At 37.0% G+C, this 115,343-nt stretch carries 125 protein-coding genes, 1 other RNA gene and 1 pseudogene; 49 read left to right on the forward strand and 78 right to left on the reverse strand.

Going from position 1 to position 115,343, the window contains the following annotated elements; all coding sequences use genetic code 11:
- Positions 1-489: 489 nt before the first annotated feature.
- The 4 genes from OSO01_RS00005 (at position 490) to OSO01_RS00020 (ending at position 3,684) form a co-directional block, all read left to right on the forward strand.
- Entirely contained in the window at positions 490-1,236 is a 747-nt protein-coding gene (locus OSO01_RS00005; protein ID WP_147207696.1) for an SDR family oxidoreductase, read from the forward strand.
- A 114-nt stretch (positions 1,237-1,350) separates the two neighbouring features.
- On the forward strand, positions 1,351-1,746 hold the full coding sequence (locus OSO01_RS00010; RefSeq protein ID WP_147207697.1) for a MerR family transcriptional regulator: 396 nt from the start codon (positions 1,351-1,353) through the stop codon (positions 1,744-1,746).
- A gap of 29 nt (positions 1,747-1,775) precedes the next feature.
- A complete protein-coding gene (locus OSO01_RS00015) occupies positions 1,776-2,219 on the forward strand; it encodes a GNAT family N-acetyltransferase (protein WP_186813503.1) in 444 nt (147 codons plus the stop codon).
- Between the two features lie 265 nt (positions 2,220-2,484).
- On the forward strand, positions 2,485-3,684 hold the full coding sequence (locus OSO01_RS00020) for an alpha/beta hydrolase (protein WP_147207699.1): 1,200 nt from the start codon (positions 2,485-2,487) through the stop codon (positions 3,682-3,684).
- A gap of 85 nt (positions 3,685-3,769) precedes the next feature.
- Here OSO01_RS00020 and OSO01_RS00025 read toward each other — a convergent pair whose 3' ends face one another.
- Entirely contained in the window at positions 3,770-4,207 is a 438-nt protein-coding gene (locus OSO01_RS00025) for an Lrp/AsnC family transcriptional regulator (protein ID WP_147207700.1), read from the reverse strand.
- 200 nt (positions 4,208-4,407) lie between these two features.
- On the opposite strand from OSO01_RS00025, the gene OSO01_RS00030 reads away from it, so the two are divergent.
- Positions 4,408-4,962: a cysteine hydrolase family protein gene (locus OSO01_RS00030; protein WP_147207701.1), complete on the forward strand. Its 555-nt coding sequence runs from the start codon at positions 4,408-4,410 to the stop codon at positions 4,960-4,962.
- 246 nt (positions 4,963-5,208) lie between these two features.
- On the opposite strand, the gene OSO01_RS00035 is transcribed toward OSO01_RS00030, so the two are convergent.
- Together OSO01_RS00035 and OSO01_RS00040 are read right to left on the reverse strand one after the other, a co-directional pair.
- A complete protein-coding gene (locus OSO01_RS00035) occupies positions 5,209-5,793 on the reverse strand; it encodes a PadR family transcriptional regulator (protein WP_147207702.1) in 585 nt (194 codons plus the stop codon).
- 19 nt (positions 5,794-5,812) lie between these two features.
- The gene (locus OSO01_RS00040) at positions 5,813-6,190 is read right to left on the reverse strand and encodes a hypothetical protein (RefSeq protein WP_147207703.1); all 378 of its coding nucleotides are present in this window, start codon (positions 6,188-6,190) and stop codon (positions 5,813-5,815) included.
- Positions 6,191-6,561: 371 nt separating this feature from the next.
- On the opposite strand from OSO01_RS00040, the gene OSO01_RS00045 reads away from it, so the two are divergent.
- Positions 6,562-7,122, forward strand: a complete 561-nt coding sequence (locus tag OSO01_RS00045) for an NAD(P)H-dependent oxidoreductase (protein ID WP_147207704.1) — start codon at positions 6,562-6,564, stop codon at positions 7,120-7,122.
- Positions 7,123-7,154: 32 nt separating this feature from the next.
- Here OSO01_RS00045 and OSO01_RS00050 read toward each other — a convergent pair whose 3' ends face one another.
- On the reverse strand, positions 7,155-7,520 hold the full coding sequence (locus OSO01_RS00050) for a winged helix-turn-helix transcriptional regulator (protein ID WP_147207705.1): 366 nt from the start codon (positions 7,518-7,520) through the stop codon (positions 7,155-7,157).
- A gap of 259 nt (positions 7,521-7,779) precedes the next feature.
- Between OSO01_RS00050 and OSO01_RS00055 the strand changes: the two genes are divergently transcribed.
- The 4 genes from OSO01_RS00055 (at position 7,780) to OSO01_RS00070 (ending at position 10,701) form a co-directional block, all read left to right on the forward strand.
- A complete protein-coding gene (locus OSO01_RS00055; RefSeq protein ID WP_281289802.1) occupies positions 7,780-8,484 on the forward strand; it encodes an SDR family NAD(P)-dependent oxidoreductase in 705 nt (234 codons plus the stop codon).
- A gap of 59 nt (positions 8,485-8,543) precedes the next feature.
- Positions 8,544-9,170, forward strand: a complete 627-nt coding sequence (locus OSO01_RS00060) for a nitroreductase family protein (protein WP_147207706.1) — start codon at positions 8,544-8,546, stop codon at positions 9,168-9,170.
- Positions 9,171-9,275: 105 nt separating this feature from the next.
- Complete coding sequence (locus OSO01_RS00065; protein WP_147207707.1) at positions 9,276-10,088, forward strand: alpha/beta fold hydrolase; 813 nt, start codon at positions 9,276-9,278, stop codon at positions 10,086-10,088.
- Between the two features lie 217 nt (positions 10,089-10,305).
- Positions 10,306-10,701 (forward strand): RidA family protein, encoded by a 396-nt coding sequence (locus OSO01_RS00070; RefSeq protein WP_147207708.1) that lies wholly within the window; start codon positions 10,306-10,308, stop codon positions 10,699-10,701.
- A 141-nt stretch (positions 10,702-10,842) separates the two neighbouring features.
- Here the strand turns inward: OSO01_RS00070 and OSO01_RS00075 are convergent, their stop codons facing one another.
- The gene (locus OSO01_RS00075) at positions 10,843-11,895 is read right to left on the reverse strand and encodes an alkene reductase (protein ID WP_147207709.1); all 1,053 of its coding nucleotides are present in this window, start codon (positions 11,893-11,895) and stop codon (positions 10,843-10,845) included.
- A 110-nt stretch (positions 11,896-12,005) separates the two neighbouring features.
- Here OSO01_RS00075 and OSO01_RS00080 point away from each other — a divergent pair, with 110 nt between their 5' ends.
- Positions 12,006-12,422, forward strand: coding sequence for an Lrp/AsnC family transcriptional regulator (locus OSO01_RS00080; protein ID WP_147207710.1), 417 nt, complete (start codon positions 12,006-12,008; stop codon positions 12,420-12,422).
- 84 nt (positions 12,423-12,506) lie between these two features.
- Here OSO01_RS00080 and OSO01_RS00085 read toward each other — a convergent pair whose 3' ends face one another.
- The gene (locus tag OSO01_RS00085; protein ID WP_147207711.1) at positions 12,507-12,863 is read right to left on the reverse strand and encodes a winged helix-turn-helix transcriptional regulator; all 357 of its coding nucleotides are present in this window, start codon (positions 12,861-12,863) and stop codon (positions 12,507-12,509) included.
- A complete protein-coding gene (locus tag OSO01_RS00090) occupies positions 12,853-13,758 on the reverse strand; it encodes a LysR family transcriptional regulator (RefSeq protein ID WP_147207712.1) in 906 nt (301 codons plus the stop codon). The genes OSO01_RS00085 and OSO01_RS00090 overlap by 11 nt, the downstream gene beginning before the upstream one ends.
- A gap of 148 nt (positions 13,759-13,906) precedes the next feature.
- Here OSO01_RS00090 and OSO01_RS00095 point away from each other — a divergent pair, with 148 nt between their 5' ends.
- The 3 genes from OSO01_RS00095 to OSO01_RS00105 all read left to right on the forward strand — a co-directional run bounded on the left by OSO01_RS00095 (position 13,907) and on the right by OSO01_RS00105 (position 16,099).
- Positions 13,907-15,019 carry an oxidoreductase gene (locus tag OSO01_RS00095; protein ID WP_147208045.1) on the forward strand — a complete coding sequence of 371 codons (1,113 nt, stop codon included), beginning with the start codon at positions 13,907-13,909 and terminating at the stop codon, positions 15,017-15,019.
- Positions 15,009-15,620 carry a flavin reductase family protein gene (locus OSO01_RS00100; protein ID WP_147207713.1) on the forward strand — a complete coding sequence of 204 codons (612 nt, stop codon included), beginning with the start codon at positions 15,009-15,011 and terminating at the stop codon, positions 15,618-15,620. The genes OSO01_RS00095 and OSO01_RS00100 overlap by 11 nt, the downstream gene beginning before the upstream one ends.
- 86 nt (positions 15,621-15,706) lie before the next feature.
- Entirely contained in the window at positions 15,707-16,099 is a 393-nt protein-coding gene (locus tag OSO01_RS00105) for a RidA family protein (protein WP_147207714.1), read from the forward strand.
- Between the two features lie 127 nt (positions 16,100-16,226).
- Here OSO01_RS00105 and OSO01_RS00110 read toward each other — a convergent pair whose 3' ends face one another.
- The gene (locus OSO01_RS00110) at positions 16,227-16,580 is read right to left on the reverse strand and encodes a winged helix-turn-helix transcriptional regulator (RefSeq protein WP_147207715.1); all 354 of its coding nucleotides are present in this window, start codon (positions 16,578-16,580) and stop codon (positions 16,227-16,229) included.
- Between the two features lie 388 nt (positions 16,581-16,968).
- On the opposite strand from OSO01_RS00110, the gene OSO01_RS00115 reads away from it, so the two are divergent.
- The 19 genes and pseudogenes from OSO01_RS00115 (at position 16,969) to OSO01_RS23165 (ending at position 33,619) form a co-directional block, all read left to right on the forward strand.
- Entirely contained in the window at positions 16,969-18,126 is a 1,158-nt protein-coding gene (locus OSO01_RS00115; protein WP_147207716.1) for an MFS transporter, read from the forward strand.
- A gap of 445 nt (positions 18,127-18,571) precedes the next feature.
- Entirely contained in the window at positions 18,572-18,889 is a 318-nt protein-coding gene (locus OSO01_RS00125; protein ID WP_147207717.1) for an ArsR/SmtB family transcription factor, read from the forward strand.
- 139 nt (positions 18,890-19,028) lie between these two features.
- The gene (locus OSO01_RS00130) at positions 19,029-19,457 is read left to right on the forward strand and encodes a DMT family transporter (RefSeq protein ID WP_147207718.1); all 429 of its coding nucleotides are present in this window, start codon (positions 19,029-19,031) and stop codon (positions 19,455-19,457) included.
- Between the two features lie 11 nt (positions 19,458-19,468).
- On the forward strand, positions 19,469-19,939 hold the full coding sequence (locus tag OSO01_RS00135) for a DMT family transporter (RefSeq protein WP_147207719.1): 471 nt from the start codon (positions 19,469-19,471) through the stop codon (positions 19,937-19,939).
- 77 nt (positions 19,940-20,016) lie between these two features.
- The gene (locus tag OSO01_RS00140; RefSeq protein ID WP_147207720.1) at positions 20,017-20,811 is read left to right on the forward strand and encodes an SDR family NAD(P)-dependent oxidoreductase; all 795 of its coding nucleotides are present in this window, start codon (positions 20,017-20,019) and stop codon (positions 20,809-20,811) included.
- A gap of 62 nt (positions 20,812-20,873) precedes the next feature.
- On the forward strand, positions 20,874-21,950 hold the full coding sequence (locus OSO01_RS00145) for an SDR family oxidoreductase (RefSeq protein WP_147207721.1): 1,077 nt from the start codon (positions 20,874-20,876) through the stop codon (positions 21,948-21,950).
- Positions 21,951-21,963: 13 nt separating this feature from the next.
- Positions 21,964-22,345: pseudogene (locus tag OSO01_RS00150) on the forward strand (MFS transporter); the annotation flags it as partial.
- 419 nt (positions 22,346-22,764) lie between these two features.
- Positions 22,765-23,004 (forward strand): hypothetical protein, encoded by a 240-nt coding sequence (locus tag OSO01_RS23515; protein WP_198048566.1) that lies wholly within the window; start codon positions 22,765-22,767, stop codon positions 23,002-23,004.
- Positions 23,005-23,052: 48 nt separating this feature from the next.
- Positions 23,053-23,340, forward strand: a complete 288-nt coding sequence (locus OSO01_RS24020; protein ID WP_371863275.1) for a GNAT family N-acetyltransferase — start codon at positions 23,053-23,055, stop codon at positions 23,338-23,340.
- A 717-nt stretch (positions 23,341-24,057) separates the two neighbouring features.
- Complete coding sequence (gene phaZ / locus OSO01_RS00160; RefSeq protein ID WP_147207723.1) at positions 24,058-24,924, forward strand: intracellular short-chain-length polyhydroxyalkanoate depolymerase; 867 nt, start codon at positions 24,058-24,060, stop codon at positions 24,922-24,924.
- 637 nt (positions 24,925-25,561) lie between these two features.
- Positions 25,562-26,059: a Rossmann-fold NAD(P)-binding domain-containing protein gene (locus tag OSO01_RS00165; RefSeq protein ID WP_186813505.1), complete on the forward strand. Its 498-nt coding sequence runs from the start codon at positions 25,562-25,564 to the stop codon at positions 26,057-26,059.
- A 155-nt stretch (positions 26,060-26,214) separates the two neighbouring features.
- Complete coding sequence (locus tag OSO01_RS00170; protein WP_147207725.1) at positions 26,215-26,709, forward strand: GNAT family N-acetyltransferase; 495 nt, start codon at positions 26,215-26,217, stop codon at positions 26,707-26,709.
- 238 nt (positions 26,710-26,947) lie between these two features.
- Positions 26,948-27,619 carry a response regulator transcription factor gene (locus tag OSO01_RS00175; protein WP_147207726.1) on the forward strand — a complete coding sequence of 224 codons (672 nt, stop codon included), beginning with the start codon at positions 26,948-26,950 and terminating at the stop codon, positions 27,617-27,619.
- A gap of 1 nt (position 27,620) precedes the next feature.
- Entirely contained in the window at positions 27,621-28,610 is a 990-nt protein-coding gene (locus OSO01_RS00180; RefSeq protein ID WP_147207727.1) for a sensor histidine kinase, read from the forward strand.
- 117 nt (positions 28,611-28,727) lie between these two features.
- Positions 28,728-29,495 (forward strand): ABC transporter ATP-binding protein, encoded by a 768-nt coding sequence (locus tag OSO01_RS00185; protein WP_147208049.1) that lies wholly within the window; start codon positions 28,728-28,730, stop codon positions 29,493-29,495.
- Positions 29,488-31,509, forward strand: a complete 2,022-nt coding sequence (locus tag OSO01_RS00190) for an ABC transporter permease (protein ID WP_186813506.1) — start codon at positions 29,488-29,490, stop codon at positions 31,507-31,509. Before OSO01_RS00185 ends, OSO01_RS00190 begins: the two co-directional genes overlap by 8 nt.
- 512 nt (positions 31,510-32,021) lie before the next feature.
- Positions 32,022-32,741: a sensor histidine kinase gene (locus tag OSO01_RS00195; protein ID WP_147207729.1), complete on the forward strand. Its 720-nt coding sequence runs from the start codon at positions 32,022-32,024 to the stop codon at positions 32,739-32,741.
- Positions 32,742-32,796: 55 nt separating this feature from the next.
- Positions 32,797-33,291 carry a hypothetical protein gene (locus tag OSO01_RS00200; protein WP_147207730.1) on the forward strand — a complete coding sequence of 165 codons (495 nt, stop codon included), beginning with the start codon at positions 32,797-32,799 and terminating at the stop codon, positions 33,289-33,291.
- A 166-nt stretch (positions 33,292-33,457) separates the two neighbouring features.
- Entirely contained in the window at positions 33,458-33,619 is a 162-nt protein-coding gene (locus OSO01_RS23165; protein WP_175297063.1) for a hypothetical protein, read from the forward strand.
- A gap of 128 nt (positions 33,620-33,747) precedes the next feature.
- Here the strand turns inward: OSO01_RS23165 and ppdK are convergent, their stop codons facing one another.
- Positions 33,748-36,354 carry a pyruvate, phosphate dikinase gene (gene ppdK, locus OSO01_RS00205; protein ID WP_147207731.1) on the reverse strand — a complete coding sequence of 869 codons (2,607 nt, stop codon included), beginning with the start codon at positions 36,352-36,354 and terminating at the stop codon, positions 33,748-33,750.
- A 184-nt stretch (positions 36,355-36,538) separates the two neighbouring features.
- Here ppdK and OSO01_RS00210 point away from each other — a divergent pair, with 184 nt between their 5' ends.
- On the forward strand, positions 36,539-37,168 hold the full coding sequence (locus OSO01_RS00210) for a CBS domain-containing protein (protein ID WP_147207732.1): 630 nt from the start codon (positions 36,539-36,541) through the stop codon (positions 37,166-37,168).
- Between the two features lie 18 nt (positions 37,169-37,186).
- Positions 37,187-38,005 (forward strand): pyruvate, water dikinase regulatory protein, encoded by an 819-nt coding sequence (locus tag OSO01_RS00215; protein ID WP_147207733.1) that lies wholly within the window; start codon positions 37,187-37,189, stop codon positions 38,003-38,005.
- Positions 38,006-38,102: 97 nt separating this feature from the next.
- Here OSO01_RS00215 and OSO01_RS00220 read toward each other — a convergent pair whose 3' ends face one another.
- Entirely contained in the window at positions 38,103-38,381 is a 279-nt protein-coding gene (locus tag OSO01_RS00220) for a hypothetical protein (RefSeq protein ID WP_186813507.1), read from the reverse strand.
- 54 nt (positions 38,382-38,435) lie between these two features.
- Here OSO01_RS00220 and OSO01_RS24025 point away from each other — a divergent pair, with 54 nt between their 5' ends.
- The 6 genes from OSO01_RS24025 (at position 38,436) to OSO01_RS00250 (ending at position 43,570) form a co-directional block, all read left to right on the forward strand.
- Positions 38,436-38,627 (forward strand): PH domain-containing protein, encoded by a 192-nt coding sequence (locus OSO01_RS24025; RefSeq protein ID WP_147207735.1) that lies wholly within the window; start codon positions 38,436-38,438, stop codon positions 38,625-38,627.
- 45 nt (positions 38,628-38,672) lie between these two features.
- Entirely contained in the window at positions 38,673-39,491 is an 819-nt protein-coding gene (locus OSO01_RS00230) for a hypothetical protein (protein ID WP_147207736.1), read from the forward strand.
- Positions 39,492-39,671: 180 nt separating this feature from the next.
- On the forward strand, positions 39,672-40,064 hold the full coding sequence (locus OSO01_RS00235; RefSeq protein WP_147207737.1) for a hypothetical protein: 393 nt from the start codon (positions 39,672-39,674) through the stop codon (positions 40,062-40,064).
- A gap of 272 nt (positions 40,065-40,336) precedes the next feature.
- A complete protein-coding gene (locus tag OSO01_RS00240; protein WP_222595709.1) occupies positions 40,337-41,095 on the forward strand; it encodes a methyltransferase domain-containing protein in 759 nt (252 codons plus the stop codon).
- Between the two features lie 233 nt (positions 41,096-41,328).
- The gene (xerS, locus tag OSO01_RS00245) at positions 41,329-42,414 is read left to right on the forward strand and encodes a tyrosine recombinase XerS (RefSeq protein WP_147207738.1); all 1,086 of its coding nucleotides are present in this window, start codon (positions 41,329-41,331) and stop codon (positions 42,412-42,414) included.
- Positions 42,415-43,294: 880 nt separating this feature from the next.
- Positions 43,295-43,570 carry an acylphosphatase gene (locus OSO01_RS00250; protein ID WP_147207739.1) on the forward strand — a complete coding sequence of 92 codons (276 nt, stop codon included), beginning with the start codon at positions 43,295-43,297 and terminating at the stop codon, positions 43,568-43,570.
- 48 nt (positions 43,571-43,618) lie between these two features.
- Here OSO01_RS00250 and cls read toward each other — a convergent pair whose 3' ends face one another.
- The 12 genes from cls to OSO01_RS00310 form a co-directional block, all read right to left on the reverse strand.
- Complete coding sequence (cls, locus tag OSO01_RS00255) at positions 43,619-45,082, reverse strand: cardiolipin synthase (protein WP_246144991.1); 1,464 nt, start codon at positions 45,080-45,082, stop codon at positions 43,619-43,621.
- Between the two features lie 158 nt (positions 45,083-45,240).
- The gene (locus OSO01_RS00260) at positions 45,241-46,758 is read right to left on the reverse strand and encodes an FAD-dependent oxidoreductase (RefSeq protein ID WP_147207740.1); all 1,518 of its coding nucleotides are present in this window, start codon (positions 46,756-46,758) and stop codon (positions 45,241-45,243) included.
- A gap of 141 nt (positions 46,759-46,899) precedes the next feature.
- Complete coding sequence (locus OSO01_RS00265) at positions 46,900-47,139, reverse strand: 4Fe-4S dicluster domain-containing protein (protein ID WP_147207741.1); 240 nt, start codon at positions 47,137-47,139, stop codon at positions 46,900-46,902.
- A 191-nt stretch (positions 47,140-47,330) separates the two neighbouring features.
- Complete coding sequence (locus OSO01_RS00270) at positions 47,331-47,534, reverse strand: DUF6501 family protein (protein ID WP_147207742.1); 204 nt, start codon at positions 47,532-47,534, stop codon at positions 47,331-47,333.
- A gap of 42 nt (positions 47,535-47,576) precedes the next feature.
- Entirely contained in the window at positions 47,577-48,536 is a 960-nt protein-coding gene (msrB, locus tag OSO01_RS00275; protein WP_147207743.1) for a peptide-methionine (R)-S-oxide reductase MsrB, read from the reverse strand.
- 120 nt (positions 48,537-48,656) lie between these two features.
- Positions 48,657-49,148 carry a VrrA/YqfQ family protein gene (gene vrrA / locus OSO01_RS00280; RefSeq protein ID WP_246144993.1) on the reverse strand — a complete coding sequence of 164 codons (492 nt, stop codon included), beginning with the start codon at positions 49,146-49,148 and terminating at the stop codon, positions 48,657-48,659.
- Positions 49,149-49,435: 287 nt separating this feature from the next.
- The gene (locus tag OSO01_RS00285; RefSeq protein ID WP_147207744.1) at positions 49,436-49,660 is read right to left on the reverse strand and encodes a YozE family protein; all 225 of its coding nucleotides are present in this window, start codon (positions 49,658-49,660) and stop codon (positions 49,436-49,438) included.
- A gap of 12 nt (positions 49,661-49,672) precedes the next feature.
- Entirely contained in the window at positions 49,673-50,428 is a 756-nt protein-coding gene (gene tatC / locus OSO01_RS00290; RefSeq protein ID WP_147207745.1) for a twin-arginine translocase subunit TatC, read from the reverse strand.
- Between the two features lie 71 nt (positions 50,429-50,499).
- Positions 50,500-50,670, reverse strand: a complete 171-nt coding sequence (locus tag OSO01_RS00295; protein WP_147208056.1) for a twin-arginine translocase TatA/TatE family subunit — start codon at positions 50,668-50,670, stop codon at positions 50,500-50,502.
- Positions 50,671-50,705: 35 nt separating this feature from the next.
- On the reverse strand, positions 50,706-50,906 hold the full coding sequence (locus tag OSO01_RS00300; protein ID WP_147207746.1) for a twin-arginine translocase TatA/TatE family subunit: 201 nt from the start codon (positions 50,904-50,906) through the stop codon (positions 50,706-50,708).
- A 76-nt stretch (positions 50,907-50,982) separates the two neighbouring features.
- On the reverse strand, positions 50,983-51,474 hold the full coding sequence (locus tag OSO01_RS00305; protein ID WP_147207747.1) for a dihydrofolate reductase: 492 nt from the start codon (positions 51,472-51,474) through the stop codon (positions 50,983-50,985).
- A gap of 37 nt (positions 51,475-51,511) precedes the next feature.
- Positions 51,512-52,465 (reverse strand): thymidylate synthase, encoded by a 954-nt coding sequence (locus tag OSO01_RS00310; protein ID WP_147207748.1) that lies wholly within the window; start codon positions 52,463-52,465, stop codon positions 51,512-51,514.
- A gap of 644 nt (positions 52,466-53,109) precedes the next feature.
- Here OSO01_RS00310 and OSO01_RS00315 point away from each other — a divergent pair.
- The 4 genes from OSO01_RS00315 (at position 53,110) to OSO01_RS00330 (ending at position 55,944) form a co-directional block, all read left to right on the forward strand.
- Entirely contained in the window at positions 53,110-53,310 is a 201-nt protein-coding gene (locus OSO01_RS00315; RefSeq protein WP_077602992.1) for a cold-shock protein, read from the forward strand.
- A 317-nt stretch (positions 53,311-53,627) separates the two neighbouring features.
- Complete coding sequence (locus OSO01_RS00320) at positions 53,628-53,738, forward strand: cytochrome c oxidase subunit 2A (RefSeq protein WP_147207749.1); 111 nt, start codon at positions 53,628-53,630, stop codon at positions 53,736-53,738.
- Positions 53,739-53,756: 18 nt separating this feature from the next.
- Positions 53,757-54,290 carry a cytochrome c oxidase subunit II gene (locus OSO01_RS00325; RefSeq protein WP_147207750.1) on the forward strand — a complete coding sequence of 178 codons (534 nt, stop codon included), beginning with the start codon at positions 53,757-53,759 and terminating at the stop codon, positions 54,288-54,290.
- Positions 54,271-55,944 carry a b(o/a)3-type cytochrome-c oxidase subunit 1 gene (locus OSO01_RS00330; protein WP_371863276.1) on the forward strand — a complete coding sequence of 558 codons (1,674 nt, stop codon included), beginning with the start codon at positions 54,271-54,273 and terminating at the stop codon, positions 55,942-55,944. The genes OSO01_RS00325 and OSO01_RS00330 overlap by 20 nt, the downstream gene beginning before the upstream one ends.
- A gap of 342 nt (positions 55,945-56,286) precedes the next feature.
- On the opposite strand, the gene OSO01_RS00335 is transcribed toward OSO01_RS00330, so the two are convergent.
- The 6 genes from OSO01_RS00335 to OSO01_RS00360 form a co-directional block, all read right to left on the reverse strand.
- A complete protein-coding gene (locus OSO01_RS00335) occupies positions 56,287-57,417 on the reverse strand; it encodes a THUMP domain-containing class I SAM-dependent RNA methyltransferase (RefSeq protein WP_147207752.1) in 1,131 nt (376 codons plus the stop codon).
- A 135-nt stretch (positions 57,418-57,552) separates the two neighbouring features.
- An RNA gene (rnpB, locus tag OSO01_RS00340) (RNase P RNA component class B) lies at positions 57,553-57,937 on the reverse strand.
- Positions 57,938-57,994: 57 nt separating this feature from the next.
- Positions 57,995-58,306: a cell division regulator GpsB gene (gpsB, locus tag OSO01_RS00345; RefSeq protein WP_077602999.1), complete on the reverse strand. Its 312-nt coding sequence runs from the start codon at positions 58,304-58,306 to the stop codon at positions 57,995-57,997.
- A gap of 172 nt (positions 58,307-58,478) precedes the next feature.
- Positions 58,479-58,871 (reverse strand): cytidine deaminase, encoded by a 393-nt coding sequence (locus OSO01_RS00350; protein ID WP_147207753.1) that lies wholly within the window; start codon positions 58,869-58,871, stop codon positions 58,479-58,481.
- 39 nt (positions 58,872-58,910) lie between these two features.
- Positions 58,911-59,267 carry a YppE family protein gene (locus tag OSO01_RS00355; RefSeq protein WP_147207754.1) on the reverse strand — a complete coding sequence of 119 codons (357 nt, stop codon included), beginning with the start codon at positions 59,265-59,267 and terminating at the stop codon, positions 58,911-58,913.
- A 129-nt stretch (positions 59,268-59,396) separates the two neighbouring features.
- Positions 59,397-59,612, reverse strand: a complete 216-nt coding sequence (locus OSO01_RS00360; protein ID WP_077603002.1) for a hypothetical protein — start codon at positions 59,610-59,612, stop codon at positions 59,397-59,399.
- An 818-nt stretch (positions 59,613-60,430) separates the two neighbouring features.
- Here OSO01_RS00360 and recU point away from each other — a divergent pair.
- Positions 60,431-61,009, forward strand: coding sequence for a Holliday junction resolvase RecU (gene recU / locus OSO01_RS00365; protein ID WP_147207755.1), 579 nt, complete (start codon positions 60,431-60,433; stop codon positions 61,007-61,009).
- 17 nt (positions 61,010-61,026) lie between these two features.
- Positions 61,027-63,930, forward strand: coding sequence for a transglycosylase domain-containing protein (locus OSO01_RS00370; RefSeq protein WP_147207756.1), 2,904 nt, complete (start codon positions 61,027-61,029; stop codon positions 63,928-63,930).
- A gap of 72 nt (positions 63,931-64,002) precedes the next feature.
- Here the strand turns inward: OSO01_RS00370 and nth are convergent, their stop codons facing one another.
- From nth to OSO01_RS00425, 11 genes are all read right to left on the reverse strand, one after another.
- A complete protein-coding gene (gene nth, locus OSO01_RS00375) occupies positions 64,003-64,653 on the reverse strand; it encodes an endonuclease III (protein ID WP_147207757.1) in 651 nt (216 codons plus the stop codon).
- A 4-nt stretch (positions 64,654-64,657) separates the two neighbouring features.
- The gene (locus OSO01_RS00380; protein ID WP_147207758.1) at positions 64,658-65,344 is read right to left on the reverse strand and encodes a DnaD domain-containing protein; all 687 of its coding nucleotides are present in this window, start codon (positions 65,342-65,344) and stop codon (positions 64,658-64,660) included.
- Between the two features lie 206 nt (positions 65,345-65,550).
- Complete coding sequence (asnS, locus tag OSO01_RS00385; protein ID WP_147207759.1) at positions 65,551-66,843, reverse strand: asparagine--tRNA ligase; 1,293 nt, start codon at positions 66,841-66,843, stop codon at positions 65,551-65,553.
- A gap of 143 nt (positions 66,844-66,986) precedes the next feature.
- Positions 66,987-67,502 (reverse strand): hypothetical protein, encoded by a 516-nt coding sequence (locus OSO01_RS00390; RefSeq protein ID WP_147207760.1) that lies wholly within the window; start codon positions 67,500-67,502, stop codon positions 66,987-66,989.
- A 946-nt stretch (positions 67,503-68,448) separates the two neighbouring features.
- Positions 68,449-71,298, reverse strand: coding sequence for an ATP-dependent DNA helicase DinG (gene dinG / locus OSO01_RS00395; RefSeq protein WP_147207761.1), 2,850 nt, complete (start codon positions 71,296-71,298; stop codon positions 68,449-68,451).
- On the reverse strand, positions 71,288-72,268 hold the full coding sequence (locus tag OSO01_RS00400; protein WP_147207762.1) for a biotin--[acetyl-CoA-carboxylase] ligase: 981 nt from the start codon (positions 72,266-72,268) through the stop codon (positions 71,288-71,290). Before OSO01_RS00400 ends, dinG begins: the two co-directional genes overlap by 11 nt.
- The gene (locus OSO01_RS00405) at positions 72,244-73,431 is read right to left on the reverse strand and encodes a CCA tRNA nucleotidyltransferase (RefSeq protein WP_147207763.1); all 1,188 of its coding nucleotides are present in this window, start codon (positions 73,429-73,431) and stop codon (positions 72,244-72,246) included. The genes OSO01_RS00400 and OSO01_RS00405 overlap by 25 nt, the downstream gene beginning before the upstream one ends.
- 5 nt (positions 73,432-73,436) lie before the next feature.
- On the reverse strand, positions 73,437-74,573 hold the full coding sequence (bshA, locus tag OSO01_RS00410; RefSeq protein ID WP_147207764.1) for an N-acetyl-alpha-D-glucosaminyl L-malate synthase BshA: 1,137 nt from the start codon (positions 74,571-74,573) through the stop codon (positions 73,437-73,439).
- Positions 74,570-74,980, reverse strand: coding sequence for a methylglyoxal synthase (mgsA, locus tag OSO01_RS00415; protein WP_147207765.1), 411 nt, complete (start codon positions 74,978-74,980; stop codon positions 74,570-74,572). The genes bshA and mgsA overlap by 4 nt, the downstream gene beginning before the upstream one ends.
- Positions 74,981-75,008: 28 nt before the next feature.
- Complete coding sequence (dapB, locus tag OSO01_RS00420) at positions 75,009-75,806, reverse strand: 4-hydroxy-tetrahydrodipicolinate reductase (RefSeq protein ID WP_147207766.1); 798 nt, start codon at positions 75,804-75,806, stop codon at positions 75,009-75,011.
- A complete protein-coding gene (locus OSO01_RS00425; RefSeq protein WP_147207767.1) occupies positions 75,796-76,149 on the reverse strand; it encodes a nucleotide pyrophosphohydrolase in 354 nt (117 codons plus the stop codon). Before OSO01_RS00425 ends, dapB begins: the two co-directional genes overlap by 11 nt.
- A gap of 230 nt (positions 76,150-76,379) precedes the next feature.
- Between OSO01_RS00425 and OSO01_RS00430 the strand changes: the two genes are divergently transcribed.
- Positions 76,380-77,246 (forward strand): YitT family protein, encoded by an 867-nt coding sequence (locus OSO01_RS00430; protein ID WP_147207768.1) that lies wholly within the window; start codon positions 76,380-76,382, stop codon positions 77,244-77,246.
- 56 nt (positions 77,247-77,302) lie between these two features.
- Here the strand turns inward: OSO01_RS00430 and OSO01_RS00435 are convergent, their stop codons facing one another.
- From OSO01_RS00435 to OSO01_RS00470, 8 genes are all read right to left on the reverse strand, one after another.
- A complete protein-coding gene (locus tag OSO01_RS00435; RefSeq protein WP_147207769.1) occupies positions 77,303-78,316 on the reverse strand; it encodes a phosphotransferase family protein in 1,014 nt (337 codons plus the stop codon).
- Between the two features lie 75 nt (positions 78,317-78,391).
- Entirely contained in the window at positions 78,392-79,066 is a 675-nt protein-coding gene (locus tag OSO01_RS00440) for a zinc metallopeptidase (RefSeq protein WP_147207770.1), read from the reverse strand.
- A gap of 55 nt (positions 79,067-79,121) precedes the next feature.
- Positions 79,122-79,376: a sporulation protein YpjB gene (locus tag OSO01_RS00445; RefSeq protein WP_147207771.1), complete on the reverse strand. Its 255-nt coding sequence runs from the start codon at positions 79,374-79,376 to the stop codon at positions 79,122-79,124.
- A gap of 287 nt (positions 79,377-79,663) precedes the next feature.
- Complete coding sequence (lhaT, locus tag OSO01_RS00450; RefSeq protein WP_147207772.1) at positions 79,664-80,251, reverse strand: lipoprotein heptaprenylglyceryl N-acetyltransferase LhaT; 588 nt, start codon at positions 80,249-80,251, stop codon at positions 79,664-79,666.
- A gap of 91 nt (positions 80,252-80,342) precedes the next feature.
- Positions 80,343-81,119: a menaquinol-cytochrome c reductase cytochrome b/c subunit gene (locus tag OSO01_RS00455; RefSeq protein WP_147207773.1), complete on the reverse strand. Its 777-nt coding sequence runs from the start codon at positions 81,117-81,119 to the stop codon at positions 80,343-80,345.
- Between the two features lie 15 nt (positions 81,120-81,134).
- Positions 81,135-81,809 carry a menaquinol-cytochrome c reductase cytochrome b subunit gene (gene qcrB / locus OSO01_RS00460; protein ID WP_147207774.1) on the reverse strand — a complete coding sequence of 225 codons (675 nt, stop codon included), beginning with the start codon at positions 81,807-81,809 and terminating at the stop codon, positions 81,135-81,137.
- Positions 81,810-81,814: 5 nt separating this feature from the next.
- Entirely contained in the window at positions 81,815-82,327 is a 513-nt protein-coding gene (locus tag OSO01_RS00465; RefSeq protein ID WP_147207775.1) for a QcrA and Rieske domain-containing protein, read from the reverse strand.
- A 160-nt stretch (positions 82,328-82,487) separates the two neighbouring features.
- Positions 82,488-82,946, reverse strand: a complete 459-nt coding sequence (locus OSO01_RS00470; RefSeq protein ID WP_147207776.1) for a DUF2487 family protein — start codon at positions 82,944-82,946, stop codon at positions 82,488-82,490.
- A 394-nt stretch (positions 82,947-83,340) separates the two neighbouring features.
- On the opposite strand from OSO01_RS00470, the gene OSO01_RS00475 reads away from it, so the two are divergent.
- Positions 83,341-84,375, forward strand: coding sequence for a hypothetical protein (locus OSO01_RS00475; RefSeq protein WP_147207777.1), 1,035 nt, complete (start codon positions 83,341-83,343; stop codon positions 84,373-84,375).
- Between the two features lie 403 nt (positions 84,376-84,778).
- On the opposite strand, the gene OSO01_RS00480 is transcribed toward OSO01_RS00475, so the two are convergent.
- The 31 genes from OSO01_RS00480 to OSO01_RS00630 all read right to left on the reverse strand — a co-directional run bounded on the left by OSO01_RS00480 (position 84,779) and on the right by OSO01_RS00630 (position 115,315).
- Positions 84,779-85,327: a ReoY family proteolytic degradation factor gene (locus tag OSO01_RS00480; protein ID WP_147207778.1), complete on the reverse strand. Its 549-nt coding sequence runs from the start codon at positions 85,325-85,327 to the stop codon at positions 84,779-84,781.
- A 33-nt stretch (positions 85,328-85,360) separates the two neighbouring features.
- Positions 85,361-86,623 carry a tetratricopeptide repeat protein gene (locus tag OSO01_RS00485; RefSeq protein ID WP_147207779.1) on the reverse strand — a complete coding sequence of 421 codons (1,263 nt, stop codon included), beginning with the start codon at positions 86,621-86,623 and terminating at the stop codon, positions 85,361-85,363.
- Between the two features lie 161 nt (positions 86,624-86,784).
- A complete protein-coding gene (aroA, locus tag OSO01_RS00490; RefSeq protein WP_147207780.1) occupies positions 86,785-88,074 on the reverse strand; it encodes a 3-phosphoshikimate 1-carboxyvinyltransferase in 1,290 nt (429 codons plus the stop codon).
- Positions 88,075-88,093: 19 nt separating this feature from the next.
- Positions 88,094-89,197, reverse strand: a complete 1,104-nt coding sequence (locus OSO01_RS00495) for a prephenate dehydrogenase (RefSeq protein WP_147207781.1) — start codon at positions 89,195-89,197, stop codon at positions 88,094-88,096.
- 13 nt (positions 89,198-89,210) lie between these two features.
- The gene (gene hisC / locus OSO01_RS00500) at positions 89,211-90,305 is read right to left on the reverse strand and encodes a histidinol-phosphate transaminase (RefSeq protein WP_147207782.1); all 1,095 of its coding nucleotides are present in this window, start codon (positions 90,303-90,305) and stop codon (positions 89,211-89,213) included.
- Positions 90,306-90,462: 157 nt separating this feature from the next.
- The gene (aroH, locus tag OSO01_RS00505) at positions 90,463-90,849 is read right to left on the reverse strand and encodes a chorismate mutase (protein ID WP_147207783.1); all 387 of its coding nucleotides are present in this window, start codon (positions 90,847-90,849) and stop codon (positions 90,463-90,465) included.
- Complete coding sequence (gene aroB / locus OSO01_RS00510) at positions 90,846-91,922, reverse strand: 3-dehydroquinate synthase (protein WP_147207784.1); 1,077 nt, start codon at positions 91,920-91,922, stop codon at positions 90,846-90,848. Before aroB ends, aroH begins: the two co-directional genes overlap by 4 nt.
- Positions 91,923-93,092 (reverse strand): chorismate synthase, encoded by a 1,170-nt coding sequence (gene aroC, locus OSO01_RS00515; RefSeq protein ID WP_147207785.1) that lies wholly within the window; start codon positions 93,090-93,092, stop codon positions 91,923-91,925.
- 188 nt (positions 93,093-93,280) lie between these two features.
- Positions 93,281-94,054: a CheR family methyltransferase gene (locus OSO01_RS00520; protein WP_281289804.1), complete on the reverse strand. Its 774-nt coding sequence runs from the start codon at positions 94,052-94,054 to the stop codon at positions 93,281-93,283.
- Between the two features lie 70 nt (positions 94,055-94,124).
- The gene (ndk, locus tag OSO01_RS00525; RefSeq protein WP_147207786.1) at positions 94,125-94,571 is read right to left on the reverse strand and encodes a nucleoside-diphosphate kinase; all 447 of its coding nucleotides are present in this window, start codon (positions 94,569-94,571) and stop codon (positions 94,125-94,127) included.
- 95 nt (positions 94,572-94,666) lie between these two features.
- A complete protein-coding gene (hepT, locus tag OSO01_RS00530) occupies positions 94,667-95,638 on the reverse strand; it encodes a heptaprenyl diphosphate synthase component II (RefSeq protein WP_147207787.1) in 972 nt (323 codons plus the stop codon).
- Positions 95,639-95,677: 39 nt separating this feature from the next.
- Positions 95,678-96,385, reverse strand: coding sequence for a demethylmenaquinone methyltransferase (gene menG / locus OSO01_RS00535; protein WP_147207788.1), 708 nt, complete (start codon positions 96,383-96,385; stop codon positions 95,678-95,680).
- A gap of 18 nt (positions 96,386-96,403) precedes the next feature.
- Positions 96,404-97,171 (reverse strand): heptaprenyl diphosphate synthase component 1, encoded by a 768-nt coding sequence (locus OSO01_RS00540; protein WP_147207789.1) that lies wholly within the window; start codon positions 97,169-97,171, stop codon positions 96,404-96,406.
- 604 nt (positions 97,172-97,775) lie between these two features.
- Positions 97,776-97,997 (reverse strand): trp RNA-binding attenuation protein MtrB, encoded by a 222-nt coding sequence (gene mtrB / locus OSO01_RS00545; RefSeq protein ID WP_147207790.1) that lies wholly within the window; start codon positions 97,995-97,997, stop codon positions 97,776-97,778.
- Between the two features lie 129 nt (positions 97,998-98,126).
- Positions 98,127-98,399, reverse strand: coding sequence for a non-specific DNA-binding protein Hbs (hbs, locus tag OSO01_RS00550; protein ID WP_147207791.1), 273 nt, complete (start codon positions 98,397-98,399; stop codon positions 98,127-98,129).
- Between the two features lie 624 nt (positions 98,400-99,023).
- Complete coding sequence (spoIVA, locus tag OSO01_RS00555; RefSeq protein WP_147207792.1) at positions 99,024-100,502, reverse strand: stage IV sporulation protein A; 1,479 nt, start codon at positions 100,500-100,502, stop codon at positions 99,024-99,026.
- A 465-nt stretch (positions 100,503-100,967) separates the two neighbouring features.
- Positions 100,968-101,687, reverse strand: coding sequence for a YphF family lipoprotein (locus OSO01_RS00560; protein ID WP_147207793.1), 720 nt, complete (start codon positions 101,685-101,687; stop codon positions 100,968-100,970).
- A 16-nt stretch (positions 101,688-101,703) separates the two neighbouring features.
- Positions 101,704-101,901: a DUF2768 domain-containing protein gene (locus OSO01_RS00565; RefSeq protein ID WP_147207794.1), complete on the reverse strand. Its 198-nt coding sequence runs from the start codon at positions 101,899-101,901 to the stop codon at positions 101,704-101,706.
- A 298-nt stretch (positions 101,902-102,199) separates the two neighbouring features.
- Positions 102,200-102,460 (reverse strand): stage VI sporulation protein F, encoded by a 261-nt coding sequence (locus tag OSO01_RS00570; protein ID WP_147207795.1) that lies wholly within the window; start codon positions 102,458-102,460, stop codon positions 102,200-102,202.
- Between the two features lie 57 nt (positions 102,461-102,517).
- A complete protein-coding gene (locus OSO01_RS00575) occupies positions 102,518-103,558 on the reverse strand; it encodes an NAD(P)H-dependent glycerol-3-phosphate dehydrogenase (protein ID WP_147207796.1) in 1,041 nt (346 codons plus the stop codon).
- A 14-nt stretch (positions 103,559-103,572) separates the two neighbouring features.
- A complete protein-coding gene (gene der, locus OSO01_RS00580) occupies positions 103,573-104,883 on the reverse strand; it encodes a ribosome biogenesis GTPase Der (protein WP_147207797.1) in 1,311 nt (436 codons plus the stop codon).
- 648 nt (positions 104,884-105,531) lie between these two features.
- Positions 105,532-105,717 (reverse strand): capping complex subunit for YIEGIA, encoded by a 186-nt coding sequence (locus OSO01_RS00585; RefSeq protein WP_147207798.1) that lies wholly within the window; start codon positions 105,715-105,717, stop codon positions 105,532-105,534.
- The gene (locus OSO01_RS00590) at positions 105,718-106,614 is read right to left on the reverse strand and encodes a YIEGIA family protein (protein WP_147207799.1); all 897 of its coding nucleotides are present in this window, start codon (positions 106,612-106,614) and stop codon (positions 105,718-105,720) included.
- Between the two features lie 110 nt (positions 106,615-106,724).
- The gene (gene rpsA, locus OSO01_RS00595; protein WP_147207800.1) at positions 106,725-107,858 is read right to left on the reverse strand and encodes a 30S ribosomal protein S1; all 1,134 of its coding nucleotides are present in this window, start codon (positions 107,856-107,858) and stop codon (positions 106,725-106,727) included.
- 115 nt (positions 107,859-107,973) lie between these two features.
- The gene (locus OSO01_RS00600) at positions 107,974-108,555 is read right to left on the reverse strand and encodes a lysophospholipid acyltransferase family protein (RefSeq protein ID WP_147207801.1); all 582 of its coding nucleotides are present in this window, start codon (positions 108,553-108,555) and stop codon (positions 107,974-107,976) included.
- A 99-nt stretch (positions 108,556-108,654) separates the two neighbouring features.
- The gene (gene cmk / locus OSO01_RS00605; RefSeq protein ID WP_371863273.1) at positions 108,655-109,341 is read right to left on the reverse strand and encodes a (d)CMP kinase; all 687 of its coding nucleotides are present in this window, start codon (positions 109,339-109,341) and stop codon (positions 108,655-108,657) included.
- Positions 109,342-109,531: 190 nt separating this feature from the next.
- Positions 109,532-110,875, reverse strand: a complete 1,344-nt coding sequence (gene ypeB, locus OSO01_RS00610; protein WP_147207802.1) for a germination protein YpeB — start codon at positions 110,873-110,875, stop codon at positions 109,532-109,534.
- A gap of 16 nt (positions 110,876-110,891) precedes the next feature.
- On the reverse strand, positions 110,892-111,650 hold the full coding sequence (gene sleB, locus OSO01_RS00615) for a spore cortex-lytic enzyme (RefSeq protein ID WP_371863277.1): 759 nt from the start codon (positions 111,648-111,650) through the stop codon (positions 110,892-110,894).
- A 519-nt stretch (positions 111,651-112,169) separates the two neighbouring features.
- Complete coding sequence (prsW, locus tag OSO01_RS00620; RefSeq protein ID WP_147207804.1) at positions 112,170-112,838, reverse strand: glutamic-type intramembrane protease PrsW; 669 nt, start codon at positions 112,836-112,838, stop codon at positions 112,170-112,172.
- 34 nt (positions 112,839-112,872) lie between these two features.
- Positions 112,873-113,838: an asparaginase gene (locus OSO01_RS00625; protein WP_147207805.1), complete on the reverse strand. Its 966-nt coding sequence runs from the start codon at positions 113,836-113,838 to the stop codon at positions 112,873-112,875.
- 502 nt (positions 113,839-114,340) lie between these two features.
- Entirely contained in the window at positions 114,341-115,315 is a 975-nt protein-coding gene (locus OSO01_RS00630; protein ID WP_147207806.1) for a YpdA family putative bacillithiol disulfide reductase, read from the reverse strand.
- Between the last annotated feature and the right edge of the window lie 28 nt (positions 115,316-115,343).

A 115,343-nucleotide genomic window follows, 5' to 3' on the forward strand; every position in this document is an offset into this window, starting at 1 on the left:
TGTGATTAATCTGATGTAATACATTTTTTAACAACTTTTTGATAATTAGACATAAAAACTGATAAATCCAAGCATGATAAAGCTTCAAACATACCCTTGCTTCGTTCTACATTTTAGGTTTGTAAAATGATAAAAAATACAAACTATTGATGAATCTATTAAGATAAACTATCAGTATCTTAAAATAAATCAAGAAGGAACAACAATTGATTATTTACAGCAGGTTGTGGAAGCGGCAAAAGAGAGTATGAAAAATGAGGGATGTCCTTTAATACAGCGAATGTGAAAGATGGAGAAATTGTCATAAAGCACTGCTCCATTTAGTTAACAAGTATCAAACTTCAACCCGACTGACATTGATTTAGTCGGGTTTATTTTATTTCAAAAATCTTATTAAAGAAATTCCCCTTGCCTTCAGGTTCACTTGAAGGTTTATACTCCAATTTATAGCTTAGATATACAAGCTAATACAAAGGAGGAGGAATTTTCATGGAAAATATACAAAACAAAGTAGTTATCATAACCGGCACCAGCAGCGGAATCGGGGAAAATACAGCAAAATTATTGGCAAAGCACGGTGCGAAGGTAGTTTTAGGAGCCAGACGTGAAGAAAGGTTAAGTAGTATAAAACAGGCCATTGAAGAAGCAGGAGGCACAGCTGTTTACAAAATAACGGATGTTACTTCAAGCAAACAAGTACAGGAACTAGCTCAATTAGCTTTAGACGAATTTGGAACGATTGATGTTCTTATTAACAATGCAGGTATTATGCCAGTTTCTCCATTACATGCACAGAAAATGGATGAATGGGATCAAATGATCGATATTAATATCAAAGGAGTATTGTATGGCATATCCGCCGTTCTTCCAACGATGAGAGAGAATAAAAAAGGCCAAATTATTAATGTTGCTTCTGCGTTAGCGCATGTTGTCGTAGAAAATGCTGCAGTATATGCAGGAACAAAGTTTGCGGTGAAGGCTATCACAGAAGGGCTTCGACAGGAGGAATGTGAAAATAATATTCGTACCACGATTATTTCTCCTGGTGCAGTTCAATCAGAAATTACAAATGGGATAACCCATGAAGAAACAAAGGATGCTGTAAAAGGAATGGTGAGTAAAGTGTGGCTGCAGCCAGAAAGTATTGCAAAAGCCATTGCTTATTCTGTAAATGAGCCGGATGAAGTTTCTACGAATGAAATTATCGTCAGACCTACGATTCAAAAAGCTTTTTAATTTCTCCAATTATTATTAATGGAAAGTATCAAATGATTGTATCTTAGAAATGAATGGTCTAAGATACAATCACAGATTATAACACTATAATGATAAATAAAAGGAGAAGTTACTATGGTGTATACAATAAAAGAGGCAGCTGCAAAGACAGAACTTGCTCCACATACTTTACGTTATTACGAAGAAGAGAAACTTTTACCTTACGTAAAGCGGGATGCAAATGGCTATCGAATCTATACAGAGGAAGATTTATCATGGATTGAAGTAATTTCCTGCTTGCGTGATGCAAATGTTTCCATCACTGACTTGAAAGAAATGATGAATTTATCAAAAGGGGATAAAGAGGTATTATCCGAACGAATTGATATTTTAGAAGCACACCAGAAAAAGCTTCAGGAGCAACAGGAAGAATTAAAGAAAACAGAGGAAATGGTAACCATTAAAATTAACCATTTAAAACAGCTTGAGAATATGGATCTTTCAAGTCTAAATAAACAAAAACTTTGTTAGTTATTTTCAAGTGGAAGGTGGTATATTATTTGGGAAATATAGTTTTTCGTAAAGCAAAGAAAAAAGATTTTCCTCAAATTATAGACTTGCAGACAAAAATATTTAACGGTGAACAAAAGATACCCTCGGAAGCTATATCAGCATTTTTATCAAAGAAACCACAATGTTGGTGTGCTGTATTCAATGATATGATTATAGGGGCTGTTGCTGCATGGAAAGAGGATAATGTTGTACATTGGGGGCGATTTGTTACAGATCCTGATCACAAAGGGAATCGTATTGGCAGTAAAATAGTACAATTATCCTTTGATGATTTATTTGCGGATGGAGTTTATGAAATCTACATGGAGGCAAGAGAGGTAACAGCAAATATAGTATGTAAAATGGGCGGGGAGATAGTCGGTGAGCCTCAGCCATTTTATGTTGGGACAGTTATTCCTGTTATTCTGCGGAAAAGTAACTATCATCATTAATTTACAATTTGTGTTCACGAAAACAGTTCTATGCAGTTTAAACTTAACAAGTTGACTGCATTTTTTGTGCTTTATCTGCAAAACATGCTTTCCTGTCATGTTAATGCAAAAAGGTAAAGAACCTTATCAGACAAAAATCACAGCTTAGCACAACTAAGAAGTAAACATTAAATTATTTAAAGTAGTATGATGAACAGGTTTTAGTTTCAAAGAACTCTTTTCGGGGTATCGCTATTCAGATAAACGAATGAAAGAGAGAAGCTAAATGACATTTACAAAATCTAAATCTATTTCCAACAAAATTGGTATTATTGCTAGTTTATTAGTACTAACAGGCACGTTTATTTTACTTTGGCGTTCCTTTTCTGCTAGTGGATATGGTACGTATTCAGGGCAGATTGCATTTTACTTGCTTACATTCCCTTTAACATTATTAATTTTAGGTGTAGCGTCTTTCATTATTTTACTCCTTCTTATTAGGAAGAAATCTGCATTATTTTTAAAAATAATTTGGGCGGTCATCTGTATTTCATTTTTAGGAATAGCGCTTCTTTCCGGGATTCAAAACAAACACTATGCAGATCGTATTGGCACAAAAACAGCATTGATGGATAACTATACATTCTCTTTTTCTGGTACAGATACGTATTCCGATCTAGAAGAAGATGTTGTTTATAAAACTGCCGAAGATGAAGATTTATTACTGGATGTATGGGATACGAAAGTTAATGATGAAAATCGTCCTGTTATTGTAAATATTCATGGCGGCGGATGGAGCAGTGGAGATAAAAGTGAGGTTTCCTCTTGGAGCAAATGGTTTAATTCGAAGGGGTATGTTGTATTTAATGTGGAATACAGTCAAAACGGCCCCGATATGTGGCAAAAACAAATTTCAGATACACATGCAGCGTTAAACTGGATTGTTGAACATGCGAATGAATATCATTTAGATATAAACAGAATTAATTTAATAGGAGCTTCTGCCGGAGGCCATCTAGCCTTATTAACGGGGTACACGGAACTAAAGGAAAACAGCCTTGTTCCCAAAGAAACGGATTCCGACTCCACAGTGAAAATAAATTCTATTATTAATCTATATGGACCATCGGATTTATTACAGCTCTATGGTAAAAATAATAGTAAAGAATTTGTTCAGCCACTGCTAGAACAACTCATGGATGACCAGCCAAAAACAGAAGAAATCAAACAAAGTTATCAGCAAATGTCTCCTATTCAGTATGTAAATGAATCATCTGCCCCCACTGTTTCATTTGTAGGTCTAAAAGATAAAGTGGTACCTGAAGAGCAAATAGAGATATTGCATGAAAAACTTGATGAAAATAATATAGATAACCGAGCTTACTATTTTCCTTTTTCTGACCATAGTTATGACACTAACTGGGACAGTATAGCTAATCAAGCAACCAGACAAAAAATAGAAGAGTTTTTAAATGAATATAACTAGGATTTATTGGGTAAGGGAAAGCTACAAACTAGTGAAAAAAGTAACTAAGTGAAGAATTTGTATAACTTCTTCACTTAGTTACTTTTTATTTTTTCATATCAAATGGGTCAATTACTTTCTTGTCATGAGAAGATAGTACAATATTCGTTGATGGTGTTCCATATTGCATCGTATCATCAATAAATTGTTCTAAGCTTTCCACAGAATGTGTGGCTAATTTGGCAATATAGCTTACCTCTCCGGCAACTCTATAACACTCCAGCACATCCGGATGATTATTACAAAAATTAGATAATGCTTTACAATCTGTTGATTTAAACAATACAAGTGCAGTAATGGGACGATTTAACTTTTTTAAAGAGATATGCGCATGATAACCCTCAATAATTTGCTGTTCTTCTAATCTTCGTACTCTTTCAATGACGGATGGAGAGGTTAAATGAACGGCTTTTGCTAAATCTTTCATAGAGATTTTCGCATTTTCCTGTAATATTCTCAAAATGTTTCTATCAATTGCATCCATAAAATACATCAACCTTTTTTTATTAAACAGAATATCTTATATTCCTAATTATGAAAAGCCAAACACTCAAAAATCCTTTTTGGTCTTATTTAAATGCCTTTGATTTTTATATAAAATAAGATAGCAGAAGAGGTGAAACTGTTTATTGGCAGGAAATATATAAAATTATAGATTAAAATTTAAGTATGGAGGGTGAAGATATGAAAGGGAAAAAAGCTTTAATCATGATAGATGTTCAAAAGGCATTTGAAGATAAGAAATGGGGAGAACGGAATAATCCTGATGCTGAAAAAAATATGAAAATAGTATTAGATAAATGCCGGGAATATCAATGGGAAATTATTCATATTCAGCATATTTCTGATGACCCTGAATCTGTATTTTATGAAAAAGGAGAGGGCTTTCCTATTAAACAAATCGTTACTCCTTTGCAGCAAGAAAAAGTAATAACCAAAAGAGTAAACAGTGCTTTTATCGGAACGGATTTAGATGAATATTTGCAGACATGTCAGATTGAAACAACAGCAATTGTTGGCTTAACCACGCCGCATTGTGTGTCTACAACAACAAGAGCGAGCGGGAATTTAGGATATAAAACGTATCTGCTTTCAGATGCAACTGCTGCGTTTGGAATGAAGGATCATTATGGTGAGTTCATAGATGCTGATATAATCCATCACTTGTCACTGGCAACGATTCATGATGAGTTTGCTAATGTATTAACTACAAGGGAGTTTATTCAAACTGTACTGTGAAAGCACCATGTTTTATAGATATGAAATAGACAGTAAAAAAGTGCTTTGAAGAGCTTCTAATCAAACAATCAACTTGATAAATTCTTGCAAACGTAAAATTGAAGATGGAACAAATTTAGTCTGCAATAATGATACGTTCGTAAAAGTAGTAAACCCATACAGAAAAAACAGTTATTGAAGCAAGCAGTTGATTTATAAGCAGCCCAGGTGAATAGAACTAATTATTTTGTTCAATTTCTATCATTTCTATTTTAATGTTGCCTGGAATTCTCTAAACCATTCTATTTCAAATTTAATCTTCGCAATTCCTAAATCCAGTGTTGCATATTGGAAGAAGGCAATTGATTTCAAACCGTCTTCAGTCAAAAATTCTGTAGCGCCACCAGCTTCTTTTAACTTGTTAATAAACACTGGACCGAAATCATTTCTTTGACCAATCGATGCTTTAATGGCTTCCAGGTGATGTAAATTCTTTTCTAATTCATCAATGTAGCGACTAACAAACTTCTCATGCTCGGAGCTATCTGCAAATCCTTGAAAGAACAGCTTGCTTAATTCCATGTTTTTTTCTTTATATAACATAGGAGTTGATATATTTTCTCTAAAGTGATTTTTTCCTGCTTCGGTGATAAAGTATGTTTTTTTATTTATGCCGCCTTCCACTCGTTCTTCGTAGGTAATCCATTCTTTTTTTAATAATTTATTTATGCCTGCTTGAATACTTCCAGTACTATCACTGCTGACAGTGGAGAGATTTTTTTTGATAAATTGCCTTAATTCATAAATCGTCGATCCCTGAATCATCAGAAATCCTAAAATGATATTATCCATAATCATATATCTCCTTTATTTAAAAGAATCCTGTGACAAAAAAACAAATAGATGCCAATAAAGATAAAGGCGTCATTAAATATCTTTCCTTTTTACTGGAAGATAAGCTATTCATCCCTACATTTAATAAAAGATAAAATCCAAAGAAAATGCATAATCCCTTTTGTACATTAAAAGGAAAAAACGTAGTAATTACCTCGCCTGCATCAAGTATAGCTATAATTGCAACTGCTTGGATAATTAGCGAGATTCCGCTCATTATTCTCATTTTGGAAGGTAATATTTTATATTTTCCACCCAGAGTAAATTCTCCTAACGGGTATCCCAAAGTTACGAGCAGCGTCAACAGTGCAATACATCCAAAAATGATGGCGCCTATTATTGAAAAAGAAAGCATTACAAAACCTCCTTGATAAAATTAGATGAATAAAATAACATTACTATTAGTAATATATCTAATAGTAACATTATTAATGAGAAATGTCAGTATTTTTTTGATTTCTATAAATATAAAAATTTGAGAAGGAGGCAGAAGAGAGTATAATTTCTATGTTGATAAGGTAACTTCTGATTTTAAAAGAATTAAAAAATTACATGAACTAATTTAAAATACATTCAATTAAATAAATCCTTGTCTAAAAATACTAAGTACATTTTTTAGAGACACTTACCTTTACACCAGTATCTCACCTAAAAGTGCGTACTTACATAAGATTTGTTTGCATTCTATAATCAAATAGAAACAAATTTGAAGGAGGATGCAAACACATGAAAACACTTATTGTAGCAGCTCACCCGAGTATCGAGACATCTACTGTAAATAAACGTTGGGTAGAGGAGTTAAAAAAATATCCTGAAAAATATACAGTACATGAATTATATAGAGCTTATCCAGCAGAAAAAATAGATGTAGAAAAGGAAAGGGGGCTGATTGAATCGCATGAAAACTTGGTGTTGCAATTCCCGATTCAATGGTTTAATAGTCCATCACTTTTAAAGAAGTGGATGGATGAAGTTTTCGATTACGGCTGGGCCTACGGTTCCAATGGCGGAGACAAATTAAAAAACCGGAAAGTGGCGCTGGCGGTTTCAGCAGGTATCCGATCCAGCGATTATAGGAAAGAGGGGAGATATGGCCATACGTTAGAACAAATACTTATTCCATTTGAAACCACTTTTTTCTATTGTAAGGCAGATTATCGTTCTATTCATGCGTTTTACGGCGAAGAGAAAAAACCGGGTGGAACAGAAGAGGAGGAGTTAAAGCCTGGGGAAAATGGGTTGGAGCGTAACACAATGAAATATATAACATTTTTGAATAATCTATAGTCATAAAACCCGGAGGCAAGTTGCTACGGGTTTTATGTATGTTCATTATAGTACTCACAAACCTTATTGTTATATGTTGTTATCCCTTGTTTTTTAAGATGTTCATCACCGGTATCACACATTTCTTTTAATAATGACAAAAAGGAACGTCCATACTCCGTAAGACTGTATTCAACTCTGATTGGAACTTCGTCTGCATAAACAGCCCGCTTAATTAGACCGTCTGCTTGTAATTGCTTTAACTGTTCATTCAATACTTTATGAGAAACGCCTTCACAAATTTTAAGTAAATCTTTAGTCCGCTTATTTCCATAACCGAGCTGATAAAGGATAATGCTTTTCCATTTTCCGCTTATGATATTTTGAACCACATCAAATCCTGTATGAACTTTATTCAAAACAATTCACCCCTTACTTGAAAGTAACCTAGTAACAACAAAGTGCAGTATTTTCAATTATACAAACTCAAGTTACTATGATTATAACAAAAATATAAGGTGGTGATGTTAAAAGAAGCTTGGCATAAAGTAGATACTATTTATTAAACACATATCTACTTTAAAGATTGATTTTGCTCTATACGGGACTTAATAAAGGTACTTAATAACAAAGGAGGGGAAAGAATGAATTTAAAAAATAAAGTTGCATTCGTCACTGGTGGGAGCAGGAGGTATTGGTGCAGCTATTGTGAAAAAAATTGCTCAAGAGGAAGCGAAAGTTGCATTTACTTATGTTCATGCTGAGGAAAAAGCGCAAAAGGTAGTGTCGGAAATGAAGGCTCTAGGTCAACAGGGTGTTGCGATTAGGGCAGATAGCGGCAACCCCGGAGAAATTACAGAAGCAGTTGAACAAACAATAGCTTACTTTGGTCAGCTTGATATTCTAGTCAACAATGCAGGAATTTTTCCGGCTGGGCCACCTGAAGCTGTTACATTAGAAGAATTGAATCATACGCTCGATGTGAATGTAAGAGGCGTTTTTATAACTACCCAAACTGCACTAAAATACTTAAAAGAAGGTGGACGAATCATTTCCATTGGCTCCAGCTTTGCTTATCATGTTCCTAAGCCAGATTTCAGTTTATATTCCATGACTAAATCAGCTTTGATTGGTTTTACGAAGGGTCTTGCACGAGATATAGGATCTCGTAAGATAACAGTCAATGCTGTTGATCCAGGTCCGATAAATACGGACATGAGTTCATCTGACGGTCCAAATGCAGAAAAAATAAAAAGTTTGCTGGCATTAGATCATTTTGGAGAGGGAGAAGATATTGCAGCAACGGTAGCTCATTTAGCTGGGGAAAGTGGCCGATTTATTACTGGTACATGCGTAGCTGTAGATGGTGGATTTGGAGCTTAAAAGAAAAAATTCAGTTAAAGTGAGGCAGTATAAACAAATGGAGTATGGAGGAATAAAAGGTGACTTTAAAAAATATTATTTTAAGCAGGAAATCGGTACGGCATTATAACCCAAACGTTATAATTGCCAGAAAGGAAATACTTGATGCGATTGAGTTAGCATCCAAATCACCAAATGGAAATAACATTCAAAGCACGCGATATTTACTTATTGAAGATAAAGCATTGCGCACTAAAGTCAGAGCTGCTGCCAATAATCAAGAGCAGGTGGAAACATCCAGTTATCTGATTTTTGTATTGGGTGATTACCGTGCTTTTGAAACAGCAAATATCCGTGCTATACAGGATGAAGCATTTGAGAAAGGCTATTTTAATCAAGAAATCAAATCACTTTTGACGGATGCAGCCATTGTATATTATCAAGGTATGTCTCACCAGGGCTATGTAAAAGAATTAGTACGTGATGGCAGTCTGGCGGCGATGAGCTTAGTTCTTCTTTTAAATGAAAAAGGGTATCAGACGATTACCATGTCAGGCTATGATAAAACTGCGCTTTTTGAAGCTTTGGATATTCCTGAACACTATGAAGATATTATGTTATTAAGTGTTGGGAAGGGAGCAGAGGATGGTCATGCTACTGTCAGACATCCTGTTGAAGAAATAACATTTGTTAATGCAATAGAATAGGGAAATCAGGAATCACACAGGGAAAGGTTTCTCCGTAGAGGGTTAAATTCTCCTGTTCATACCCATATGGTATAATATCAACGGAACATACAGGGGGGAATATGGATGGAGAGGATTATAAACAATGTAAAAATTCATTATCAAGAGTATGGAGCTGGTAAAACCATTTATTTTTTACATGGATTAGGGCTTGATATTGCCAGCATGATGCAAACTTATGACAGATTTCTAGCTGATAAAAATATTAGACGCGTTTATATTGATTTACCAGGGATGGGGGAATCTGGGGTTAATGAAAACTTAAAAAACTCGGATGATATTTTACATACAATTCAACAATTTATTGTAGCTGATTCTGGAGATGAAGCTGTATCATTGTTCGGGCATTCCTATGGGGGGTATCTGTGTTTCGGTTTAGCCCATAAACTGAAGGGAAAAGTAAATAGTTTGTTTATTACTTGTCCTGTCTTGATTGCGAATATAAATAATCGGAAAACAGCAAAACATAAAAATATTTTCCAGGAGAAAGTATCTGTTGAATCGAATGAAAGCTACTATGAAGATTTTCTCTCCATGAATGTTTTGATAAATAACAAAGCATGGGAAAACTATCAAAAAGCAATTATTCCAGGGTTAACTAAATTTAACAGTGATTTTTGGGATAATTTACAATCAAATTATTTCAAAAACTATTCTTTTTCATTTGAAGAGGAGTTAGTCTCAAGTAGTACGAAATACAAAGGAATTACGTTGTTAGGGAAGAATGATCAAGTCGTTGGTTATCACGATCAATTAAGTTTACTGGATGGCTCAAATGATTTAGAAGTTGCCGTCTTAAACGATGCAGGCCACAATTTATTCATTGATGTCCAGGAAGATATGGATTTCTATTTAAATAGATTTTTACAGCTTCTTTAAATAAGATATTTTTCATTTACTATGTTATATTAAAAAAAACGTACATTACCATCTGAAAGAAAGGGGTGTCCAATTCATGAAGAAAAAAATAATTGCATTTTTATCATTCGGATATGGATACTCTACTGCTGATTTTCATTAAAAATAGTCAAATTGGTGAAGTGTGTCTATTTTTAATGAATAAAGCAGTATAAATTTTTGATGGTGAGGTAATAAAATGAACGAAAAAATAGTAAGAAAAAACCCTGAAAAAATGCCGAGTCCTGTCGGTAACTACACTCAAATTACGAGAGTTCCAAAAAATGCCGAACTCATCGTGACTTCCGGACAAATTGGTGTTGATAAACAAGGAAATATTCCGGAAGACTTCAATGAACAGGTGAAGCATACATTTAACAATATAAAAAGCGTCCTCGGAACGGAAAAAATAAGCAGCGATAATATTATCAAGGTGAATATCTGGGCAACTGAATCCATTGATTGGGATTTCCTGTATTCTGAATGGGATGAACTGTTTCAGTCAGCATATCCTGCAATGACAATCGGATATATTTCAGAGCTTGGCTTGCCTGATATTAAGATTGAAATGGAGATATGGGCCGCTGAAATTTAAATAGTACCAGCACACTTTACCTATTGGACAAAGCCATGAACTACAAATTTGCAGTTCATGGCTTTGTTGTTTTTAAAGAATGAACAGACAAGCATTGTATATAGGACCTGTTCTTTTTTGCAAACCGCCAGCTTTAAACTCCTAAACTAAACATGGAAGCTGATCCTTTGTCTGATTCGGAAAAATCTCCCGAGTTGCTTTCAGACGAATAACCAGATCTGGATTGGATATAAATAATTGCCCAAATGCTACGAAGTCTGCCTGATCAGCTTCAATAATGTCTACTCCTCTTTCAGGATCTATATTTCCGACAGCGATAAGTGTTTCATCCCAGTATTGCCTGAATAATGTATGCAGCGATCTTAGATCATTTTGAAGCGTATCCTCATAGTTTTCTACAGACGGATGGAGGATTTTCAGCTGGTGTTTAGCAAGAACCCCTGTTATGGCACATACCATTTCTTCAGGATATTCCCATACATAATCTGTATCATCATCTTTCTTCTCGGAAATTCGAATGCTGATTCTATTTTTAGGAACAACCTTCTTTACTTCTTTAATAATTAAATCTAAAAACCGCAGTCTGTTTTGCAAAGAACCGCCAAACTCATCCTGACGCTGATTCGTTTTCTCGCTGATAAACTGATCAATCAGATAACCATGTGCGGCATGTATTTCAACACCGTCAAATCCGGCTTCCATTGCATTTCTTGCTGCATCTCTGTAATCGTCTATTATTTGATAGACTTCCGTATTAGTTAAAGCTCTGGGAGTTTGGAAGGGTTTCTTCAATCGATGTACCTTTCCGCTAGCGCTGATAGGTGAGGGGGCGACAGGTGCGTGCCCATTTAAAATTTCCTGATGGCTTACTCTGCCTACATGCCAGAGCTGAGCGAAGATTTTTGTTTTATATTGATGTACTTCTCTTGTAACCTTTTGCCAGCTTAACATCTGGCAATGCGTGAATATGCCGGGTATCCCGTAGGTTCCTTTGGCCGTTTCATTTATAGCAATTCCTTCAGTAATAATTAAGCCGGCACCGTATCTTGCCCGTTTACCATAGTAGTCTGCAACCAGGTAATTGACTTCACCTGTTTCGTCATCAGCAAATCCTCTTGTCATTGGCGCCATTACAATTCTGTTATCTAATGTTAAGTTCCCGATTTTATAATTAGAGAAGATGGAACGTGTCATATTGATCACCTCATATTGAAGTTTAATCTGATGCCGTATTGTTTACAATGGGATGATTAAAGTATATGCTATGAAAAACTTTAAATTTTAAAGAAAGCGGGGAGAAAAGAATGTTAGATCATATCGATCACCAAATATTAGATTTATTAAAAAGAAATGCAAGACTTACATACACAGAAATCGGCAAACAGATAAACATGTCATCTCCTGCTGTGAAAACGAGGATAGAGAGATTAGAAGATAATGTAATAAAGCGTTATACGGTCGAGGTAAATCATAAAGAGCTTAATAAAGGAATACATGGTTTCGTTCTATTTCAAACCAAGAGCTGTGAAAAGTTAACGAATTACTGTAAAGAAAACAACAATATCATAGATTTGTGGAGGATTGGCGGAGAGTATAATTACATGGCCGAAGTGGTTTGTGAAGGTATGGAAGAGCTGGAGCAAATCTCCAAAGATACAACGCAGTTTGCTTTTTCCAATATATTATCCGTTCTGGGTGATCATCCTGTTAATAACGATTAAGAATAAGAGTTCATCATAAAAACCTGACGATCAGAAATAAAATCATCAGGTTTTTATCATTTTAAGCAATGCAGGCTTTCTCGTTCAAGGCGTAACTTTCTGATTCATTTCTCCCCAGTCACACATCATATTTAATATTGGAAGAAGCGATCTGCCCAGCTCAGTCAGTGAATATTCCACTTTTGGAGGAATTTGCGGGTATTCTTTCCGCATGACAATTCCATCCTCTTCCATTTCTTTTAGCATAACACTTAGTGTTTTATACGAGATAGAGGCTATATTTCGCTGTAATGCATTAAAGCGCATGACATCATTTTCAGACAGCCAATAAAGAATAATCATTTTATATTTTCCGCCAATCACGGATAATGTATATCCAAAGCCGGTGTCTTTTAAAGCGATGCCGTTTGGAACACAGGTTTTGTCAAATTCAGTTTGCATGCAGCTTCTCTCCTTGTTTATACATTTCATTCTTATCAGCTTCTGCAAAGCAATCAGCAAAAGCTGTAAATGCCTTGCTTAAAAATGGACTTTTCCGAGTAACTAATCGGGAAGTGACGAATCTGAATTGCTCTGGTACTGGATAGAATTGTATTTGTTTATCCTTTTGATCTACTACCGATTCGGTTAGAAGTGTATTGCCGATTCCTGCCCGTACACAGCTCAGCATCGTATCCAGTGAACTTACTTCAATGGTATTATCAAACGAAATTCCATCATCTTGAAGCCAGCTTTTATTCGCTTTTCGTAAGGGGCAGCCTTCTGGGAAAACAACCCAGGCTGTATTTTTAAAATCAGAGAAAACATTCCTTTCTTTCGTCTGTCCTCCTGTTAATAGAAAAACTTCCTCCTCAAATTCATAAGCTACCTTTAGAGAAGAAAAATCATATTCACCGGTCAAAAAAACACCATCTAAGTCACCACTCAATACCTTCTGATAATTTTGCGGGGAAGTGCCGGTGCTTAACGTCAGGGACACATCCGGATATTTTTTCTGAAATTCGGATAAAGCACGGATAAAAGCAGGGGTAGATGCAATGGTTTCTACGACTCCAATAGATAATGAACCGCATGGATATTCCGGCTCCTTAACGGCTGCAATGGTTTCATCAGCCATTTGTATAATATCAGTAGCATAATTACACAGTAATGTCCCTTTTTCGGTTGGAGAAACCCCTTTGCGATCACGATGAAAAAGCTGCACACCAAGCTCTGTTTCTAACTTTCGAATCCGCATTGTAAGGTTAGATTGGACATACCCCAGTTTTTCTGCAGCCTTTGTGATACTGCCTTCCTGTTGTATCGTTACAACTATCCTTAAATCCGTCAACTCCATGTTGTTACCTCCTTTATTAACATCAATTATATTGATGACAACATCATTAATAATCATTTTACTATATGATAAGTGGGACGTACAATTAATTTTAAGCAAATCTTCTTTTGAAACGGAGATGATTGCAAAACAGGAGGAGGAATTTTTAATGCATAACGATACAAAACTTTTTTCAAGTTATCAGCTAGGGAGTCTGCAATTGCCAAATCGGGCAGTGCTATCACCGATGACCCGCACCAGTGCCGAGCAAACAGGAGAGGCGACTGCCCGGATGGCTTCATATTACTCTCGCTTTGCACAAGGCGGATTTGGACTGATCATTACAGAAGGGATTTATCCAGACCATATGAATAGCAGAAGTTATGAAAATCAGCCGGGAATTGCAGATGATCAGCAGGCAGAGGAATGGAAGCTGGTGGTAGAGGCTGTTCATAATGCAGGAGGAAAAATAATCGCTCAGCTTATGCATGGTGGAGCACTTGTCCAGCATGACAGTTTTACAGCTGTGGCGCCGTCTGCCGTCCAGCCAGTGGGCAGCATGTTAGAAGATCATGGCGGCAGCGGGGAATTTGCTGTTCCAAGAGAGATTACAACAGCGGAAATTCGTGATGTGATTGAGAGCTTTGCTCAAGCAGCTGTCCGTGCAAAACAAGCAGGTTTTGATGGTGTGGAAGTGCATGGAGCAAACGGATATTTACTCGATCAATTTCTAACAGATTATTCGAACCAGCGGACCGATGAATATGGAGGGAAGACAGAAAATCGCATTCGCCTAACTGTAGAGGTTTTACAAGCTATACGGAAAGCTGTGGGTTCAGAATATCCGGTCGGTGTACGTATTTCGCAAGGCAAAGTAAATGATTTTCATCATAAATGGGCAGATGGAGAAAAGGACGCTAAAATCATTTTTGAACAGCTGGCAGCTGCTTCGGCAACCTATATTCATACAACAGAGTATAAAGCATTTGCACCTGCCTTTTCAGATAGTCTGTCTACACTTGCTGCATTGGCAAAGCGGTACAGCAAGCTGCCGGTAATCGCTAATGGAAAATTGGGGGAGTCTGAAAAAGCAGAGAAACTGTTAGAAAAGAATGAAACCGATCTGGTTGCGATTGGAACAAGTGCCATTGTCAATCCGGACTGGGTATACAAGATAAAAGAAGGAAGGGCATTGAATACTTTTGAACATAGCTATCTTCAGCCTATAGCTACGCTTAGAGAAGAAGAGTATACAAACGGGGAAGAAAAATATGCTTATTGATCCAACAAAATTATCGGAAAAAGAGCTTTATAAGTTATTAATTGGATCTGTTCTTCCTAGACCAATTGCCTGGGTTTCCACAAAAAGTAAAGAAGGCATATTAAACCTGAGTCCGTTTAGTTTCTTTAACGTGGCTTCCAGTAAACCGCCGATATTTTCTATTTCTATCAGTCCCGGAACAGAAGAAAGGGAAGGCAGTGTAAAAGATACGCTGCAAAATATTCGGGATACAAAAGAATTTGTGATCAATTTAGTGAATGCTTCTTTAGCAGAAGCCATGAAAACAAGCTCTGAAAATTTGCCGCCGGAGATGGATGAATTTCAAAAAAGCGGTGTAACACCAGTAGAAAGCACAAGTGTGGTTCCGCCATGGGTAAAAGAATCACCGATCAATATGGAATGTAAACTGTACCAGATTATCCCTCTCGGATCAGATTATTTAGTACTTGGGGAGCTGCAGCAAATGCATATTCAAGATGCGTATTTTGATAATGGCTATATTGATATAAAAAGGCTTAAAGCGCTTGGAAGACTGGCTGGAAATTATATAGTAGCAGATAAAATAATCGATCTATCTGATAAGAACAGAAATAGAAAGTAATTTATTCTATAGAAAACATTTTCCTTATGATATTAATAGTGATGAGATAGCAACATTAAAAATAAAGATAGAAAGAAGATGAAAAGATGCTAAAAAAGAAACAAATTAACATTACTCCAGATCCTTACGCTCCTTTCCATTTATCTCAAGGGATGTCTTTTGGAGATTTACTATTTATTTCAGGGCAGACGAGTATAAATGAGAATGGGGATCTTATACACTGTGGAAATTTCGTTGCTCAAGCTGAACAGGCTTTTAAGAATCTCGATAAAATCTTAAAAAATGGCGGTTCTACACTAAATGATGTCTTAAAGGTCACTATTTTCTTAAAAAATATGTCTTATTTTAAAGAGGTTGTTGCATTGAGGGAAAAGTATTTTTCAGCTCCTTATCCAGCGGATTCCATTGTAGAAATAAACCGTTTATTTCATCCAGATGCTCTTATTGAAATCGAAGCTATAGCAGTGAAAGCTGATTAACGACATTGAAAATAAAATCATTAGAGTTGTGTCTTTCTAGCTGGATACAAGTTTTTATTTCTCTTAGGGCATAAAGTAAACAAAGCAGTGACAATATTGAGCCGCTGCTTTGTTTACTTTACCTTGATTATTTACTGCGCACCTCTAAAGAATCTTTCTCTTTTTCTAAAAATTCCTCATGCGTAAAACCCCATGCACACATATCTCTTAAAACATTTTCCAATGTTTGTCCATGTGCGGATAAAGAATACTCTACTCTTGGTGGAATTTCCTGATAAACAACACGATTAACAAGCCCGTCTTTTTCTAACTCTCTAAGTTGCTGAGTTAATACACCCTGCGTTATTTCAGGCATTAAACGTCTTAATTCTCCAAAGCGTTTTGTGCCTTTTTCTAAAAGAATAAATAATATATGGGGCTTCCATTTACCGCCGATTGCTTGAAGTGCGGAAACAATTCCATATTTTGATAGATCGTCCAACTCAAATTTCCTCCCTTTATAACAAATTCATATAAAGTATGTTAATCATATCTAAGAGAAAGAAGAAAAGAAATAAATCAGCTTGAAAAAAGTTCTGTCTTAATATCTGCGGATAGCTGCTAAAAAATTTAAAAGCTCTACATTAGGCAGGGATTTAATTGTACCTTTTATCATACTAAGTATGAAAATAATGTCTACTTTTCAAATAATATTCTGCTCAACATAATGAAGGATACCACTATTTAGTTATCAGAGGAGGATACATCAATGACATTAAAAAAATAAAGTTCTATTGGGAACAACAGAAAGCAGGGAAATTGGAGCAGAAAATTACAGGTACATTTAATACTTAATTGTTATTAAAAATCTAAATTAGGAGTGAACAGTTTTGCCTTTTGTAGTGTTTATACTAGGTTTTCTTATTTTTTCTCAAACAACATCAGAATTTATGGTAGCAGGTATCATGCCTTCTCTGTCAGAAGAATTCGGTGTATCAATTGCAGCTATTGGTTATCTTATTTCAGCTTACGCAGTAGGAATGATTGTAGGTGGACCTATCTTAACTATTGCTTTATTAAAAGTCCCATTAAAAAAAGGATTGATAGCTTTAACACTTGTATTTCTTATTGGACAGACAATCGCTGCCACCGCTCCTAACTATGAAGTCATGATGGCGGCTCGTGTTGTACAAGGAATAGCTTCTTCTGCAACATTTGGCACTGCTATGTCACTTGCCTATCAACTCGTCCCCGACCATTTACGGGCGCGGGCAGCTTCCGTTGTATTAGGCGGGCTGATGATTGCCACCGCTGCCGGAGTCCCCTTTGCCATGGTATTTAATTTGTATTTGGGCTGGCGTGCCAGCTTCTGGGCGGTTGTGGTCCTGGTATTTATCGCGGCGATATTGGTTCAATTTCTCATACCGGCCTTTGAATCGCAGGAAAAGGAAAGCATCAGCGTTAAAAAAGAGCTTGGCTCCTTTAAAAACTACCGTTTATGGGCTGCCTATACAACGAATGTATTTATAATCGGAGCAACATTCGCTGCATTTAGCTATTTCACACCAATCCTGACGGAGGTTACCGGATTTAGTGCAGGAATTGTACCTATTATATTAGGAATCTATGGTGTAGCTACGGTTATTGGTAATATTACTGTTGGCAGATTAGCAGACTTGTATATGATGCCTACCATGACCGTTGGATTATTTATTCTGACAGCTGCTCTTATTCTGTTTGGTTTCTTGGCAGAAGTTCCGGCGATTGCTGTTGTTGCAGTTATCATTATTGGTTTAACCGGCGTCTCTTTAAATCCGGCGATGGCAAAACGGGTTCTAAGTGTGTCCAATACCGGAACACTTGTCGCCACCGTAAATAACTCGATGATTAATCTTGGTCTTATGATTGGTTCATCTGTCGGCGGTCTGACGATCGATGCCGGCTTTGGACTTACTTCACCATTATGGGTCGGAGTAATAATGGGTGTTTTAGGACTGATATCGCTGCTGCCCGTTATACGTGGTAAATTTTCTGCTACTGCTGGTTAATCGTTTCATTTTTCTAACCCGGCTGGTTATTTTCAGCCGGGTTTTAGATGTTACAGGCAGGGTGGCTTTTCATCTAAAAATTTATTATAAAAAATAAAGTGAAGATTTTGGTTATATGATAAAGTGGATATAGAAGTTTATATGTACTTTGTTTTCCACCTTGCATCCGTAGATGAAAAGGCAGTTATTATCAAAGGAGGCTAATATGTTTCATTATGAGGCAGTTTGTTACCACTGCAAAAAAGTATTTAAAGTATACGAAGGAAGCCCAAAATACAAAATCGTTAAGGAGAAGAAGACAAAAATGTTTTGCTGTGAGGATTGCGATCATAAAATACGCCTTGCAGCAATAAAAAACTTCTTTAGATAGGCTGCTCTGGGATATTTATAATGCCTATTAATTCATTCAATTGACATTTCGAGAAAATTCGAATAAGATAAGTTCATGACAAACTTAAGCGAAATTTTCAAAGTGTTGGGAAATGAAAAAAGGCTGGATATGCTGCGATGGTTAAAGGATCCAATAAACCATTTTGAAAAGCCGACTGCACACCTTTCCAAAAATATCAGTGAAAAGGGAGGCGTCTGTGTGGGTGACATCCAGGAAAAAGCACAAATGTCACCATCTACTGTGTCACATTATTTAAAGATGATGCAGCAGGCAGGTCTTTTGGAATCTGAACGCCATGGGCAATGGACTTACTATCGCCGAAATGAAGAAAAAATTGGGGAAATTGTCTCTATTATAAAAAAGGATCTGTAGATCTTTTTTTATCTTTATCATTTCGTTATTTCCCGAATTATAAAATCGTATTCCGTATAAGAAGCAAGTCGTTTCTTTTTTATTTTTAAATTCGATATTTCTCGAAATATAATATTGATATTGAAGGGAGCAATTTTACTTGAAAGTTTTATTTTATATTGCAGCACTATTGGCTGGTGCGGCTTTAAGTGTAGAAGGGGCACTGTATGCAATATTAGGTGAGTCAATCGGAAAATTGGAAAGTAGCCTTTATAACTTTGTTGTTGGAACAATAATTCTTGGCATTGCTCTGCTTTTCTGGGGAAAAGGGACATTATCTTATACAGTAAAAGCCCCTAAATGGCAACTGACTGGCGGTTTGCTGGGAATTATTTATCTAACTGTTCTTGTTATCGGTATTCCGCTTATTGGCGTAGGGTTAGCGATGAGCAGTGTGGTTGTAGGGCAGTTAGTTATGAGCATGATTATCGAACATAAAGGATGGCTGGGCAGCCCTATGGTAAAAGTGAGACCAGAAAAAATTATTGCCGTTTTCCTGATGCTTGTTTCTATATTTTTAATTTACTAGGAGGATACATAATGTCTATTTTTATTTTAATTGCTTCACTCATTGGTGGTGTCCTGTTAAGTGCACAATCATCCGTAAACGGTTCTTTCAGCAGTAAAGCAGGCACATTAGAAAGTGCCTTTCTAACATTTATTACTGGTGGAATGATGCTTTTTATCATTGTTTTATTTTTTGGGACCGGAAATTTCTTATCCTTTTTGGAAGCTCCAGGGTGGCAGCTGTCAGCAGTTTGGTTTGGTGTTGGTTACTTATTTTTAACGATTCTTACCGTACCTAAAATTGGCGTCATTGCAGCAAATCTTTCCGCTATTATTGGACAGTTATCAACGGGGATGCTGATTGACAATTTCGGCTGGTTTGGCGGCATGCAAATTTCATTTGATTTAAAACGTTTGCTGGCACTTGGTTTGATGCTTATTGCGCTTTGGTTGATTTATCAAGCAAATATTAAAGATCGAAAGCAGGCATTAGAAGCAACTTAATATCAAAACAAGTGAAAGGAGATGAAGCTTGAAACTTTTATAGGAACAAGAAACAAACATAAAACGGAGGGTTCATCATGAATTTACAATTAAAAGGAAAAACAGCATTAATTACCGGTTCAACATCCGGAATAGGGAAGGCGATTGCTGTTTCTTTAGCAGCAGAAGGGGCTAACGTAATCCTTAATGGGCGTCATCAAGAAAAGATTAATCAGACAATAGAATTCATTCAATCAGAATACCCGGAAGCTTCGATAGATTTTATCACAGCCGATTTAGGTACGAAAGAAGGCTGTGAGCGAGTGATAGAGAAATATCCTAATGTCGATATACTGGTCAATAATTTAGGGATTTTTGAGCCGGTGGATTACTTTGATACAACCGATGAAGACTGGTACAAGCAATTTGAAGTGAATATGATGAGTGGTGTCCGATTAACACGCTGGTACTTAAAGAAAATGATTGAGCGCAATGAAGGCAGAGTTATTTTTATTGGAAGTGAAGCTTCTTTGGTTCCCGCTGCTGAAATGCCGCATTATAGTGCAGTTAAAACGATGCAGCTTTCTTTATCCCGAAGCTTGGCCGAGCTGACCAAAGGGTCGAAAGTTACTGTCAACACGGTTACACCTGGTTCTACTTTTACGGAAGGGGTAGAAACCATGCTTCGCACTCTCTATGCTAATGAAGATTTGACAATGGAAGAGATGGAAGAGCGCTTTATGCAGGAAAATCGATCTACTTCCATTATCCAAAGACTGATTCGACCTGAAGAAATAGCTAATCTGGTTACTTTTTTAAGCAGCACGCTTTCTTCTGCGATAAATGGTTCTGCTTTAAAAATAGATGGAGGGCTGGTTCGCAGCGTATTTTAAGCTACATGAGCTGGGAGTAAGAAATATTTATTTAATATTATAAACGAAAGGAAGACGATGAAATGTCACATGAATCATTTGATAACAAAGAAAATAAGGTTGCGCTTGTGGTAGGCGCAAACGGAGTAATTGGCAAAAATCTAATAGATCATTTAGTTTCGTTAAAAGATTGGGAGATTATCGGATTATCCAGACGCGGAGGAGAAGAAAAGGGACGTGTTCACTATATCAGCGTTGATTTGCTTGATAGAGACGACAGTCAGGATAAGCTTCGTAACCTTACGAACGTAACACATATTTTCTATACAGCTTATCAGGATCGGCCGACTTGGGCGGAACTGGTTCCGCCTAACCTGGCTATGTTGAAAAATACATTAGAAACAATAGAGGCAGTTGCGCCAAATTTAGAACATGTCAGTATTATGCAGGGATATAAGGTATATGGAGGACATCTTGGACCTTTTAAAACACCTGCAAGGGAAACAGATGCGCAATTTATGCCGCCAGAATTTATGCTTGATCAACAAAACTATCTGGAGAGCAGGCAAAAAGGGAAGACTTGGTCCTGGACAGCGATTCGTCCATCTGTCGTATGTGGATTTGGTTTAGGGAATCCAATGAATTTGGCGATGGTAATTGCTGTTTATGCTTCCATATCCAAAGAGCTTGGACTTCCATTACGATTTCCTGGCAAGCCGGGAGCATTTGATAAATTGTTAGAAATGACTGATGCTGGGCTATTGGCCAAAGCGATTGTCTGGGCCGCAACAAATCAAGCGTGTGCTAACCAGGCATTTAATATCAACAACGGAGATCTTTTCCGCTGGAATGAAATGTGGCCAAAAATCGCCCGTTATTTTGAACTGGATGAAGCACCTCCGCTTCCAATGTCCTTGGATGTTATCATGGCAGATAAAGAACCGCTTTGGGAAGAAATGATTGCTAAGTATGGACTTGCAGAGACGCCTTACAAAGATGTTTCTTCCTGGGGCTTTGGAGATTTTGTCTTTTCATGGGATTATGATATGTTCGCGGATGGTTCTAAAGCACGGCGGTTTGGTTTTCATGAATATATTGATACCCAGAAGATGTTTACGGATATTTTTGATGATTTCAAAAGACGTAAGATTATACCTTGATAGTCTTGTTTAAATAATTTATATATTCCTGGTGCAATCAGTGATTCTACTCGTCATGTATTTTACCATTCCATTTAAAGCGGCTGGGTTAATAACCGTATTATATATGGGGTTATTGGCTTTTATGAGTATTTCAGTGTTACAATCTTATGTCATGATATTAGCTGAACGCTTTGTTCCGTCTGCTGTAAATGTTGCTTCAGCAATTAATATTGCAGCTTTTCAAGCAGGAATAGCATTAGGTTCATACTTAGGTGGTGTAGTTACAGACTCGATTGGACTTATTCATACAACTTGGATTGGTGCCGTTATGATTCTTTGTGGTGTTTGTTGTTTTATCTGCATGGGGACGTTCTTTAGAGACGAAGGAAAGCAGGGAGGGTAAAACCCTATAACGAATGATGGTTAGTTAAGTTTCAGTATTTTGATTTGTTGAAGATTAAATTATTTAATAGCAAAGCAGCGGCCAACCGCTAAAGATACACCATTTTCACAGCCTGAACTCCTTTTAGAAAAATATTCTGGCTGGATGGTTATTGAGTAAATTATATGGTATATATTTAATATGAGAATATAAAAAAATCTGTATGCAACAAACGAGCCAGTTAATGGAACACAGGATAGTTTAATTATAGATATTCTTTCTACTTACTGTTACTTATCTACATGCTAGCCTAAAAGTAATCTTTGTAGAAAGTATGATGACGGAAACTAAAATCAATCAAAGACTTTATAGTAATGGAGCACGTGTTATGAATTAAGTTTCCTTTCTAATTTTCTTCCGTGCTCCAAACAAATACACAGAGGGAAGAGCATGTTTAATAAAAGCTTAAAACTGTTTACAGTTATTTTAAAGAGAAATCCAGGTTCATCTATTCTTAACAGTGCGTTACCAAAGGGATTCTCTTTTGTGAATTACCAAGATGGAGATGCACTTGCTTGGGGTGAAATTGAAAAATCTGCAGGGGCTTTTGAGCGTGTAATAGATGCTGTAGCATACTTTGAAGAAGAGTTTGTTCCATATAAAGCAGAATGTAGAACTTTTTTTATATAGAATGAAGTTGGAGAAAAAATAGCAAATTTCACTTCTTGGTGGGGTTATATCGGAAAGCGGCACTATCCGGTTATGCGTTGGGTGCCTGTTAAATCTGAATATCAACGTCTCGGATTAGGAAGGGCGCTTATCGCGAAAGGCGTCAAACGAATGGTTGAGATAGAAGGTGATTGTGTGATGTACATCCCAACACAAATCTGGAACATCAGGGCCATACAATTATATATTTGGGCTGGTTTTGAATTTGAAACGGTTGAATCCAATCCATGTGGCTATAACAATCAAACGAACGAAGCCTTACCTCATATTCAGCATCTCGTATTGTGTTATTTATAAGTATTGCTCCCTGCATCTTGCTTGGTGCTTTGTGATGGATTGCATTTTTTGATTTAGTTTTGAAAATCCAACCTTATTGTTCAAGAAATGGGCTATATAATGGATTAAAACCTAGTTTTTTAAACACTGTTTATAGTTCAGGTGAAGCGTTTTTTATAAAAAATTAAACAACCTAATTTTAAACTCGACCTAAAGTTAGGGCGAGGTTTGATGTATTTGAAGTTTCCTACCAACATTAGAGCCATTTTTACCGCAAGAGATTAGATGAGCTTGATTTTGGAAAAATATATAAATCAATCGCTGAGAATCTATTGGAAATATACGGCATAATAACCCTTTCTTGGATTACGCTGCCATCGCTGCAAGTAGAAGGTTGTTATCCACTAGTTGAGGATATATTAATCCTGTTGATTTGTTCCATAGATATTGTGACTAATTAGCTGATAACGTACCCAACTATATAGAATGGTAAATAACAATTGGCGGTATTTGTTGGACCATTCATACATTGCGGCAATTGTTCGACTATGAGATAGAGGGTATACCAATAACCCATGATTAGATTCATGAGTTGATTTTTGAGCTGATAATCTATAAATAATATTTTAATGTATAATGAAAGGGGATTCAATATGGCAATCATTTAACATAAATATATACTTTCACGGTGAAGATGAAGTCATTAAAGGATTTGGAATTAGAAAAAGGAGGGTACTTATGAATATCACATTGGATACTGGTGAAAATCTATTTTATGTAAAAAGAGACGGCGGGGAGCGTGTTCTATTATTAATTCATGGAAATATGGCATCTTCCGCTCAATGGGATTTGCTGCTTAAAGAAATAGATCCTGTCTTTACAGTTTATGCGATTGATTTACGCGGGTATGGACAATCAACCTATCATCAGCCGGTAAATTCAATCAAGGATTTCTCTGATGATATTAAACAGCTTGTTGATCAATTAGATTTGAAAATGTTTTCTTTAATGGGCTGGTCCAATGGAGGCGGTGTAGCCATGCAGTTTGCAATTGATTATCCAGACTATGTTCAAAAAATCGTATTGCTTTCTTCCATGTCTACACGAGGGTATCCAGCTTTTAATACAGAGGGTAAAAGAATTCATTCCCGAGAGCAATTAGTAAAAGATCCAGGATTAAATAGGATGTTAGATGCTCAGAAAATGAATAATCAAGCTTTTTTTAGAGCAGCTATGGATCAGGTGCTTTATTCCGTTAACCAGCCAAATGAAGAACAGTATCAAAAGTATTTAAAAAGTGCAACACAGCAAAGGAATATACTCGATGCAGCATATGCAGCGAATGTTTTCAATATAAGTACAGTATCCAATGGTGTAGCTGATGGGACTGGGGAAATACGTAATCTCGCGGCTCCTATTTTAGTAATTTGGGGGAAAAATGATTTGATCGTATCGGAGATAATGACGTTAGAAATAATAGAGGACTTACAAGAAGCTGGAATTGATTTTCGTTATGCGTCGGTGAATGCCGGACACGCTTTGTTGATAGATAATTTAGAAGTAGTTTTGAAAGAAACCTATACATTTTTAAATTTAAAAGTTTGATTACTTCTGGAAATTCTTCTTCAACTATTTAGTTATTTTTTTCTTCGGCAAAGAAACATGAATTGGAATTTCAAGTTGTATGAACCAGTTTGTGTTTGATTGAAAAAAGAAAAAGCAGCGGGTTTTTAGGAGCCGCTGCTTGCATTTCCTGCCTATTCATTTTACATTCGCATCTGGTTTAACTGTCCGATAATTAATGTCACTAGTGAACTATGACTTAAGTTTTTCCTTCACACTATCTAAAATTCGTTTGTCAACTCCTTTTGCCATTAAGTATTTCTCAATATTTTCATATTTTCCCAGGATATGATGATAAACTTGCAGAAATCAGTTAAAAGCAAGTGAGGCAGTAAAATCTTTATTTCCTATGCAGAAATGGACCTTTCTTCTTTGAAATCAGTCAGAGATTTTGCTAATAGTTTATCAAACCTGCCACCACTATATGCAGTAGTTTGTAACGCGGGAGTGCAATTTGTGGATCAGACGCATTATTCCAAGGAAGGATTTGAAGAAACCTTTGCAGTAAATCATTTGAGCCATTTTTCTTCTAGTGAACTTATTACTTGATAGAATGGATAAAGACGGAAGAATTGTTTTTGTCAGCAGCGGTACGCATGACCCGGAGAAGAAAACCGGCATGCCTGAGCCTATCTATAAAAATGCAAAATTATTAGCTTATTCTGAGGGAGACCGTATGAACGATAAGAAAGGATTGGCAGGGAAGAGAAGATATACTACTTCAAAATTATGCAATATACATTGCATGTATGAACTGGTTGATCGATTAAACAAAATGACTTCTAAAAATATAACAGTAAATGCTTTTGATCCTGGGTTAAGGCCGGAAACAAGGCTTGCCAGAACTTATCACCCTATTTCAAGATTTGTATTAAAATATTTTCTTGGCTTATTTGTAATTCTTCCTACAAATATAAATAGCGTTGCTAAATCGGGTAAGGCTTTAGCTTCATTAGTAATGGATAATCAATTAAAGTATGTCACTGGAAGGTACTTTGAGGGCAAAAAAGAAATGAAAACTTCTGCTCTTTCCTATAACAAAGAGAATCAAAAAAATCTATGGAATGTAAGTGTAGAGCTGTCACAACTTCAAAAAGATGAATCTAATTTACTTTAGAGGACACTTACGATTTTCAACGTGTTTTCCAAATAAAGAGATGCTTAAAATCATTCAGTAAGATATAATTGGGATTATTCTATTACATGAAGATACGTAAAATTAGTTAAAATAATGATAATTAACAGGGGTATTTAATCATAGAGGGTGTTTCTATGGAATTTATAACATGTCAAACATATGATGTCGATAAATTACAAGAGATTAGTAAATTAACATACAGACAAGCTTTTAATTACATATTAGGTGAAGTCAACGTCAATGAATATGTAAATATCACATACAGCAAAGATAATCTGATGAGAGAATTAAATCAGTCAAATTATCATTTTCTTTTTATACAAAATAATGATGAAATAATCGGCTACGGAATGTACACGATCCAACCAAACTATTTAAAAATGGAACGAGTATATATTTTAAACCAATATAAAGGTCTGGGTGCCGGTTCAAAATTTATGCAGTATGTTGAGGATGCTGCTAAAGAAATGAAAAAAGATTTTTTGTGTTTGGAAGTCTTATCTGATAATAAAAAGGCGATAAGTATTTATAAGAAAAAAGGGTTTCTTTTGTCCTCGGAGCAAATTATCATGATTGGAAAAAAAGAATGCCCTTTATTATCGATGGAGAAAAGTTTAAATGATAATTAATCTTCAGACCAGTAATTTATTTTATTCAATCCAACTGGACATTATTTTCAGTTGGATTTATTCTAGTTTAAAACCCCTGGCTTTGTCCAGGTTTTCAGAAAGCTATGCTTCATAGTAAGATAAATCTGGTTTCCTGACCGCTAAAATTATGGTCCAAATATTCTTGAGATAATTGATTATGAAGAGATACATTATAAAAGTAAAATTTCATGAAGATTAATTAGAAGGGACTGATAAGTTGAAAATATTTATCGTGGAAGATGATTCAGTCATATCTAAAAAAATAAAAGAGCATATGGAAAAGTGGGGATATGAAGGAGCGGTAGTACAAGACTTTCAGAATGTTCTTTCTGAAATTATTGCATTTGATCCTCAATTGGTACTGATGGATATTTCACTTCCATTTTTTAATGGGTATTATTGGTGTGGAGAAATACGAAAGGTATCGAAAATCCCTATTATTTTTATTTCTTCTGCTTCAGACAATTTAAATATTGTTCGCGCAGTTGAAATGGGGGCGGATGATTATATAACCAAACCTTTTGATTTAGAAGTATTGATGGCAAAAGTTCATGCTATTCTACGTCGGGCTTATGATTTTAGTGGCTCCAGCAATCTAATCGAGCATCAAGGGCTAATTTTTAATGTGAATAATTTTACGATTTCTTATGAGAATGAAACAGCGGAATTAACGAAGAATGAAGCTAAAATTTTTCAAAAGCTCCTTGAAAATAGAGGGAAAATCATCAAACGTGATGAATTGATGATAACTTTGTGGGAATCAGACAGCTTTGTAGATGATAGTGCGTTATATACAAATGTGAACCGCTTACGAAAGAAATTGGATCAGATGGGATTGGTTAATTTGATTACAACCAAAAAAGGCGAAGGATATATTATAGAGGGATAACATGAAAATCTTTTTAACGTATTTGAACAATTGTAAAATACCGATTGCATTATGGATTTTGTTTGGCTTGATAAACATCATTATTGGTTATTTGTATCAGGTGCCATTAGAGCGTTCTATTCTTTGGCTGGCATTATGCGGATTTATTGGAATTGCAGCTGCTGGTTTTCATTTTTATAACTACTACAGCAGTCACAAAGAGCTAACATTTCATCAAGCACAAACGCATGTTGAGATAGAGCAGTTACCGTCGCCGGCCAATTTAATAGAAAGTGACTATCAAGCTCTATTGGAAAAATTGAATGCAGCATTTTCTCATCTGGAAAATATAAAAACACAAAACGAGCAGGAAATCTTAGATTATTTCACCATGTGGGTACACCAAATAAAGATACCCATTTCTGCTCTCCACTTAATACTTCAAGATGAGGACAATGATGAAGTGTCCGAAGAAATGAAGGAACAGCTATTCAAAATTGAACAGTATGTAGAATTGATATTACAGTATGTGCGTTTAGGAAGTGCTTCGACAGATTATCATTTTCAAAAGGTGGACCTGGATGCGATTGTCCGTGAAACAATAAAGAAATATGCTCCCATCTTTATTCGAAAAAAACTGCCTGTTCATTATGAGGGGATAGATCAGCAAATAATCACTGATTCAAAATGGCTGAGTTTTGTGTTGGAACAAATTCTATCCAATGCCTTGAAATATACGAATGATGGTTCTATCTCTATTTACTTGGAAAAAAACGCTGTTGTGGTAGAGGATACAGGTATCGGCATTCACCCGGAGGATATTCCTCGCGTAGGAGAAAGAAATTTCACAGGATTTACAGGTCGGCAGCATAAGAGTGCCAGCGGAATTGGGCTTCATCTTTCCAAGCAGATTCTGGCGAAATTGGGGCATCGAATAAAAATTGAATCGGAGCCTAAAAAAGGAACGAAGGTTTTTATTGTATTTGATCCTAAACAAATAACAACAAAATAGCTAATCTAACAAAAATGTTAGAAACAAAAAAGAAATGTCAGATGGAACTGTGGAATGACATTTCTTTTTTTTGCTATCGTATAAGTATCAACAAGAAATTTGCGAAAGGAGATTATGATGACACTATTACAAGTTCAACATGTCATGAAAGTCTATACAACGAGGTTTGGAGGAAATCAAGTAGAAGCACTATCAGACGTCTCTTTCAGCGTAGACTCAGGAGATTATATAGCAATTATGGGTGAATCAGGATCTGGTAAAACGACGTTATTAAATATTCTTGCTGCATTAGATAAGCCGACACGCGGAAGTGTATTGCTGAATCGTAAGAATATCGTCCAAATACCTGAAAAAGAAATTTCCGCATTCCGACGCAGTAATTTGGGATTTGTGTTTCAGGACTTCAATCTATTGGATACTTTCTCAATACAGGACAATATCTTTGTTCCTTTAGTATTATCAGGAAAAAAACATAAGGAAATGGAACAAAAATTAAAGCCAATAGCGGAGAAGCTTGGTATCGAGCATATCTTAACCAAATTCCCATATGAAGTGTCTGGCGGCCAAAAGCAAAGAGCAGCAGTTGCCAGAGCTTTGATTGCCGATCCGGAATTAATATTGGCAGATGAGCCCACTGGCGCGCTGGATTCGAAATCCTCTGACGATCTTTTACAGCATTTTGATTATATTAATGCAGAAGGCCAAACGATTCTGATGGTAACGCATAGTATTAAAGCTGCAAGTCATGCAAAGAGGGTATTATTTATTAAAGACGGAAATGTTTTTCATGAGTTGTATAAAGGGCAAATGTCAAATGAAGAAATGTTTCAAAAAATCTCCAATACACTTGCAATATTAGCCGCAGGGGAGGATGGAAATGCGTAATAGTTTTTATTTGAAAATGGCAGCAGACAGTATTCGTAAAAATTGGAAAATGTATTTCCCATTTATCATTTCCTGTATTAGTACGATTATGATGACATATATCATCCAGGCATTGTCCACCAATCCGGGTCTTTCGGAAATTCCTGGCGGGGAGAATTTAAAAACGATTCTTTCGATGGGATATTTTGTATTGATTCTATTTTCTACTATTTTTCTGTTTTATATGAACAGCTTTTTAATGAAAAATCGGAAAAGGGAATTTGGTGTATACAACATCTTGGGTATGGATAAAAAGCATATCATGAAAATGCTTGCTTATGAAACCTTTTATATTTTCGTCTTCAGCATGATCGTAGGTTTAGTTGCAGGCACCATTCTTAATAAAGTATGTGTATTATTGATACGCCAAATGATGGGGGCGGATGTAGCTCTTGGGTTTGAGTTTTCTCCAGAAGCAGTTGTATGGACACTCAGTTTCTTTATCATCATTTTTTTGCTGATTTTATTAGGGAACATCTATCAAATTCGTTTAGCAAATCCGATTGATCTTTTAAAGAGCGGAAATGTCGGTGAAAAAGAACCGAAAACCAAATGGTTCCTTTCGATTCTCGGTGTTCTATTAACAGGATGGGGATATTATATTGGGTTAACATTACAGTCTCCCATTAGCGGTATGCCTTTTGCCTTTCTAGCTGCCATATTGATTATTGCAGGTACTTACCTGTTATTTACTACCGGAAGTATTGCTGTACTCAAAATCTTAAAAAATAATAAAAATTATTATTATCAGACCAGCCATTTTATCCCTGTTTCCGGGATGCTTTATCGGATGAAAAAAAATGCGGTGGGTCTAGGCAATATTACCGTTTTATCTGTTGGTGTGATTCTATTACTTTCTATTGCTGTCTCCTTATATATCGTATCTGGCAATAAGGATGGTGATTCACAATATGCAGGTAATGTCATTTCAGAGGTAAGGCTATCAGAGGATACCGATGACACAGGGGAAGAAGTAAAAGCGAAATTAAACGAGCTGATTGACCAAACAGCTTCCGAAACCAATAATACAGTTACTGGATTATCTTCTTATACGTATCTTAATTTAGTGACACTTGCTGCGGACGATGGTTTTGAAGTCACAAAAGATGCCTATTCAATGTTAGCAAAACAGAGTCCGGCCAGTTTATATTTGACCGATCAGGAAAGTTATAACCAGTTAACTGGAGATAATATATCACTTGATGAAAATGAAGTCTATGTACACGGAACAGGTGATGAGTATACAAAGAAAACCCTTTCGCTGATGGATTATCAATTTTCCGTCAATGTCATGGAGGATATGGAAGAATTCTCTTTAGACAATGAGACGACAAGTTTAATTAGCGATACGTATTACATTATCGTTGAAGATATCGAAACCCTTCGTCAGATAGAAAAGCAGCAAAAAGAAATAGTAGAGGGGTATGCTGCAAGTACTAACGTGTCTACGCAAATCCGTTTGGAACAGGACATAAATGAACAGCAGGAAATTGCGTTTGGAGAGCAGCTCCGATCCAACATGGAAAAGGAAGATATGGACCTTGTTGTCGTAGATAGCCGAACAGAAGCAGCGAGTGACTTACAAGCCCTCAGGAGTGGTGTTTTGTTCATTGTCTTGAATTTAGCAGTTTTACTGTTGTTAATGACAGTACTGATTATTTACTATAAACAGACTTCTGAGGCCTATGATGATAAAGAGCGTTTTTCCATCCTGCAAAAAATCGGGCTTAATCAAATGGAAATTAAAAAAGCCATTAAATCTCAGATTTTAACCGTCTTTTTTCTTCCTGTTATAGTAACAGGAATCCATATCTTAGCGATTTTCCTCTTGATGAGAAAATTGATGATTCTGGTTATGATAAATCAGGTAAATTTATTTCCAATAAGCGTACTTATCGCTTTTCTGGTTTTCCTGATTGTTTACATGATTATTTACCGGATAACGGCACGCGTTTATTACAAGATTGTCCAATAAAGTGAAACTTCCTTCAGTGGGGTTTTCTTTCAGTCCTCACTGAAGGTTAGTACCACAAGGGAATGACCTAAAGGCCCTTAAACGAATCGGGCCGTTACTGGCTGTTGGACCTCCCATTTAGAAATAAAAAGTTTCCTTCATTTCTTGAAGCGGGAGTCTTATAGCCAGTTACACTGCGATAAATTAGTTATATGAAAGAGGTCATTGTTTATGCATTTAAGTCTATTTGAGTTATTACTTGTCTTTGTTGGCGGGATTTTAATTTTAGGAATACAGTTTTTTCTATCGACCAGGAAGAATCGATTAATGGGACTTCTTTTTCCAATCGTGTCTCTGAGTTATACCATATATATGTTTTTAAAGTCAGATTTCTTTTCCGATATTGCCTTAAACATGAAGGCCTATATGCTCATTGCTCAAAATATCCCAACAATAGTTTTACTGGTGATTTACTTTATTTGCCGTTGGAGCATGAATAGACGCAGGAAGAGCTGAAGGAGGGGGAGAATATATTGACCGAAAAAAAACATCATCAACCTCATCATTTTCACAAGAATTGGAAACAAGACTCAGAAGAATCCATAAATCTACAGGTTATTGCCAATCTTTCACACGATGTACGGACACCGCTTACCATTATGCGCAGGCATGTTTTCCAATTGGGTAATGAATGCTTGAGTGTTAAAGGTATCGCATCTTTAAAAAAAATCGACCATCAAATCCTGGAGATTACTGACTTGATGGAGGATTTGCTCACGTATACTATGATTACATCCGGAAAATATCCATACCATCCGACAACTACAGATATGGTTCGTTTAATCAGAAACTTTGCAGCCAATTGGTATCCCCAATTTGAAAAAGAAAGCTTTCATATTGATGTAGATTTACCAGATGAAAAAACATTTTATTGGAAGGTAGACCCTAAATGGATAACTCGTATGTTCAATTATCTATTTCAAAATATATTACGTCATGCGGTAAAAGGGACATACGTTGGTATTAAGGTGGATGTAAAACAAGAACGAATAATTGTGATGGATAAAGAGCTTGATATGAAAGGTTCTTCTTATGATAGCGCAGCAGATATCGGCTTTTTGATATCCAATTACATGTTGCAAAAAATGAAACTGCAAGCTCATTTTTTTTCTTCAGATAAAGGAACTATCGTTGAAATATGTAAAAGTGAAAAAGAAATGAAGGAAGAGAGCTTTCAACACAGTAGTACTTGAATAAGCGGATTTCTTTTAGATTAAAATGAAGTCAAAGAAATAAGGAGCAGTACAAATGAAAAAACATTTACTAACCTTGATAGCTTTAACAGCCACCTTTATTTTACTTGTTGGCTGCAGTTCTTCCAGCTCAAATGATAATGAAAATTTTTTTAGTGAAACTATACGAAAAGCAGGAGATAAAATTACCAGCTTTTTTGGTGAACCCTCATTAACAAAAGACAAATCATTAGAAGGAGAAAGAGCATTTGGAGAAGATGATTATACAGGAACGTATGAGGCGGTATATCAACATTTTTCAGGCAGAGAAAATCTGTTTGGCGGCGCATCGCTTGATGGAAGGGAAGGAAAGACGATTCAGATCACCTATAACGCTAACATCGAAAGCGGAGAGGCAAAAGTATATTGGAACACCGCTGATTCAGAGAAGCAATTATTGTTTGAAGGCCAGGGAGAGCATACAGAAAACATTGATTTACAAGGAGGCTGGGAATATCTCAGTTTGGAAGGGGACGAACTGGAAGGAGGTATTCAGATAAAGATTGAATAAAGGAAGTTAATAAATTACAGTAAATTCTTTTACGAAGATATTTACTTTTCTATATCATATAAAAAATGTATACTCAAACCAAAGCGATACCACCATTATTTGGTAGTAATTATCACAAGGCTGTTACATTGTTTTGTGCATACTAAAAAATAAGGAGGTGTCAGAAATGAGCAAAAAAAATAAAAACAAGAAAAATCAATTGTTTGAAGATAACAAAGGTGTCCAAGCAGTACAAAATCAATTGAATGAAAGTTATCAAAGTGGAGTAGTGGAAGATCAATTAGAAAACAATAGAGGAATCCACCATTTTAATAACAAGAGCAGATAACACTAAGTTCTGATGGTAAAGCCATTACTACTTGATCAAAATCAGCTAATCAGGTAGTAATGGCTTTATATAAATTGAAGAAAATATTATAGCTACCTATTCAAAATTTGAGAACAGGCGGCTTATTTCTATCCTAATACTGCTTGTGCTACAGCTAAACGGGCAGCTGGAATACGATATGGAGAACAAGATACATAATCGATACCAATTTGTTGGAAGAAAGCGATTGAATCAGGATTACCGCCAACTTCGCCACAAATACCAATCATCATATTTTCTTTCGTTTGTCTGGCTTTGCTGACAGCAAGCTTGATCAATTCGCCTACACCACTTTGGTCCAGAACTTGGAAAGGATCTTGCTGCATAATCTGTTTTTCTTTATAGATATTGATAAACTTACCGATATCATCCCGTGAAAACCCAAAAGTCATTTGGGTTAAATCGTTGGTGCCAAAACTGAAGAAGTCGGCATTTTCTGCTAATTGATCAGCAATAATACACGCACGCGGTAATTCAATCATAGTCCCAATTTCGTAAGGGAAAGGCTCTATTTGATGCTCTTTAAACGTAGCCGCGATGGTTTCGGTTAAAAAGTTTTTAATGTAGTCCAACTCTTCTTTTTCTGAAATCAAAGGAACCATAATCTCTGGACAAACGGTCAAGCCTTCCTTTGCTAATTGAATGGCGCTATTGAAGATTGCTTTGACCTGCATTTGATAAATGCGCGGTTCAGTAATTCCTAAGCGGCAGCCGCGATGACCCAGCATCGGATTGGTTTCTTGTAATTTTTCGATTTGCTTTTCAACAGCAGATGGGTATCTGTTCAGCTGTTCAGCTAATGATTTGATTTCATTCGTATCATGCGGTAAAAATTCATGCATTGGCGGGTCAAGTAAACGAATCACCATTGGTTTATCTTGAACGGTTTTTAACATTTGATAGAAATCTTCCTGCTGGAAGCTTAGTAATTTATTTAAAGCAAACTGAACTTCCTGTTCATCTTTAGCCAGAATCAAACGACGCATTTCCAGCACACGTTCTTCACCAAAAAACATATGCTCTGTCCGAGCCAAACCAATTCCTGTTGCGCCAAAATCAATCGCCGTTTGTAAGTCTTGTAATGTCTCAGCGTTCGCACGAACCTTCAATTCAGCGCATTCGTCAGCCCAGGTAAGTAATTGCTGCAAGCTCTGATCGTTTTCAGGAACAATTGTAGGGATTTCCCCTAAATATAAGCTTCCTGTACTGCCATCCACAGAAATCGTATCGCCTTCCGTTAATGTATGATTACCACATAATACGGTTTTAGCGGCTTCATTTACTGTCAATGCTTCACAGCCAGTTACACAGCAAGTTCCCATCCCTCTGGCAACAACTGCTGCATGCGATGTCATTCCACCGCGGCTGGTAACAATTGCTTCACTGACTACCATACCTTCAATATCTTCTGGTGAGGTTTCCTGACGGACCAGAATCACTTTTTTTCCTAAAGCAGTGTATTCTTTTGCTTTCTCAGCTGTAAAGACGATTGATCCTGTTGCTGCACCCGGACTGGCAGGCAAACCTGCTGCGAAAGCTTCTGCTGTTGTTAGTTTTTTTGTATCGAAGACCGGATGAATCAGTTGATCGATTACCTCAGGGGAGACGCGCATAATCGCTTCTTTCTTTGAAATCAAACCTTCAGCTGCTAAATCCAAAGCGATTTTCAAGGTAGCTTTAGCAGTGCGCTTTCCGTTTCTGGTCTGCAAAATATACAGCTTGCCATTTTCGATTGTAAATTCGATATCCTGCATGTCTTTATAGTGCTGTTCCAGCTTATGAGAATATTTAATAAAATCATTATAAGCTTCTGGCAGAATTGCTTGTAAGGTTTCGATTGGCTCGGGTGTGCGAATTCCAGCAACAACATCTTCTCCTTGTGCATTAATTAGGAATTCACCAAATAATTTATTTTCACCAACGGATGGATTACGAGTGAAGACCACTCCTGTTCCGCTTTCTTCACCGCTGTTACCAAAGACCATCGACTGGACATTAACTGCCGTCCCTAAATGGTGGGGAATATGATGCAGATCACGGTATACTTTCGCCCGTTGATTATTCCAGGATTTGAAAACAGCCTTCGTTGCCTCGAATAATTGCTCCATTGGATCTTGTGGAAAGGCTACTTTATTTTTAAGAAATAAATTCTTGTAAAGCTCGATGACATCCAAATGCTCTGCTTCGTTAAAATCAGTTACTTTTTTATTTAAACGGCTTTCTGTTTGATGCAGCAGCACATTGAATTGCTCTTTATGGATTCCGTAAACGACGTCACCGAACATTTGTAAGAGACGACGGTAGCAGTCGAAGGCAAAGTTCACATTGGTCAATTTTGCAAAAGCTTGAACCCTAAGATCGTTTAAGCCAAGATTTAAAATGGTGTCCATCATGCCAGGCATTGAAAAGGCAGCGCCACTTCTAACAGAAACTAACAAAATATTTTCCTCGGATGTAAAAGATTTACCCGTTTCTGACTCTAAATTTTGAATCGCTTTCAAAACTTCTACTTTTAACTGTTCTTCGAAAAAAGCTGCATCATCTAAATAGTTCATACAACATTCCGTGGTAATCGTAAACCCTTGGGGGACAGGTAATCCTAAGTGAGTCATTTCAGCGAGATTGGCGCCCTTGCCGCCTAACAGATCCTTGTTCTCACTTCGTCCTTCATTAAACGTATAGATTAACTTTCTCATAATATACCTCCTATAAATCAATATGTGTCACATTTATTTAATAATCATCATATATGTCGTAAATATGTTTGTCAATATAGAATTATGTGATTATTCATTTGAATAATTCGTTAATATATGTATAATAAACTCATAATAAGCAAGAAAATGGTTTTAATGCTTTCTTTTTTTGGAGGTCCAGGTAATGAAATTAAGTGAAAGACAGGAACAAATCATTCAATTAGTAAAAGACTACCAACCAGTTAGTGGTGAAAAAATATCTGAGTTATTAGATGTTTCCAGAGCCACTTTACGTTCAGATTTATCTTTTTTGACATTAGCAGGTATTTTACAAGCCACACCAAAAATCGGCTACACGTATGCAGGTTCGGATCTAGAAACCTTTTTCTTTTTTAAGACCTTTGATACAAAAATCGATGAAATTATGATTCCGCCTTTGTTAGTTAATCAAAACACATCCATTCGGGATGCGATCACCAATTTGTTTATTTATGATGTAGGTTCTTTATATGTGGTGGATGAAGAAAAACTGCTGTTAGGTGTTTTATCCAGGAAGGATCTATTGAGGGCATCATTAAATTCCGATATTGATAATACGCCGGTTGTGGTGTGTATGACACGAATACCACATATTAAAGTCTGTGAAAAAAACATCAATATATTGGAAGCTGCCACGATTTTACAAGATTTTGAAGTCGATTCACTTCCAGTCGTTGAAGAGGAAAATCACAAAAAAGTGATTGGTAAAATTACGAAGTCACGATTGCTCAATTATATTACGCAGCAAGCCAGAAATGCAGAATTAAACAAATAAAGGGGATATCAATTTATTATGAAAAATGAAATCATCGTCTACTCCATTTCTGATTCATTAGGAGAAACATCACAAAAACTGCTAACAGCCGTCAGTGCACAATATCCAGATTTGAATTTTAATAAAAGCTACCGCTTTCCTTTAGTAAACAGGGAAGAGGAGTTACTGGAAATTTTGGGTGATGCTTTAAAGGATAAAGCGATCGTAATAAGTACCTTAGTTAATCGTCAGCTGGCAGAAACCGCCCGAAATTTCAGCAAGCGCACCGGTCTGTTGTATTTAGATCTGATGCATCCATTTTTTGAAATGATTCAAGCAAGAACCGGCTCGGAGCCAATCGAAGAACCTGGAACTGTTCATAAATTAGATACGGAATACTTTAACCGTATAGCAGCTATTGAATTTGCAGTGAAATATGATGATGGTAAGAATCCGCAGGGGTTTGTAGACTCGGATCTCGTCTTGTTAGGCGTATCACGAACTTCAAAGACGCCTTTAAGTATGTATTTAGCAAATAAAGGATACAAAGTTTCTAATTTACCGCTGATTCCCGAGGTTCCATTACCGCAAGTTTTGGAAAATGTAGAGCCGCAGAAGTTGGTGGGGTTAGTTTGCCAGCCGGACAGTTTATCAAGAATTAGAAGTAACCGTTTAGATTCCTTGGGCTTAAGCCATTCAACCAGCTATACTGATTTAGAAAAAATCTATAATGAACTCGAATACTCGCAACAGGTTTTTAAACGATTTGGTGTGTATACAATTGATGTAACTGATAAATCGATTGAAGAAACAGCTTATTTGATTGAAGAGCATTATAAAAATAGAATAATGGGATAATAGCATACTCTCTGTTGTATATGTATTTATACAATGGAGAGATTTTTTATGGGAGACTGAAAAAATTAAACGTAGCAAGATGATTTTAAAAATATTATCATGACAATAGATCAAAGCCAAATTCTTTAGTTACTTCCGTATGCCCAAGTTCTGTTACTTTAATAGAGCGATGCACTTTTCCATGCCTTATCCATCCCAATTCTAATAATCGATTCGTAATTGCCAATGCAAAAGGACCCGCGATATGAAATTTTCTTGCAGTCCAGTCAACAATTGATTTTATAATCTGTATATTCATCGTTAATATCTGATAGTTACTAAGCTGAACAATATGCAAAGATCCGCTTTGGAAGTTCATAGCTGTTCGGGAAGGCATATTGCCATTAATCCATCACCATCATTGGACCAATCAGTATGAAGGCCTCATTGGGTGCTTTTTCATTTAAATTATGTCCTTTCCCCTAAATATTTATATATACGAGGTGGACCATTTTCTGTTAGGATTAGATATGAAAATATAACTAAAATAAAAAAAAACAAGTCAAATTATAGCTGGTTATCACCTACTCTCTTCAAGGCAAGAGGTTTATTGCATGCATGTCTTTGGACGTTAGGAGTATGATATTTCAAGCTGTTACAGAACTAATGTACGAAGGAGCTGCTTTTATTGAAAAAAATGATCATTTTAATTTCTTTATTGATATTGGGAGGTTGTTCATTTTTTCAAGATGATAAAGAGGTAGAATCTGAAGAAACATCTTTGAAAGAAGGATATTATTACCACCTGGAGGAAGTTACAACAGAATTATTCTTAACAGAAATAGATGCTCAAGAATGGATGAAATACTACTTAAAGGACAATCAAGATAAATTGGATGATATCATAGCGGAAAATACAGCTAGAGGTATTATAAATAATGTCGATTTAGATCTGATACAGGAAAATGAAGTTCAGGTTAAATCTTGCAAAGAAGGATTGTGCAAAATATATTCAAATGAGTCCCCTATTCTGAAAGCATTTGTTGTTCCCGCTATGAAAATTAATGAGAAAACGGAGAGTACAGAATCAGAACACCTGAACAATGCAGATCGAGAACCAGTAGAAGATCAATTTTGGCAGCTTATCAATGAACACATAGAAGATACGCTTAAAAAGTCCTCCGAGCTAATAGAGCTGTATCAGAGTGGAAACCCTAATAAAATAGATAAAGAATCTATTGAATCCTTATATGATAGCATCCATGGAAGAACGCAATATCTACGATTAAATTTGGTTCCAAATGACGAAGAAATAGAAAAACAATTTAATGATTTATTAATGGCATCCGAATTTCTATTCAATAGCTTTCATCAAGCACAATGGTATTTTGAACACGAGGAAGAAAGAGAATTGAAGAAGTTAATAAAACAAGAAACACTTCTATTAAGAGAAGATTTTCAAGAAGTAACGGAAAAAATACAGGAATATCAAGGAAAAATCAAATAATAGTTATAAGAACCATTATCTTTGAAAAAGGGATGGTTCTTTTTATCTTGTAAATACTTATCCGTTATGCTGCAAAGTGCAGGTGTGATATTGTTTTATTTTACCTAACTAGGGAATAGTTCTGAAACCAAATAAATAATTCAGAGGGGATATTTTGAAGAAAATAGGAGGCATGAAATAATGCGTAAAAGAATCATTCTTTTTATTTATATAGCCATGATTTCTTTAGTTGCTTGCCGCCAGCAAAATGAACTTTTTAATAATGAAAATATAACATCCATTGAAATACAGAACTGGGATAATGACGAATTAGTTAGTACTGTTACAGATGAAGCTCTGATAAATGATTTAATAGAAGAACTGGAATCTGCAAATTCCTCATCAACCGCTAATATAGATATTCCAGGTGCTGATTATCGATTGTTATTTTCAAATGATGACAAGGTTGTCCAAGAGCTTGGTTACTATATTGAAGAAAAAAACTTCAATGGGACGACCGGTCAATTTATTGATATGGAAGCAGGAAATCATTATGGAGTAACAAAAGAATTACCAGTTACTGAGGAAAAATAGCGGTATGTTTCAAATAAACACGCTTTTTTCAAGAAGTTAACAATTAAGCTTGATAATATAATAAAAAGTTTGATATATTTAAATTAATCAGAAAAATTTATAATTACAATTATTTTAACGGAGAATACTAGAAGGAGGGACTCATTAATATGAAACGAATTAATTACTCGATACAGTTAATAAATCTGATGGAGCCTGTATCGAGCTTAACCGAAGCATCTATCAGTTAACTGTATCGTCCACATAATAAATTAAAAAGTGGAGGGTTAGTTATGATGAATATAAATACGTTAAAAAACGAATGGATAAAGTATGAAGAAGTAAAATTTGAAGGGTGGGATTTCTCTTATATAAAGGACGATTGGGAAAATGAAGCTCTCCCATGGAATTATACTGGAACAGTAAACAAATATTTATCTCCAGATTTAGAATTACTCGATATGGGTACAGGAGGCGGGGAATTTCTTCTGTCTCTAAATCATCCTTATGAAAAAACATCCGTAACAGAAGGCTGGCAGCCTAATATTGAGCTTTTAAAAAGAAAATTAGTTCCTTTAGGGATAAATCTGGCTCCGATCGCTGACGATGACATCATTGATTATGATGATAATAGTTTTGATATTATATTGAATAAACATGAATCATTTAATGTTAACGAAGTAAAAAGAGTATTAAAACCAAACGGTGTATTTATTACTCAACAGGTTGGCGGAGAAAATGGAAACCGTTTATCAAATATGCTTATTCCAGACTTTCAACCAAAATATAGAAACTTAAATTTGAGAAATATCCAGCATGAACTAAATGACAGTGGTTTTGAGATAGTGTTTGCTGATGAATATTTTCCTTACCAAAAGTTTTTTAATATGAAAGGCTTAATTTACTATGCAAAAGTTATTGAGTGGGAATTTCCGGCATTTAATGTAAAGGATAACTTTGAACAGCTGTTGGATGCCTATAAAGAATTAACGTTGAATGGTTATATTTTAAACTATGAGCATCGATTTATAATAGTTGCTTATAATAAATAAATTTTTATAAAATAAGAAACCCGTTTTGAAAAAATATTCAAGACGGGTTTATCTCATTTTGAAAACAATAAAAGGGGGCAGGCGGTTTAGACTTTATAGTCATTTAGCAAAAGAAGATAGAAGTGATATGAAAGAAATAATATCTAAATATATTATTACGTAAAATATAAATTTGACGTAATAAATTGTAATTTTAATTAAAGTCTTGTAAAATTAATCTATGAGGTGATCTAATGACAAACCATTCAAAGCAGCAACTATATAACAAACTTCAAACTTTACTTAAAGAACTTCCTTGGTATGTTGAGGAATTTATTAATTACAAAGAAAGAAAATTAACGGCAGCTTCGTTGCTGAATTATGCGCATGATTATAAAATCTTTTTCAATTGGCTCGTTACTGAAAATTATTATTCTGGCGAACTGAAAGATTTACCGCTTGAGTTACTTGAATCACTAACTGTTCAGGAAGCTGAGCGATTTTTGGCTTTTCTTAAATACGAGTTACATAATAAAGAACTTACGATTAACCGTAAATTATCAGCTTTAAAATCGCTTTTCAATTACCTGCAGAATATTGCCGAAACACGTGATTTACAACCGTATTTAAGGCGTAATGTCATGGCAAAGCTTGAATTCAACGATATAAAAGAAAGTATGGAAACAACTGCAAACAAAATGGAAGGAAAAATCTTAATGGGTGATGAATATGAACGATTTCGCCAATTTATTGCCTATGACTATGGCGAGCTTTATAAAGATAATAAAAAACTCGTAAACTTCCACCTTCTAAACCGTGAACGTGACACAGCAATTGTCTCGCTTATTTTAGGTTCCGGATTACGGCTTTCAGAGGTTGTGAATCTGGATTTAGATGATATTGATCACAGCAAATATACTGCACGTGTTATTCGCAAAGGAAACAAAGAACAATATGTTTATTTCAGTAAGCAAGCGATGGATGATTTGGACGAGTATTTGCAAATCAGGTCGGAACGCTATCATGTCGAGAAAGCAAATAAAGCTTTATTCATCGCTGCTGCAATGGGGCCAAAAGGAACGCCGAGACGATTAACCGCACGTTCTATTGAAAAATTAATCGAAAAATATGCAAAAGCTTTCGGAAAACCGTCATTATCCGTTCATAAATTAAGACACTCCTTTGCAACCAGATATCATAGTGAGATTAACGATGTACCGAAATTAAGACGCCAGCTCGGACACTCATCGATACAAACGACGATGATTTACACACATATTAATAATGATGATTTAAAAAATGCTGTAGACAAGATGGATATGCCAAAAACTGATGAATGAGTATCCTAGTGCTGTATAATTCGCTTTAAAGTTTTAAATCCACCTGGATTTCTACTTGATCACACGAACAAATGTTTGCGTTATTGAAGATAAGGAATACAAATGAAAGGAGATAAAATAATGCCTAGAAATCCAGGAATTACGGATGAATTTAATCGAAATTGAATTGAAAAATTTATTAGCAAAAAGTGAAATATCATTATAAATGATGTAATAGAGCAAAGCATATACTTTGTTGATTGAAAGGTTGTAATGAGCAACCTCTTTTCTTTTAAAATTTTCCTACTTTACATAATATTTATTATGGGAAATTGCAAAATAAACTGTCCCACATTAAAGTATACTCTGGATATTGAGATAATACTAAAGTTTTTACGTTATTAGAATCTCTAATTCCTTTTATGTTCAATTTAACTCACCTGTTATCAATACCATATAAATCCGCCAATGTTTGCCGATTCGTTTAAACCTCTGACTCTCGTAAAAATTACATAAATTTGCCCTAACAGCTGCACAGTGCCCGTCTGAAGTATTTCTTCATTTGCAATCTAACTTGCTGCTTGGCCAAATTTATCATATCAGCAATAACTCCTGATTTAGCAAATTTCCTGCAGACAGCAACCTTATTTAAATATAACAGGTCTTTAATATACCACATTTCTTTACCAGTTTACTTCAACCATTCTACTGCTTCTATCAAAACAGATGAAAAATCATCTATCTCCCCTATTTTAATATTCCTTATTATTAATCTCATTAAATAAAGCTTCCTTTATTTAACATTTTATAATTTTCGGAATATTCATCCGGAATATTACATCACTTTATTGTAATTTGATAAATAAATTATGCTATCATATCTATTAAGAGGTGATTATCTATGAAATATGTATCTGTCAGAGTCCAGGGACGTGTACAAGGTGTCGGCTTCCGCTACTTCACACAGCATGCTGCGATGAGTCATAACATTACCGGATGGGTAAAAAATGAAGATGACGGCGCTGTTTCTTTAGAGGCATATGGAGAAGATAACAATATTAACCGTTTTCTTGAAGAAATAAAAAAAGGGCCCACCCGCTTTGCAAAAGTAAGTGAGATGGATGTCAATAAGCTTTCCGGAGATCCTGAGTATTCCTCTTTTGATGTAAAATATTAAAATAAATAGACCTGATACAGTATAGCATAAACTGTATCAGGTCTATTTTTACAGGATTGGTGATAATAAACGGGAAATACCCTCTTTAAATTTTATCCATAAAGAGCGTTTGCTGTAGCGCTCAGGTGTTAATTCAGAGCACAGCTTGCAATCCTCTTCAAATATACGATATAATTCCTCGGAAACATTTTCATCATACGTTGCTGCACTTACTTCAAAATTTAATCGAAAGCTTCGGGAATCAATGTTCATAGTTCCAACACATGCAATTTTTTTATCTACTACAATTGTTTTGGCATGCAGAAAGCCGTTATCATAGAGTAATATTTTTGCGCCATAGTCCAGTAAATCCCCTGCGTATGCCCAAGTTGCCCAATATACGAATGGATGATCCGGCTTGCACGGAATCATAATTCGTATATCTACTCCGGATAAAAGTGCCATTTTACAAGCATCCATAAAGCTCGTATCTGGTATAAAGTATGGTGTTTGGATACAGACGCTTTCCTTGGCGGAGAGTATCATTTTAATATACATATTCTTTAAATGCTCTGTTTCTGAGTTTGGGCCGCTGGAGACAACTTGTACAGGACTTGTTCCATGGTGTTTTTTCATATGAAAGCAAAACTCTTTATAATCATCATGTTGTTTGTCTTTTCCAGCCTGATGCCAGTCCATAATAAATCTGACTTGAATATCATTAACTGCATTTCCGTATATTTTAAAATGTGTATCGCGCCAATAGCCGAATTTTTTATCCTCTCCAAGATATTCATCACCTACATTGAAGCCGCCAATATAAGCAAGTGCGCCATCAATAATGACCAGCTTTCTGTGATTCCGGTTATTAATCCGGAAGTTAATCAGCTTTAAAAAAGATGGAAAGAAAACTCGTACCTGCCCGCCTGCCTCTTTTAAATCATTAAAGAATCTGGATGGCAATTTTTTTGATCCGACTTCATCATATAAGACACGGACCTTTACGCCCTCTTTTGCTTTTGTTATCAGGGCATCTCTAAGTCTTCTTCCAAGATTGTCAGGCTGAATAATGTAATATTGTATATTAATCTCTTGTTTTGCAGCGGCAATATCTTCTAACAGTGCATCAAATTTCTTATGGCCATCACTAAATATGACCATTTCATTATCCTCGGATAATCTGGCATGGGAGGAACGCAAATTCATTGTGATGAGCTCCTCATATTGTGTTAACCATGGTATATCAGTTCGTTTCTCTTCATCTATTATCTTTAATTGTGTATCAACTTCTTCTTTAAGCAGTTTTTGTTCTTCCTTTGTTAACCCATAGAAATTATTCTGTTTTAAACTTCGTCCTAAAAAGATATAAATTAAGAATCCGACAATAGGCAGGAAAAATAAAACCAATAGCCATGCCCAAGTATATCCTGGATCACGTTTTTCAAAAAACAATACGCCAAGTGCCAATAGTAAATTAATAAAAATTGTAATGGAAGCAATTGTTGTGATAATATTTGCTATCTCTGTCTCCAATATAAAACACCTTCTTTTTCTAAATCGATAAATTTTATAATTTATTTGATTTATACATAGTACACTATATGTAATAAAAAGTTAAGTCAATTATTGCTGCCGATAAAATAAATAAAAGGAACACTTTAGCCCAAAAGCACCAGTGCTCCTTTTATTTATCAATCATCAAGGGATACTTTTCTCAAGGGTTCCTTCGCCGGTCCTGCCATGACTTCTCCGTCATAATGGTAACGGGACCCGTGACAAGGGCAGTCCCATGTTCTGTCCGCACTGTTCCAGTTTACTTCACAGCCAAGATGAGTGCACGTTGTATCAAGAACATGCAGTTTATCTTCCTTATCTTTATAAACACCAACCCGTCCGCCTTTAACAGTTGTAATTGCCGCCTCTCCCACTTCTAATTCATCTATATCCCTGGAGGCAGGAAAATCCAATTTTCCTTTTATAAGTTCTGTCGCAACCTCCATGTTAAAACTGAATAAGTTCTTTAACATCGGTTTGGAGGAGAAGCGTGCCGGAGAAAATAATTCTTTATATGGATTTTCGTTATTTTCAGTGATGGTATCTGCGATGATTTTTGCGGCTATTGTTCCATTTGTCATTCCCCATTTTCTATAACCTGTCGCAACAAATATCGAAGGGTCCCCTTTGGTTATTGGCCCAATATACGGCATTTTATCCAAGGTGGTAAAATCCTGCGCAGACCATTGATAAGAAATATCGTCAATATCAAACTGCTCTTTAGCAAATTCCTTTAAATTCTCATAACATAATTTTTCGTCCAAGCTTACTCCTGAACGATGATTTTCACCGCCGACAAGGAGATAGGTGTCTTTATTATTTAACTTGGCAGTCCGGATGGAACGGGTTGGATTTTCCACGTTGATATACATTCCACCCGGATAGTCTCCTGTCCATTTGCCTGATACAATATAAGATTGCTCTGCGTACATTTTGGCAAAATAGAGACCCTGATGATCAATATAAGGAAATTGAGTAGCTGCAATCAGATAATCACAGGTAACACGATGTTCATCCTTTGTAATGACAGTACTTCGTCTATTATATTCCAGCGTCATAGCAACAGTCTGCTCATAAACCTCAGTTCCATTTTTTACAGCTTCCTCCAGCATAAACTGTAAATATTTTAAAGGGTGAAATTGAGCCTGTCCCTTCATTTTTAATGCTTGTTTAGATGGAATTTGCAGAGGCATCTCTGTAATGAGTTCTCCTGGAATATCCAGAGCTTTATATGCTTCTGCTTCTTTTTCTAATTGTGATAAATAAGCATCGTCATTTGTATATAGAAAAGCGTCCTGTTCTTCATAATTACAATCGATCCGGTTCTCTGTGATTTCATTTTTAATAAAATGCATGGCCTCCTGCATGGCCTGATAATATTGTTTTGCTTTTTCCTTACCAATTGTTTCGATTAGCTCTGCATAAATCATCCCATGCTGGGCGGTTACTTTTGCAGTGGTGTGCCCAGTAACACCGCTAAGTACTTGATCAGCCTCTAATAAAATAACCTTCATTCCTTTTTTAGAAAGTAAATAGGCAGCGGTAATTCCTGTTAACCCAGCTCCAACAATGCAGACTTCAGTTTGCTTCGTTTCCTGAAGCTTAGGAAATTCTTTAAAGGCGGTATCCACCTGCCAAATTGATTTTGAACTCATATTTATTGCACCTCACATTTGCTTGTTTCCTTTAGTATCTCCTTTTCAGTTACAGTTACTCAAAAGAATTGAAAGCAATTAAAATGAGAGCATAGAAAAAGACTGCTTCTATATTCAGTAAGCAGTCTTTGTATAGTATAATTAACGGTTTTCAAAAAACAGCCGATTCAATGAAATATATTCATTTTCCTTATCCGGCACTTCGTCTTCCATATATATTGCCTCTACTGGACAAACTGCCTCACAAGCACCGCAATCGATGCAAATATCAGGATCGATATAGAACATATCTTCTCCCTCTTCTATACAATCAACAGGGCATACCTCTACGCATTCTCCTGCTTTTTCTGTTTTACATGGTGAAGTAATAATAAAAGCCAACGAGATTCTCCTCCTCTTTATCAATGTTTTTCATGTATTAAGTAATTATAACGCATTTTAAAATAAATGAAAACTTGATTTCGTTTTCATACACCATTATACAGCTCAATTTTATCAAAAAAGAAGAAATATGTAAGAAGGAGATAAGGCATCCTTTTAAAGCAGCACTTATCTCCTGTCAATTTATCTGATTAACATTCTTCAAAATAATCTTTTCTGAAGCCGCCAATGCGGTCACTGTTATCAATGATAAAATAAAACTCTTCTGTTTCATTTTTTACATCATAAACCTTCCCCGGAGTCAATTTACGGTCAACAATAAATTTTTTTGCATCAGCATGTACACATTTAATTTGTTTTTCTGTCTCTCTGTTTTCCCAATTCTTATGAATCATTCTTTTGTTCTCCTCTTCTTGTTTACATAATAATATTATTAACTACTTGAATAAATATAAATAGTTACCGTATCCTTCTTCTTTCATCTTATCCTTTGGAATAAAACGCATCGCTGCTGAATTCATACAATACCGTAATCCTCCTGCTTCTTTCGGCCCGTCTTCAAAAACATGACCAAGATGAGAATCAGATTGTTTGCTGCGGACCTCTGTCCGAATCATTCCATGGGATGTATCTGTAACATCAGTGACTTGCTTCGGGTCAACCGGTTTAGTAAAGCTTGGCCATCCACAGCCGGCATCGTATTGATCCTTTGACGAAAAAAGTACTTTACCAGAAATGATATCCACATAAATACCTTCTTCTTTATTATTCCAATACTCATTATCAAATGGCCGCTCTGTTCCATTTTCTTGTGTGACATGGTATTGCAGCGGTGTCAGCTTCTCTTTTAATTCTTTTTCAGAAGGTTTGCTTTGCCAATTTTCTTTAATAAATGCTTCTCGACCAGAGCCTTTTTTATACATTTTGTAATGAAAAGAACGTTTCTTATAATAGTCCTGATGCTCTTCTTCTGCTGGATAAAAAGGTTTTGCGGGAAGTATCGGTGTTACAATATCCTTTTTAAATTTTCCACTTTGCTGCAATAATTCCTTTGAATGCTCTGCTATTTCTTTTTGCTCTTCATCATGATAGAAAATAGCTGTCTGATAGGATTCACCACGGTCGTTAAATTGACCGCCTGCATCTGTCGGGTCAATTTGCTGCCAAAAGGTCTCCACTAGCTCTTTGTATGGCATAATATTCGGATCAAATTCTATTTGAACAGCTTCAACATGACCTGTCGTATCTGAACAAACCTGTTTATATGTCGGGTTTTCAACATGACCACCAGTATAGCCGGAACGGATGCTGATAACACCTGGACGTTCATCAAATGGTTCTACCATACACCAAAAACATCCCCCTGCGAAAGTGGCAAGTTCTTTCTGTTGTGACATACTTATATCCTCCCATCACTATTTCTGTTATTTATTCTCTCCCTATTCTTCCTTTTTTATAAAAAAAAATCAAGCAGAAGGCTTTTATAATTAATAATAGAGACAGCCCTCTTCTTGATTTTATACGTACAGCTTTGGCGTGGAAACACCTCTTGCTTTTATTTCCTCAGATACTTCATCTTTTGGCTCCGCCTGCTGATGATTTATTTTAATATTTGATTTTGAACTTTCAACTGGAGTTGTATTCTCTGGAGCTGCTTCATTATCCTCCTGATTGAATGTTTTAAAAGCTTTTACCATCCGATACATAGAAGGGATATTCTTAATCATTGGTCCGTACTCCTGAATTAATGGAGCTGTTGATTGTACAACACCCAGAACCTGCTGTACCCCTCCAAGTGTTTTTGAAAGTGTAGAAATTCCTCCTGATTGTGCTAATCCCTGACTGGCACCTCCGGACAATAAACTTGATAAACCTCTTGATCCGCCTTTTGCACCTGCTGCTCCACTTGAATTTCTTATTTCTCTTGGAATCCCCCTCAAATTATTATGATTGTTACGAAAAGGGGGGCGCGGCGAACGAGACATTTGATTTCTAGATGGGAAAACCATCGCTATCTACCCCTTATTTATCTATATTATTTCACTTTTTGAACATCCTCTTATAGAGTATGCGGACGCTATTCAACTGTGTAGACATTTCCCCGTATTCACACAATCATTTCCCGGGAAACCGCAGGAATCAACAAATAAACAATGATATTTATAAAGGTTGTCGAAAAGTTTCTATATTTGTCAGATAGGAATTAATCAAACGTTTGATTAATTCCTTATCTCAATATATTCATAAATAAAATGGATAACAGCCTATTATTTAACTATGAAAAAAGCAGCCAGTTTCAGCTGCTATATTTCCATTCGTATTCTGTCCAAAGCTCATCAAAGGCTTTTAGTGCTTCCGGGAAAGGACTATTCCATTCCAGATAATCGCTGATTTCATCATAACTGTTTGCGTACTGCGGGAAATGATGATCATAAAAAGCCCAATCAGCTAACTTAGAGTAATCATCCTTCTGTAACTTTCCGCGATGTGTTAATAAGAATTGATAAAAAGATTGATGCATTGTTCCCCTCCCCTACTCATTCATAAATGCTTCATGCTGAGCCTGTTTCTTTTTGTAAACAACTTTACACAGCTGAATACTGATTTCATAAATAATAATCAGTGGGATTGCCACAACAATTTGCAAAACAAAATCAGGCGGTGTAATAAGTACTCCAATAACAATTAAAACAAAATACGCATACTTTCGGTTTTTAACCATAAATGCTGGCGTCAGGATACCCAGGCTCGTCAAAAACATTGTAAGGATTGGAAGCTCAAACAAAAAGGCAAATGGCGTTGTTATCTTTAATAAAAATCCAAAATAACGCTCCACCGTAAACATGACATTAAACATACCATCATTTAATGATAACAGAAAAGGGAAAATTAGCTTAATAAATACAATGTATCCAAAAACAAGTCCCAACACAAACAAAATCAACGAACCCGGTATATAAGCTAATGATACACGTTTTTCTTTTGGTGTTAAAGCCGGGCTGACGAATGCCCAGAGCTGGTAGGCGATAATCGGTATCGTTGCGGCCAATGCAATTAATCCAGCCATTGAAAAATAAATCCAGACAATTTCAGCCGGGCTGATTACGGTCAGCTGCATATCAATATCATTCACAAAAAAAGTATAGATGCTTTTCACATTTAGAAAGCCGACTATAAAAAACAATACAAATACAATCGCAGTGACGATTAAACGATTCCGAAGCTCTGTTAAATGCCCCCCAAAGTTCATTTCTTTTTCTCCATTTATATGTTCTTCTGATTCTGACATAGTTCAACCCACCCCTTAAGCTGATGACACAAAAGAGATGCAAGGAATACTCCCTACACCTCTGCAATTAATTACTGTTTCTTTTTAGGTTTGTCATTCATGATGTCCTGGCTTGCATTTTTAAATTCTCTTAATGTTTCTCCAAGTGCTTTTCCGATTTCGGGAAGCTTGTTTGGACCAAAGACAATCAAGGCGGCAATGACTATCAAAATTAATCCGGGAAATCCAATATTTGAAAATATATTCATTTTCCATCAACTCCGTACATGAATTTAACTCATTTTTCTTCTTTGATAATGGATTTAACCTCATCTGATTCATCTTTAACATCCTGTGTTAAAGACCGAGTAGAATTTTTAAATTCCTTCAATGACTGCCCTGCAGCTTTCCCTATTTGCGGAAGCTTATTCGGACCAAAGATAATAAGAGCTAATATCACGATTAATACGAGTCCCGGAATGCCTATGTTTGCTAACATCTATTGACACCTTCTTTACGTATAGAACATTTTCTTTCTTCCCATATCATAGCATGTTTAGAAAACATTAGACAAGTTAATTTTTACGGTCATATTGCAGAAAATAATAGTCATAAGGGTTTTTATCGTTCTTTATCCCTTTTTCCTTTTTCGTAAGCTCCCACTCTGCTTCAGCAAATGCTGGAGCAAATGTGTCACCAGGGAATTCCTCATCAATTTTTGTAATATACATCCGGTCAGCAATTGGTACTGCTTGTTTATAAATTGCTCCGCCGCCAATGATGAAATATTCGATTTCGGGATGTTCATTATTCCAATACTCCACTATAGATAAATCATGAATTATTTCTACATTTTCAATTTCCAGATCTTTATTCCTGGTCAGTACGACATTACGTCGATTTGGCAACGGTCCATTCATAGATTCTAATGTTTTTCTTCCCATTACAATCGTATTTCCAGTAGTCTTTTCTTTAAAAAACTTCAAATCCTGCGGTAAATGCCAGGGCATCTTGTTTTGATAACCGATAACATTATTTCTGCTTGCGGCAAATATTAATGAAATCATGCTTTGGCCTCCTTTCCAAGCTTTGTAGTTGCAGCATTTAAACAGCAATCGGTGCTTTAATAGTAGGGTGTGGATTGTAATTTTCGATTTTCAAATCGGAAATTTCGATATCAAAAACAGATTTTCCCTCTGCGTTTATTTTTAATACTGGCAGCTCCCGGATATCTCTTTCTAATTGCAGATTTACTTGATCTACATGATTGGAATAGATATGCGCATCTCCAAAGGTGTGAACAAACTCTCCTACTTCCAAACCACATTCGTGGGCAATTAAATGTGTTAACAGTGCGTAGCTTGCAATGTTAAAGGGCACACCTATAAATACATCAGCACTGCGCTGATACAGCTGACAGGATAATTTTCCGTCTGCTACATAAAACTGAAATAGTGTATGGCATGGCGGCAAAGCCATAGATGGAACATCCCCGGGGTTCCATGCAGATACAATATGACGTCTGGAATTAGGATTATTTTTAATAGCTTCAATAGTTTCTTTCAATTGATCAATCGACTCGCCTTTTGAAGTTTCCCATTTTCTCCACTGCTTTCCATATACAGATCCTAAATCTCCGTATTTTTTGGCAAATGCATCATCATTTAATATCTTCTCTTTAAACAGCTCCATTTGCTGATCATACAGCTCTTTAAAAGCTGCATCCTTCTGACTGCGTATACCGAAATCTGTCATATCCGGCCCTGTATACTCCGAGCTTTTAATCCATTTTTCAAATGCCCATTCGTTCCAGATATTATTATTATGCTCTAGTAAATAGCGGATGTTTGTGTCTCCTTTAATAAACCATAATAACTCTGTAGCAATTAAGCGGAATGGAACCTTTTTCGTAGTTAATAATGGAAATCCTTTTTGTAAATCAAAGCGAATCTGATGTCCGAAAATCGAATATGTCCCCGTATTTGTCCGGTCATCACGATTAAGTCCTTCATCTAATATCTTTCGGCACAGCTCTATATAACCTTGTTCTCCTTGCATCCATAATCCTCCTCTATATTTTGACTCCTATATGTAGGAACTTCTTTTGCTGATATAATTTGAATTATTAAATTACATGTCTCTTTTTAATAATAAAAGTAAACCAAGAAAGGTTAACGTTATAACTAGCGAAAGAAAAACACGAAGACTCCTGTGGGAAAGCGCAGTGGGAAGACCCCGCAGAAAAAAAGCGAACTTCTTTTTTTCGAGGAGGCTGAGCTCAAGCCCACGGAAAGCGTAGTGTTTTTCTGTAGCGGTTGCATAAACCTCTCTTTATTCGTCTTGAGTGGAACATATAATTCAACCTTTAAACAATCATTATTATAACAGAAATTTGTTCCCTGTATATTTCTCAACTTTAAAATAAATAAATTCAATGAAGAAGAAACAGGTATAAATTCAAAACCTTTTGATTATTTTATAAAAATAGTCAGGATTTCTTGACTGTGTAAAAAAATTAAGCTAATATGGGTACAAGCAAAGAAGATGGTACGGAATCATTAGAATGTAAAGGTAGCTTCGATAGACAGAAGTGGATGATTATGATCCCGTTCTTCTATCGGAAGCTGCCTTTTTTCATATTTCGTTCTTCTGCTTTGTAATCACACGCGTTTTACGTGGAAGTATTTAGGAGGAAATTTAACATGGAAAACGGAGTAGTAAAATGGTTTAATGCAGAAAAAGGTTACGGGTTTATTCAACTAGAGGAAGGGAATGATATTTTCGTACATTATTCTGCTATTCAAGAAGAAGGTTTTAAAACTTTAGAAGAAGGACAGGAAGTTTCCTTTGACGTCGTTGAAGGTGAACGTGGTCCACAAGCTGCAAATGTTGTAAAAAGATAAAATATCATCATAGATTAAAAGCAGAATCCTAAAATGGGGTTCTGCTTTTTTACTGTCCCTCTTACATATTATCCTCTTCCTCTCCTTTATAAAGGCATAAATCCAGATTTTAAAACATGATATTTTGTCAATGATTTTATTACTTTATTCATTAAAATGTCATAAACTTTTCAAACCAAAAAGTTTGTAAAATGATTAAGCCAGTCTACTTGTGAATATTTGAACAAAATGTGAAAAGTCAGTAATGACACTGTATACAGGCCTTCTTTTCGATATGATAGTCATATAGGAAAGAAGTTACAGAAGGGGTGAATCACATGAAAAAATCTGATCCTAATTTAAAAGGTACACTTTTTTCAGTAATCACTATAGGAGCTATTATTCTTATCAGCTGGTTTGCAGTATTTTTATTATTTTTGTCGCGATAAAGAAGGAGGAGAAAGAGCATGCATTTACACAAATACGAGAAGATTTGGCTTATCTTCGGCGGGGCATCCCTTGTATTGTTTCTAGCAATACTTGGATTTGGAGCATTTTATTTAGGAACACATCCTCAAAGCCATGGAGTAACGATTGACCCTGAAAATGTGGAAGCTAATGAAGCATTTCAAAGAGAAAACCTGGGGATTACACAGGTAGATGATGATAAATATATTGTCAATGTTGTTGCCAGTGCATTCAACTATGATTTAGGAAGTGATGAGGAAGGCAATGCAGTTTCTCATATAGAAATTCCTAAAGGGTCTACTGTCTTATTTCAGGTAGTCTCAACAGATGTTATTCATGGATTTAATGTAGCGGGCACTAATGTCAATATGATGGTAGAGCCTGGATATATCAGCAGTATGGAAGTTCAGCTTAATAAAGCTGGGGAATTCACATTATTATGTAATGAATACTGTGGTGTAGGACATCACATGATGCATGCAACAGTGGAGGTGGTTGACGATGAGTCTGGCAATGAAACAGCAGCAGAATGAAGAAATTAATTTGACACCCTTAAGTATCGCAAAACCAGAAGCGAAATTATATCTTTCCTTTATGTATGTTGCATTTATTTCATTATTTATCGGTGGATTAATGGGGTTATTACAGGTATTGGTACGTTCAGGAGATTTTGAACTTCCGCTTGGAATCGGCTATTATCAAATACTTACTTTACACGGCGTTATCCTGGCATTAGTACTGACAACCTTTTTCATTATTGGATTTCAATATTCTTTATTAGGTAAAACAGTCGGTATGTCTGATAAGCAACGGAAACTTGGCTGGTTATCTTTTTGGACGATGACGATTGGAACAGCTTTAACTGGAACAGCCATTTTACTTGGGGAAGCAAACGTTCTATATACGTTCTATGCACCACTAAAAGCGCATCCTATCTTTTATATCGGTCTTGCACTTGTTGTAGTTGGAACATGGATTGCTGCTCTTGTTAATTGGCATCAGGTTTATGTTTGGAAAAAAGCACATCCAAACCAGAAAACACCGCTTCTCGCTTTTATGGTTACAATTAATATGATTATGTGGGTTATCTGTTCTCTCGGAGTTGCTGTAACTGTTCTTGTACAGTTTATTCCATGGTCATTAGGTTATACAGAAACAATTAATGTTTTATTAAGCCGTACGCTATTCTGGTATTTTGGCCATCCGCTCGTATATTTCTGGTTATTACCTGCCTACATGGCATGGTATGCAATTATCCCTAAAATCATTGGCGGAAAAATATTTAGTGATTCTTTAGCAAGACTTTCCTTTATCTTATTCTTGTTCTTCTCTATTCCAGTTGGTTTCCATCATCAGCTTACAGAGCCGGGTATTGATCCAACGTGGAAGTTTATTCAGGTAGTTCTTACCTTTATGGTTATTGTACCAAGTTTAATGACAGCATTTTCGATGTTTGCCATGTTTGAGACTACCGGCAGAAAACAAGGCGCAACAGGGTTGTTCGACTGGTTTAAAAAATTGCCTTGGAAGGATGTCCGTTTTGTAGCTCCTTTTGCCGGTATGGTTGCGTTTATTCCTGGTGGAGCAGGCGGTATTATTAACGCATCTCACCAATTAAACACGCTTGTCCATAATACGATTTGGGTAACTGGACATTTTCATTTAACCATTGCAACAACTGTTCTGCTTACTTTCTTTGGAATTGCCTATTGGCTCATTCCTCATTTAACTGGCAGAAAGCTTACTCCGAAGATTCACAAGCTGGGTATTTATCAGACTATTATATGGGCTGTAGGTATGCTGATTATGTCCGGAGCGATGCATATTCAAGGACTCTTAGGCGGACCACGAAGATCTTCTTTCTCCGAATACGGTGGTACAGAACAAGCTGCTGAATGGGTCGGCTATCAGACTGCTCAGGCAGTTGGAGGAACCCTTTTGTTTATCGGCATTGTCCTGATGATATATATCTTTATGGAATTATTAGCTTTTGCTCCTAAAGGAGAAGAAGAATTCCCTATTGCTGAGGAAGAAGAAGATGCACAGCCTACCCCATCATGGATGGAAAATTGGAAGCTGTGGATTGGTATTACAATTGCTTTAATTTTATTCGCTTATACGATACCAATGATAGATATTATTCAAAATGCACCGCCGGGATCTCCTCCATTTGATAATATTTTATAAGGGATGATAACTAAAAGCATACGTTCTGCAATTGGACCGGATTGTTGAGCATAAATAGGAGGAAAGTAATTCAATATAATCATGAATAAAAATATATACGAAAACCTCGCAAGTGATTTTAAATACAAACTGAATCGGGAATTGACACAGGCTGAAAAAGAATTCTTTAAATGGTTAGCACGAAAATATGTGTCTGAGCAAGGAAAAAAAGAATAATGTAGATTCTCTTTTCATTTAGCAGAGTAAATTTAATTTCAAATTTTATAAGATCCTCAAAAAAATCATCCGTTTTGAAAAAGATTAATCAAAGCGGATGATTTTATTTAATTTAAAATGTAGTTTTTAATCTTCTTTTTTACCAAAGTATTGGTAATAATTCGTCTGAATAAAACCATTAAACAGCTTGCGTTTCTTGGTAGCGGCTTTTCCAAATGCTTTTTCAAATTGTTCATAGGCTGTAATGATGTATGTGCTCCAGGATGGATGATTTTGCATAATACCACCCAGATCCTGATACATCTTTTCTACCTCTTCTTTATCACTTAACCGTTGTCCGTACGGCGGATTACTGATCAGATAGCCATCTTTTTGTTTAATGGTCAAATCACTGACCTGCATCTGCTTCCACTGGATTAAATCTCCAAGTCCTGCTTCCAGGGCATTTGCTTGTGCAGTTTCAATCATTTGATGACTGATGTCTGAACCGGTGATAGATAATGGCTGATCATAATTAGCGAGCTCTTCAGCTTCTCCAAAAGCAGCATCCCAATGTCTCTGTTTTACTAAACTCCATTCTTCAGAAGCAAATTCCCGATTAAATCCTGGCGCAATATTTTGGCCAATTAAGGCCGCTTCTATTAAGATAGTTCCCGAACCACAGAATGGGTCAATTAAAGGCTGATCAGGCTTCCAGTTTGTTAATAGAACTAATGATGCAGCAAGGGTTTCCTTTAGAGGGGCCTCCCCCTGCCCGACACGATAGCCGCGTTTATGTAAGCCTGCGCCTGATGTATCGATAGTCAATGTTGCTTCGTCCTTTAACAGCGCAATCTCTGTCTTATAGAGCGCTCCTGATTCTTCCAGCTTGTTGATGAGACCATATTTTAATTTCATTCGTTCTACAATCGCTTTTTTTACAATTGCCTGACAATCCGGAACACTGTATAAAGTGGATTTAATTGATTTTCCGGAAACAGGGATTTGTCCTGTTTCATCGATATAGCTTTCCCAGGGAAGTGCTTTTGTCTGCTCAAACAATTCATCAAATGTTTTGGCCTGAAACTTGCCGACAAGAATTTTCACGCGGTCAGCTGTTCTTAACCACAGGTTACATCTGGGAATTGCAGAAATTGGTGCATCAAAAATAACTTTTCCGTTTTCAACAGTAGCCTCATACCCCAGGTCTCTTACTTCTTTTGCAACAATTGATTCAAGTCCCATCGCTGCTGTAGCAATTAAAGTTACTTGTTTCATTTTTAATATCCTCTCGGTTATCATTTTAGTATAGTCTTTTCCATAAAAGGACTTTTTGAACACCCTTTAAAAAGAAAAAGATTCTATTTCATTTAATTGGAAATAGAATCTGTTCGTTGGTACGACCTTTAAATGCCCGATAAGCCATGTTCTGTTCCATTGTACTGCGAGCGGTGGTCAAACCTCGTACGCCGGTTGTAATCATCTATCTACAGCTATTGCTGTCCCTTGTTCAGTTCTATTCCCTACTAAAGGATGCCCCTACCATTATTTGGGTTGCTCACTCGCGGGGTTTACCTCGTTCCACCTGGTATGTTTCCAAACCAGCTACGTCACTGTGGCACCTTCAAGACCAGCTGACATATCACTATAAGTGACTTAGTACAGCTTGTCTGCCGTTAGTTTATACAAACTACCTTGACTTATGACTTCATCAAGCACGAACACTACAGGCATCACAGCCTGTGTGAGCATGGACTTTCCTCTACATCCAAAATGGACATAGCGATTACATAGGCATTTAAGTAACCTAAAATATTTTAGCAGAATTTTAGAGATAAATCAATTATCCTTTTGCTTATTCTTCAGAATCCGCGTATCTTTTTCCAAATACTGCTTTTTCCAGGTTAGATAAGCGTTTTAAAACATCATAATTCACCTGTGAGTTCGGCTGTGTTGAACGCGCTCTCGGTGTTTCTGTCGGACGGTTATTTTTCAATTTCTCAATTTCTTCATTTAAACGGTCAATTTCCTGTTTGAAATTATCATAATCCTGAATAATGATATCTAAAAATTCATCTACTTCTTCTTGAGAATATCCTCTAATTCCTGTTTTAAAATCTTTTTCTAAAATTTTCTTTCCATTTAGTTGAATACGGTCAATACTCATTTCAAAATCACCTCTGCAATATACTATACGTATCTTTTTTTATCATATGCTTTCATTTTACCATTATTTAATAAATATTAAAGTTATTATAACATAAAAAAGGAAACTGAATATCAGTCTCCTTCTAAAATTTAAAAATCTCTTAAACAATTAGAGTTTAAATCCCCTTTTTTTAGTCCATATCTTCCTTCTGAAATGAAAAAGGTAATAATTGATCCGTCGTAAGTGTTTGAACATCTTTGTTTAAGTTCGTTAAGTGAATGCTCATGTCAGGTGCAAAAAATTCACTCATTACCTGTCTGCAAGTTCCACAAGGCGGTACAGGACGTTTTGTATCTGCTGCAACAGCCATTTCTTCAAATTCTGTTTCCCCGTCTGAAATTGCTTTAAAAATTGCTACACGTTCTGCGCAGCAGGTAGATGGGTAAGCAGCATTTTCTATATTGCAGCCAGTATAAATTTTACCGGAGCTTGTTAATAATGCAGCACCTACCGGAAATTGTGAATATGGTACATAAGCTCTTGATCTGATTTGAATTGCTTCTTCCAGTAATTTTTCTTTCATATGAAAATCCCCCTACAAACAAAGCTGTCTATTTGTTTATTAACCCTCTTCAAGTGTATCCAATAATAAATCAAAAACGTATCGGATAGATGTATACAATTCCATATATCTCTTTCTTCTGGCATCCAAATAATAACTATGCATCAACAGTAATTCCATATTTTCCCGTGTTGATTGAATCTGATTTGGGTGAACAGATGCTTTTCTTTCCTTTACTACAGCCAGAGCATCTGTTTCCCAGCTTTCCAATAAATTATAAATAGGTGTTGTCTCTTCTTTTACCATATTAAAAAATTCGCGGTCTTTCCGATCACTTGGAGCTTCACCTTTTTCGAATCTTTTCCGCAGTGCCTCTAAATATTGATTTAATTTCTCTGTTTGTTCACTTAGATTCATTATTCGTCATCCTTCAATTTCAAACTGCATGTTCACCTAAGAATATAGCATGTTTTTATATAAGCTCTTTGAACATCCTCTTCAGGTGAATTTTATCATATAATAGATAGAAAAGTCATGAACAACATACTATAAAAGCTGCTTTAATCTCTGGAATTCCAGCTCTGTCTGTTTTAAACTATTCGTTTTTGTTTGAAATTGCACCCATACCTCACTGTCTACGTTCGCTTTTAATTTGAGATGAATGAGAGCGAGCTGTTCCTGAATCTGTTCTATTTGTTTCTCCATATCCGCTTTGCTGTATCCACCGTTTTCCTCAGGAATGATTGATTTTGAAAGAAGCATTTTTTATTCTCCTCCTGTTTTTTAGATAGAGTGAAACTTCATTCAGTCAGGCCCGTTGAAATGAGACTGGAACTGAAATAAAATCGTACTATTTAAAACCTGATGTGCTATGTATTCCACGAGAAAATGATAACCTCCTTCCCATTCGACAAAACTAGAATAATCAAAACAAAACTAGTGCAAATCTGTAATGATTTACACAAAATTAGACAAGCTATATAGTGAAACTTCATTTCGTCTGAGGTTTTCATTCTTCTCAGAGGTTTAAAATTTGAAAAGGAGGTTATTTCCATGAGACCATCAAAAGCACAGCAAAAAACAAATGCTTCAAACAAAAGAAATAACAATGAAAAAACAAGAGATAAAAAAGTGGCTGGCCCTAACCGCCCTTCCACGTAACTTTTAGAAGTATGGTTTAATCAGATAACCTAATTATATTCCCCGGACCTGTGCTGCTCTGGGGATAATTAGGTTTCTTAACATCATCAAAAATACAAAATTCAAGGCAAACTTCATTCTTTGGTGTAACCAGGTTCATACACCAGGTAGCATGTGATTTCCACATTTCTTATTATTGACCCTAAAGAATATCTGTTTGCAGCCGTAACTTTATGGATGGTTAAAGTAAAGGAGGGTGGTTTTATTTCTCCATATTTTGTACATAACTTTAAAGATTTTCATACGCTCTGATTAGTTTCCTTCTTGAATTTGTACTATAATATAGGATGTACTGGTTTTATATTTATCCTGATTCAAACAGTAATGTTTTCATATTGCTGTTTTTCATTTAGGATATACGTGTTAGGAGGCAAGAAAACATGAATTACCCAAATGGTCAGCGGAAATCACTAACCATAAAACCAAAGCAAACTAGTTTTAGCAGGAGAGGAATGACACTTGAGGAAGAAATAAATGAGACCACAGATTATTATCGCATACAGGGTCAGGCAATCATTCATAAAAAACCGACACCTGTGCAGATTGTAAATGTTCATTACCCAAAGCGGAGTGCCGCAGTAATCACAGAAGCATATTTTAAGCAGGCATCAACCACTGATTACAATGGGGTCTATAAAGGAAAGTATATTGATTTTGAGGCAAAGGAAACAAAAAACAAGACTTCCTTCCCCCTTGCAAACATTCATGAACATCAGGTTCATCATATGCAGCAAATAATAAAGCATGGAGGAATCAGTTTTATTATTTTACGTTTTAGAGCTTACGAAGAAACTTATCTATTCGATGCAAAGGATTTATTTGTTTGCTGGCAGGAGCAATTTAATGGTGGTAAGAAATCAATTTCTTATGAACATATCAAACAGTTGGGATATGAAATCCCTTTTCACTATCAGAAAAAGGTTGATTTTTTATCAGTAGTTGATAAGCTCTACCTATAGATATGGAGGTATAAAAAATGGCCGATCAAAATAGCCAGTCAAGAGCTGCCAGAAGAAAGCAGCAAGGTAAAAAAACAAAGAAGAAAAAGAAACAGCCTATTTGGAAAAAAATTATAAAGGTAGCCCTTTTATTATTTCTGATTTTATTTTTAGGCGGTGCTGCTGTCGGTGCGTATTGGATTGCTACAGCACCTGACATTGAAGAAGACAAGCTGAACATACCTTTTTCATCTGCACTTTATGATGAAAACGGCGATCAGTTTGGCGATTTTAGTTCAGATGAAAAAAGGACACAAGTAAAGTTTGAGGAGCTTCCGGATTTACTTATCGATGCTGTTACAGCTACAGAGGACGTCCGATTTTTTGATCATAACGGAATAGACCTCAAGCGTATCGGCGGCGCAATACAGGGCAACTTTACTGGAGGTTTTGGCTCCCAAGGTGCAAGTACAATCACGCAGCAGGTTGTCGAGCGTGCATTTTTAAGCAACGAGAAAAAGATAAGCATTAAAGTCCAGGAAATGTGGATGGCTATGAAGCTGGAAAGAGAATACAGTAAAGAAGAAATCATGGAAATGTACTTAAACAGTATTTTCTACGGTGCGAATTCTTATGGTGTTGCTCAAGCAGCGAAAACATATTTTGGAAAAGAAGATTTAAATGATCTTACCTTGCCGGAGGCTGCTATCTTAGCTGGGTTACCGCAGCGTCCAACAGCCTATAATCCATTTGAAAATCCGGAACTAACGGAAGAACGGATGAACACGGTATTAAATCTGATGGTACGTCATGGAAAAATTACCGAAGCGGAGGCTGATGAAGCAAGAAGTGTTGACGTTGCTTCCCTATTAAATGAAAGCCGTCCTGACCCAACACCATATGATGCTTTTGTTAACCAGGTTCGCAGTGAGATTGAAGAAAAATTAGATGATGTTAATCTTGACTCAGACGGGTTAAAGGTATATACAACACTGGATCCGGATGCACAGCCATATGTTGAAAGCATGCTTTCAGAGGAAGAATCACCAATCAGTTATCCAGATAATACACAGGCAGCAATGGTTGTTCTGGATACACAGACAGGAGCAATTAAGGCAATTGGCGGCAACCTGAATAATGAAGTCGGTTTTAATTATGCGATAAATGGAAATCCACAAGCTGGTTCTACGGTGAAACCATTTATGTCTTATGGTCCGGCTATTGAGTATAATCAGATGTCCACCTACCACCAGCTCGATGATGATGGTCCTTATGAAATCGAAGGCTCCAATCCGATCAGAAATGCCGGCAGAAGCTATAACGGCTGGGTGACAGCCCGATATGCATTACAGCAATCCCTGAATGTTCCAGCGGTCAAATTAATGGAAGAAGTCGGCAGGGAAAACTCGAAGGAATTTGCCGAGCGGCTGGGAATTCAATTTGATGAAGGTACTTTGGATGTCCGTGATGCAATCGGTGGAACAAGTGCACAGGTTAGTCCACTGCAAATGGCTGGTGCATACAGAGCATTCGGTAATAATGGCGAATATGCAGAGCCTTATGCAGTAACAAAAGTAGAATTTCCAGATGGCCGGGTAGTTGATTTAACGCCTGATTCAGAAAAAGTCATGGAAGATTATACTGCTTATATGGTAACTGACATGCTGAAATCAGTTGTAAGCTCTGGTACGGGTACCAACGCAGCTGTCCCAGGTTTAGATGTTGCAGGGAAAACAGGAACTACCACAATGGATAAACAGGAAGGAAACCCGGATTCCTGGTTTGTCGGCTATACGACAAATTACACGATAGCAGCCTGGACTGGTGGCTATGAAGTTTATGAAGATCCTGAAACCGGAAAAGATAAAACAAGGCGTGTTCCATTGCAGGATACTAGTCTTTCTCAGCAAATGTTCCGCAACACAATGGGACATTTATCTGAAGGAATCGAAACGGCTGACTTTACCCGCCCTGATTCTGTTGTAGATGTTACTGTAGAAAAAGGAACAAATCCGGCTGCTTTGGCAAGTGACAGTACTCCAAGCGAAAATAAAATTACGGAGCTGTTTGTTAAAGGTACAGAGCCAACGAAGGTTTCTGAGCGCTATGAAGAATTAGATGCAGTAAGCGGTCTGTCTGCAAGCTATAATGAAGATAATAATTCCATTGAAGTATCCTGGGATTATGATACTGATTCAGATGAAGATGTCAGCTTTGATGTAAGTGCCAGCATTGATGGAGGCAGTATGCAGTCCCTCTCTTCTACAAGTGACACATCCATGGAGATTTCAGACGTTGAAGAAGGTGCTGAATATACCATTCAGGTTATTGCTGAGAGAGGCTCATTAACCAGTGACCCTGCTACAACAACGGTCAAGGTTCCTGGTGAAGACGAAGAAGAAGAAGAGACCGAAGAGATACCAGGCGTTTCCGGCTTATCTGCTGAGTTTGATGGTGATGAAACGATTAATGTTTCCTGGAGTTATGACGGCCCTTCAGCCAGCTTTGAAGTAAGCGTGAATGGTGAAACGGAAAACGTCGGTTCTGAAGGTATCAGTGTAAGCGGCGTTACACCGGGAGATTACAATATTACTGTTACACCAATCAGTGAGGAAGATAATGAAATTCGGGGTCCTTCAGCATCTACAAGTGTGACCGTCTCTGAAGCAGAGGAAGAAGAACCTGAAGAGGAAGAGCCTCCTGCTGATGAAGAAACAAATGGGGATGAATCAGATTCTGAATCGGATTCGGACTCAACTGAGGACACCGATCAAAATAATGATTCAACGGAAGAAAATAACAATAATGAATCCGAGAATAATGAGAGTGAATCTCAAGAACAAAATGAAACAGAACAAGAAGAAGAAGATAGTTCAAATTCTGAAGAGGAAACTCCTGACGACTCCTCTGACCAGGGTGAAGACGAATCAAATAATGAGTAACAAAAAAACAATCCCGACTCTTTTATGAGCGGGATTGTTTTTTTGTAAAGATAATTTTGCGAAAAAAACATATTACCCTATTTTCTTCATCCTCTTTTTACCTTCTCGGCAGATATCCAATAATGGACATTCTGGGCAATTAGGATTTCTTGCTTTACAATGATAGCGTCCAAAGAAAATCATCCGATGATGCGTTACACTCCATTCATCTCTCGGTACTTTTCGCATCAGCGTATTTTCTACTTCTATGACACTATCCTTCCATCTGCATATTCCTAGCCGCTTGGATACACGTTCAACGTGAGTATCAACGGCAATTGCAGGTTCATTAAATGCAACGGAAGCCACAACATTTGCTGTTTTCCTGCCAACTCCAGCCAGTTTAACTAATTCTTCTTTTGTTTGCGGAACCTCTCCGTTGTATTCATCGATTAATGTACGGCAAAGCTTTTGAATATTTTTTGCTTTTGATCTGTACAATCCGATAGAACGAATATCATTTTCCACCTCTTCTAAAGGAACAGCAAGATAATCCTCTGGAGTCTTGTACTTTTTAAATAAGTCTGCTGTTACTTTATTAACCAGTTTATCTGTACATTGTGCAGACAGCAGAACAGCAATTACTAATTCAAATGGATTTGAATGGACAAGCTCTCCCTCTGCATCTGGAAACATTTCCGCCATGACATCTAAACAATGTCTGATTTGTGTATTGTTCAGCATAATTTTAATCTCCTTCTAGCCAATTGTAATAAAAGGATGTGTCTCTTTTAGGGCGTGTGTTTGTATTATTATCATTTGCTCTGCCCTGATGAAATTGCTGGCTTGCTTTTCTGGCATCCTGTACCGTATGAATCCCTTTTTTCTTCCATTCTCTTAAAATACGGTCGATGTATTTAAAGTTCAATTTGCCCATAAGTACTGATTCCCGTAGTCCCGCTTTTATCAATGAAGGTTCTAAGCTATCCTGGTCTAACCAGCTGTTAATAGTTTCTATTTCAAATGGTGATAAGGGTCTGCCGAATTCCTGTTCGAATAAGATAAAGATATTTCCTATATTTTCTTCGTCACGTGTTATCACAGATACATCTTCATCATATAGTTTTTCAAGCAGAGGTTCCAAAGAATATGATTCACTGATAGGCGTTTTTTCAGAATCATTCTTTTCAATAGACAGGAACCCTTTTTGCACTAATTTTCGCAGCATGCTGGCTGCTTGTTCTTCGGAAAAGCTTCCTGACTGTGCCAACTCAAAAGGAGTAGGAAAATGATTTCCTTCATCTGCAAAGCGCGAAAGCTGTAAAAGTAAAATAAGTTCTGTTTCATGAAGACCTAATTTGTAATAGGTGGTAAGCAGTTTTTTTGAGACAGGCATTTGATCCTGGATAATATCTTGATAATTAATTTTTGTCATTTCTAGCACCTCAGATAACAGTATAGCATTTTTTCTTAACTACGAAAGGAAACCCCCGCTTAAAAAGCAAGGGATTTAGAGAAAATCATAAAATAATATAAACACGCTATATTGATAACTGTTTATCAAAAAATAGTTATATTTAGCTCCAAACACTAAAAATAAACAGCTTGGAGCTGTAATTCTTTACATAGATTCCTTCTTCCTTAAGGATATAAGCGATTTAGCAGTCTTGGGAACGGAATAGTCTCACGAACATGTTCCACCCCTGATAACCAGGCTACAGTTCTTTCCAATCCCAATCCGAATCCGCTGTGAGGAACACTGCCGTATTTACGCAGCTCCAGGTACCATTCATAAGCTGGCCCGGTAAGCCCATGCTCTTTGTAACGCTGCTCCATTAATTCTAAATCATCAATTCGCTGTGATCCACCAATAATTTCTCCATAACCTTCCGGAGCAATTAAATCGGCACAAAGAACAACATCGGAACGTTCAGGATCCGGCTTCATATAAAATGCTTTAATGTCTTTCGGATAATTTGTAATGAAAACAGGCTTGTCGAAGCTTTCAGCAATTGCTGTCTCATGTGGTGCACCAAAGTCTTCTCCCCATTCAATATCATCAAAGCCCTTTTCTTTTAAGAATTCTACAGCTTTATCATAGCTGATTCGCGGGAATGGAGCCTTGATATTTTCGAGCTTGGATATGTCTCTTTCTAATGTTTTAAGCTCTAAAGCACAGTTCTCTAATACAGATTGAACGATAAAGCTTACGTAGTTTTCCTGTACTTTTAAGCTGTCCTCATGATCCATAAACGCCATCTCCGGTTCAATCATCCAGAACTCAATTAGGTGTCTTCTTGTTTTAGATTTTTCAGCACGGAATGTAGGACCAAATGAGAATACTTTTCCTAACGCCATTGCTGCAGCTTCCATATAAAGCTGTCCGCTTTGGGATAGATATGCTTCTTCATCGAAATATTTCGTATGGAAAAGCTCGGTTGTGCCTTCAGCAGATGCACCAGTTAAAATTGGCGGATCAACCTTTACAAAACCATTTGTATTAAAGAATTCATACGTAGCACGAATAATTTCGTTACGAATTTTCATAACAGCATGCTGTTTTTTAGAGCGGAGCCACAGGTGACGGTGATCCATCAAAAATTCTGTACCATGATTTTTGGGAGTAATCGGGTAATCTGTTGCTACATGAATTACTTCCAGATTACTTACCTGCATCTCATAACCGAAATCAGATCGTGTATCCTCTACAATTTTTCCAGTAACATATAGAGATGTCTCCTGTGTCAGGTTTTTAGCTTCTGAAAATACTTCCTCAGAAACATCGCTTTTCACCACAACACCTTGCATAAACCCGGTACCATCACGAAGCTGTAAAAAGGCAATTTTACCGCTTGAGCGTTTGTTCGCCAGCCAGCCGCCGATTGTTACCTCCTCATTCACATGTTTTGGTGCTTCTTGAATTGTTATCTTCATTTTAAAATCCTCCACTTATTATTAATGCTTTTTACAAAATGTTTTATTCTTTTAGCTGCTTCAAGAAATATTGCTAAAATTAATGATGGTTTTAATATGGGTAACCTTTTTAACTAATCCCTTTGGTATAACCCCTTTTTTGCTTAGGGAAACATTTTATTGTATGTGTATCTTTCCTCTAAACTCTGTCCATCAATAGAATAATAATCCATGACAAACCTGTTATCTTTATCATGGTACGTAATTTCCCACAGAGCCTGTCCATCTTCGTATGCAGGGCTGATATCAGCAAACTTGCATGAATCACAGCTGGATGACCAAGCGTCTAAAATAGCTTCTTCACTCATCATATCCTCCGTTTTAATAACAATTAATTCGCGTTCTTCGCCTTCTAAAGGCAGAAAGATTAACCGTTCCTCATTGTCCTCATTACTTGCGTAGAATACATGATAGTTATTCTCTCCATAGTAGCCTTGTATCGAATGAACATTGTGATAAGAGGTCTGATTTTCTATTTGATTTTTTGTGTCATCAAATCCTGCGTTACGGCTATCGTTGATTGCTTGATATAAATAAATACTATAGCCTATTCCTGCAAGCAAGAGGAGAGTAATGATGATAAGCGTCCATAATACCCATCTGTTATTTGATTCCCTCATTTCATTCCATCCGTTTCTTATAAGATTATCTTTCTTTCATCATTTACTATACCTAGATGTATGGTTTCTGTAAACAAATACCGTTAAAATTATAATGTCTAATCAGAAAAGCTCCGGGACACTGGCCACGATTACTTATGGTTTCAGGGTAATCACAGCCACTCCGGAAAAACAAGGCGACAGCTAGTTTTATTACTACCTCCACTTTCGCACCTAAGAATAAACATACTAATCTTGCTGTTCCAGGATGTACATGGCCTCTATTAACATGCTTGCTTTTAGTTAACTCATCTTTTTATTTTTTGAACTGGTTATTGTGTATAGCTCCGCTCCGGCCAACCACTCCGCTTTCCATGGGGACGGCTTCAGCTAACTTGAAAAGAAACCCGCTTTTCAAGTGGATCTTCAGCTCGCCCTGTTCCCATAGGAGTCTACGTGGTTGGCCTGCGCTCTAATAGGATTCTACAGCATATGGAAGAAATAATAGCCTGATGAAGTTAGATGAAATCATCGTTTTTAGCAGTTCAAATCATGACAACATAAATAATTCATATCGAGAATAGCCTTCATGCACCAAAAATAAGGATTACTGAGCATGTTTACCATGCAACATGAAAAATTTGTTCTGTCAGATCTGTCTTTTATTTGTTCGGTTATTTCAGTATAGAATATCTTACTAGCGGAGGCGGACAGTTTTGACTCCTGAGGGATCAGCACCATCTGAAGATCCACTTTTGCCAAGTGCTCTTCTTGGCAAAAGTTAGCTGAAGAGCGTGCCCCTAGGAAAGAAAAACGGTCCGCCGTAGCGGTCGCCTTTACACTTTACCTTCTATCTTTTATATGGAAAAAAATGATCAACCCCTGTTCCTGTAGATAGGAAATTACTTTTTAAAGTGTGAAAGTTGAGTTACCGCCTATTCTAATTTTTAATTCATTTCATTAACCTTCACTGTTGATGGAACCAGTTTTCTGCGTGACTCATCAAATGACGTGTTGCTTCATAGTGAACAGGTACTTCTGGAATAGACTCTAAAAAGTATTTTCCATATTTTGCTGTTTTGATTCGTCCGTCACAAATAAATACGATTCCTCTATCGTTTGAGGAACGGATCAGCCGTCCAAATCCCTGTTTAAATTTAATAACCGCCTGTGGTAGAGATAAATCCATAAACGGATTTCTTCCATCTTCCTTCAACTGGTGCGACTTCGCTTCAAATACAGGATGATTCGGCGGCTGAAATGGCAACCTGACCATTACAAGTGCTGATAAATCTTCTCCAGGTATGTCTACTCCTTCCCAGAAGGAACTTGTTCCCAGAAGTATTGCCTGATCATAAGATTGGAAATTCTTTTTCAGCCTGCTGCGGCTGCCGCTGGTCACACCTTGAGCGATGATGACGTATTGCTGTTCTGTTATCATTTCCTTTAATAAATCATTTGCCTTCCTCAGCATATCGTAAGAAGTAAACAAGACGAGCATTCTACCTGAAGTTACCTCTGCTAACGATAATATCGCTTCACAAACTGCATAAACAAAATCATCTATATTTCCATATCTAATATTCGGGAAGTCTGTTGGTATTAGTAGCTGCACTTGTTTATCGTAATGAAATGGTGAAGCAATCTGCTCTGTTAACAAATCCTGTTCAGATACTCCCAGTCTTTCTTTGATAAATTTAAATGAACTTCCCATTGTTAATGTTGCACTTGTAAAAATAACACTTTCTTTTTTAGAGAAGAAATCATCGGCCAATATTGGTGCAATATTAGACGGCTCGCTGTAAAGAAACACGCTGTGGTGCTTCCCTTTTAAATCTACCTCTATCCATTTAATCAGCTCTACTTCATTTTGCTCCTGAAACATCACTTTTAAATCATCTATATATTTTTCTAATACGTCCTGCATTTGTCCAATGTCTTCAAGAAATTGTTTCTCATCTCCAATATCCAAGGAATACTCATCCACTAATCTGGATAGAACGTCCAAGAGCTTCCGAAAATGCATTCGCAGGCGTGCTGCAATATCCTCGGCCAGCAGCCAGGTATCCTGCTGATAAGTTTCTGGCTTGATACGATACTGTACTCTTCCTAAATCACTTGTTGCTTTATCGTTTTTCTGCTGTGCCCTGACAAAGCGTTCAATAAGATGAAAAAGTTCGTCAATATCATATTTAGCTTCTTTGATAGCTGCATTCCATTTATCAATCAATTCCTCTTTTTGACTCATATCAGTTGCTTTCAAGACCGCATTAAACTGTTTATCCTCGTCAGCAGTTCCTAAATAGTTGCATGTAAATTGCATCTGTATGTAATCAAGTTTTAGTCCATAATGATGTGAAGCCGTCTCTTCAAAATGATGCGCTTCATCAATAATAACCTTTTGATAGCCTGGTAAAAAAGCATAGTCATTAAACATATCTGTACACAGTAACGCATGGTTTGTAATAATGATATCTGCTTTTTGAGCTCTTCGTCTGGCTAATTGATAATAGGAATGATGGAACCAGGGAGATTTCGGATTAATTGTCTTTTCTACATCAGCAGAAACCTTTTGAAAGAAAATATAGCCTCCTGCCGGTAATTGAATTTCATCAATATCCCCTGTCTCTGTTTCCGTAATCCATACGAGTAATATCGCTTTTGTTAAAACAAAATCATAATTATCCTTTGAGCCATAATCAAGCTCATAAAGAAACTTTTCCAGATTTAGATAATGATTTTTTCCCTTCATTAAAGCTACCCGGAGAGGGATGTCAATCACCTTTTTTAACAAAGGAATTTCCTCCTCAAGCAGCTGGCTTTGTAATTGTGTTGTATAAGTGCTGATAATTAGGCGTTCTTTATTGGTAATAGCTTGATAAACAGCCGGCAACAAATAAGCTAAGGATTTACCTGTTCCTGTGCCCGCCTCGATAAAAGCATGTTTTTTAGCAGAAAAGGCATCATAAATCGTTTCAGACATTTGCCGCTGACCTTCCCTTGGCTCATAGGAAGAAAAAGCTTTTGAAAGTGCACCCTGCTCCTGATAAATATTGTCTAAGTATTCCCCAAACGATTTATCTATCTCAGACAGAGCTTTTGTCTCTTTTTCGGACATACGGAATGCAAGACCCTGGTAATGTTTTATTTGATTGTCCGGATGCTCCCGGAACGCTAATTCTTCTAAGCGGTTATCAAGTATAACTGCTAAATCTGATTGTAATTTTTCTTCCAGATTTTTCAGCTTATACAAAGTTTCATACGGGAGATGGTCTAATTTCTCTTTTAACTTAAAAAATAACTTTGCTGTTACATATGCATCAGATAAAGCGCGATGCGGGTCATCATGATGCAGCTCAAAATGCTCTGCTAAGTGGCTTAATTTATAGCTCGATATAGTCGGGAATAATATTCTGGACAGCTCCACTGTATCCAGAACCGGATTTTTTAATTCCGGATAACCATTGGCTGCTAACTCCATATTAAGAAACCCGACATCAAAGTTTGCGTTATGTGCAATAATATAACTGTCTTGTAAAATACGAATGATTTTCTCTGCTTTATCAATAAATAACGGCGCATCCTTTACTTCTTCATTATGAATTCCTGTTAAGTTAGAAATAAATGGCGGTATCGGCTGATTTGGATTAAGCAGGGTTGTTTTCGTTTCTTTTATCTCCTCATTTTCAATTACAACCATACCGATTTCAATAATTTTTCCTGACTTTGCCGGAGAATTCCCAGTTGTTTCTAAATCAATGACAACATATCTCAGAAGACCACCTCCATTCTTTTTTTGATTTTTTCTATCTGTCAAACCATGAAATCTCTGCGGAGTAAAGTGTTACAGGACTGCCGTCAGCTGCTTCTGCGATTAAAGCTCCTTCGTCTGAAATTCCTAAAAAACGTCCTGTCCATTCATCATGAAATGTTTTTATTTTAATTTCTCCACCTATTTTAAAGGCATTTTCTTCCCATTTGGATTTAATGACTTTAAATCCGTCCTTTAAATACATCTCATATGTATTTTCAAAATACGTTAATATTGTTTGAATGACTTCTTTCTTATCCCAGTCTTTCCCTGATTCTATTTTTAATGAGGTTGCAATATTCCGAATGGACGCGTCCCAGCTTGCTTCATCCTGATTCACATTTAAACCGAAGCCGATTAAAACATAATTAATCCGGTCCTGCTCTCCTTGCATTTCTGTTAAAATGCCGCATAGCTTTTTATCTCCAATTAATAAATCATTTGGCCATTTAATGCCAATAGACAAATTTGTTAACTGATGTAATGCGTCTCTTAACGCTACTGCAGTTAACAGCGTCAGTTCCGAAGCTTTATTCGGAGGAATGGGCGGACGGAGCAGAATAGTAGTCCACAGACCTTCTTTATCAGAAAACCAATTCTTTTTCATTCTCCCTCTGCCGGCTGTCTGTTCTTCAGCAATTATTATTGTACCATCAGGAGCGTTTTCACGGGCACTCTCATGTCCAATTAATTGTGTTGACGGTGTTGATTCTTTATGGATAATATGATGTCCCAGCCATTTCGTTTCCAATCCCCAGCGAATTGTATTACTGCTGACTTTATCCGGAAATGAAACAATCCGATACCCTTTGCTCCGTATGGCATCAATTGTATAACCATCACTTTCTAAATCTTTCATATGCTTCCAAATCGCATTCCGGGAAATTCCTAATTTCTCAGAGAGTGCTTGACCGGAGATATAGCCCGCATTATTTTCGGATAAAAGCTTTATCAATCTTGATCGGGTTGATTCCATTGTATCCAGTCCTTTATTTTCGATTTTTCATTCGCCAGCTTAGAGGTAACAATTTGATATTCTATTTCATCTAACAATTCCTTTATCCATTTTCCTTTAGTACGCTCAGGGAACCATTGCATTAAATCATGTCCATTCAAACACAGCTCTTTTTTAGATGAAATAGAGAGCCGCTTCTGAATATTACGGAGCTCTTGTATGTTTATTATTTCTTTATCTGTCTGTTTTACTAAGTATACAAAAAAATCCCATTGCTCTTCAGGCAGGAGATAAACAAACCATGCATCTATTCCACACTGCTTATAGCGGTGATAGGCATCTACAAGAATATTGGCCTGTTGTTTTAATTGATTCGAACATTTGTAAGCTTTCACACAATCTGCTGCAGTGATGGAGGAGCTCTTCAGCTCAACAAATGCAAAAACAGGTGCAAGAGAAGAAACAGGCTCTATTTGTTTGAGGAGCAAAGGTACATCTTTAAAAATTGGCAGGTAATGATAAAGCTCTAATTCAAAGATATAATCAACTGCTTTTGTATAAAAAATCCCTGCACACAGCTTTTCTAATTCAACGGTTAATCGCTCCACTGCCAGTTTATTTATTAATGCCTTATATTTTCCCATCGCCTCTTTTGTTGCTTCTTCAATGGAAAATCCTAACTGACTGGAAAAACGCAAAGCACGGATAATCCGTAAAGCATCCTCTTCAAAACGGTCTGCAGCTTCCCCGACAGTTTGAATCCTTTTTTGGGAAATATCTTTTCTTCCTTCAAAAGGATCCACGATTTCTCCCTTTACATTCATAGCAATTGCATTCATAGTAAAATCCCTGCGTTTGAGGTCCTCCTTGATATTCCGGACAAAATGAACCTTATCCGGCCGGCGGTGGTCGGTGTATGTTCCATCTGTCCGATAAGTGGTCACTTCAAAGGATTCCTGGTGGTGTTTGACAATAACTGTACCATGCTCCAATCCCACTGGAATTACTTTTGGAAAGATTTCCTGAATTTCTGCAGGAGTAGCAGATGTTGCGATATCTACATCGTGAATGGGACGGTCTATAATATAATCACGTACACACCCGCCGACAAAGTATGCTTCGTATTGATGTTTTTCTATGATAGATATAACTTCTGCCGCCTTTTGAAATACGAATGGTAGCATATCTTTCAGTCCCTCTCTTCCGCTTCAAGAACCCGGTTGTATAAATTTTCATATTGATTCACGATTTTGTCAGACGCAAAGCAATCACGTACATGCTCTATGGCTGCTTTAGAAAACTGTTCCTGTTTTTCTGTATTAGATAGCAATTGTACAGCATAATCCGCTGCCTGCTGAACATCTCCTAACCCGACGATATACCCTGTCTCATCATGAGTTAATACTTCCGGGATGCCTCCTACATTTGTACCGATTCCAGGTACTCCACAAGCCATCGCTTCTAATAATACTAACCCGAAGCTCTCTTTTTCAGACATAAGCAGCATTAAATCAGCCATTGATAAAATATCACTGACATTATTTTGCTTCCCGAGAAATTGAACTTCTTTCTCTAATCCTAATTCATTAACATGTAATGACATATCTGAAAATTCAGGGCCGTCGCCTATTAATAACAATTTAGAAGGGATACTTTCATTAACTATTTTAAATGTATCAATGACATCCTGTACCCGTTTCACCTTTCGGAAGTTAGAAATATGAATCATGATTTTATCAGCGTCATTTATCTGATATTGATTGCGCAGTTCAGTTACTTTTCTCGGATAATATTCATTTTCATTAATGAAGTTATAAATAACATCCATTTCCTTCTTTATATCCAGCATTTCCATGGTTTGCTTCCGGAGACTTTCTGAAACTGCAGTAACTGCATCAGATTGCTCAATACCGTGGCGGATAATGGGCTTTAATGTGTTATCGATGCCCAGGATTGTAATATCCGTACCATGTAAGGTTGTAACAATTTTTACTGGGTGCTTTGCCATATCTCTCGCTAAAATGCCACAAATTGCATGTGGCATGGCATAATGGACGTGGAGAATGTCGAGCTTCTCACGGTCTATCACCTCCGCCATTTTTGCTGCTAAAGCTAAGTCATAGGGCGGGTATTGAAATACTGGGTAATGACTTATCTCCACCTGATGATAATATACATTGACATACACTTTTTCTAAACGAAAAGGCATGCTGGAGGTAATGAAGTGTATTTCATGCCCCCTATCCGCTAATTTCTTTCCCAGTTCTGTAGCTATTACCCCAGATCCGCCAATTGTCGGATAGCATGTAATTCCTATTTTTTTCACAATTCCCCTTCTTCCTTCACAATTTCTCTCCAGTGAAAATCGCCGCGATTCAATCCATGCATAAAGATTTCCCCTCCGGCAATATTTGTCGCTAAAGGAATTTGATAAACATCACATAAACGCATTAAGGCGCTGATATCAGGCTCATGCGGCTGAGCGGTTAATGGATCGCGGAAGAAAATAACCATATCCATTTTATTTTCAGCAATCATACTGCCAATTTGCTGATCACCGCCAAGCGGCCCAGACTGAAAGCGGTGAACCGGAAGCCCTGTCGCTTCCATAATCCGGCTTCCTGTTGTTCCTGTAGCAAATAATTGATGGTTTTTCAGTACATGCGCATAAGCTGTTGTGAACTGTACCATATCTTCTTTTTTCTTATCGTGTGCAATTAAAGCGACATTCATGATGTTCTCTCCCTCTATATATGTTTCTCTATAAGACGTTCTCTAAACCATAGATAAGCTCATCTAAATCCATCACCTGATAGACGCATTCTTTAATGCCGTCCATAAAAGATGCACGATTCATAGAATCATGCTGTATCGTTAATGTTTGACCAGCACCGCCAAAAACAACCTCCTGATGAGCTACCAGCCCAGGAAGCCGCATACTATGGATCCGCATGCCGTCAAAATCTCCCCCGCGGACACCCTGAATTGTTTCTTCTTCATCTGGATGACCCTGCTTTTTCCGTTTTCTGACCTCCTGAATCAGCTCTGCTGTTTTCTTTGCTGTGCCGGATGGAGCATCTAATTTTTGATCATGATGCTTTTCAATAATTTCTACATCTGGGAAGTACGCAGCTGCCATTTTTGCAAATTTCATCATTAAAACAGCACCAATAGCAAAATTAGGTGCAATAATACATCCGGTTTTTTTATCTCTTGCCAATTGTTTTAGTTCCTCTAATTGTTCGTTGGTATATCCCGTTGTACCTACCACCGGACGAATCCCATGATTCAATGCCGCTTTTGTATGTTTATAACCAAATTCAGGCGTCGTTAAATCAACGAATACATCTGCCTGCTGCTCTGTAAAGCACTTTTCGATATCTGAGTATACCGGTGCATTAAAATTATCCTGGAAGCCTTCTAAATCACTTAATTTTTTCCCATCATTTTTATGATCTAAGCAAGCCGTCAATTCAAAATCGCTTACTCCATAAATCATATGAACAGCTTCTTTTCCCATTCTTCCTCTTGGTCCTGCTACGATAATTTTAATTGCCATGACTATCTTCCCCCTCTTTTCTTGTCCAGCGATTTTTATCTCTTGTTTCAAATTTTTGCATTGATTTCTCAAAGGAATCTGATAAATCAAATTCAAGTGAATTTGCTAAACAAGCTAATACAAAAATCATATCTCCGACTTCTTCTTCAACTGTATTTTCTTTTTCTGTAGCTTTCTTTGGTTTCTCACCATGATAGTGATTAATTTCTCTGGCCAATTCTCCTGTTTCCTCAGATAATCTTGCCATTAATGCAAGCGGAGAAAAGTACCCTTCCTTAAATTGAGATATGTATCGATCAACACGTTTTTGGACATCTTTTAATGTATGGTTGGTATTCTCCATTTTTAACACCTCTCTAACCTTCCTGATTACTCTTTCTCTTCTCTAATGTTAGCTAAAAGCATGGGTTTTGACAACTAATTGGTACAGTATGTGGATTGTTACTTCATTTTAAATTGTCTATAATAGATATTGGTTGAAATCAGATTGTAAATACTTGGTACTAAATAGACTTTTCAAGCTTTATTTTCAAAGTATATTTCTATCATCTGTACATAAGGAGGAATCGCAAATTGAACATTCGGGTTAAAAATATTGTATTTATTTTATTAGGGGCAGCCATTTTTTCTTTTGGTCTCGTACATTTTAATATGCAGCATAACCTTGGAGAAGGAGGCTTTACAGGAATTACGCTGTTACTTTTCTTCTTATGGGATTTGGATCCTGCGATCACAAATATTGTGCTTAATATCCCAGTATTCTTTATTGGGTGGAAAATACTAGGGAGAAATGCATTTGTTTACACCATGGTAGGGACTTTATCTGTTTCCCTGTTTCTATGGATTTTTCAAATTTACCAAATTCCTATCGGGCTAGAGCATGATATGACACTTGTTGCTTTATTTGCAGGGGTATTTATCGGTGTTGGATTGGGAGTCATATTCCGTTTTGGCGGGACAACAGGCGGTGTAGACATTATAGCGCGCATTATTAATAAATATACATCCTGGAGTATTGGACGGGCTATGTTCGCATTTGACTTTCTGGTTATTATAACTTCTATTTTTACCTTTTTAAATTTAGCTCAAGGGATGTATACGCTGGTAGCAGTATTTATTGGTGCAAGGGTGATTGATTTTATCCAGGAAGGTGCATATTCTGCCAAAGGTGCTTTTATTATCTCCGATCACAGCGAAGAAATTGCGAATCAGATTATGGAGAAAATGGAACGCGGTGTAACTATTTTAAATGGTCAGGGAAGCTTCTCCAAGGAAAGAAGAAATGTTCTTTACTGCGTGGTAGCACGGAATGAAATTGTACGGATGAAGAATATTATTAACCAGACCGACCCTTCTGCCTTTGTCTCTATGACGACGGTTCACGAGGTGATGGGAGAGGGCTTCACACTGGATGAAAATAAAAAACCATTAAATGATTAACGCTGTTAAAAGAGCTTAAGGGAATCCCTTAAGCTCTTTTAACTGTATCTAGCTGATTATTCTAATATTTTTTCTGCAGCTGTTGTGTACGTCACAGCCCATTCAGAAAATGGAAGTGCATTATCCCAAGTAACCGTATTTGTTGCTTTTGCACTTCCCCAATCTAATGTTTTTTGATGAAGCATATGTACTTTTATCCGGTTTCTTATGCTGTTTTTTTCTTCTTCGTGCTGTTTATAGTATGTGTTTATAAAGTGTTTTGCAATATCCGTTTCATTATTATCTATATAGTATGTAATCATTTTAATGAAATCTGACACCGGGTCTGCAAAATACGAATTTGTAAAATCAAATACACCGCTTATTTCCCAGCCATGTTCAGACTGATATATCAAAAAGTTACCAGGCTTAAAATCACCCATAACAAAAGAAGGTGATGATATATGATTGAAGTCATCTTCAGATTCTGCCAATAAAGAGTGAACCCATTTCAAATCCTCCTCCGTTATTCTGGAGTATTTTTTAGCGTCTGTTACCCAAAACAGGATTCTCTTAAAAAGCCATTCAGAGTAAGTATTTTTAAAAGGAATAATTGTCAAAGTTTTAGGATCAAGCTCACCAAAATCATTTACTTTCCATGTATGAAAAGAAGTCAAAGCTTCGGCAATGGATTCAGCTATTTTTAATTTATCTTCAAGCTGAAGCTTTATTTGCAGAGGTTTTGAATTTAGATGCTCTCCTTTAAGACATGGCATAATAACATAATTCCAGCCGAAAATATCTTCAGAATCATCAATTATATATGGTCGGGGCACTGGTATGTTTGTTCGACTATTAACATTATCAATAAAGAATTTTTCTTCCATGAATTGACCAGAATAAAGCGGATTTCCTTTTAAAACATACTCTCCTTCTGTGGACGAAACAAACATTGTTTGCCCCATTGCTCCTTCATCTGTACTTTTTGATGAAATAAGTTTGCCTAATTTAAATTTATCTAGCACAGATTGCAGTTGTTTATCGTTGATTAATCCTAATTTATTTGAACCGAAAATTATTTCTGCAGTCATAAAAAGCATTCTCTCCCCGAAATTTTTAGTGTTTTCCATGAAAAAAGATGACCCAATTGAATCATCTTTTTTTAATTAGTCTCTATTTGCCGCAAAAATAAGAATAAAGCGGATAAGTTCAGCAACGGCTACTAATGCTGCAGCAACGTATGTCATTGCGGCGGCATTTAATACTTTTTTAGTTTCCCGCTCTTCATTGTTACGAATAATTCCGGTAGAAACCAACTGTGTCATTGCCCGGTTTGAAGCATCAAATTCAACTGGCAGTGTAACCAGCTGGAAAAGTACCGCAGCAGCGAAGAAAATAATTCCAAAAAGCAGCATATTGGTTGAACTCATAATTATACCTGCAATAATTAAAAACATCGAAATATTGGATCCGAAGTTTGCTACTGGAACCAAAGCAGTTCTAAAACGTAAGAATGCATAATCTTCCTGATCCTGAATTGCATGACCTACTTCGTGAGCTGCAACTGCAGATGATGCCATCGATCTTCCACGATAATTATTTTCAGACAGGTTAACTTGTTTCTTACGAGGATCATAATGGTCTGTTAATTCTCCTTTTACCATTCCAATCTGTACATCATGTAAACCATTGTCATCCAGAATTTTTCTGGCTACATCCGCACCGGTCATGCCCGAAGATGTTTGTTTTTTAGAGTACTTTGTATACGTGCTTTTTACTTTTCCTGATGCAATCATTGGTACAATCATTAATAATATAAAATAAATCAAATAAGCGGCCATTTATCAATTCCCCCATTACTGTATCTTAAGGTCAATTTTAGTCAGTATTTTAATTTTAGTCAACTGATTTGTCGTTTTTACGAACCGACTTATTACCTACTTGCTCTCCTTTATATTTTTTCCAACTTACATAAGATAATGTAATAATTATGCAACCGCCTACAATAATAACACCTAAAATAAATGGAGATGGTGCTAAGCTATTTTGGTAAATATCTGTTGGCGAAATAGAGGCCGCATGAATAACATTTACATGGCAAAACATCCCTAGGATTCCGATTGTCATCACTCGAAGCAGTTTCTCACCCATAGAGATCACCTCTGATCTTTTAGTGTATATTTTAAGTTTATGTCCATAGGTGAATGGGTATGACGTCCAGCTTCTTTATGGAGTAAGAAAATATAAAGTGAACTTCACTCAGCCGGGTTTTTCAACGTATAAAATGTTTCTGGCGGGACAAGGAATCGAAGTAATACTTTCAGGATAATACAGCGGCTGCAACAGGTTGTGATTGGATAGTAATCTTGTTCAGAAAAACACAAGACTTCCACAAAGGCATTTTAACCAGTGAACAGCCAATAAAGTATGGATGTCAATTAGCGGTTATTCAAATTTTGGCTTTTTCTATAAATTGTTAAATAATAAGCAAGAAGAATTGATACTACACTCAACCAGAATGTAAAATAACCAATTTCATTCATATATGTCGTTAAATTGGAATAGATAGGCATCTGTTCAAAAACATAATCGATAATATCATTATGTAATACAACAATACCTGCAACGGTTAAATGCCGCAATTTTATTTTATAATATGGTGCATAAAGCAATCCTTGAATAGCCATTCCTAAATGAGAGGCAATCAGCATATAACCTGCCGGACCGATACTCCCGGTAACAATTAGTGTTAATAAGTTCATAACAACGGCCCAAATGCCATATTTAAATAAAGAGACAATCCCTAGTGCCTCAATGTACGGAATATTTTTACCAAATATAAAAAATAATAAAAAAATAGTAAAGAACAGACTGGCGGTCGGGCTGTCCGGAACAAAAGGAATAAATATAGGCGGAGTTATTTCCAACTGCCAGCCATACCAATAATATCCGTAAATTGTGCCTAGGAAATTAATGATGAAAAGTATAATTAGAAATTTTTTATCTTGCAATATGTATGATAACATTTTTATCTCCTCAAGGTTTTCCTTCATATCGTTCTAAAGTATAGAGAAAGCACCTTTGCCTTATTGTGGTCAAAGGTGCTTCTTTTTATTCTTACTCTCCTGCTGCTTCACTGGTTTCAATGATAAAGTCTGCTAATTGTTCCAGTTCTTCATCAGTTCCTTGGAACTGATCAGCAGGCATAGCACCGATACCATTTACAGCAATGTCCATTATTTCTTCTTTTGTGTGCTCAGTTCCTACTAATGCAGGACCGGCTCCACCTTCTAATTCCCCGCCATGACAGCTTAAACAGCTGTTTTCATATGCTGCAAATCCAGGATGATCCTGGTCAACAACAGATTCACCGGGAGGAATCGGTTTATTTTGTTCAGCGCGCGTTTCCCAATCAACATGTGCTGCAGAAGTGTATGTCAACCAGATACAAGAAACTAAAGCTAAAAGCATCATGCCAACTGCAACTGGACGTTGACGCGGACGGCGTCCAGGACCGTTATCCAGGAACGGAGCAATTAACAGTGCTCCAAACGCAATTCCAGGAATAACGAGAATTCCAAGAATTATCCAATCTCCACTTGCGAATTGGTATTTTAATAATTCATACAAGAATAAGAAATACCAGTCTGGTAGAGGGATATATGCCGCATCTGTCGGATCAGCCATTCCTTCAAGCGGAGATGGGTGAGCCAACACCAGGCATAAAAATCCGACAAGGAAAACTGCCCCAGCTAACCATTCTTTTAATAAAAAGTTAGGCCAAAACGCTTCTGTTCTACCAGGATATTCAGAATAATCTTTTGGTATTTTTGATGTTTTTTCCGCTGAGATCCGGGAATCGCCAACGAATTTCATACCTTTACCCTTATGCATTAGTTGCCCTCCTTTTTATAGTGGTCCGGAAATACCTTGTCTACGGATTAAGATAAAGTGAATTGCCAATAATGCAAACAATGCTCCTGGTAAGAAGAAGACATGGATTGCAAAGAATCGTGTAAGAGTTTGTGCACCAACAATGGTAGCATCTCCGGCCAGAAGTGTTTTTAACGCTTCTCCGATAAATGGTACCTGTTCAGCAATCTCTAATCCCACCTGAGTTGCAAAGTATGCTTTGTTATCCCATGGAAGCAGATAACCTGTAAAACCAAGACCAAGCATAACAAAGAAGATAAGAACTCCCACCATCCAGTTAAGCTCACGCGGTTTTTTATATGCCCCTTGGAAAAATACCCGTAAAGTATGTAATAATAGCATTACGATAACGACACTTGCGCCCCAGTGATGCATGCCGCGTACAATTTGTGCATGTGCTACCTCAGTTTGCAGATAGTATACAGACTGCCAAGCGTTTTCAATATCCGGTACATAGTACATTGTTAAAAACATACCAGAAAGAATTTGAATTACTACAACAAAGAATGTTAATCCGCCAAAACAGTATACAAATGCTGAAAAATGGTGTGCCGGATTAACGTGCTCAGGAACCTCATGATCGGCAATATCCCGCCAAATCGGCGTAATATCAATGCGATCATCGATCCAATCATAAATCTTTTGTAACATTGTTTTTACGCCTCCTCATGTGGTCTGATATTGCCCAGGAATAGCATGCCATCCCTTTCTTCCTGCTCATAAACATCAAGCGGTTGCAAAGGCGGTGTTCCAGGAACATTTACTCCATCCTTGTAATAACGGCCGTCATGACAAGGACAATAGTATTGATCCGGATAATCATCGCTGCCTTCCCAAGAAACAACACAGCCTAAATGTTTACAAACTGGGGAAAAGGCTACAATTTCATCATTATCATTTCGATATACCCAGGCTGAGCGACTTACTTCTGATTCATACCAGCCATCTACCTGATCAACAGACCAGTCGACACGCTGCGGGTCAGAAGTAATTTCGGAAACTTCCAGACCGACATTTGCAAAGTCGCCGCCCTCATCATGCTTCAATACAGGGTCGATTGCCATCCGGACAGGCGAAATTAACAAACCGGCAGCCATAAAGCCGCCTACTCCCGTAAGTGTGTAATTCAGAAACTGTCTACGGGATACTTGCCGTTTTTCATCACTCATTTTTTTCCCCCCTCTTTTTTCAAAATAGTCACGGACATTATTAAGATTAAATCAGATTACTAGGACAATAACAATGATAGCGTAAACTATTGGTTCGGTCAATATATATCCAATGGTTAACGACAAATGTTTTGATAATGATGATAATTTCGTCATAGATTTACCAGAATGACTTAATTAACTCTACTGTCTGCAAGGTCTGGTCCCTTATTATGCCCTTCACTGCAGCAGGATCTGCGTCTTTTAAAGAAGCAGTCGGGAGCCAGATAAATTCACCTTCTAAATCGTTAGCAATTTTTCTCCAGGACGGGTCAAAGCTGATATAGAGTACTTGTTTAAAGGGTTGTTCTTTAAAATGATTCGTCCATTCATTTATTCTCTCTGCTTCTTGTAATTTTTCTGCAGATGTTATATATGTATAAATGGGTGTGAGCATTATTCTTCCCATAAGCTCTTTTTCCAATTCCCTTGCAAAAAGTGTTAATACATCATACTGGTCTGCATTTTTAGCAGAAGCCTCCAAGGCTCCAATTTGGAAAGGTGCTAACGGTACAATGATTGTATCTATGTACTCCTTCGCCTGATCATATTTCTGCAAGTCAACACTTGTCCATTTCATAAATAATCCTCCCTTAAATGAAAATCCACTTCAAATACTTTCCTATATTGTAACAATTTTTTATCTTCCCTGAAAGAACTAAATCTGATCTTATCCATTGTATTTAGAAAGGATTTGAAATTCGCATAGCTTTCAACGAAAAGTGCAAAGCACCCATTTAAAGACTTAGAAATTGCCACCAGATATTTGAGGAGGGTTCCAAGCTAACCTCTCACCATTTATACGTAGACTACAGGAGTTACGTTCTTGGGGTTTTTGATTTTGTCGTATTTTCTTTTCTAATTTTGCTATTATTGTTGCATGATACATTCACTAAAATAAGAAGCGGGCATAAATTAATTAAATAAAGGCTCTTCACCAAACCAAAATTTTAAATCAAAAAGGAAGTGTCTCTTTGAGAAATTATTATTATGTAACGGCAAATACAGCGGAAGGATTTATAAATTTACTGCCTTCTAATATAAACCATCTACAGCAAATCATTAGTTTAAATCACCCTTCCCAAACGGTAAAAACAAAAATTTTAAAAGATATAATCACGAAATATGAATCTACCTGTGAAGTAGAAGTGTTAAAAAGTGCATTAGGTGAACGCTATTTAGATGGTGTTGTTATTCGTGAAAAGAGCATCGCTATTTTAAACCGTTCCATCGTGCCAAATGATATGAGTGAGGTAACTGAACTGGATTTAATCCAATACACACAAGACACCCCAGTTAAAAATGCTGAGCTAGAGGAAAAATTCATCCATCACACAGAAAATGCATATAAACATTTGCAAACAGGGTTGCGCATACATGATGACTTGGAAGAGATCTATATTAAAGAAATGGATTTTAAAAAAGCCGATGCAATTGTCGATTCGTTTATTCAAAGCGTCTTACATGGACAACCGAAGAAAAATCGGGATGGTCACGAGTACCACCGCTTTTTTGGCACTACAACCGTGGATGGTCCTGTCAATGTCATCCCCCATATTACAGAAAAACTTTCACGTGTTTTTTATATAAAAGGGCGTGCAGGAACCGGCAAGTCAACATTTATGAAAAAAGTAGCAAGTACTTGTATTGAATATGGTTATGATACGGAAATTCATCATTGTAGTTTCGATCCCAATAGTATTGATATGGTATTAGTTCCAGCTTTGGATTTTTGTATGTTTGACAGTACTGACCCTCATGAATTTTTCCCAACTAGAGAAGGGGAAGAAATAATTGATTTATATAAAGAAGCCGTCACCCCCGGGACAGATGAAAAATTTACTGACGAAATCAACAAAGTAAATGACCATTACAAATCTTATATGAAGGAAAGTGTTATTGAGCTGAAAAAAGCTGGAGAATACCTGGAAGCTTTGGAGCAACAGTTTTCCTATACTAAACAAGAACGGAAAGAAATCAGCAATTTAATCGAGCGACAGATTCAATAAGAGCGTTCCTAACTGGGTTAAGAGCATCCCTTACATTTTTGGAAAACAAAAGCAGCCAATTAATGACTGCTTTTTTATCGAATATAGAACTTTCTCTCACTCTTTTATTACATCTACAATAGTTTTAACTTAACGGTTGTAATTTTATCAATCAGCAATAAACTTCCATAAAATACAAAAGCAATTTTTCCACTATAGGTATGAGGACAACTTTGCTTCTGTTTGCACCTGGCGGCGGCTTGCAAGTCAGCAAGTCTTCTTTAATCTAAGCAGATTCAAACCATAGTAAAGTATAGTGTCTTTCTGGAGCTGTCGTTAAGAAGCATATTAACATCTGCCTATTCAGCCATAGCTTTTTAGTGAAAAGTCCGGTTTAATAAATAATAGTTTCATTTATAAAAGCTTATGATTTATTCATAAGTTTTTCCAATTCCTTTGTCAGCTCTATAAATTTCGCTTGATCTCCTGTATCCAAAGCCTGGTCAATCTCCTCACGCAGCTGTTCCCGTTTTTGATTGACCAAGAGCCGATCCAGTAAATCAACAGTTGTCTGCTTATCATCTTTTGTCACGTAATAATCTTCTGGAAGAAATGGATTTTCTTCCAGTACAGCAGCATAATAGGCGTTTTGATTTGCCTGGTGAAAATTCAGCTGGATAAATAATGATTCCTGTTTGTTCAACCGGATATCATGAAAGGTTTTCTCTGCATCTGTAGTTACCAGATGGTTTTTGTAAAAACGAAATGGGATTTTATCTGAACAACGACTTGAAATCATTACTCCCCTTGGACAATACTTCACATCTCTTACAAAATGCACATGTTCTAAAATATCCATATGGTTCACTAAATAATTAAGTATCCATACACTTTCTCTTTTTTTCAAGCGATAATGATTTAAAAACCACTGGATGAATTTTTTCTTGTCTTTTGCAGTTACTGACGATAGCATTCCACTCTCCCCTCTCTGAAGCAGGTTATTCCGTTACATTAAATCCTGTTCTAAGCGTTCTACATGCTCACGCACATCCTCATCAATAGGCTGCTGGTCAAGATAAGCTTTCAGGATTGGAATGGCTTCTTGTACTCTTCCTTCTTCTGTCAAGAAATAGCCATACTCTTTTAAAAAGTCGCTGTCGTGTTGTAAACTAGTATATGCTTGCTGGTAACTATTTAATGCATCATCAAACGATTCTATTTCCACATTTGCCTTGGCAAGCTCCCAATCATATAGAGCATCCTCTGCGCCAGTGTTTTTAATGCTGTGAATCAATTCAATAATCTCATCAAATGCTTCTTTTTCTTTTAGTAATTCAATTAAAAATAATACTGCTTCTTTATAATCCGGTTCCAACGCAATTGCTTGTCTTACATGCTCTTCACTTTCATTATTTTTTCCTAATTGATGTGCGATATCTGCAGCGAGGAAAAAGAGTTCTTTTTGATAGGAATCTCTTTCTAAACCTTGTTGAACAGTCTTATAAGCTTCCTCAAACATTCCCTGCTCTTTATACACGTTCGCCAGCTGCGTGTAAGCAGCATAATAGTCCTGGTCAATTTCCAAAACATGTTCCCATGCTTTCATAGCAATGTCATCACGAGCCGCTTGATGGGCAGTGATCCCGTGTCTGAACAGTTTATCAGGGTCCGGTTCTTCTTCCTCTTTGTAAAATTCGAGTGCTTTCTCGTACTCGCCGGCAGCAGCGTAGGCTTCTCCCAACCGGTCTTCAATAGAAACATGCCCTACTTCTTTTGTTTTCGTATAAACACGTTCATAGTAATTGATTGCCTTTACGTATTCACCGATAGAGAAGAATAATTCCCCTAACGCAAAATCTATAATGCTCTCTTGAGGATCGATATGCTTTGCTTCCAGCAGCTTTTGCTCAGAAACTTCAAATAACCCTTGAGCCTGATATAAATCAGCCAGCTGGATTAATGCTTGAACATAATAGCCCTCGTCACCCTCTGGAATTTCATTTAATATCGTAATCGCCAGCTCATCTTCTTCTGATTCAATGAAAATATCAGATAGTGTGAGCTTTAACGCAGTTTCTTCAGGATATTTTTCAATCAATTGTTCGAGAATGGTTCTTGACTCGATCAAAAATCCCCATTGCAGGTAAAGTTCAGCTATTTGAAACAAGGAATCGTCATCAGCATTTTTTTGATAATCGCTTAATAATGCCAATGCTTTTTCTGTCTCATTTTTTTCAGCTAATTCTATTGCTTGTTGAATGGTGTTCATCTAAAAGAACCCCTCTCTCTTTTGTGTTTCTTATGCTTCCAATTTATCATACAAAAAAGATAGCTACAGTTCAAATAACAAGAACTGTAGCCAAAATATATATATGTGGAGTTAAAGATATAGTCTATTTTCATTTAAAGAAATAATAATAAAACTCGTTTTTACTGCAAGATTTCTTCCAAATTGTCGAAAAAGGTCGGATAGGATATATTAATGCTATCTTTTTCATCCATTTCTACCGCTCCTTCTGATATAAGCGCTGAAATGACTCCCATCATCGCAATCCGGTGATCCATATAGGATGAAATGGAGCCGCCTGTCAGCTTTGTCGGTCCTTCTATAATCATGCCGTCTTCGGTTGGTGTTATATTTGCTCCGAGTGCCTGCAGGTTTCGGCAAACCGCTTCAATACGATCTGTTTCTTTTACTTTCAGTTCTTCGGCATCCTTTATTACTGTTTTTCCATCTGCCTGTGTCGCCAGCAAAGCAAGTATTGGGATTTCATCAATAAGACGCGGGATAACATCCCCTTCTATCGTCGTACTTTTTAAAGCAGTATGTTTAATAGTCAAATCACCAATTTTTTCGCCGCCAGTGATGCGTTCATTAGAAATAGTGATTGCTGCTCCCATTTGCTCCAATACATCTAAAATGCCAGTCCTGGATTCATTTAAACCAACGTTTTTTAATGTAATAGTACTTCCAGGTACAATAGCCCCGGCAACTAAGAAGAAAGCAGCAGATGAAATATCGCCGGGCACTTCAACATCACATGCTGTCAACTTCCCTTTATTTGTAATGGTAATACCTTCATGGTTTTGTTTTAAATCAGCTCCAAAGGCTTGAAGCATAACTTCTGTATGATTTCTTGTTTCTGTATCCTCTTGTACAATAGTTTCTCCATCTGCAAGCAATCCTGCTAATAAAATAGCAGATTTCACTTGAGCACTCTTTACAGGGAGACGATAGGTAATTCCTTTTAATGCACTGCCATGAACCGTAATCGGAAGATATTTTCCTCCTTCTTCCCCTTCAATCACTGCTCCCATTTCTCTTAATGGGGCAGTAACCCGATCCATCGGACGCTTCGTAAGTGATGAATCCCCAAATATAGTTGTTTCAAATGGCAGCCCAGATAGAAGACCAAGCATTAGCCTCGTTGTTGTACCTGAATTTCCAAAATCTAATGTTTTTGCAGGCTTTTTAAGTCCTTCCAGACCATTGCCATGAACTAGTACTGAATTTCCTTCTTTTTCAATCTGTACGCCCATTTCCCGAAAAGCATCAATGGTTCTGAGACAATCCTCCCCATCAAGGAAGTTCGTTACTTTTGTAATTCCGTGTGAAATACTGCCAAAGATGATGGAGCGATGTGATATCGACTTATCTCCAGGGACAATAACTTCTCCCTCCAGCCTTGGTGAAGTACATTCAAATTGAACATGTGACACTGTCTTCCCCTCCTTGTCATTAAGATTGAATCATTGTTTCAAATCCACGCTGTTTTAATACCTTCTGACCTGCAACCTGTGCTTCTTTTGTGTAGAAGCTTAAGCGCAGTGCACCTGTAATTCCTTCCCGGACTTCAAGAATTTCGATATTTTTAATACTTAATGACGCATTTGCCAAGATCAATGCAACCTCAGCGATCGCACCGGGCTGATCTGGTATATCAACATAAACATCATAAAACGCAGGTATCGCACCGCGTTCACCTTCATTTAGCCCATCTCTGTAATTCTTGGCACTGTTTAAGTAGGTAATGACTTCTTCTCTTTCATTATCTTCAAGCAGCTTTTTCAAGTACTCCATTTCAATAATCCAATCCGCTAGCATGGCGGACATTTTCGATTGATTGTGATAGAAAATATCCTGCCACATAACCGGGTTACTGGAAGCAATTCGAGTAATATCCCGGAACCCGCCCGCTGCAAGCTTTGGAAGAAAGGCATGTTTTTTCTCCCATTTTCTCGCCTGGTGGACAAGAGATGATGCAATCAAGTGCGGAAAGTGCGAAATAACTCCAGTCATCTCATCGTGTTCATCCGATTGCAACACAACAAAATTACTTTTCGTTGCAGATAAAACTTCTCTCAATGTAGCAACATTTTCCTCTGTTGCATTATCAAGCGGAGATAGAACATAGATGGCATTCTCAAATAAATGTGCTTTCGCTGCTTCAATCCCTTTCTTGTGGGAGCCCGCCATTGGATGTCCACCAATGAAGCGGATCGATTTATTTGTTAAATCATTAGCAGCAATAAGTACAGAACCTTTTACAGATGCTGTATCTGAGACAATGACCTCCTTGGTGAACGGAAGACTGTCAAGCTGTGAGATAAGCTGTATCGTCTCTGAAATCGGCGCCGAAATAATAATAATATCTGCTTTCAATGCCGCTTTATCAAAGTTTGGCGAAGCTTCATCAATGATACCGTGATTCAAAGCAAAATGAAGTGTACTTTCGCTTATATCAAAACCGATTATGTAATGTTCGGACTCTTTTTTGATTGCTTTAGCAATGGACCCGCCAATAAGGCCGAGTCCTGCTATTAATACCTGTTGCTTTTCCATACGTTCACCTAACCTAATTTAATTGTTCTTGATAATTTCTTAACACTGTTTCCATTACCTTCATATCTTCTGCTTTTCCAATTGTGACACGAATCGTATTTGGAATTCCTAATAATTCTCCAGGACGTACAATAAAACCGTTCTTAATTAAATAATCAAAAGCATCCATTCCACTTTTGGGTGTTTTCACAAGCAGAAAATTTGCTTCTGATTCATAATAATCCCAGCCGATAGAAGTTAAAAAAGCTTGAAACTGCTTTAAAACTTTTTTGTTTTCCTGATAAGTATGTTGAATAAAATCCTGGTCTGAAAAAGCAATAACAGCTGCCTGTTGTGCTGCAGATGTTGTATTAAACGGTCCACGGACTTTATCTAAGGTTTCCACGATTAAAGGATCTGCTATTCCATAGCCAATTCTGAGACCGGCCAGGCCGTATGCTTTTGAAAATGTACGTAAAACAATCAGATTGGGGTATTTCTTCAACAATCCCAGAGCATTTACATTCTTTTCAGGCTGTAAGAATTCAAAATATGCTTCGTCTAAAGCAACTAAAACGTCTGAAGGACATTTGCTTAAAAAGTCTTCCAGCTCTTCTTTAGAAAGGGCAGTGCCTGTCGGGTTATTAGGTGTACAAATCCAAATAATTTTTGTATTATCCTGTACAGAACCAAGCATTTTATCCAGTGGGTGACTTCCATCTTCATTAACTGGATGCTCGATAATCTCCGCACCTTCAATTAAAGCATAATGCTTATATTGCGGAAATGTAGGAGTTGCCATGATAACCTGATCCCCTACTGTAAGATAAGAGCGACAAAGCATCTGAATAATTTCTTCTGAGCCGCTCCCGAAAATAAGAGATTCCGGGCTCACATTTAATTTTTCGCTGATTAAATAGCGAAGCTCGGATGTATAGCCATCCGGGTAAATATTAAATACAGGTTCATTTGTCAGAAATAATTCCTTCACCTTATCTGAAAAACCATATGGGTTCTCATTAGAAGCTAATTTAACGATATAATCAAGCCCAAATTCCTCTTGAATATCCTTTGTCTGCTTCCCTTGTTTATATGGGCTGAGCTGTTTTAATACTTCTTTACTTCTCATTGCTTAACTATCCTTTCTTTCTAAAAATGAGCATTCAAAAAGTCCGATAAAAAGGACCCTTCGGCTAAAGTCCCAACGCACTTCCGCAGAATGCGGTGGCTTCTACGTTGCCTACACGACGTGGGCGTTTTTAGTAGCAGACCCTCTTATCGATGCGTCATTTTTGTTGGTCTTTTTGAACATCCTCTAAAAGGTCTGGACGAAGCTTAACAGCCTCTCTCTGAAAAGTATGCTCCACCTCTGTCTGCTGCTTATCTGTATTAACAACCATCATAATTCGAATACATTTAGGCAGACTGCCCGGAACAGCTATTTCCTGCATACACATTACAGGAACATATTTCCATCCGTTAATTTCACGTAATGCTTTTGCCGGAAATGCTGCATCCACATCTTTTGTTACCGAAATAAAAGCATGGGAAACGTCTTCCGGTTTAATATTATTCTTTTCAGCCATCTCCAGCACTAATGTTCTGGTATGCTCAATGATTTCACCAGCTTCATTATTTTCTACGGTTGTAGCACCTCGTACGCCTCTTGTCACAGCTTGTTCATCCTCTCTATATATGTTCTGATATAAGCCTCCACAGAGGAATCATCTAAGTTTTCGACAGTCGGCTCACCAACTTTATTTAATAATACCATTTGAATGTGGCCTGATACTGACTTTTTATCCGACTTCATACTTTTAATAAGCTTGGCAATACTCTCTTCTTCTATGTCGACAATAGGATATTTATTAACATTCATCCAATTGTACAGCTTATTAAAAGGAAGCTCCTCACCCTTCACATCTTCACTTACATGAAGCGCAAATAACATACCGTTTGCTACAGCTTCTCCATGCGTTACCTTTCCATAGCCGAGTGTAGCCTCTAATGCATGTCCCAGCGTATGGCCAAGATTTAAATATTTACGGACACCAGACTCTTTTTCATCCTCTTCCACAATATTTGCTTTTACTTTTATACCGGCCTCTAAGTGATTTTCTAATTGGTCAGAGGAGACCTGATTTAAAGAAAGAGCCAGCAATTCTTCTGACAAACGATTATCTGAAATAAGCCCTTCTTTTAAAATTTCAGCATAGCCGCTCCGGACTTCACGATAAGGTAAGGATTTCAGGGTTTCCGTATCATATAAAACAGCTGCCGGAGGATAAAAACAGCCAATTAAGTTTTTGCCTGATTCATGATTAATAGCTACTTTTCCCCCGACACTGCTGTCATGTGCCAAAATAGTTGTCGGCATTTGAATATAATCGATTCCCCGCATAAAGGTTGCTGCAACAAATCCTCCCAAATCGCCTATTACACCACCGCCTAAAGCAATGATGAGCGATTTACGATCTAAACCGCTCTCGATTGCCTTTGTTTGTAATTTATAATATTGCTCTATACTTTTAGATGCTTCTCCAGAAGGCACAATATAAGAATAGATATGCTGATCTCCAAGGCTTCCCGCGACATCCTGCAGGTATTTATTAGCTATCTCATCGTCTGTTATGATTAAGATAGAGCTGTACTTCTTGTTTAGCCACTTTTTTATATGAAACCTTAATCCAGCTTCCATCACAATGGGATAGTTACGCTGGCTGGACTGGATTGTCAGCTGTTTCATTTAGAAGCACCTGATTTCTTCTCTGTATTGGTCAATTGCCTGCTTCAATTGTGGGAAACGGTCACTTGAAAATTGTTCTGTAATGGCTTTTGCAACTTCAAAAGCGACAACATGCTCCATAACTACAGAAGCAGCAGGAACTGCACAAGCGTCAGATCTTTCTACGGTTGCTTTGAAAGGTTCTTTTGTTTCTATATCCACACTTTGTAACGGACGTTTCATCAAAGTAGGAATAGGTTTCATAACACCACGTACAACAATTGGCATTCCAGTCGTCATTCCGCCTTCAAAGCCGCCCAGGCGATTCGTTGTGCGGTAGTATCCATCCTCTTCATTCCAGGCAATTTCATCATGTACCTCACTGCCGTTTAAACGGGCAGCTTCAAATCCAATTCCAAATTCTACCCCTTTGAATGCGTTGATGCTGATTACACTTGCTGCAATCTTGCTGTCCAGCTTTCTATCATAATGGACGTACGAACCAATTCCTGCCGGCAGTCCTTCCACATAAACCTCACAGACACCTCCGATAGAATCACCAATGCTTTTTGCTTCATCAATTGCTTCAATCATTGGCTGCTCCACATTTGAATCTAATACCATTACAGGAGAATTTCCGGAAATTTCAGCACGTTCTTTCGCGGTTAAATCTGTTTTTTCTTCTGCACGGATACCGGCGATTTCTTTTACATACCCTGTCACATAAATCCCCAACTGTTCTAAAAGAGATTTAGCCACTGCACCTGCAGCTACTCTTGCACCGGTTTCCCTTGCTGAGGAACGTTCTAAAACATTCCGCATATCCCGATGACCGTATTTAAGGCCGCCATTTAAATCAGCATGTCCCGGGCGTGGTTTTGTGACCACTCTGCGCAGTTTGGCTCCTTCATCTAAAGGATCTGCACCCATAATATCGGTCCAGTGCTTAAAATCATCATTATGTATGACAAGAGAAACAGGAGATCCAAGTGTATATCCATGACGCACACCACTGGTAATATCTACTGTATCCTTTTCTATCTGCATTCTCTTCCCTCTGCCATGCCCGCCTTGTCTTCTGCGCAGGCTCTCATTAATATCCTCTGCTTTTAATTCCATCTGTGATGGCAGACCCTCAATAATTGTCGTTAATTGTTTTCCATGTGACTCTCCAGCTGTTAAGTAACGCACTACACATTCTCCTTTACCTTATGAAGCTATTAAAATTGAGTAAGTATAGCCTGCTGACATCAAAACTTTTTCACTAAAAATAACATGTCATATTTTTTTGATAATATCGAATATACTTTACTCATTTAAATAGTTGAAAGTTTTCTAATTACTATATCATATAATCATGCATTTCGGGTAGTGTAAATTTATTGTTTTCGATAAAAAAAGCTGTCTTCCAGATAAAAGCCATAGCGTTCTGCGTTAAATATCTGTTCTGTACTGCCGACAAACAAGCAGCCATCTTTAGCTAATGCCTTATTAAAATTTTGGAATATAGTATTCTTAGCTTCATCCGTAAAATAGATTAATACATTTCTGCAGACGATTAAATCGACATCCTTAGGATAAGAATCTTCTAATAAATTATGCCGTTCAAAACGAATATGCTTTCTTAAAGAGGGGCTGACCTGAAATATAGTGCCCTGCGATGTGAAATACTTCTTCTTTAAAGCAGCTGGTAATTCTTTCAAAGAGCGCTCCTGATAAATTCCTTGCTTTGCCGCCGTTAAGACTGCCTGATCAAAGTCTGTAGCACGAATCTGATAGTTTAAAGCCGGGAAGTACTCTTCTAACATCATAGCAAGACTATAAGGCTCTTCACCTGTTGAACACGCAGCACTCCATATAGATATCTTTCTTTTATTCTTTGTTAATTCAGGAATTATTTTTTTCTGTAAAACATCCCAGCGGTTAGGATTACGGTAAAATTCAGAAACATTAATCGTTAATTTTTCTGTGAATTCCTCCAGCAATGCAGAATCCTTCCGACAAGCTGCAAAATAATCTACATAGCTTGTAAATTTATGTTTATCTCTTAATGTTGTAATACGGCGTTTCATCTGTGCTTCTTTATATAAGCTTAAATTAAGCTTAAGCGATTGATGCACTTTTTGTTTCATCAAATCATAGTCGTCTCTCAATTGATTATCCTCCTCTGCTCCTACGCAAAAACCTCCGCTTTTAACGGAGGTTTTCGGCAGCGCTTTCACTTTAATAAATCCAAGCTTCAGTTTGCTTTTCGTAAGAATTTAATTCCTTCTCATCAAAAAAGAGCCCAATTTCTCTTGAAGCGCTTTCTAAAGAATCAGAACCGTGAATGATGTTTTTTCCGACATTAATACCATAGTCTCCCCGGATGGTGCCTGGAAGTGCTTCAGATGGATTTGTTTTTCCCATCATTGTACGGGCTGAGGCTACGACATTTTCACCTTCCCATACCATTGCAAATACTGGTCCGGAAGTAATGAAATCAACCAGCTCCCCAAAGAATGGGCGTTCCTTATGCTCACTATAGTGTGTTTCAGCTAAATCGGTAGATATTGTCATTAATTTAGCCCCGACTAATTTAAACCCCTTTTGCTCAAAACGTGCAACAATATCTCCAATTAAGTTACGCTGCACTCCATCTGGTTTCACCATTAAAAAAGTTGTCTCCATTAAAATCACCCTATTCCTATGTAATTATAATAAATGAAAAATGTAACCTCTAAAATAGTAACAAATTACCTGGTAAATAACAATATCTATTTTTGCTAGGAACGCCTTTTTCCGATAAATGTCGCAATATCCTGTAAGCTTTTCTTTGCTCTGGACTCCTGCAGGCCATCTAACGATTTTAATGCCTTTTGTAAATAAAGGTCGCTTACTGCATAGCTTCTCTTAATTGCATCAGTATTTTTTAAATCGGTAATCAGTTTTTGCATCGTTTTCGGTTCAATGTCCTGATTACTGTTTATCAGTGTCTTGAATTGTTCTCTTAATTCTTTATTCTCCATTGCATATAGAACAGGAAGTGTAATATTACCCTGTAATAAATCATTCCCTGCAGGTTTGCCAAGTTCTTTTGCAGTGGAAGTGAAATCAAGAATATCGTCTATAATTTGATAAGACATACCAACATTATAACCATAACGGTATAATTTATTAGCATCCTGATTACTTAGCCCGCCAACTAGTGCACCTAATTTACAGCTGCATGCAATCAATACAGCGGTCTTTCTTTTTATACGGCGAAGATAATCACGAAAGTTCTGGTTCCATTGATATTTAAATTCTATTTGTTCAATCTCTCCGACAGATACTTCTATGAGCGTTTTTGATAATAAAGTATGTATTCTTGGATCTTCTATTTTTGTTATCTCTTCCAGAGCCCTTGCAAGAATAAAATCTCCCGTATACATAGCAATTCGGTTTCCATATTGAGAAGCGGTTGTCGGTTTTCCGCGGCGGAGCTCTGCTTCATCAATCACATCATCGTGGACAAGAGTTGCCATATGAATAAGTTCTAATGTCACAGCTACTTTTTGTATCTTATCAAAATCATAATTGCCTAAATGACAAGAAAGCAAAACAAAAACAGGACGAATACGTTTCCCTCCTGCTTTCAATAATGCCGTAGAAGCGTCTCGAAGTACGGGATGTTCAGCATGAATGCTCTTCTGTAGTGTTTTTTCTATAGAGTCCATATCTTTCGTTAAAAAGCCATAAATCTTTGGTAGTTTCATGTAAGTCACCTTATTTTACTAGTAAATTCATTTTGTTTTTTAAGATTTATGTCCTATGTGCATGGCAGCGCCACCACCGGCATAAGTCTTAACATCAACAAACTTGAAGCCTGCATCAAAGAACATTTGCTTCAGCTGATCCTTATCTGGAAAATCTTTCGCAGATTCTTGTAACCAGGAATATTCCTGATAGCTTTTTGCTATAATTTTTCCTAATAATGGCATGATAAATTGAAAATAAAAATAATATAATTGCCTGTAGCCAATCAATGTAGGCTGTGACGTTTCCAGGCAAACAACCATCCCGCCCGGTTTTACAACACGATACATTTCTTTTAACACCGTCATATAATCAGGAACATTGCGTAAGCCGAATCCAATAGTTACATAATCAAATTGGTTGTCTTCAAAAGGAAGTTCCATCGCATTGCCATGTATCCATTCAATTTTATTTGACTGTTCCTGTTCTCCTTTTTCTTTCGCAATGGACAACATGTTTTCACTGAAATCAAGACCAATTACTTTCCCATCAGCACCTACTGCTTTTGCTAAGGAAATAGACCAGTCTCCTGTACCGCAACATACATCCAATGCGCTGTCTCCCGGTGAAACATGCATCCGTTTCATAACGTCATTACGCCATAGTGTATGCTGTTTAAACGAAATCACAGAATTCATCGAGTCGTAGTTTTCATATATTTTTTCAAATACATGATGGACGCGCTCTTCTTTTGATGAATAGCTCATAATTAATTACACTTCCTTTTAAAGTCTTGACGTTCTCATTTCATTTGTTTCCTGGGAATGAATAAATTGTTCCATGAACAAATTTGAACCGGATAAATCAGAAATAGCACTGTATACTGCTTTTTCATAGTTCCGGATTAATTTCCCGTCTATTAAAGGCATGGAAGTTGCTTTATTATTACGTGCTTCCCACTCTGTAAGTAATAAAGACTGTCCATAATTTGCTTCTTCTGTGTCTATTCGGCGATACATAAGCCAATTTTGAATAATCGATTCTAATTCAGGGTTATACAAATGATTTGCAACATGTACAAGCAAGGAAGCATTCAATTTCATTTTTATATTCAGCCATGTTTCAAGCGGTAATTGCTCCTCATAGTATAGAGTAACCTTCAGTTCATTTATTTCCCGAATGGCGTTCGCCAATATCTGTATAAACTGGATTTCTCCTGCTTCTGCAAGTAGTAAATAATACAATCCGCTGTAGTAATCTCCCGAAAGAACCTGAAGCTGTTTTTTCACCATTTCACTTTCTGTATCAGCCTTTTGCTTAATTGGAACAAAATCATGTGTATCCAGGGCAATTTGAACAAGCATTGTTGAAATAATATACTTTTCACGCTGTACAGGAGTTAACGAGCTATGCTGTTCAACGAGAAATAGTAATAATTTCCACTTTTCTTCATCGATAACTGGATAACGTATATGCTTATAAATGTATGAATCATACAATTTATTTTCCAGTATTTTTCTATAACCTTTATCTGTTGTCAAAAATGTAGTCAACACTATCACCCGGATCCTTTCAGCCTTTCCATTGCTCTAGTTATTATAGCACATTTTACATTTTATAAAAACGAAAGAATTCATTCTGCTACGGGCCTGTCCAAAAAAATATAAAAAACCTTATCTCAAGACAATTATATCTTTAGGGCCCAGAAACAGTATGCTTTGTAAGAGTAGATATTTCAAGCATTTTGGCAAGGTGATAAATGGAATAATCTTTAAGTATGTATTCAAAAAAGAGTTAATGGTTTTCAGCAGGAAGAGTCATCGCTGCCCCAGAAAAAACACTAGGATTTCCGTGGTCTGGAGATCAGTCTTCTTGATGTGAGAAGTTCTGCGCAGCAGAAATTCCTTTATATTCTTCTTCAGATACGGTGTTATCTGAGAAACACATCAACGAAACAGCTTGCCGCTCATCATTTAGGTCTTTTTGAACGTCCTCTATAACAATGACTGTCAATCTATCAAAGAGAATAAATAACGGGACAGAGAACCATGGGTGGGGCCCCGCTTATTCACCCCAATATTTTCTCTTAAGATGAAACAATTTTTGATGAGGTATTAGTCACTCTATAAAGCACTCGGGGAAGAAAGTTTCGTTTTATTAATTTTCCATTTCTCCATGACTTGTCTGGATAAGTGCTTTGCCGCGAACTTTAATAGCAGAAGTATGTTCTGTAAATTGAGCAATCATAATTTCACCTTCATCCAGTTTTTCAGAGTGATGGAACTTTGTGTTACTCCCGCGAGTCAGTCCGATAACATGTACTCCATCTTCTAATGCTTTAATAACAAAATAATCTGCTTTGAAATTTTGATCGTTCATCAATTACCCCTCCTGTATATGTAAATCTCTATTTAAATTAAAATAAATATATTTTTATTCATAAATAAAGGAGAGGAGCACGTTCAAGAACGTGCTCCTCTCTTTTGTACACTCCGGATATGTAAAATATTATTTTACACTATCCTTAAGAGCTTTACCTGGTTTGAAAGCAGGAACTTTGCTTGCAGGAATTTCGATTTCTTCTCCTGTTTGTGGATTGCGTCCTTTACGTGCAGAACGTTCACGAACTTCAAAGTTACCAAAACCGATTAATTGTACTTTTTCACCATTTTTTAGTGAATCCATGACTGCTTCAAATACTGCATCCACAGCTTTTGTTGCGTCCTTTTTAGAAAGATCGCTTTTTTCAGCCACAGCATTTACTAAATCTGTTTTATTCATGACATTCACCTCCTCCCAGGATGTTCATTAGACAAATAGACTAGTTAGTGTGTCTATTCATGGTCTGTTTCATTAAAGTCACCCTAATATGTGATGACAAGGCTTATAATAAACGAGTTTGAGATAAAATTCAACAAAAACTATCGATTTTTCTAGAATTTATTGAGATTTTACATAAAATTTCCTTTTTCTTAAGAGAAATAGGCTAAACTCTTACTAAACAAGCATTGTCATCTTTCCATAAATCTATACGGTGTTTACAAGATTTTTTTGCCGTTCGCAGTAAAAAAATTTTTTAGTGCGAAGAAAGTATAAAAGAGCGGCTAAAGATAGACGCCATGATAATTTCTTAGAATGGGAAATCACAATGACCAAAAAATGCACCCTCTCCTCCAAGAAAATACTTTTCATGGAGGAGAAGGAAACACATATGTCAGGTTGGTGTTGCGACATGGTGTCACGAGCTTAACCAAATATCCTTTTTGAGACCGGGATGGGGCAGGGACTGCGATTACCCGCCCTGTCAAAAAACGTTGGAGTGGATATCTCTCAGGCAGTAACCTCATGTTTTTAATACCAGATGTTTTTCTTCACAAAAAAATAAGCAGCTATAGATTTAGCTGCTTAAAGTATAATGGCGATTAAACCGCCTGAACCTTCGTTGATGATTCTTTCTAATGTATCTTTTAATTTATATCTTGCGTTTTCCGGCATGAGAGAAATTTTGGCCTGAATTCCCTCTCTGACAATAGAGCTGAGCGATCTTCCGAAAATATCGGACTCCCAGATAGATAACGGGTCTTCTTCAAAATCCTGCATCAGATAGCGAACCAATTCTTCACTTTGCTTCTCTGTCCCAATAATTGGGGAGAATTCAGATTCTACTTCGACACGGATCATATGAATAGATGGTGCGACCGCTTTTAACCGGACACCAAACCTTGATCCCTGACGGATGATTTCCGGCTCATCCAGCTGCATGTCTTCCAAAGTTGGTGCTGCAATTCCATAGCCGGTTTGTTTTACCATTTGCAATGCTCCTGAAACCTGATCGTATTCTCTTTTGGCATAGGCAAAGTCCTGCATCAGCTCTAATAAATGATCCTTGCCCCGAATTTCTTCGCCTACAATTTCTTTTAACACATGATCATATAGTTGATCAGGTGCATGTAAATCAATTTCAGCGATGCCCTCGCCCATTTCCATCCCTGCTAAGTTCGCACCTTCAATATATTCAAAATCCCTGAAATGACCGACGATATGATCTACATCTCGCAAGCGTTTTATATCCTTAACAGTATCTTGAATTGCTTCTTGATAATTTTGACGAAGCCAATGATCTTCTTTTAAAACCATCACCCAGCTGGGCAGATTCACATTTACTTCGAGTACTGGAAACTCGAATAACGCTTCACGCAGCACGCTGTAAACATCATGCTCTGTCATTGTTTCTACACTCATCGCTAAAACAGGAATATCATGCTGCTCCGATAGTTCTTCCCGAAGCAAGGAAGTTCTTTGGCTATGCGGATCTGTTGAATTAATAACCATAATAAATGGCTTACCAACTTCTTTTAACTCTTCAATAACCCTTGTCTCTGCTTCAATGTAATCTTCTCTGCCTATTTCTCCGATCGTGCCGTCTGTGGTCACTACAACACCAATCGTGGAATGCTCCTGAATTACTTTACGGGTTCCGATTTCTGCCGCATCATGAAATGGGATAGGATCCTCATACCATGGCGTATGAATCATACGCGGGCCATTCTCATCCTCAAACCCTTTTGCACCTTCTACAGCATAGCCTACACAGTCAACGAGGCGGACATTCACCTCTAATCCATCCTCTACATTAACTTGAACAGCCTGATTAGGAACAAACTTCGGTTCTGTCGTCATAATGGTTTTGCCGGCAGCACTCTGTGGTAATTCATCATGCGCTCTGGCTCTTTCACTTTCACTTTCAATATTAGGAAGTACAACTAACTCCATGAATTTCTTAATAAAGGTGGACTTTCCTGTACGGACTGCTCCGACGATTCCAAGATATATGTCGCCATTTGTACGTTTCGATATATCCTTAAAAATATCTGTTTTTTCCAAAAGATCCCCTCCCGATCTCCGTACTTTGATATACATCACCCGTAATAGTTGGACACTAACAGTCTATGACGTTGTCCTATTAGTTTATGACTAAGTTTCACATATTTTTATCACACGTCCATCAGACTTAGATGAAGTAATGTAAAGTTTCATTTTCTAAAAGCCCCTAAAAAGTCAGAGGCTTTATTTAGAAAAGTTGCACTTTAAAACAAACTTTATATCTCATGTATATGAGGAAGGCTTCTTTTTATTCTATTTTTGGATATAACTTTTTTAACTGCAAAAAATAAATATTTTAAGAGAACAAGAAATAGGGAGCGTTTTATTTACCAGCTCTCCGGTTTTATTGATTGCAGCTTGACGTGACTATTTTTTACAAATAGTTACCCACAAGCAAATATGCTTATAATTTCCTAAAAATAAAAAAACCACACAGCCTTATAATAAACTGTATGGCTTTTCTATTTACTCTTCTTCCATAAATACAGCTTGTCCGTCTTTTACCGTATATGGCTGTGAATATGCAGGTACAAACGGAGAGTTCTCTACTAAAAGATAGCGGATGTCATCTCCCTCTTTATAATTGTGATCATTCTCTTCCAACGCCTGATTCAGGTCATAAGAATAATCAATATATAAATTTCCGTTTAAATCCATAATAATCGGTAAATCAGCTTGAGAAAAGGGACTTTTCACAGTCGGCGCTTTCTCTAAGCCGAGCTTTTCATAATCGACTGTATATAGCTGATCTGTTATTTTTTCTCCATAAGCCGGATAAGTATGCTCTTGTCTGAAAACATCTAATCGGACATTAACACTCCGAATCTGCTCTGTCGTTTGCAAATCAATAAGCCGGACAAGCAGATTTTCTTCCGGATCAACAATTGTATACTGATATACGCCGCCCTGCTCAAAGGAATTTCCAGGTATTTCAGATAGATAACCTTTTTCCAGCATCTGTTTAAAATCGATCAAATACTTCTCAAAAATATGTGTATCACTGTCTTTTGTTTGAATCGGAACTAAGCCGCCTTCTTCTTCTCTGTAAGTCTCAACTGCCTGCTGCACAATAGCTAACTGTTCTTCATTTGGAATCTGGTTTTCTGACCGTTCACTTTGAGGATACATGCAGCCGCTTAAAAGTAGAAAAATGAAAGACATCGCAAATAAATATGTATATTTCATAATGAGACTCCTTTTCCTATCTTGTTGGTCCACTAAATGTAACGTATAAAATAATCAAAGCTCCGCTTATGAGACATAAATAAGCTAAAAATGTAATAATACCACTAAACCAGCCTCGCAGCTTCGTTCTGCTCCATACAATCAAGCCCATAGCTAAGATTAATAAAAACATCCCGACAAAGGATATATACATCATTAACATGGATATTGACAAAACCTTCACCCCTATTTCACTCAAAATACATTTCAACAGGTGTTATTATAACATAACTCATGATTTATGTGCCTTCTGATAACTGACGAAACGTTGAACATTGAAAACCGTTACCAGAGCGGCCATACATATGCTTTAAAGAGCTTTTTTTGTGTACATGTAAAAACCTATGGCAAAGGGGGCATCTTCACCATAGGTTGACTAAATAAAATCCTCAGCAACTCTATTCCTTGAATGCTGGTGCGATTTATCTTATGCATTATCTTGTAACTCTGTATCCTCAATTGCCTATAAAATGCTATTTTTTAAACATATTATTTAGAGTATTGACATCTCCAGGCATTTTATTTTTGATAATGGATTGTACAATTTTATCTTCTTTTTCCTTCGAAAGGGGTTTGTTAGCCATCTGCGCGAGCTGCTGTACGAGATTGCGAACGGTTTTTTCATCAGAAAAATTTGCATTTTTTACTGAATCAGCTACTTTATAGACTTCCTCAGGACGGATATTAGTGTTCTTTTGGATCTTATCAAACATACCTTTTTGAAAATTATTCACATCATTTCCTCCTTGCAGTTCATTCGTCACATTATATGCAAGAAGTGAATTTATGTGTTATTTATCCGAGTAACGCTCCTTTAAGACACCACTGATATCATCTATTTCCTGACGTTTATTCCGGTTCATTAATTCATCTACAACATCTTTTGGATCCTTATCTTCAAAAATTATTTGATAAATCCCTTGCGTAATCGGCATTTCGACACCTTGTTCATTTGCAAATTGATGTGCTGCTTGAACTGTCCGGACACCTTCTACAACCATTCCCATTTCCTCTAAAACTTGATCCAAGTTGTTTCCTTTTCCTAACAGGTTTCCAGCTCTCCAGTTTCTGCTATGAACGCTTGTACAGGTAACAATTAAATCACCTACACCAGATAACCCAAGGAAACTTAAAGGATTTGCACCCAGCGAAGTGCCGAGACGGGCGATTTCTGCTAATCCACGTGTAATCAGTGCTGCCTTCGCATTATCTCCATAGCCGAGACCATCTGAGATACCGGCTCCCAAGGCAATGATGTTTTTTAGAGCTCCGCCTACTTCGATTCCCAGAATATCATCACTTGTATAAACGCGTAAATTTTCACTGTTAAATAAATCCTGGGCCTGGCGTGCTCTATCCAGGTTGACAGCTGATACAGCCACTGTGGTCGGGTGACGCAGTGCTACTTCTTCAGCATGACTCGGCCCGGATAACACAACAATATTCTCATAAGGGAAATCTGGCATCTCTTCAGACATCATTTCCGATACACGTTTTAACGTACCAGGCTCGATTCCTTTTGTAGCGTGAATAATCTGCGTACTTGAAGAGATATAATTTTTCAGCTGCTGACAAACCTCGCGAATTGCCTTTGTTGGCACAACGACAATAATTGCCTCAGCATCTTTAACAGCTTCTTCCATGTTATAAAATGCTGTAATGGTATCAGGAATTTCTACGTCCAGATATTTTTCATTTCGATGTGTTTGATTCATTTCATCTGCATGCTCTTTCCGATGTGCCCACAATCGCACTTCATGTCCGTTATCAGCTAAAACAATTGCAAGTGCTGTTCCCCAGCTCCCTGCGCCAAGTACTGCAATTTTACTCATATCATATCTCCCCCTTATTGTCTTCGGCGTGCAAATAATTTTATTGGAGTTCCTGTAAAATCAAAAGCATCTCTAATTTTATTTTCTAAAAATCTTTCATAAGAGAAATGCATTAGTTCAGGATCATTTACAAAAACTACAAAACTAGGTGGTTTAACAGCTACCTGTGTAGCATATAACACTTTCAGTCTTCTTCCTTTAAGCGTTGGTGTCGGATTCATCGCGATAGCATCCATAATTACATCATTAAGGACATTTGTCTGGATACGCTTCGCATGACTTTCACTTGCTAATTGAACCATCGGGATTAACGTATGAAGCCGTTTTTTTGTTTTTGCGGACAAAAATACAATTGGTGCGTAATCTAAATATTGAAAATGTGCCCGAATTTTTGTTTCGAAATCTTTCATAGCTTTTTCATCGCTGTCAACTGTATCCCATTTATTCACAACGATAACGATTGCGCGCCCTGCTTCATGTGCATACCCGGCAATCTTCTTATCCTGCTCTCTGATGCCTGTTTCTGCATCAATCAATACTAAGACCACATCAGAGCGTTCAATTGCCCGTAATGCCCTCAAAACGCTATATTTCTCTGTACTTTCATAAACTTTACCACGCTTACGCATACCAGCTGTATCAATAATTACAAAATCCTGATCATCTTTGCGTAATTTTGTATCAATAGCATCTCTTGTTGTGCCCTCTATTTCACTTACGATGACACGGTTTTCATTTAATAACGCATTTACCAGTGATGACTTTCCTACGTTTGGACGGCCTATTAAGCTGAAGTAAATTGTATCATCATCTTTTTCATCCTCTTCATTGCTCGGAAAATGATTTACAACCTCATCAAGCATATCCCCGAGCCCAAGACCATGTGTACCGGAAATAGGAAACGGCTGTCCAAAGCCTAGAGCATAAAATTCATAAATCATTTCATGCATATCCGGGTTGTCCATTTTATTAATGGCTAATACAACAGGTTTATTTGATTTGAATAAAAGCTTCGCAACCTCTTCATCAGCTGCTGTAATGCCTTCTCTGCCGTTAAGCATAAAAATAATGACATCTGCTTCATCAATAGCAATTTCGGCCTGCTGTCTCATTTGATTTAATAATGGCTCATCAACCATTTCAATACCGCCAGTATCTATTATGTTAAATGTTTGATTTAACCATTCGGCTTTAGAATAAATACGATCGCGGGTAACACCAGGTGTATCTTCCACAATGGAAATTCTTTCTCCAACTAATCGATTAAAGATAGTTGATTTACCAACATTTGGTCTCCCAACAATCGCTACTACAGATTTCCTCACGTAAGGAACATCCTCTCTTTTTCAAAATTCCTTCTAAATAGTGTGTGTTCAAAAAGTTCGATAAATAGGACCAGTCGGCTAAGGTCGCAACGTCCTGGGCTTGCGATTACTCACCCCATCGAAAAGAGTTGTTGCAACGCCGACACTAGCACGTCCTGTGCGTTGAAAGTTCAAGGCGGTGCCGATTTGAGGAACGGACATCCACAGGATGTGGTGACTTCTGTGTTGTCCACAGGACGTGGATGTTCTTAACAGAAGTTTTCCTCTATGCTTTAACATACGTGAGTACCAGAAAAGCAAACCAACGAAGAAATTCGCCGTATCATTTTTATTGAACTTTTTGAACATCCTCTAATATATCAGCAGGTTATACAATGCAGCATACTCTCTAACTGCATCTCAGTCTTTATTCTAGCAAAAGTAGGGAAGTTCCACAACGAAATTTATCACATTGTAACTGACTGGGACTAGGACTGCGATTACTAGCCCCACCGAAAATCATTGCGATTACTCGTCCCATCGAAGGGCTTTTGTAAGACTCCCGCTTCAAGAATAGAGAAAAATTGAAATTTCTAAGTAGGAGTCGGAGCACAGTAACAGCCAGTTTCAACAATCATTTTAAAAATCTTCTCATAGTTATTTTTGTAGTTAGTGTTTTACAATAATATAGACTTCGTCACTTAAGCGATGGGCGATACCATCCATAATTGCTTCCAGGTTCGTTGAAAATAATTGAAGCTCTTCATTCGACGTGCAGATAAAAATAGGAGCTCCTCCTCCGACTTGCTCTTCTTTTGTAGTTATAATAGCTAAAATTGCTTTTTCGACAATCATTTACTTTTTACCCCCTTTTAGAAATGTAGCTTCGGAAGGCATTTTAATTGCATTTTCTAATACAGGAACGGATCCGATTACTTTTTTTGCCAGTTCTGGATCCCGGACAAGCGGCAAAATAAAAACTCCCAGTCTGCCATCATCTAAATCACGTTTTATCAAAGGTGTTAATGCAGGTGTGCCTGAATCTTTATAAACACCTAATGTAGCAGAAGCATCATGCAAAATAGCCTGTTGCTGGCCCAGGTTACTTATCGTAGTGATAACATTTATGTTTTTTGGTTTTAGAATAAAACCCATTCCATACTTTAAAATTTCTTCCTGTCTCTCTTCTATCCCGATATTCATAATATAAATATTATCGACATACAGACCAGCTTCATCGAAGGAGATATCCGATTCCTCGATTTCGACAATGTCCCTTAATGCAGATCCGCTCATAAAGCTAAGCGCTGCAACAATTGTTAATACACCAACAACAGTAGAAGGAAACCATCCCCATGTAATGTAAGCAAGTGTTGTTAAAAAGGCTGCAAACATGACAAGGTAATTTCTTCCTTCAAAGGAAATGGCAATCCCTTCAATGTACGTGCTTCCTCTCGGTACCAATTCAAATTGATCAAGCTCCGTCAGCGTATTTCTTTCCATATTTCGTACGTCTCTAAATTGTGTTGCCGCTACTGTCAGGAAGGTTACTGCTGTAAATTCCATTTCCAGTAAAGCAGGAATAGCCAATGCTCCAAGTGATGCAGCAATAAACCCTAATGATAAGTGAATAATCCTGCCATGCAAATAAGTGGGATACTGTCTATAATCACTTCGTAATGTGATTAATCTGGCCAGTGTCCCTGCAACAACTCCAAATAAAATTGCCTGTAAGTAAGATTCAATTCCCATACAAACCACCTCTTTTTCTTAAGTGTTAGTATGGCTTTGTTTCAATGGATTATTAAAAAAATCAACAGAAAAAAGCTGTACATAGGCATGTACAGCTTTTTTCATTTCAATTATTGTTTATATTTATCCAGTTGATCACCGATCACATCACCAAGCTGGAAGCCTGGCTGATCATCAGATTTTTCATATTGCTTGTATTCCTTTTCCTCTTGTTCCTGCTCCAGCTCTTTAATGCTTAGAGAGATGCGCTGCTCTTCTTCATTGACATCCAATACCTTAACAGCAACAGTCTGTCCAATTTCAAGCACTTCCTGTGGCGTGCCGATATGGCGGTTAGCAATTTGAGAAATATGAACAAGACCTTCAACTCCTGGGAGCAGTTCAACAAATGCTCCGAAGCTGACTAATCTCTTTACAACACCTTCTACCGTTGAACCCGGCTTAATTTTTTCACTTACTTCAGCCCAAGGTCCAGGCAGTGTATTTTTATGAGATAAAGAGATACGCTCACTATCTAAATCTACAGAAATAACTTCTACTTTAATTTTATCTCCTTCAGAAACAACATCTGAAGCCTTTTCAACATGTTCATGTGCTAATTGTGAGATATGGACAAGTCCATCGACTCCTCCTAGATCAACAAATACACCGAAATTTGTAATCCGTTGTACGACCCCTTCAATTACATCACCGGGGTTTAATGATTGCAAAACTTTTTCTTTTCGATCTTTTTCCTCATCTTCTACAATAGCCCGATGAGATAAAATGACACGATTCTGTGTCCGGTCAATATCAGTAATTCTTACTTTTAGTGTACGATCCAGATAATCGCTGAAATCTTCCACATAATATGTTTCAACTAATGACGCCGGAATAAAACCTCTTACTCCTACATCAACAACAAGTCCACCTTTAACAACCTCTTTTACTGTTGTCTCAAAAGCTTCTCCTTGCTCATATTTTCTTTCCAATTCTTCCCATGACTGCTCTGCATCTACAGCTTTTTTCGATAACACAACTTCATCATCATCAATCTTCTTTACCTTTAAAGTGACCTCTTCCCCCTCTGATAACACATCAGTTGTGGCTTCTACATGAAGTGTGGAAAGTTCACTTATCGGCAAAATTCCTTCTGTTTTATATCCGATATCAACAAGAACTTGTTTTTCTTCTAATTTTACAACTGTCCCCGTCACTGTTGCACCAACTTCTAATACATGAAGGTCTTTATTTTCTTCACTCATATCCTTAGCCTCCTAGTTACAGTTCACCTATTCAAACAATCGAATAGAAAAAAGATTATTCATTTACTCTACTTATAACTTCTAATAATTAGTTTTATTTGTCAAGTAAAGTCAATTAATTTTTATGAATTTCGTATAAATTTCTGATTTCTTCCATAATTCCCTCTGACATCTCTTTTGCAGAAGCTTTATTTTTTCGAAATGATTCTACATCCATCGGTTTTCCATAAATAACCTTCGTACGACGAAATAATTTATATTCACTGATTATAACACAAGGAACGACCTCTGCTTGAGATCTGAGAGCAAAAAAGCCAACTCCCGGCAAGGGGTTTCCCGGCTTGCCATCCTTACTTCTTGTCCCCTCTGGAAATAAACCCAGTGTTTCTCCCTCTTCTAAAATCTTCAATCCTCCTCTTAGAGCATTTCGGTCAGCCAATCCTCTTTTGACTGGAAAAGCATGCACTCTTCTTAATAGCCCGCCTAAGAATTTCCCATTAAAAAGCTCTTCCTTCGCCATAAAATGGATTGTTCTTGATGCTGTTGTTCCTACCACAGGAGGATCAAGGTTAGAAGTATGATTGGTACAAATAATGACCGGTCCTTTTTTTGGTATATGATGCTTTCCTGTCACTTTAATCCGGTACATCGGATAAAAAAGAATAGTAAAAATAAATTTTGCAAAATTGTACAGCATGGAGATACACCTCCTGGTTCTTGACACACTCTCTTCAGCAAATGGAAATAACAAGTATCTCAGCCAATGAAAACGCAGCTTAATTATTTACATATTGACTTAGCGAATACCAAGTTTTTTAATAAACGGCTGGCATATTTCGAGAATTTTTTCAGTAACATCATCAATGGAGAGGGAAGTAGTATCCAGTTCAATGGCATCCTCTGCTTTTACCAATGGAGATACTTCGCGAGTGGAGTCAAGATCGTCCCGTCTCTCTATTTCTTTTTCCAGCGTATGTAAGTCAGCGGGGATGCCCTTTTGTTTATTTTCCTCAAAGCGGCGTTTTGCCCGTTCAGATACAGAAGCAATCAGAAATATTTTTACATCAGCATCAGGTAATACCTGAGAACCTATATCACGTCCATCCATCACAACGCTGTGGTCCTTTGCAAGGTCCTGCTGGGCTGACACCATATTTTTCCGTACTGCAGAATGCTTTGCAATTGCGGAAACAGATGCAGTAACATCTGGATACCGAATTGCTTCAGTTACATCCCTGTCATCAATCAATACATGCTGACCATCTTCCTGTTGAACAAGCCGAATATCAATCTTATTTAAAATTTCCATTACTGCCTTTTCATCTTCAGGATCAATATCCTCTTGAAGCACTTGAAAAGTAAGTGCTCTATACATCGCTCCTGTATCAATATAAATAATCCCTAATCTTTTTGCAATCTGCTTTGCAACGGTACTCTTTCCAGCTGCTGCCGGTCCGTCGATTGCAATTGAAATACTATCCATTATTTTCACTCCTGCCATTAAAAAGCCTGACTTTTGCCAAGCAAGTTCTATACAATATAATCATAACATATTCCGAATTTATTTATCACGTTGCAAATGCTACTAATGCAAATTGCCTTCGAAAATCAGATGCTAATCTTTTTTCGAAGGCAGCTTTTTTTATTTATTACGTTGGGACTTCATTTTTATTTTAAATAACAGAATTGTAATTAATCTCGGCATCTGTCATTTTTTCAATTTTTTCTTCAGCGCCAGTTTCTGCGTTAATAAATATTCGGTAAGTTGCATCATCTCGTGTTCCCAAGAATTCATAAGTCAGAATTTCTTCTCCTTGGCTATCATCAATAATCGCGAGATGATTTTCTTGAATAGTTACATTTTGATTTACTGCATCACGAGCTTCTTCTTCAGAAATAGCAGGATCTGGGATGTCGCGTTCAACATGATTTTTAAAGTAATTGTTTGCTGTCAATCCTGTAATATCTCCATTATCTAAAGCTACTTTTACCTCTACAGCATCAGAGAAAACCCGGACACCATCATCTTCATATACGAAGGAGTAAATGCCAACCTTATCATATTCACTGCTTTGGAAAAGCTGCATTTCATCAAATCCAAGCTCTGAAAGATAATCAGATGCAATTTCAAATCCTTCATTCAAACTTAATTGTTTCCCGCCTGTTTCTCTGGAAATTAATAAATTAAGTGGATGACCGCCCTTCACTGTTAAATCTGCATAGCCCCGTTCCCCGTTCTCATCATAGGAGACACTGTACATAGGTGTTAATGCACCATCGCCCGATTTTGTAACCGTCCAATCGGCTCCATCTTCCTTGCCAAAAATCTTTTCAGCTTTCTTCACTGCTTCTTCTTCCGTTAGCTCGTTACCAGTTACATTTTTATAAGGATGTTCTTCTGTTTCAGTACTGGTGGTACTTTCTTCAGGAGTCTCCTCCGTAGAGGTGTTAAAAGAGTCTTCTACTGTTTGGAAGCTATTAACCATATCATTATCTTTTTCACCATCTGTATTTAATAAAGCCTGTTCTACATCCATCCATTTTGTTCCGTTGCTTAAGGAAAGATGCTGTGCTTCCCTAAGCTCATCTCTTATTTCTCCAGATTGTTTATAAAATTTTTCCAATTGTTCTGTTTCTTCATCTGTTAAAGGATCGTCATCCAAATTACGAATAGCAGTCTGGTACGTGAAATCTCCTAATTCTGATAGAAATTCTTCCGTTTTATGAATTGGCAGCAGGCCCATTGGCAGCTGCCCTGTATTTGCATGAGCATTTGAACTGATTCGCCAAATATCAACGAACTGTGGCGATAATTTGTCTGGTGAATTCATTGCTAATGAGGTTCCTATTTGATCATTTAACACATCCATATTGTATGTCAGTTCATGGAAGGACCTTTGATATTCATTCTCGGCTTGAACATATAAATCATTTTTTTGTTTATTTGAATGGTAGCCCCAAATAGATACAGAAATAAGAGCTACTGTCAACAATGTAATTGTAATCCAACGATACATTCATTTTCACACCTTTCTAACTGCAGAATATATGCTTTCCAATTGTTTTAATCTGTGGCCGTGTCCAAATCCAGCCTGAAGTTGCTGTATCCGGGTTAAAATAATACAGTGCATTTCCTGAAGGGTCCCAGCCGTTAATAGCATCGAGCACAGCTTCTCTCGCCTGCTCATTCGGCTCAAGCCATATTTGTCCATCTGCAACTGCTGTAAATGCTCTCGGCTCAAAAATAACGCCAGATACCGTATCCGGGAATAATGGGCTGTTTACCCGATTCAGAATCACAGCTGCTACAGCTACCTGGCCTTCATAAGGTTCTCCTCTGGCTTCCCCATACACTGCATTGGCCATCAGCTGAATATCATTATTAGAATATCCTTGCGGGACATTCGTGGAGTTGACAGGAGTACTTTCCGCGCCCCCATTATTTCCTCCTGATGGAGCAGAGCCTGTGCCATACATTTCCTGCTTTACTTTTTCTTTATCATAGTTTGTTGCCTTCGTAAGCTTATCTTTTGTTGTCTGCCCGGCGAGACCATCGATTTCCATTCCAAATTCATATTGAAAATTCCTTAAAGCCCAATATGTCCCCCAGCCAAATACACCATCAATTTTGCCATTATAAAAACCAATATGCTTTAATCTGGCTTGTAATTCAATAACGTCCTCTCCAACAGCCCCTTGTTGAATTATTTGATCACTAAATGCATTTGTCTGTTCCGGCTTAGCGAAAATAAATGCAGATAGGAATACAAAGAGTGTTAAGCTATAAATCATAGGTCTGTGAACTCTGTTCATATTTATGCCTCCATTTTCTTCTCTTAAGCTTTTTCATCAAATTAACTGCCCTCCTATAATTTTTTTAGAAAGCAGCTCAAAGAAAGTATAGCCAAAGAGAAATTTTAATCACGGATAACCGTCCATAAATCTCCGCCCTAACAACCTATCAGCACTTTTGGTTGGAAGACTGCCTGCAAATGTTTCTGGTGGGCGAGTAATCGCTGTCCCAGTCTCAGTCTCACATATTGGTCATACAAGCAATTTTACAGGTTATAAAAACTTGTATTTTTAGTTTAGGCAGAAGATCAGGTAAGCTGATTTCCTGATTCACTCAACTCGCATTCCATGAGAGAAATCTCAAAGAATGAAGTTTCGTTTTATCTAAGCCTATTTTTTGTGCAATTCTTCTTTTTATTCATAAACATTTAAAATCAACCAGATTACTGATAGATAATAATTATTTCCGAACAATAAAAAAGCTGACGAACCGGCTCGTCAGCTTTTTTATCTATTTGTTTATTTTATAAACTTGTCAGGCAAAAAACGGATATCATAAGTTCTGGCGTGTTTTAACCGGTAAATTGCAAAAACCCATACACCAGCTAAAAAAATCGATAAGATAATAATAAATTGATTCAATCCGAGAAGTATGTAATTGTATATACCATGTAATAAAAATGGCAGCAAAAATGCGATGGTTAAGTATCTGCGTTTGTATTTTGAATTCATTTTTGCCTTGCCTAAATAGTACCCCATAATAATCCCAAATAGCGCATGGGACGAGACAGGATACAGTGCACGCATCCATGCAAATTCAATTCCATTTGATAATAAATAGAATACATTTTCCAGTGAAGCAAACCCCAGGCTTATTGCACTGGCATATACTATTCCATCGTAGTGGTTATCGAATTCTTCATGCTGATAAATCAAAAACATAAACATAAACCACTTAAAAAATTCTTCCATAAAAGCACTAAACAGGAATGCTTCAATAATATTCGGAATATTATCCAGCTCAGCATGAATCCCATATTGAATAAACATAATCGGTAACACAATTAAAGCTCCTGCCACAAACATGCGGGCTATGAGCCAAATCGGTTCCGTGATGCGGTCACGTAAATAAATAAAAGTCATAAAAGCTACAGCAGGGGCGATACCAGCAGATAGAGCAGCTATCATTAATTCTTACTCCTCTTCTCTATTCGATTAAAAATTACATGTCAAATAAATATTCCAATTCCATGTTGCTTGCCAGACCGACAAGAAGCTTTATCCTTGCCTTTTTGCTATCATAATCTTTTCCCAGGAGGACACCATTCTCCATTAAATCAAAAGTGCTTCCTTCATAATCATATGTAGGATAAACCTCACCTTCTACGGCTGAAGTTGTGATTACTACTGCAATACCTTGCCTGATGCATTCTTTAATTGCAGGCATCATTGTTCTGGATACTTGTCCTCTTCCGACACCTTCAAGAACCAGTCCTTTTACGCCGCTATCAATTGCTGTTTGTATATATTTTCCATCGGCATCCATGTATACTTTAATAATGTCAACTGTCGGCAGCTCTCTTTTTAATTCTAAATACTCCCGGTAGGTAGGCTTTTGAAACACACGGACATTGTTATTATCAATAATGCCTAGATAGCCATAGCCAAAAGCATTAAAGCCTTGGATATTAGAAGCATGTTCCTTTCGGACATAGCGGGAGTGAAAAATACGCTCATTGAATACGACAGTCACACCGACGTCTTTTAAATCTTCACTGCAGGCTGCAAGTATAGCATTTTTAATATTAATAAAAGAGTCTGTACCTACTTCCTGAGGAGAACGCTGTGATCCGGTAAATACGATTGGAATGCTGTAGTTTGAAATTAAATGCATGAAATAAGAAGCTTCTTCTAATGTGTCTGTGCCTTGTGTAATAACAATACCGTCAAATGCTTCTTCATTTAAATAATTGTCTATTTCTTCTTTTATCTTGATTAAATCAGTAAAATTTAAATGCATACTTGCTTTTTGAAAGAATGAATCAACCTTTACTTCTATATCGGCTGGGATATCACATTTTTCAATTATTTCTTCCCCAGTTAAGACACCGGAAGCCAATTTGCCGCTTTTTTCATTTGTATCGCTTGCAATTGTGCCGCCTGTTGCAATCATCAAGACTTTTTTCATGTAATTACCTTCTTTGTATATTTGTTATGTACATTTATTGTTATCTCTATTTGCCAAAGGAGGCAAATAATCTTCCTGCCAGCACAGTTTCTTTCATAAAAAATGAAACCTGGATCAGCGGAAGTCTGTATTCGCTTTCCATTGACCCGGAACTGTCATTATTTGCTCAAGTAAAATCATCAGAGTGTAATAAAATGAAGCTTCAATCAGCGGGGGAGTTCTTTCATCCCCACTGATTGCTGGTACCACAAGAGCATGCATCTAAAGGTATGACCAGAAAACGACCTCCCTAAAGACCCTTGAACCAATTGGGCCGTTACTGGCTGTTTGATCTTCCACCTATGATCTTCAAGTTTTTTCCGTCCTTGTAGCGGGAGTCTTGCAAAGCCCTATGATGGGATGAGTAATTGCAATGATTTTCGGTGGACGAGTAATCGCAGTCCCAGTCCCAGTCTCAGCCAGTTACACTGCGATAAATTTAGCTCTATATCAAAAAATAGAATTAGGAAGAGAAGATAGATTCAGCAATCAATTCTCCGTGAAAACGGCCATTCTCAATAAATACTTTATTATTATCATATCCGGCGGCAACTACCCCTGCGATAAATAAATTTTTCACATTGGTTTCCATGGTGTTCTCATCATGTACCGGTTTGCCGTTTTCCAGATTAATCTTCACCCCTGCTTGTTTTAACAAACGATAATCTGGGCGATAACCTGTCATAGCGAAGACAAAGTCATTTTCAATAGCGATCTCTTGACTATCTTTTTGATAAGTGAGATGTGTATCTGTTATTTCTGTCACGGATGCTCCAAAAACCATGTCTACTTTCCCATTTCGGACAAGTGATTCAAATTCTGGTAAAATCCATGGTTTAATGCTCTCTGAATATACATCTCCACGGTAAATAACAGTCACATGTGCACCTGCTTTATGCAGCTCAAGTGTAGCATCAACAGAAGAGTTTTTACCACCGATGACAACAACCTTCTGATTAAAGTATTCATGGGCTTCCTTAAAATAATGGGTTACCTTTGGTAAGTCTTCTCCCGGGATATCCAGGCAGTTTGGCTGATCATAATATCCTGTTGCCATAATTACTTTTTCAGCATGATAACTTATTTCATCACCATTATTTTTAACTGTTTTCAAGAAAAAATTTTCTCCATCTTTTTCAAGAGATACTAATTTTTCAAAAGCATTTATGCGCAGCTTACTCCGCTCGGCCACTTCCCGATAATAGACCATTGCTTGATTTCGTACTGGTTTCTTATTTTCAGAAATAAAAGGAATACCGCCAATTTCTAAACGCTCACTTGAGCTAAAGAATGTTTGGTGTGTCGGGAAATTACTAATAGTCTGCACTACATTTCCTTTTTCGATTAATAAAGGGTTTTGTCCTTTTTTCTGAAGCTCTAATGCACATGCCATCCCACACGGCCCAGCTCCAATAATAATGATTTTTTCGTCTAGCATTTCGTATCCTTCCTTCATACATCACTTA

It is taken from the genome of Oceanobacillus sojae (genome assembly GCF_007991515.1).
GTDB classification, from domain to species: domain Bacteria; phylum Bacillota; class Bacilli; order Bacillales; family Amphibacillaceae; genus Oceanobacillus; species Oceanobacillus sojae.

What these genes read in the sequence shown, in the direction of transcription:
- OSO01_RS00465 (WP_147207775.1), bottom strand. Translation starts at nt 82,327, where the DNA reads ATGAGTGATGAAAAACGGCAAGTATCCCGTAGACAGTTTCTGAATTAC.
- OSO01_RS00005 (WP_147207696.1), top strand. Translation starts at nt 490, where the DNA reads ATGGAAAATATACAAAACAAAGTAGTTATCATAACCGGCACCAGCAGC.
- prsW (WP_147207804.1), bottom strand. Translation starts at nt 112,838, where the DNA reads ATGATAGCTGCTCTATCTGCTGGTATCGCCCCTGCTGTAGCTTTTATG.
- OSO01_RS00335 (WP_147207752.1), bottom strand. Translation starts at nt 57,417, where the DNA reads ATGAAACAAGTAACTTTAATTGCTACAGCAGCGATGGGACTTGAATCA.
- OSO01_RS00035 (WP_147207702.1), bottom strand. Translation starts at nt 5,793, where the DNA reads ATGGATAATATCATTTTAGGATTTCTGATGATTCAGGGATCGACGATT.
- nth (WP_147207757.1), bottom strand. Translation starts at nt 64,653, where the DNA reads ATGCTGAACAATACACAAATCAGACATTGTTTAGATGTCATGGCGGAA.
- ppdK (WP_147207731.1), bottom strand. Translation starts at nt 36,354, where the DNA reads ATGAGAAAGTTAATCTATACGTTTAATGAAGGACGAAGTGAGAACAAG.
- OSO01_RS00085 (WP_147207711.1), bottom strand. Translation starts at nt 12,863, where the DNA reads ATGCAAACTGAATTTGACAAAACCTGTGTTCCAAACGGCATCGCTTTA.
- hepT (WP_147207787.1), bottom strand. Translation starts at nt 95,638, where the DNA reads ATGAAACTACCAAAGATTTATGGCTTTTTAACGAAAGATATGGACTCT.
- OSO01_RS00165 (WP_186813505.1), top strand. Translation starts at nt 25,562, where the DNA reads ATGCCTGAGCCTATCTATAAAAATGCAAAATTATTAGCTTATTCTGAG.
- OSO01_RS00590 (WP_147207799.1), bottom strand. Translation starts at nt 106,614, where the DNA reads ATGGGAATTGAATCTTACTTACAGGCAATTTTATTTGGAGTTGTTGCA.
- OSO01_RS00105 (WP_147207714.1), top strand. Translation starts at nt 15,707, where the DNA reads ATGCTAAAAAAGAAACAAATTAACATTACTCCAGATCCTTACGCTCCT.
- OSO01_RS00630 (WP_147207806.1), bottom strand. Translation starts at nt 115,315, where the DNA reads ATGCTAGACGAAAAAATCATTATTATTGGAGCTGGGCCGTGTGGGATG.
- OSO01_RS00305 (WP_147207747.1), bottom strand. Translation starts at nt 51,474, where the DNA reads ATGATTTCATTAATATTTGCCGCAAGCAGAAATAATGTTATCGGTTAT.
- OSO01_RS00355 (WP_147207754.1), bottom strand. Translation starts at nt 59,267, where the DNA reads ATGAATCTAAGTGAACAAACAGAGAAATTAAATCAATATTTAGAGGCA.
- OSO01_RS00600 (WP_147207801.1), bottom strand. Translation starts at nt 108,555, where the DNA reads ATGCTGTACAATTTTGCAAAATTTATTTTTACTATTCTTTTTTATCCG.
- OSO01_RS00260 (WP_147207740.1), bottom strand. Translation starts at nt 46,758, where the DNA reads ATGAGTTCAAAATCAATTTGGCAGGTGGATACCGCCTTTAAAGAATTT.
- OSO01_RS00010 (WP_147207697.1), top strand. Translation starts at nt 1,351, where the DNA reads ATGGTGTATACAATAAAAGAGGCAGCTGCAAAGACAGAACTTGCTCCA.
- ypeB (WP_147207802.1), bottom strand. Translation starts at nt 110,875, where the DNA reads ATGTATCGTTGGATTACAATTACATTGTTGACAGTAGCTCTTATTTCT.
- OSO01_RS00350 (WP_147207753.1), bottom strand. Translation starts at nt 58,871, where the DNA reads ATGAAAGAAAAATTACTGGAAGAAGCAATTCAAATCAGATCAAGAGCT.
- OSO01_RS00270 (WP_147207742.1), bottom strand. Translation starts at nt 47,534, where the DNA reads ATGATTCATAAGAATTGGGAAAACAGAGAGACAGAAAAACAAATTAAA.
- OSO01_RS00135 (WP_147207719.1), top strand. Translation starts at nt 19,469, where the DNA reads ATGTCTATTTTTATTTTAATTGCTTCACTCATTGGTGGTGTCCTGTTA.
- OSO01_RS00140 (WP_147207720.1), top strand. Translation starts at nt 20,017, where the DNA reads ATGAATTTACAATTAAAAGGAAAAACAGCATTAATTACCGGTTCAACA.
- OSO01_RS00440 (WP_147207770.1), bottom strand. Translation starts at nt 79,066, where the DNA reads ATGGCCGCTTATTTGATTTATTTTATATTATTAATGATTGTACCAATG.
- OSO01_RS00325 (WP_147207750.1), top strand. Translation starts at nt 53,757, where the DNA reads ATGCATTTACACAAATACGAGAAGATTTGGCTTATCTTCGGCGGGGCA.
- OSO01_RS00585 (WP_147207798.1), bottom strand. Translation starts at nt 105,717, where the DNA reads ATGATTGTCGAAAAAGCAATTTTAGCTATTATAACTACAAAAGAAGAG.
- OSO01_RS00250 (WP_147207739.1), top strand. Translation starts at nt 43,295, where the DNA reads ATGAAATATGTATCTGTCAGAGTCCAGGGACGTGTACAAGGTGTCGGC.
- mtrB (WP_147207790.1), bottom strand. Translation starts at nt 97,997, where the DNA reads ATGAACGATCAAAATTTCAAAGCAGATTATTTTGTTATTAAAGCATTA.
- OSO01_RS00125 (WP_147207717.1), top strand. Translation starts at nt 18,572, where the DNA reads ATGACAAACTTAAGCGAAATTTTCAAAGTGTTGGGAAATGAAAAAAGG.
- OSO01_RS00240 (WP_222595709.1), top strand. Translation starts at nt 40,337, where the DNA reads ATGATGAATATAAATACGTTAAAAAACGAATGGATAAAGTATGAAGAA.
- OSO01_RS00190 (WP_186813506.1), top strand. Translation starts at nt 29,488, where the DNA reads ATGCGTAATAGTTTTTATTTGAAAATGGCAGCAGACAGTATTCGTAAA.
- OSO01_RS00030 (WP_147207701.1), top strand. Translation starts at nt 4,408, where the DNA reads ATGAAAGGGAAAAAAGCTTTAATCATGATAGATGTTCAAAAGGCATTT.
- recU (WP_147207755.1), top strand. Translation starts at nt 60,431, where the DNA reads ATGAATTACCCAAATGGTCAGCGGAAATCACTAACCATAAAACCAAAG.
- OSO01_RS00285 (WP_147207744.1), bottom strand. Translation starts at nt 49,660, where the DNA reads ATGCATCAATCTTTTTATCAATTCTTATTAACACATCGCGGAAAGTTA.
- OSO01_RS00455 (WP_147207773.1), bottom strand. Translation starts at nt 81,119, where the DNA reads ATGCATAAGGGTAAAGGTATGAAATTCGTTGGCGATTCCCGGATCTCA.
- sleB (WP_371863277.1), bottom strand. Translation starts at nt 111,650, where the DNA reads ATGATTTATAGCTTAACACTCTTTGTATTCCTATCTGCATTTATTTTC.
- hbs (WP_147207791.1), bottom strand. Translation starts at nt 98,399, where the DNA reads ATGAATAAAACAGATTTAGTAAATGCTGTGGCTGAAAAAAGCGATCTT.
- OSO01_RS00445 (WP_147207771.1), bottom strand. Translation starts at nt 79,376, where the DNA reads ATGGGTGAGAAACTGCTTCGAGTGATGACAATCGGAATCCTAGGGATG.
- OSO01_RS00070 (WP_147207708.1), top strand. Translation starts at nt 10,306, where the DNA reads ATGAACGAAAAAATAGTAAGAAAAAACCCTGAAAAAATGCCGAGTCCT.
- OSO01_RS00080 (WP_147207710.1), top strand. Translation starts at nt 12,006, where the DNA reads ATGTTAGATCATATCGATCACCAAATATTAGATTTATTAAAAAGAAAT.
- OSO01_RS00425 (WP_147207767.1), bottom strand. Translation starts at nt 76,149, where the DNA reads ATGGAGAATACCAACCATACATTAAAAGATGTCCAAAAACGTGTTGAT.
- OSO01_RS00400 (WP_147207762.1), bottom strand. Translation starts at nt 72,268, where the DNA reads ATGGAATCAACCCGATCAAGATTGATAAAGCTTTTATCCGAAAATAAT.
- aroB (WP_147207784.1), bottom strand. Translation starts at nt 91,922, where the DNA reads ATGAAACAGCTGACAATCCAGTCCAGCCAGCGTAACTATCCCATTGTG.
- OSO01_RS00185 (WP_147208049.1), top strand. Translation starts at nt 28,728, where the DNA reads ATGACACTATTACAAGTTCAACATGTCATGAAAGTCTATACAACGAGG.
- OSO01_RS00485 (WP_147207779.1), bottom strand. Translation starts at nt 86,623, where the DNA reads ATGAACACCATTCAACAAGCAATAGAATTAGCTGAAAAAAATGAGACA.
- gpsB (WP_077602999.1), bottom strand. Translation starts at nt 58,306, where the DNA reads ATGAGTATTGACCGTATTCAACTAAATGGAAAGAAAATTTTAGAAAAA.
- OSO01_RS23165 (WP_175297063.1), top strand. Translation starts at nt 33,458, where the DNA reads ATGAGCAAAAAAAATAAAAACAAGAAAAATCAATTGTTTGAAGATAAC.
- vrrA (WP_246144993.1), bottom strand. Translation starts at nt 49,148, where the DNA reads ATGGTTTTCCCATCTAGAAATCAAATGTCTCGTTCGCCGCGCCCCCCT.
- phaZ (WP_147207723.1), top strand. Translation starts at nt 24,058, where the DNA reads ATGAATATCACATTGGATACTGGTGAAAATCTATTTTATGTAAAAAGA.
- OSO01_RS00075 (WP_147207709.1), bottom strand. Translation starts at nt 11,895, where the DNA reads ATGACACGTTCCATCTTCTCTAATTATAAAATCGGGAACTTAACATTA.
- OSO01_RS00320 (WP_147207749.1), top strand. Translation starts at nt 53,628, where the DNA reads ATGAAAAAATCTGATCCTAATTTAAAAGGTACACTTTTTTCAGTAATC.
- menG (WP_147207788.1), bottom strand. Translation starts at nt 96,385, where the DNA reads ATGAGCTATTCATCAAAAGAAGAGCGCGTCCATCATGTATTTGAAAAA.
- OSO01_RS23515 (WP_198048566.1), top strand. Translation starts at nt 22,765, where the DNA reads ATGTTTAATAAAAGCTTAAAACTGTTTACAGTTATTTTAAAGAGAAAT.
- OSO01_RS00390 (WP_147207760.1), bottom strand. Translation starts at nt 67,502, where the DNA reads ATGAGGGAATCAAATAACAGATGGGTATTATGGACGCTTATCATCATT.
- OSO01_RS00625 (WP_147207805.1), bottom strand. Translation starts at nt 113,838, where the DNA reads ATGAAAAAAGTCTTGATGATTGCAACAGGCGGCACAATTGCAAGCGAT.
- xerS (WP_147207738.1), top strand. Translation starts at nt 41,329, where the DNA reads ATGACAAACCATTCAAAGCAGCAACTATATAACAAACTTCAAACTTTA.
- OSO01_RS00330 (WP_371863276.1), top strand. Translation starts at nt 54,271, where the DNA reads ATGAAACAGCAGCAGAATGAAGAAATTAATTTGACACCCTTAAGTATC.
- rpsA (WP_147207800.1), bottom strand. Translation starts at nt 107,858, where the DNA reads ATGAGTGAAGAAAATAAAGACCTTCATGTATTAGAAGTTGGTGCAACA.
- OSO01_RS00435 (WP_147207769.1), bottom strand. Translation starts at nt 78,316, where the DNA reads ATGACTGCAGAAATAATTTTCGGTTCAAATAAATTAGGATTAATCAAC.
- msrB (WP_147207743.1), bottom strand. Translation starts at nt 48,536, where the DNA reads ATGTCACAACAGAAAGAACTTGCCACTTTCGCAGGGGGATGTTTTTGG.
- OSO01_RS00360 (WP_077603002.1), bottom strand. Translation starts at nt 59,612, where the DNA reads ATGCTTCTTTCAAAATCAATCATTCCTGAGGAAAACGGTGGATACAGC.
- OSO01_RS00065 (WP_147207707.1), top strand. Translation starts at nt 9,276, where the DNA reads ATGGAGAGGATTATAAACAATGTAAAAATTCATTATCAAGAGTATGGA.
- OSO01_RS00470 (WP_147207776.1), bottom strand. Translation starts at nt 82,946, where the DNA reads ATGAAATGGACAAGTGTTGACTTGCAGAAATATGATCAGGCGAAGGAG.
- hisC (WP_147207782.1), bottom strand. Translation starts at nt 90,305, where the DNA reads ATGAGAAGTAAAGAAGTATTAAAACAGCTCAGCCCATATAAACAAGGG.
- OSO01_RS00575 (WP_147207796.1), bottom strand. Translation starts at nt 103,558, where the DNA reads ATGAGTAAAATTGCAGTACTTGGCGCAGGGAGCTGGGGAACAGCACTT.
- OSO01_RS00100 (WP_147207713.1), top strand. Translation starts at nt 15,009, where the DNA reads ATGCTTATTGATCCAACAAAATTATCGGAAAAAGAGCTTTATAAGTTA.
- OSO01_RS00235 (WP_147207737.1), top strand. Translation starts at nt 39,672, where the DNA reads ATGCGTAAAAGAATCATTCTTTTTATTTATATAGCCATGATTTCTTTA.
- OSO01_RS00210 (WP_147207732.1), top strand. Translation starts at nt 36,539, where the DNA reads ATGAAATTAAGTGAAAGACAGGAACAAATCATTCAATTAGTAAAAGAC.
- OSO01_RS00170 (WP_147207725.1), top strand. Translation starts at nt 26,215, where the DNA reads ATGGAATTTATAACATGTCAAACATATGATGTCGATAAATTACAAGAG.
- OSO01_RS00495 (WP_147207781.1), bottom strand. Translation starts at nt 89,197, where the DNA reads ATGGAAAAGCAACAGGTATTAATAGCAGGACTCGGCCTTATTGGCGGG.
- OSO01_RS00220 (WP_186813507.1), bottom strand. Translation starts at nt 38,381, where the DNA reads ATGCCTTCCCGAACAGCTATGAACTTCCAAAGCGGATCTTTGCATATT.
- mgsA (WP_147207765.1), bottom strand. Translation starts at nt 74,980, where the DNA reads ATGAATGTCGCTTTAATTGCACACGATAAGAAAAAAGAAGATATGGTA.
- dapB (WP_147207766.1), bottom strand. Translation starts at nt 75,806, where the DNA reads ATGGCAATTAAAATTATCGTAGCAGGACCAAGAGGAAGAATGGGAAAA.
- OSO01_RS00200 (WP_147207730.1), top strand. Translation starts at nt 32,797, where the DNA reads ATGAAAAAACATTTACTAACCTTGATAGCTTTAACAGCCACCTTTATT.
- OSO01_RS00380 (WP_147207758.1), bottom strand. Translation starts at nt 65,344, where the DNA reads ATGACAAAAATTAATTATCAAGATATTATCCAGGATCAAATGCCTGTC.
- OSO01_RS00560 (WP_147207793.1), bottom strand. Translation starts at nt 101,687, where the DNA reads ATGAAATATACATATTTATTTGCGATGTCTTTCATTTTTCTACTTTTA.
- OSO01_RS00020 (WP_147207699.1), top strand. Translation starts at nt 2,485, where the DNA reads ATGACATTTACAAAATCTAAATCTATTTCCAACAAAATTGGTATTATT.
- lhaT (WP_147207772.1), bottom strand. Translation starts at nt 80,251, where the DNA reads ATGTTATCATACATATTGCAAGATAAAAAATTTCTAATTATACTTTTC.
- OSO01_RS00040 (WP_147207703.1), bottom strand. Translation starts at nt 6,190, where the DNA reads ATGCTTTCTTTTTCAATAATAGGCGCCATCATTTTTGGATGTATTGCA.
- OSO01_RS00370 (WP_147207756.1), top strand. Translation starts at nt 61,027, where the DNA reads ATGGCCGATCAAAATAGCCAGTCAAGAGCTGCCAGAAGAAAGCAGCAA.
- tatC (WP_147207745.1), bottom strand. Translation starts at nt 50,428, where the DNA reads ATGTCAGAATCAGAAGAACATATAAATGGAGAAAAAGAAATGAACTTT.
- OSO01_RS00300 (WP_147207746.1), bottom strand. Translation starts at nt 50,906, where the DNA reads ATGTTAGCAAACATAGGCATTCCGGGACTCGTATTAATCGTGATATTA.
- OSO01_RS00480 (WP_147207778.1), bottom strand. Translation starts at nt 85,327, where the DNA reads ATGCTATCGTCAGTAACTGCAAAAGACAAGAAAAAATTCATCCAGTGG.
- cmk (WP_371863273.1), bottom strand. Translation starts at nt 109,341, where the DNA reads ATGGATAGTATTTCAATTGCAATCGACGGACCGGCAGCAGCTGGAAAG.
- OSO01_RS00310 (WP_147207748.1), bottom strand. Translation starts at nt 52,465, where the DNA reads ATGCAAGGAGAACAAGGTTATATAGAGCTGTGCCGAAAGATATTAGAT.
- ndk (WP_147207786.1), bottom strand. Translation starts at nt 94,571, where the DNA reads ATGGAGACAACTTTTTTAATGGTGAAACCAGATGGAGTGCAGCGTAAC.
- OSO01_RS00025 (WP_147207700.1), bottom strand. Translation starts at nt 4,207, where the DNA reads ATGGATGCAATTGATAGAAACATTTTGAGAATATTACAGGAAAATGCG.
- OSO01_RS00180 (WP_147207727.1), top strand. Translation starts at nt 27,621, where the DNA reads ATGAAAATCTTTTTAACGTATTTGAACAATTGTAAAATACCGATTGCA.
- qcrB (WP_147207774.1), bottom strand. Translation starts at nt 81,809, where the DNA reads ATGTTACAAAAGATTTATGATTGGATCGATGATCGCATTGATATTACG.
- OSO01_RS00045 (WP_147207704.1), top strand. Translation starts at nt 6,562, where the DNA reads ATGAAAACACTTATTGTAGCAGCTCACCCGAGTATCGAGACATCTACT.
- OSO01_RS00215 (WP_147207733.1), top strand. Translation starts at nt 37,187, where the DNA reads ATGAAAAATGAAATCATCGTCTACTCCATTTCTGATTCATTAGGAGAA.
- asnS (WP_147207759.1), bottom strand. Translation starts at nt 66,843, where the DNA reads ATGAAGATAACAATTCAAGAAGCACCAAAACATGTGAATGAGGAGGTA.
- OSO01_RS00090 (WP_147207712.1), bottom strand. Translation starts at nt 13,758, where the DNA reads ATGGAGTTGACGGATTTAAGGATAGTTGTAACGATACAACAGGAAGGC.
- OSO01_RS00145 (WP_147207721.1), top strand. Translation starts at nt 20,874, where the DNA reads ATGTCACATGAATCATTTGATAACAAAGAAAATAAGGTTGCGCTTGTG.
- OSO01_RS00405 (WP_147207763.1), bottom strand. Translation starts at nt 73,431, where the DNA reads ATGCTACCATTCGTATTTCAAAAGGCGGCAGAAGTTATATCTATCATA.
- OSO01_RS00095 (WP_147208045.1), top strand. Translation starts at nt 13,907, where the DNA reads ATGCATAACGATACAAAACTTTTTTCAAGTTATCAGCTAGGGAGTCTG.
- OSO01_RS00315 (WP_077602992.1), top strand. Translation starts at nt 53,110, where the DNA reads ATGGAAAACGGAGTAGTAAAATGGTTTAATGCAGAAAAAGGTTACGGG.